The sequence below is a fragment of the Streptomyces sp. NPDC059787 genome (genome assembly GCF_042732315.1).
GTDB classification, from domain to species: Bacteria; Actinomycetota; Actinomycetes; order Streptomycetales; family Streptomycetaceae; genus Streptomyces; species Streptomyces atrovirens.
On record NZ_JBHWHX010000019.1, the window covers coordinates 47,180 to 148,210 of the forward strand.

At 73.0% G+C, this 101,031-nt stretch carries 99 protein-coding genes and 1 pseudogene; 47 read left to right on the top strand and 53 right to left on the bottom strand.

Annotated elements, in window-relative coordinates; translation table 11 throughout:
- Positions 1 to 259: 259 nt before the first annotated feature.
- The gene (locus ACFV5H_RS19635) at positions 260 to 442 is read left to right on the top strand and encodes a hypothetical protein (protein WP_030822433.1); all 183 of its coding nucleotides are present in this window, start codon (positions 260 to 262) and stop codon (positions 440 to 442) included.
- 4 nt (positions 443 to 446) lie between these two features.
- Here the strand turns inward: ACFV5H_RS19635 and ACFV5H_RS19640 are convergent, their stop codons facing one another.
- From ACFV5H_RS19640 to ACFV5H_RS19655, 4 genes are all read right to left on the bottom strand, one after another.
- Positions 447 to 1,832, bottom strand: coding sequence for a tannase/feruloyl esterase family alpha/beta hydrolase (locus tag ACFV5H_RS19640; RefSeq protein WP_385196228.1), 1,386 nt, complete (start codon positions 1,830 to 1,832; stop codon positions 447 to 449).
- 183 nt (positions 1,833 to 2,015) lie between these two features.
- Entirely contained in the window at positions 2,016 to 2,900 is an 885-nt protein-coding gene (locus tag ACFV5H_RS19645; protein ID WP_385196231.1) for a hypothetical protein, read from the bottom strand.
- A 138-nt stretch (positions 2,901 to 3,038) separates the two neighbouring features.
- Positions 3,039 to 3,335 carry a hypothetical protein gene (locus ACFV5H_RS19650; protein WP_385045213.1) on the bottom strand — a complete coding sequence of 99 codons (297 nt, stop codon included), beginning with the start codon at positions 3,333 to 3,335 and terminating at the stop codon, positions 3,039 to 3,041.
- 284 nt (positions 3,336 to 3,619) lie between these two features.
- Entirely contained in the window at positions 3,620 to 4,219 is a 600-nt protein-coding gene (locus ACFV5H_RS19655) for a class I SAM-dependent methyltransferase (protein ID WP_385045211.1), read from the bottom strand.
- Between the two features lie 150 nt (positions 4,220 to 4,369).
- Here ACFV5H_RS19655 and ACFV5H_RS19660 point away from each other — a divergent pair, with 150 nt between their 5' ends.
- The 7 genes from ACFV5H_RS19660 (at position 4,370) to ACFV5H_RS19690 (ending at position 10,995) form a co-directional block, all read left to right on the top strand.
- Complete coding sequence (locus ACFV5H_RS19660) at positions 4,370 to 5,143, top strand: MHYT domain-containing protein (protein WP_385196233.1); 774 nt, start codon at positions 4,370 to 4,372, stop codon at positions 5,141 to 5,143.
- Between the two features lie 65 nt (positions 5,144 to 5,208).
- Positions 5,209 to 7,791, top strand: a complete 2,583-nt coding sequence (locus ACFV5H_RS19665; RefSeq protein ID WP_385196235.1) for a nitrate- and nitrite sensing domain-containing protein — start codon at positions 5,209 to 5,211, stop codon at positions 7,789 to 7,791.
- The gene (locus tag ACFV5H_RS19670) at positions 7,788 to 8,225 is read left to right on the top strand and encodes a roadblock/LC7 domain-containing protein (protein WP_385196238.1); all 438 of its coding nucleotides are present in this window, start codon (positions 7,788 to 7,790) and stop codon (positions 8,223 to 8,225) included. Before ACFV5H_RS19665 ends, ACFV5H_RS19670 begins: the two co-directional genes overlap by 4 nt.
- 22 nt (positions 8,226 to 8,247) lie before the next feature.
- Complete coding sequence (locus ACFV5H_RS19675; RefSeq protein WP_385045201.1) at positions 8,248 to 8,658, top strand: DUF742 domain-containing protein; 411 nt, start codon at positions 8,248 to 8,250, stop codon at positions 8,656 to 8,658.
- Positions 8,659 to 8,764: 106 nt separating this feature from the next.
- Positions 8,765 to 9,370 (top strand): ATP/GTP-binding protein, encoded by a 606-nt coding sequence (locus ACFV5H_RS19680; RefSeq protein WP_385045199.1) that lies wholly within the window; start codon positions 8,765 to 8,767, stop codon positions 9,368 to 9,370.
- Between the two features lie 170 nt (positions 9,371 to 9,540).
- Complete coding sequence (locus ACFV5H_RS19685) at positions 9,541 to 9,948, top strand: roadblock/LC7 domain-containing protein (RefSeq protein ID WP_385045196.1); 408 nt, start codon at positions 9,541 to 9,543, stop codon at positions 9,946 to 9,948.
- A gap of 126 nt (positions 9,949 to 10,074) precedes the next feature.
- Entirely contained in the window at positions 10,075 to 10,995 is a 921-nt protein-coding gene (locus tag ACFV5H_RS19690) for a DUF6397 family protein (RefSeq protein ID WP_385196241.1), read from the top strand.
- Position 10,996: 1 nt separating this feature from the next.
- Here the strand turns inward: ACFV5H_RS19690 and ACFV5H_RS19695 are convergent, their stop codons facing one another.
- Both ACFV5H_RS19695 and ACFV5H_RS19700 read right to left on the bottom strand, forming a co-directional pair.
- On the bottom strand, positions 10,997 to 11,863 hold the full coding sequence (locus ACFV5H_RS19695; RefSeq protein WP_073934723.1) for an acyl-CoA thioesterase II: 867 nt from the start codon (positions 11,861 to 11,863) through the stop codon (positions 10,997 to 10,999).
- 19 nt (positions 11,864 to 11,882) lie between these two features.
- Positions 11,883 to 14,396: a DEAD/DEAH box helicase gene (locus ACFV5H_RS19700; RefSeq protein ID WP_385045190.1), complete on the bottom strand. Its 2,514-nt coding sequence runs from the start codon at positions 14,394 to 14,396 to the stop codon at positions 11,883 to 11,885.
- A gap of 145 nt (positions 14,397 to 14,541) precedes the next feature.
- On the opposite strand from ACFV5H_RS19700, the gene ACFV5H_RS19705 reads away from it, so the two are divergent.
- Positions 14,542 to 15,336, top strand: coding sequence for a metal-dependent hydrolase (locus tag ACFV5H_RS19705; protein ID WP_385196244.1), 795 nt, complete (start codon positions 14,542 to 14,544; stop codon positions 15,334 to 15,336).
- 20 nt (positions 15,337 to 15,356) lie between these two features.
- Here ACFV5H_RS19705 and ACFV5H_RS19710 read toward each other — a convergent pair whose 3' ends face one another.
- From ACFV5H_RS19710 to ACFV5H_RS19730, 5 genes are all read right to left on the bottom strand, one after another.
- The gene (locus tag ACFV5H_RS19710) at positions 15,357 to 15,611 is read right to left on the bottom strand and encodes a type B 50S ribosomal protein L31 (RefSeq protein ID WP_073934726.1); all 255 of its coding nucleotides are present in this window, start codon (positions 15,609 to 15,611) and stop codon (positions 15,357 to 15,359) included.
- Between the two features lie 15 nt (positions 15,612 to 15,626).
- On the bottom strand, positions 15,627 to 16,097 hold the full coding sequence (locus tag ACFV5H_RS19715; RefSeq protein WP_385045184.1) for a DUF5709 domain-containing protein: 471 nt from the start codon (positions 16,095 to 16,097) through the stop codon (positions 15,627 to 15,629).
- A gap of 474 nt (positions 16,098 to 16,571) precedes the next feature.
- The gene (locus ACFV5H_RS19720; protein WP_385196246.1) at positions 16,572 to 18,353 is read right to left on the bottom strand and encodes an ABC transporter ATP-binding protein; all 1,782 of its coding nucleotides are present in this window, start codon (positions 18,351 to 18,353) and stop codon (positions 16,572 to 16,574) included.
- Complete coding sequence (locus tag ACFV5H_RS19725) at positions 18,350 to 20,182, bottom strand: ABC transporter ATP-binding protein (RefSeq protein WP_385196249.1); 1,833 nt, start codon at positions 20,180 to 20,182, stop codon at positions 18,350 to 18,352. The genes ACFV5H_RS19720 and ACFV5H_RS19725 overlap by 4 nt, the downstream gene beginning before the upstream one ends.
- Positions 20,183 to 20,364: 182 nt before the next feature.
- Positions 20,365 to 20,838: a MarR family winged helix-turn-helix transcriptional regulator gene (locus ACFV5H_RS19730; RefSeq protein ID WP_385196251.1), complete on the bottom strand. Its 474-nt coding sequence runs from the start codon at positions 20,836 to 20,838 to the stop codon at positions 20,365 to 20,367.
- 121 nt (positions 20,839 to 20,959) lie between these two features.
- Between ACFV5H_RS19730 and ACFV5H_RS19735 the strand changes: the two genes are divergently transcribed.
- The gene (locus ACFV5H_RS19735) at positions 20,960 to 22,762 is read left to right on the top strand and encodes an ABC transporter ATP-binding protein (RefSeq protein ID WP_385196254.1); all 1,803 of its coding nucleotides are present in this window, start codon (positions 20,960 to 20,962) and stop codon (positions 22,760 to 22,762) included.
- Positions 22,763 to 22,805: 43 nt separating this feature from the next.
- Positions 22,806 to 23,651 (top strand): endolytic transglycosylase MltG, encoded by an 846-nt coding sequence (gene mltG / locus ACFV5H_RS19740; protein WP_385045171.1) that lies wholly within the window; start codon positions 22,806 to 22,808, stop codon positions 23,649 to 23,651.
- 19 nt (positions 23,652 to 23,670) lie between these two features.
- Here mltG and ACFV5H_RS19745 read toward each other — a convergent pair whose 3' ends face one another.
- Positions 23,671 to 24,789, bottom strand: a complete 1,119-nt coding sequence (locus tag ACFV5H_RS19745) for an NAD(P)-binding domain-containing protein (protein ID WP_385196256.1) — start codon at positions 24,787 to 24,789, stop codon at positions 23,671 to 23,673.
- 83 nt (positions 24,790 to 24,872) lie between these two features.
- Here ACFV5H_RS19745 and ACFV5H_RS19750 point away from each other — a divergent pair, with 83 nt between their 5' ends.
- Positions 24,873 to 25,295: a secondary thiamine-phosphate synthase enzyme YjbQ gene (locus ACFV5H_RS19750; RefSeq protein WP_385045166.1), complete on the top strand. Its 423-nt coding sequence runs from the start codon at positions 24,873 to 24,875 to the stop codon at positions 25,293 to 25,295.
- A gap of 135 nt (positions 25,296 to 25,430) precedes the next feature.
- Here ACFV5H_RS19750 and ACFV5H_RS19755 read toward each other — a convergent pair whose 3' ends face one another.
- A complete protein-coding gene (locus ACFV5H_RS19755) occupies positions 25,431 to 26,357 on the bottom strand; it encodes an oxidoreductase (protein ID WP_385196259.1) in 927 nt (308 codons plus the stop codon).
- A gap of 94 nt (positions 26,358 to 26,451) precedes the next feature.
- Between ACFV5H_RS19755 and ACFV5H_RS19760 the strand changes: the two genes are divergently transcribed.
- Entirely contained in the window at positions 26,452 to 27,027 is a 576-nt protein-coding gene (locus tag ACFV5H_RS19760; protein WP_385196262.1) for a TetR family transcriptional regulator, read from the top strand.
- Between the two features lie 398 nt (positions 27,028 to 27,425).
- Here ACFV5H_RS19760 and ACFV5H_RS19765 read toward each other — a convergent pair whose 3' ends face one another.
- From ACFV5H_RS19765 to ACFV5H_RS19785, 5 genes are all read right to left on the bottom strand, one after another.
- Positions 27,426 to 30,335, bottom strand: a complete 2,910-nt coding sequence (locus tag ACFV5H_RS19765; protein WP_385196314.1) for an ATP-binding protein — start codon at positions 30,333 to 30,335, stop codon at positions 27,426 to 27,428.
- 199 nt (positions 30,336 to 30,534) lie between these two features.
- Positions 30,535 to 31,545 (bottom strand): (-)-alpha-amorphene synthase, encoded by a 1,011-nt coding sequence (locus ACFV5H_RS19770; RefSeq protein WP_385045159.1) that lies wholly within the window; start codon positions 31,543 to 31,545, stop codon positions 30,535 to 30,537.
- On the bottom strand, positions 31,520 to 32,932 hold the full coding sequence (locus ACFV5H_RS19775; RefSeq protein ID WP_385196264.1) for a cytochrome P450: 1,413 nt from the start codon (positions 32,930 to 32,932) through the stop codon (positions 31,520 to 31,522). Before ACFV5H_RS19775 ends, ACFV5H_RS19770 begins: the two co-directional genes overlap by 26 nt.
- 167 nt (positions 32,933 to 33,099) lie before the next feature.
- Positions 33,100 to 33,561, bottom strand: coding sequence for an SRPBCC domain-containing protein (locus tag ACFV5H_RS19780; RefSeq protein ID WP_385196266.1), 462 nt, complete (start codon positions 33,559 to 33,561; stop codon positions 33,100 to 33,102).
- 82 nt (positions 33,562 to 33,643) lie between these two features.
- A complete protein-coding gene (locus ACFV5H_RS19785) occupies positions 33,644 to 34,483 on the bottom strand; it encodes a universal stress protein (RefSeq protein WP_385196267.1) in 840 nt (279 codons plus the stop codon).
- 280 nt (positions 34,484 to 34,763) lie between these two features.
- On the opposite strand from ACFV5H_RS19785, the gene ACFV5H_RS19790 reads away from it, so the two are divergent.
- On the top strand, positions 34,764 to 35,234 hold the full coding sequence (locus ACFV5H_RS19790) for a cation:proton antiporter regulatory subunit (protein ID WP_030865659.1): 471 nt from the start codon (positions 34,764 to 34,766) through the stop codon (positions 35,232 to 35,234).
- 4 nt (positions 35,235 to 35,238) lie between these two features.
- Complete coding sequence (locus tag ACFV5H_RS19795) at positions 35,239 to 36,486, top strand: cation:proton antiporter (RefSeq protein WP_385196270.1); 1,248 nt, start codon at positions 35,239 to 35,241, stop codon at positions 36,484 to 36,486.
- Positions 36,487 to 36,511: 25 nt separating this feature from the next.
- Here ACFV5H_RS19795 and ACFV5H_RS19800 read toward each other — a convergent pair whose 3' ends face one another.
- A complete protein-coding gene (locus ACFV5H_RS19800) occupies positions 36,512 to 37,585 on the bottom strand; it encodes a MerR family transcriptional regulator (protein WP_385045145.1) in 1,074 nt (357 codons plus the stop codon).
- Positions 37,586 to 37,859: 274 nt separating this feature from the next.
- Here ACFV5H_RS19800 and ACFV5H_RS19805 point away from each other — a divergent pair, with 274 nt between their 5' ends.
- Positions 37,860 to 38,183 carry a hypothetical protein gene (locus tag ACFV5H_RS19805; RefSeq protein ID WP_385045142.1) on the top strand — a complete coding sequence of 108 codons (324 nt, stop codon included), beginning with the start codon at positions 37,860 to 37,862 and terminating at the stop codon, positions 38,181 to 38,183.
- Here ACFV5H_RS19805 and ACFV5H_RS19810 read toward each other — a convergent pair.
- Both ACFV5H_RS19810 and ACFV5H_RS19815 read right to left on the bottom strand, forming a co-directional pair.
- On the bottom strand, positions 38,149 to 38,637 hold the full coding sequence (locus ACFV5H_RS19810) for a hypothetical protein (RefSeq protein ID WP_073934862.1): 489 nt from the start codon (positions 38,635 to 38,637) through the stop codon (positions 38,149 to 38,151). The two genes, ACFV5H_RS19805 and ACFV5H_RS19810, sit on opposite strands and share 35 nt — an antisense overlap.
- 100 nt (positions 38,638 to 38,737) lie before the next feature.
- Entirely contained in the window at positions 38,738 to 39,136 is a 399-nt protein-coding gene (locus ACFV5H_RS19815) for a DUF5997 family protein (protein WP_385045139.1), read from the bottom strand.
- 58 nt (positions 39,137 to 39,194) lie between these two features.
- Here ACFV5H_RS19815 and ACFV5H_RS19820 point away from each other — a divergent pair, with 58 nt between their 5' ends.
- Entirely contained in the window at positions 39,195 to 39,935 is a 741-nt protein-coding gene (locus ACFV5H_RS19820; RefSeq protein ID WP_385196272.1) for a LysR family transcriptional regulator substrate-binding protein, read from the top strand.
- A gap of 5 nt (positions 39,936 to 39,940) precedes the next feature.
- Here ACFV5H_RS19820 and ACFV5H_RS19825 read toward each other — a convergent pair whose 3' ends face one another.
- The 4 genes from ACFV5H_RS19825 to ACFV5H_RS19840 all read right to left on the bottom strand — a co-directional run bounded on the left by ACFV5H_RS19825 (position 39,941) and on the right by ACFV5H_RS19840 (position 44,921).
- Positions 39,941 to 40,690, bottom strand: coding sequence for a DUF4142 domain-containing protein (locus ACFV5H_RS19825; RefSeq protein ID WP_385045133.1), 750 nt, complete (start codon positions 40,688 to 40,690; stop codon positions 39,941 to 39,943).
- A 91-nt stretch (positions 40,691 to 40,781) separates the two neighbouring features.
- On the bottom strand, positions 40,782 to 43,598 hold the full coding sequence (locus tag ACFV5H_RS19830; RefSeq protein ID WP_385196274.1) for a beta-L-arabinofuranosidase domain-containing protein: 2,817 nt from the start codon (positions 43,596 to 43,598) through the stop codon (positions 40,782 to 40,784).
- A gap of 130 nt (positions 43,599 to 43,728) precedes the next feature.
- Positions 43,729 to 44,424: an HAD family hydrolase gene (locus ACFV5H_RS19835; protein ID WP_385045128.1), complete on the bottom strand. Its 696-nt coding sequence runs from the start codon at positions 44,422 to 44,424 to the stop codon at positions 43,729 to 43,731.
- A 20-nt stretch (positions 44,425 to 44,444) separates the two neighbouring features.
- On the bottom strand, positions 44,445 to 44,921 hold the full coding sequence (locus ACFV5H_RS19840) for an Lrp/AsnC family transcriptional regulator (RefSeq protein WP_385045125.1): 477 nt from the start codon (positions 44,919 to 44,921) through the stop codon (positions 44,445 to 44,447).
- 206 nt (positions 44,922 to 45,127) lie between these two features.
- Here ACFV5H_RS19840 and ACFV5H_RS19845 point away from each other — a divergent pair, with 206 nt between their 5' ends.
- Both ACFV5H_RS19845 and ACFV5H_RS19850 read left to right on the top strand, forming a co-directional pair.
- Positions 45,128 to 46,615, top strand: coding sequence for an FUSC family protein (locus ACFV5H_RS19845; RefSeq protein ID WP_385045122.1), 1,488 nt, complete (start codon positions 45,128 to 45,130; stop codon positions 46,613 to 46,615).
- 94 nt (positions 46,616 to 46,709) lie between these two features.
- The gene (locus tag ACFV5H_RS19850; RefSeq protein ID WP_385045119.1) at positions 46,710 to 47,738 is read left to right on the top strand and encodes a lactonase family protein; all 1,029 of its coding nucleotides are present in this window, start codon (positions 46,710 to 46,712) and stop codon (positions 47,736 to 47,738) included.
- 82 nt (positions 47,739 to 47,820) lie between these two features.
- On the opposite strand, the gene ACFV5H_RS19855 is transcribed toward ACFV5H_RS19850, so the two are convergent.
- From ACFV5H_RS19855 to ACFV5H_RS19875, 5 genes and pseudogenes are all read right to left on the bottom strand, one after another.
- Entirely contained in the window at positions 47,821 to 48,744 is a 924-nt protein-coding gene (locus ACFV5H_RS19855) for a sirohydrochlorin chelatase (protein ID WP_385045117.1), read from the bottom strand.
- An 84-nt stretch (positions 48,745 to 48,828) separates the two neighbouring features.
- Positions 48,829 to 49,836, bottom strand: coding sequence for an N-acetylglucosamine kinase (locus ACFV5H_RS19860; RefSeq protein ID WP_385045114.1), 1,008 nt, complete (start codon positions 49,834 to 49,836; stop codon positions 48,829 to 48,831).
- Positions 49,833 to 50,510, bottom strand: a complete 678-nt coding sequence (locus tag ACFV5H_RS19865; protein WP_344562036.1) for a uracil-DNA glycosylase — start codon at positions 50,508 to 50,510, stop codon at positions 49,833 to 49,835. The genes ACFV5H_RS19860 and ACFV5H_RS19865 overlap by 4 nt, the downstream gene beginning before the upstream one ends.
- A 91-nt stretch (positions 50,511 to 50,601) precedes the next feature.
- A pseudogene (locus tag ACFV5H_RS19870) lies at positions 50,602 to 51,757 on the bottom strand (WD40/YVTN/BNR-like repeat-containing protein).
- A 90-nt stretch (positions 51,758 to 51,847) separates the two neighbouring features.
- A complete protein-coding gene (locus ACFV5H_RS19875) occupies positions 51,848 to 53,527 on the bottom strand; it encodes an acyl-CoA dehydrogenase family protein (protein WP_385045111.1) in 1,680 nt (559 codons plus the stop codon).
- A gap of 72 nt (positions 53,528 to 53,599) precedes the next feature.
- Between ACFV5H_RS19875 and ACFV5H_RS19880 the strand changes: the two genes are divergently transcribed.
- A complete protein-coding gene (locus ACFV5H_RS19880) occupies positions 53,600 to 54,358 on the top strand; it encodes a PaaX family transcriptional regulator C-terminal domain-containing protein (protein WP_385045109.1) in 759 nt (252 codons plus the stop codon).
- Between the two features lie 73 nt (positions 54,359 to 54,431).
- On the opposite strand, the gene ACFV5H_RS19885 is transcribed toward ACFV5H_RS19880, so the two are convergent.
- Both ACFV5H_RS19885 and ACFV5H_RS19890 read right to left on the bottom strand, forming a co-directional pair.
- Positions 54,432 to 55,229, bottom strand: a complete 798-nt coding sequence (locus ACFV5H_RS19885; RefSeq protein ID WP_385045107.1) for a pectate lyase — start codon at positions 55,227 to 55,229, stop codon at positions 54,432 to 54,434.
- A gap of 198 nt (positions 55,230 to 55,427) precedes the next feature.
- On the bottom strand, positions 55,428 to 56,507 hold the full coding sequence (locus ACFV5H_RS19890) for an NADH:flavin oxidoreductase/NADH oxidase (RefSeq protein ID WP_385045104.1): 1,080 nt from the start codon (positions 56,505 to 56,507) through the stop codon (positions 55,428 to 55,430).
- Between the two features lie 126 nt (positions 56,508 to 56,633).
- Between ACFV5H_RS19890 and ACFV5H_RS19895 the strand changes: the two genes are divergently transcribed.
- The gene (locus ACFV5H_RS19895) at positions 56,634 to 56,993 is read left to right on the top strand and encodes an ArsR/SmtB family transcription factor (protein WP_385045101.1); all 360 of its coding nucleotides are present in this window, start codon (positions 56,634 to 56,636) and stop codon (positions 56,991 to 56,993) included.
- Positions 56,994 to 57,277: 284 nt separating this feature from the next.
- On the opposite strand, the gene ACFV5H_RS19900 is transcribed toward ACFV5H_RS19895, so the two are convergent.
- A complete protein-coding gene (locus ACFV5H_RS19900; protein ID WP_385196277.1) occupies positions 57,278 to 58,621 on the bottom strand; it encodes an FAD-dependent oxidoreductase in 1,344 nt (447 codons plus the stop codon).
- A gap of 200 nt (positions 58,622 to 58,821) precedes the next feature.
- On the opposite strand from ACFV5H_RS19900, the gene ACFV5H_RS19905 reads away from it, so the two are divergent.
- Positions 58,822 to 59,289: a DUF6214 family protein gene (locus tag ACFV5H_RS19905; RefSeq protein ID WP_385045095.1), complete on the top strand. Its 468-nt coding sequence runs from the start codon at positions 58,822 to 58,824 to the stop codon at positions 59,287 to 59,289.
- Positions 59,290 to 59,348: 59 nt separating this feature from the next.
- Here ACFV5H_RS19905 and ACFV5H_RS19910 read toward each other — a convergent pair whose 3' ends face one another.
- Positions 59,349 to 60,008, bottom strand: coding sequence for a DUF305 domain-containing protein (locus tag ACFV5H_RS19910; RefSeq protein ID WP_385045092.1), 660 nt, complete (start codon positions 60,006 to 60,008; stop codon positions 59,349 to 59,351).
- Between the two features lie 191 nt (positions 60,009 to 60,199).
- Here ACFV5H_RS19910 and ACFV5H_RS19915 point away from each other — a divergent pair, with 191 nt between their 5' ends.
- Positions 60,200 to 61,702, top strand: coding sequence for an LVIVD repeat-containing protein (locus tag ACFV5H_RS19915; protein ID WP_385196280.1), 1,503 nt, complete (start codon positions 60,200 to 60,202; stop codon positions 61,700 to 61,702).
- Here the strand turns inward: ACFV5H_RS19915 and ACFV5H_RS19920 are convergent.
- The 4 genes from ACFV5H_RS19920 to ACFV5H_RS19935 all read right to left on the bottom strand — a co-directional run bounded on the left by ACFV5H_RS19920 (position 61,690) and on the right by ACFV5H_RS19935 (position 65,096).
- Positions 61,690 to 62,367: a TetR/AcrR family transcriptional regulator gene (locus ACFV5H_RS19920; RefSeq protein ID WP_385045087.1), complete on the bottom strand. Its 678-nt coding sequence runs from the start codon at positions 62,365 to 62,367 to the stop codon at positions 61,690 to 61,692. The genes ACFV5H_RS19915 and ACFV5H_RS19920 overlap by 13 nt on opposite strands.
- A 176-nt stretch (positions 62,368 to 62,543) precedes the next feature.
- Positions 62,544 to 63,224, bottom strand: coding sequence for a phosphatase PAP2 family protein (locus tag ACFV5H_RS19925; RefSeq protein WP_385045084.1), 681 nt, complete (start codon positions 63,222 to 63,224; stop codon positions 62,544 to 62,546).
- Between the two features lie 284 nt (positions 63,225 to 63,508).
- Positions 63,509 to 64,447 (bottom strand): M56 family metallopeptidase, encoded by a 939-nt coding sequence (locus tag ACFV5H_RS19930; protein WP_385045081.1) that lies wholly within the window; start codon positions 64,445 to 64,447, stop codon positions 63,509 to 63,511.
- A gap of 94 nt (positions 64,448 to 64,541) precedes the next feature.
- A complete protein-coding gene (locus tag ACFV5H_RS19935) occupies positions 64,542 to 65,096 on the bottom strand; it encodes a DUF5134 domain-containing protein (RefSeq protein ID WP_385045078.1) in 555 nt (184 codons plus the stop codon).
- Between the two features lie 158 nt (positions 65,097 to 65,254).
- Between ACFV5H_RS19935 and ACFV5H_RS19940 the strand changes: the two genes are divergently transcribed.
- Positions 65,255 to 66,952, top strand: coding sequence for an FUSC family protein (locus ACFV5H_RS19940; protein ID WP_385045075.1), 1,698 nt, complete (start codon positions 65,255 to 65,257; stop codon positions 66,950 to 66,952).
- Positions 66,949 to 67,530 (top strand): MarR family winged helix-turn-helix transcriptional regulator, encoded by a 582-nt coding sequence (locus tag ACFV5H_RS19945; protein ID WP_385196283.1) that lies wholly within the window; start codon positions 66,949 to 66,951, stop codon positions 67,528 to 67,530. The genes ACFV5H_RS19940 and ACFV5H_RS19945 overlap by 4 nt, the downstream gene beginning before the upstream one ends.
- A 21-nt stretch (positions 67,531 to 67,551) precedes the next feature.
- Here the strand turns inward: ACFV5H_RS19945 and ACFV5H_RS19950 are convergent, their stop codons facing one another.
- Together ACFV5H_RS19950 and ACFV5H_RS19955 are read right to left on the bottom strand one after the other, a co-directional pair.
- Positions 67,552 to 68,316 (bottom strand): VOC family protein, encoded by a 765-nt coding sequence (locus tag ACFV5H_RS19950; RefSeq protein WP_385045069.1) that lies wholly within the window; start codon positions 68,314 to 68,316, stop codon positions 67,552 to 67,554.
- A gap of 90 nt (positions 68,317 to 68,406) precedes the next feature.
- Complete coding sequence (locus tag ACFV5H_RS19955) at positions 68,407 to 68,811, bottom strand: VOC family protein (protein WP_385045066.1); 405 nt, start codon at positions 68,809 to 68,811, stop codon at positions 68,407 to 68,409.
- Between the two features lie 82 nt (positions 68,812 to 68,893).
- Here ACFV5H_RS19955 and ACFV5H_RS19960 point away from each other — a divergent pair, with 82 nt between their 5' ends.
- Positions 68,894 to 69,436: a GNAT family N-acetyltransferase gene (locus ACFV5H_RS19960; RefSeq protein ID WP_385045063.1), complete on the top strand. Its 543-nt coding sequence runs from the start codon at positions 68,894 to 68,896 to the stop codon at positions 69,434 to 69,436.
- Positions 69,437 to 69,440: 4 nt separating this feature from the next.
- On the opposite strand, the gene ACFV5H_RS19965 is transcribed toward ACFV5H_RS19960, so the two are convergent.
- Positions 69,441 to 70,124 (bottom strand): glycerophosphodiester phosphodiesterase, encoded by a 684-nt coding sequence (locus ACFV5H_RS19965; RefSeq protein WP_385196286.1) that lies wholly within the window; start codon positions 70,122 to 70,124, stop codon positions 69,441 to 69,443.
- Between the two features lie 253 nt (positions 70,125 to 70,377).
- Here ACFV5H_RS19965 and ACFV5H_RS19970 point away from each other — a divergent pair, with 253 nt between their 5' ends.
- From ACFV5H_RS19970 to ACFV5H_RS19985, 4 genes are all read left to right on the top strand, one after another.
- Positions 70,378 to 71,775, top strand: a complete 1,398-nt coding sequence (locus ACFV5H_RS19970) for a DUF6421 family protein (RefSeq protein ID WP_385196289.1) — start codon at positions 70,378 to 70,380, stop codon at positions 71,773 to 71,775.
- Positions 71,776 to 71,813: 38 nt separating this feature from the next.
- Positions 71,814 to 72,560: an SDR family NAD(P)-dependent oxidoreductase gene (locus tag ACFV5H_RS19975; RefSeq protein WP_385045321.1), complete on the top strand. Its 747-nt coding sequence runs from the start codon at positions 71,814 to 71,816 to the stop codon at positions 72,558 to 72,560.
- Positions 72,557 to 73,627 (top strand): threonine aldolase family protein, encoded by a 1,071-nt coding sequence (locus tag ACFV5H_RS19980; RefSeq protein ID WP_383340934.1) that lies wholly within the window; start codon positions 72,557 to 72,559, stop codon positions 73,625 to 73,627. The genes ACFV5H_RS19975 and ACFV5H_RS19980 overlap by 4 nt, the downstream gene beginning before the upstream one ends.
- Positions 73,628 to 73,702: 75 nt before the next feature.
- On the top strand, positions 73,703 to 74,296 hold the full coding sequence (locus ACFV5H_RS19985; RefSeq protein ID WP_385196291.1) for a transglutaminase domain-containing protein: 594 nt from the start codon (positions 73,703 to 73,705) through the stop codon (positions 74,294 to 74,296).
- Between the two features lie 231 nt (positions 74,297 to 74,527).
- Here ACFV5H_RS19985 and ACFV5H_RS19990 read toward each other — a convergent pair whose 3' ends face one another.
- The gene (locus ACFV5H_RS19990; RefSeq protein ID WP_385045051.1) at positions 74,528 to 75,256 is read right to left on the bottom strand and encodes a lysophospholipid acyltransferase family protein; all 729 of its coding nucleotides are present in this window, start codon (positions 75,254 to 75,256) and stop codon (positions 74,528 to 74,530) included.
- Between the two features lie 195 nt (positions 75,257 to 75,451).
- Here ACFV5H_RS19990 and ACFV5H_RS19995 point away from each other — a divergent pair, with 195 nt between their 5' ends.
- From ACFV5H_RS19995 to ACFV5H_RS20025, 7 genes are all read left to right on the top strand, one after another.
- Positions 75,452 to 75,853, top strand: coding sequence for a thioredoxin family protein (locus ACFV5H_RS19995; RefSeq protein WP_385045048.1), 402 nt, complete (start codon positions 75,452 to 75,454; stop codon positions 75,851 to 75,853).
- 217 nt (positions 75,854 to 76,070) lie between these two features.
- Positions 76,071 to 76,580, top strand: coding sequence for a flavin reductase family protein (locus ACFV5H_RS20000; RefSeq protein ID WP_385045045.1), 510 nt, complete (start codon positions 76,071 to 76,073; stop codon positions 76,578 to 76,580).
- A gap of 218 nt (positions 76,581 to 76,798) precedes the next feature.
- Positions 76,799 to 77,587 (top strand): electron transfer flavoprotein subunit beta/FixA family protein, encoded by a 789-nt coding sequence (locus ACFV5H_RS20005; protein WP_085571581.1) that lies wholly within the window; start codon positions 76,799 to 76,801, stop codon positions 77,585 to 77,587.
- Positions 77,588 to 77,647: 60 nt separating this feature from the next.
- Positions 77,648 to 78,610, top strand: a complete 963-nt coding sequence (locus ACFV5H_RS20010) for an electron transfer flavoprotein subunit alpha/FixB family protein (protein WP_385045042.1) — start codon at positions 77,648 to 77,650, stop codon at positions 78,608 to 78,610.
- Positions 78,611 to 78,826: 216 nt separating this feature from the next.
- Positions 78,827 to 80,098 carry a DUF6986 family protein gene (locus ACFV5H_RS20015; protein WP_385045039.1) on the top strand — a complete coding sequence of 424 codons (1,272 nt, stop codon included), beginning with the start codon at positions 78,827 to 78,829 and terminating at the stop codon, positions 80,096 to 80,098.
- A gap of 74 nt (positions 80,099 to 80,172) precedes the next feature.
- On the top strand, positions 80,173 to 80,670 hold the full coding sequence (locus ACFV5H_RS20020; RefSeq protein ID WP_385045037.1) for a DUF2975 domain-containing protein: 498 nt from the start codon (positions 80,173 to 80,175) through the stop codon (positions 80,668 to 80,670).
- The gene (locus ACFV5H_RS20025; protein ID WP_385045034.1) at positions 80,670 to 80,888 is read left to right on the top strand and encodes a helix-turn-helix domain-containing protein; all 219 of its coding nucleotides are present in this window, start codon (positions 80,670 to 80,672) and stop codon (positions 80,886 to 80,888) included. The genes ACFV5H_RS20020 and ACFV5H_RS20025 overlap by 1 nt, the downstream gene beginning before the upstream one ends.
- Positions 80,889 to 80,891: 3 nt before the next feature.
- Here ACFV5H_RS20025 and ACFV5H_RS20030 read toward each other — a convergent pair whose 3' ends face one another.
- Together ACFV5H_RS20030 and ACFV5H_RS20035 are read right to left on the bottom strand one after the other, a co-directional pair.
- Positions 80,892 to 81,707 (bottom strand): hypothetical protein, encoded by an 816-nt coding sequence (locus ACFV5H_RS20030; protein WP_385196293.1) that lies wholly within the window; start codon positions 81,705 to 81,707, stop codon positions 80,892 to 80,894.
- Positions 81,708 to 81,714: 7 nt separating this feature from the next.
- On the bottom strand, positions 81,715 to 82,809 hold the full coding sequence (locus ACFV5H_RS20035) for a LacI family DNA-binding transcriptional regulator (RefSeq protein WP_385196296.1): 1,095 nt from the start codon (positions 82,807 to 82,809) through the stop codon (positions 81,715 to 81,717).
- A gap of 197 nt (positions 82,810 to 83,006) precedes the next feature.
- On the opposite strand from ACFV5H_RS20035, the gene ACFV5H_RS20040 reads away from it, so the two are divergent.
- The 3 genes from ACFV5H_RS20040 (at position 83,007) to ACFV5H_RS20050 (ending at position 85,418) form a co-directional block, all read left to right on the top strand.
- The gene (locus tag ACFV5H_RS20040; protein WP_385045026.1) at positions 83,007 to 83,960 is read left to right on the top strand and encodes an ROK family protein; all 954 of its coding nucleotides are present in this window, start codon (positions 83,007 to 83,009) and stop codon (positions 83,958 to 83,960) included.
- 76 nt (positions 83,961 to 84,036) lie between these two features.
- Positions 84,037 to 84,228, top strand: a complete 192-nt coding sequence (locus ACFV5H_RS20045; protein ID WP_385045023.1) for a hypothetical protein — start codon at positions 84,037 to 84,039, stop codon at positions 84,226 to 84,228.
- Positions 84,229 to 84,377: 149 nt separating this feature from the next.
- The gene (locus ACFV5H_RS20050; RefSeq protein WP_385045020.1) at positions 84,378 to 85,418 is read left to right on the top strand and encodes an NUDIX domain-containing protein; all 1,041 of its coding nucleotides are present in this window, start codon (positions 84,378 to 84,380) and stop codon (positions 85,416 to 85,418) included.
- Positions 85,419 to 85,427: 9 nt separating this feature from the next.
- Here ACFV5H_RS20050 and ACFV5H_RS20055 read toward each other — a convergent pair whose 3' ends face one another.
- Together ACFV5H_RS20055 and ACFV5H_RS20060 are read right to left on the bottom strand one after the other, a co-directional pair.
- The gene (locus ACFV5H_RS20055; RefSeq protein WP_385045017.1) at positions 85,428 to 86,192 is read right to left on the bottom strand and encodes an MBL fold metallo-hydrolase; all 765 of its coding nucleotides are present in this window, start codon (positions 86,190 to 86,192) and stop codon (positions 85,428 to 85,430) included.
- Between the two features lie 79 nt (positions 86,193 to 86,271).
- Positions 86,272 to 87,633: a dipeptidase gene (locus ACFV5H_RS20060; RefSeq protein ID WP_385045014.1), complete on the bottom strand. Its 1,362-nt coding sequence runs from the start codon at positions 87,631 to 87,633 to the stop codon at positions 86,272 to 86,274.
- Positions 87,634 to 87,827: 194 nt separating this feature from the next.
- Between ACFV5H_RS20060 and ACFV5H_RS20065 the strand changes: the two genes are divergently transcribed.
- Complete coding sequence (locus ACFV5H_RS20065) at positions 87,828 to 89,060, top strand: geranylgeranyl reductase family protein (protein WP_385196299.1); 1,233 nt, start codon at positions 87,828 to 87,830, stop codon at positions 89,058 to 89,060.
- Here the strand turns inward: ACFV5H_RS20065 and ACFV5H_RS20070 are convergent.
- A complete protein-coding gene (locus ACFV5H_RS20070) occupies positions 89,050 to 89,505 on the bottom strand; it encodes a nitroreductase family deazaflavin-dependent oxidoreductase (protein ID WP_385045011.1) in 456 nt (151 codons plus the stop codon). The genes ACFV5H_RS20065 and ACFV5H_RS20070 overlap by 11 nt on opposite strands.
- Before the next feature lie 234 nt (positions 89,506 to 89,739).
- On the opposite strand from ACFV5H_RS20070, the gene ACFV5H_RS20075 reads away from it, so the two are divergent.
- The 3 genes from ACFV5H_RS20075 (at position 89,740) to ACFV5H_RS20085 (ending at position 92,527) form a co-directional block, all read left to right on the top strand.
- A complete protein-coding gene (locus tag ACFV5H_RS20075; protein ID WP_385045008.1) occupies positions 89,740 to 90,483 on the top strand; it encodes a TetR/AcrR family transcriptional regulator in 744 nt (247 codons plus the stop codon).
- 95 nt (positions 90,484 to 90,578) lie between these two features.
- Positions 90,579 to 91,865 carry a sensor histidine kinase gene (locus ACFV5H_RS20080; protein WP_385196302.1) on the top strand — a complete coding sequence of 429 codons (1,287 nt, stop codon included), beginning with the start codon at positions 90,579 to 90,581 and terminating at the stop codon, positions 91,863 to 91,865.
- Complete coding sequence (locus tag ACFV5H_RS20085; protein WP_385045003.1) at positions 91,862 to 92,527, top strand: response regulator; 666 nt, start codon at positions 91,862 to 91,864, stop codon at positions 92,525 to 92,527. The genes ACFV5H_RS20080 and ACFV5H_RS20085 overlap by 4 nt, the downstream gene beginning before the upstream one ends.
- Here ACFV5H_RS20085 and ACFV5H_RS20090 read toward each other — a convergent pair.
- A complete protein-coding gene (locus ACFV5H_RS20090; protein ID WP_385196316.1) occupies positions 92,488 to 92,727 on the bottom strand; it encodes a DUF6332 family protein in 240 nt (79 codons plus the stop codon). The genes ACFV5H_RS20085 and ACFV5H_RS20090 overlap by 40 nt on opposite strands.
- Positions 92,728 to 92,939: 212 nt before the next feature.
- On the opposite strand from ACFV5H_RS20090, the gene ACFV5H_RS20095 reads away from it, so the two are divergent.
- Positions 92,940 to 93,332 carry a MarR family winged helix-turn-helix transcriptional regulator gene (locus ACFV5H_RS20095; RefSeq protein WP_385045000.1) on the top strand — a complete coding sequence of 131 codons (393 nt, stop codon included), beginning with the start codon at positions 92,940 to 92,942 and terminating at the stop codon, positions 93,330 to 93,332.
- A 12-nt stretch (positions 93,333 to 93,344) separates the two neighbouring features.
- On the opposite strand, the gene ACFV5H_RS20100 is transcribed toward ACFV5H_RS20095, so the two are convergent.
- From ACFV5H_RS20100 to ACFV5H_RS20110, 3 genes are all read right to left on the bottom strand, one after another.
- Entirely contained in the window at positions 93,345 to 94,079 is a 735-nt protein-coding gene (locus ACFV5H_RS20100) for a maleylpyruvate isomerase family mycothiol-dependent enzyme (protein WP_385196304.1), read from the bottom strand.
- Between the two features lie 36 nt (positions 94,080 to 94,115).
- Positions 94,116 to 95,006, bottom strand: a complete 891-nt coding sequence (locus ACFV5H_RS20105) for an SDR family oxidoreductase (protein WP_385044995.1) — start codon at positions 95,004 to 95,006, stop codon at positions 94,116 to 94,118.
- 161 nt (positions 95,007 to 95,167) lie between these two features.
- Positions 95,168 to 96,331 (bottom strand): MFS transporter, encoded by a 1,164-nt coding sequence (locus tag ACFV5H_RS20110; RefSeq protein WP_385196307.1) that lies wholly within the window; start codon positions 96,329 to 96,331, stop codon positions 95,168 to 95,170.
- A gap of 251 nt (positions 96,332 to 96,582) precedes the next feature.
- Between ACFV5H_RS20110 and ACFV5H_RS20115 the strand changes: the two genes are divergently transcribed.
- A complete protein-coding gene (locus ACFV5H_RS20115; protein WP_385196309.1) occupies positions 96,583 to 97,116 on the top strand; it encodes a hypothetical protein in 534 nt (177 codons plus the stop codon).
- 175 nt (positions 97,117 to 97,291) lie between these two features.
- A complete protein-coding gene (locus ACFV5H_RS20120; RefSeq protein ID WP_385044989.1) occupies positions 97,292 to 97,933 on the top strand; it encodes a class F sortase in 642 nt (213 codons plus the stop codon).
- Between the two features lie 46 nt (positions 97,934 to 97,979).
- Here the strand turns inward: ACFV5H_RS20120 and ACFV5H_RS20125 are convergent, their stop codons facing one another.
- Positions 97,980 to 99,617: a cellulase family glycosylhydrolase gene (locus tag ACFV5H_RS20125; RefSeq protein ID WP_385044987.1), complete on the bottom strand. Its 1,638-nt coding sequence runs from the start codon at positions 99,615 to 99,617 to the stop codon at positions 97,980 to 97,982.
- 66 nt (positions 99,618 to 99,683) lie between these two features.
- Positions 99,684 to 100,775: a GDSL-type esterase/lipase family protein gene (locus ACFV5H_RS20130; RefSeq protein WP_385044984.1), complete on the bottom strand. Its 1,092-nt coding sequence runs from the start codon at positions 100,773 to 100,775 to the stop codon at positions 99,684 to 99,686.
- Between the last annotated feature and the right edge of the window lie 256 nt (positions 100,776 to 101,031).

Sequence of the window (101,031 nt, forward strand, 5' to 3'; positions counted from 1 at the left end):
CCCCACCCCCAAACCCCACACACTCTATGGTCGGGGGGTTTGTTATTGGTTAACACGCCCCGGGGGTCTGGTTGGTGTGGGCGCCGGGACCCGTTGTGGGGGTGGGGGGGCCCCCCCGCCGGGGCGCCCCACGAAGGGCTCTCGAAGACCTTAGGGGTCGTTCCTCAGGGACGTCTCAGGGTCGGGGTCCGGAACCGCCGCGGGCGCGGGCCCGTTCTCACGGCAGAGAGCGGCAATGGCCGCGAAGGAGGCGACACTCATGTCGAAGAACGCCAAGATCGCCGCGGGGGGTGTGGCGGCCGGACTGATCCTGCTCATCTGGCTGCCCTGGTGGGCCGCGCTCCTGATAGTCCTGGGAGTCCCGGCCGCCGCGTACCTCGCCCTGGACCCCGCACAGCGGCGCAGGCTGCGCCGCGTCTCGCGCAAGGAGCTGGGCCGCTGAGGCGCTACGGCGTCACCGCCTCACCGGAGCCCAGCGCGCAGGAGTCGACCACATCGCCGTCCGCGGGCCCGCCGACCGTCCGGTCGGCGGGCGGCGCGACTCCGCGCTCCACCCATGCGACCAGGGCGTCGAACGCCGAGCGGTAGCAGGGCAGGATCGGCCGCAGCCGGTCCGGATGAGTGTCGTACAGCCCGTCGACGTGCGTCCCGCCCGGCACCGTGTAGTAGCGGTGCATCCGCCCGCGTCCGCTCGCCTCGACCATGTCGTCGTACACATCGGAGTCGACGGACTTGGGCAGCAGCGCGTCCAGATCGCCGTGCAGGGTGATCATCGGCCGCCCGATCCGCCCGGTGAGCGCCACGCGTTCCACGGCACGGTGCACGGATGCGGGGCGCGAGGCGTAGTCGTAGGCGGCGTCGGACGGGCACGGCGCGAGGATCTGCTCCGTCGTCGGCCCGGCGGAGGGGCCGGGACAGCCCGGGTCGTAGTCCGGGTCGAACTCGGCGCGGTAGATCTTCTGCGTGAGTCCCCAGTAGACCTTCTCGTGGTACGGCCACAGGAATTCGGACCCGCGTGCGAAGCCCGCCGCGTACATGTCCTCGTCGGTCGCCCTGCCGTACGTCCGGGCCACCGCCACGGGAAGGGAGAGCAGCGGGTGAGGCCCCTCGGCGGCCCACAGGGTGCCCTCCCAGTCCACCCCGCCGTCGTACAGCTCCGGGTGGTTCTCCAGCTGCCAGCGGGTGAGGTAGCCGCCGTTGGAGACGCCGGTCATGTAGGTGCGGCGCGGGGCGTGCCCGTAGCGCTGGGCCACCGCGCGCCGGGCGGCGCGGGTGAGCTGTGCGGTGCGCGCGTTCCACTCGGCGACCGCATCACCGGGCCGCCTGCCGTCACGGTGGAAGTCGACGCCGCTGTTGCCCTTGTCGGTCGCCGCGTAGGCGTAGCCCCGCGCCAGTACCTGGTCGGAGATCGCCTTGTCGGTCGCGTACTGCTTGCGGTTGCCGGGCGCCCCGGTGACGACCAGCCCGCCGTTCCAGCGGTCGGGCAGCCGGATCACGAACTGGGCGTCGTGCCGCCAGCCGTGGGTGTTGTTGAAGCGGGACGAGTCCGGGAAGTAGCCGTCGATCTGCACTCCGGGCACGCCGGACGGCGACCGGGTGGCCGCGGCGGTCAGCCCCGCCTGGTCGGCCATGTCGGTGTACGGCGTACCGGCCAGCCCCGCCGTGGTCAGATCGGCGAGACAGGCACTGCGCTGATGGGCGGCGCCCGGCACACGCACGCGTTCCTGGCGTGCGCAGTGACCGTCCCCGGCCGCGCCGGCCGGAGTCGGAGCGGTGAGGGCGGCCGCGGCGAGGACGGCGACGAGCAAGGGAACGCCACGGGAGGGGCGCATGACGGCCTCCGAGAGGACGAGCAGGGGAAGGGGGACATGAGGTCGATCGCGGAACTGCCCCATGGTGAGGGCCCACCCTCGCCGTCATCGATGGGTCGGCGCCCTATGGAACGGCGTCCACACGTGGGGTTTCAACACACGCTGACGTCCGTCACCCCTGGCCCTTCTCGAAGCCGCGTGTGCTCAGAGCGGCCGTACGGCCATCCGGTCGAGCGCTTCGAGCAGGCCCGGCAGCTCCGGGCCCCGGCCCACCGGCAGGACCTCGCCGGGTTCGTCGTCGAGCAGGACGAACGCGATGTCGTCGGTCCGGGCCACCAGCGACCAGCCGGGGCCGTCGGCACGCAGGGTGCGCGCGCCACCCGGGGCGAAGGACGAGCGGACCCGGCCGAGCGGCGGCGCCGAGTCGACGTACGCGCGTGCCTCCGCCAGCACCCGCCGGATCCCTCCGTGCCCCGGCCGCCCGTCCGTCCGGCCGCCCGCTTCTTCCGTCCGGCCGTCCTCCGCGGGCTCCTCCGCGGACCCCTCGGCGTCGTCGGCCGCCCGGGCCGGACCACCCGGCGCCGGGAACGCCGCGTCGTCGACCTGCTCCCGCCAGACCGCCCACTGCAGCGCGATCTCGTCGGCACCCAGCCGGCGCTGGGCCGGTCCCCAGGCCCCGGCGTCCGGCGGGGCCAGCGGGGGCCCGTCCGTGACGTCCGGGCCGGGATCGTGCGGCGCGGGCACGTTCGGCGCCGCGACGGCCACCGCGAGGGGCCAGCCGGGCAGCGCGGCGACGACCGTGCGCTCGTCCGGCGACAGATCGTGCTCCATCCCGCAGTCCCAGGACGCGATCGCGACGGCGACCAGCGAGACGTCGTCGACGACGACGGTCCACCGGGCGCCCTCGCCGTCCTGGCCGAGCACCAGCCCGTACCCGTCGGCGAGGGGCGGAAGGCCGAGCGCCGCGCACGCCTCCGGGTAGTCGTCGCCCAGCACGCTCGGGAACTTCGCCGGCGTCAGCAGCGCCGCCGTGAGCACATAGAGCGCGTCGTCCGCGGCGGCGACGGCTTCCTCGTCCGTCCCGGCCATCCCAGCCTCCCCATCGCTTCGTCCACCGGCGCGCACCCTATGCCGACCCCGAGCCGCTTGTCACGACCCCCGCAGCCATGCCCGGAGCTGCAGGTTTCCGGCCGGACGGGGCGAATCGACCACGTACCGGCGGACGGTTCAGGCGGCCGGAAGACCCAGCAGCGCCCGCGCGACCGTCCCCGGAGACTCGTCCCGCTCCCGCGCGAGCGTGATCACCGCCCGGCACGCCAGCTCGTTCACCCCGAACGACAGCGCCTCCGGCGACACCCAGCCGGCCGCCTCGTCGATCCGGTCCTGATCGTCCTCCGCACAGGCCGAGACGTACGCCGCGGCGGCCTCGAAAAGATTGTGCGGACGCTCTTCCCGACCGGCCCGCTCCTCCGCGCGCCACCTGCCGATCACTCTGCTCCCGATCCCCCGAACCCTTCCCCACATGCGGTCCACCTTTCCCCGGCACGGTTGTCCTCGCCGAACGTCCATCTCCTGCTGTTCAACGTAGAGTTGCGGCTTCGACGGGAGAAGAGGGCGGCACGGTGCGGCACTCCGGGACCTGCGCCGTTCCGCGCACCGGCCGGCCCTGCTCGCCCGGACGGCAGAGCTCACGGAGCGGTCCGGCAGGCGCGGCCACCGGCCGGCGGACCCGGGAGTCACCCCGTACCGGGACTTCGGAGCGGCCCGGTGCGGAACCCGGACCGGGCGCCCGGCGGGTGGCCGGACGCTCAGTCCGTGCGGACGGCCAGCGCCAGGAAGCGCGTGTCCTCGTCGACGTACGACGTCATGCGCCACCCCGAACGGGACAGCAGCGCACGGAGATTCGGCTCCGCGCGGAGGTCGTCCGGGGTGAGCGTGCGGCCCTGCCGGGCGGCGAGCGCCGCCCGGCCGACCGGATGGAACAGCGCGAGCACGCCACCCGGCCGCACCACCCGCGCGATCTCCCGGAGATTGCCGGCCGGGTCGGGCAGGTGGGCGATCAGACCCGCCGCGAACACGGCGTCCAGCGCGGACGGGCGCAGCGGCAGCACGGCGACGTCGGTCAGCAGCAGCGCCCCGTCACGGTCCCGTCCGGCCCGTGCCGCCTCCCGCAGCATGGCCGGCGTCAGATCCGCGCCGAGGACCACGCCCGAGGGCCCCACGGCCGCACGCAGCGGCGGCAGGGCGCGCCCGGTGCCGCAGCCCGCGTCGAGCACCCGGTCACCCTCGCGCAGCCCGAGCTCGGCGACCGCGGCGGCGTAGACCGGACCGTCGTCGGGGAAGCGGCGGTCCCAGTCGGCGGCACGCGCGGCGAAGAACTCCTGGACGTGTGTGTGGTCGTCGCTCATGCTCCGCATGATCCCTCACCGGGACGGACTACGCCCTTGTGCGCACGTTCGAGCGTGACGCGGTCGTTCCGGCGCACCGCTGCGTCATATTTCAGCCGCTTTCGAAACGCGTCCCCTTCGCGCGCCCGCGCCCCCTAGCGTCCCGGGGCCATGGGACACCTGGACCACGCCGCCCTGGGATGGCTTACCCCCGTGCTGTCGTACGCGATGGCCTGCACCGGCGCCGCCCTCGGACTGCGCTGCACCGTCCGCGCGCTCGCCGCCACCGGCAGCGCGCGCCGCAACTGGCTGCTCACCGCCGCCTCGGCGATCGGCACGGGCATCTGGACCATGCACTTCGTGGCCATGCTCGGATTCGCCGTCAGCGGCACCGACATCCGCTACGACGTGCCGCTCACCCTCGCCGGCCTGCTCGTCGCCATGGCCGTCGTGTGCGCCGGCGTCTTCGCCGTCGGCCACAGCCGCGACCGGGTCCGGGCGCTGCTGCTGGGCGGGCTCACCACCGGTCTCGGCGTCGCCAGCATGCACTACCTGGGTATGGCGGCGGTGCGGCTGCACGGCGAGGTGGGCTACGCCCCGGTGCTCGTCGGCCTCTCCGTCCTGATCGCCGTCGTCGCGGCCACGGCGGCCCTGTGGGCGGCGCTCAACATCCGGTCGCCCGTCGCGGTCACCCTCGCCTCCCTGATCATGGGCGCCGCGGTCAGCAGCATGCACTACACGGGGATGTTCGCGGTGAGCGTGCGTGTCACGCCCTCCGGCGAACCCCTGCCCGGCGCCACGGCGATGCAGTTCATCTTCCCGCTCGCCGTCGGTCTCGGGTCCTACCTCTTCATCACCTCGGCCTTCGTGGCGCTGTCGCCGACGGCCGGGGAGCGCGAGGCGTCCGCCTCGGCCCAGCGCCCGGCCGGGCACACCGCCCACTGACCGCGCCCCGCGGCGCCGACGACCGTTGTGGCCCGTCCCACGCACCACTCCCGAGCGAGGAGTCCATGCGCACATCCCGGAGGATCCCGACAGCCCGCGCGGAGGTGCCGCCCCCGCCTCCCGCGCGCGGCCGGCGCGCGCACGCCGGACCACCGGCCGACGAAGGCCCGAACCCCCTGGGTGATCCGGCCCCGGGCACGGCACCCACGCATGTGGGGCGCCGGTTCGGCGGTCCTCGTACCGTGCGCGCCAAGATCATCTGCCTGTTGATGGTGCCGGTCGTCTCCCTGCTCGCCCTGTGGGCGTACGCCACCGTGACCACCGCCCAGGACGTCTCCCGGCTGCGTCAGGTCCAGCGCGTGGACGCCGCGGTCCGCGCCCCGCTCTCCGCCGCCGTCGCCGCCCTCCAGGCCGAACGCGCGGTCGCGGTGCGCCGCGCCACCGACACCTCGGCGGTACGCTCCGACGACCTGACGGAACTCGCGCGGCGCACCGACCGGGCGGTCGCGGAACTGCGGCTGGGCGAGCACCGGACCGTGGCCGACGGCGAGGAACTGCCCCGCGCGGTGGCCGGCCGCCTCGAAGCCTTCGTCACCGCGGCCGAACGGCTGGGCCCGCTGCGGACGGCACTGAGCGAAGGCCGTGCGGGCTGGACGCAGACCTACGACCAGTACACGAGCACCGTCTCCGCGGCCTTCGGCGTCGGCGGCGCCCTCACCGGCATCCAGGACGCCGAACTCGGCTCCGACGCGCGCGTGCTGCTCGAATTCTCCCGCGCGGGGGAGGCGTTGGCCCAGGAGGACGCGATCCTGGCCAGTGCCCGGCTGCACGGCAGTCTCGGCGGTGAACGGCTGCGCCTGTTCACCGGGGCCGTCGAACTGCGCCGCGCACTCACCGGTTCCGCCGTCGCCGACCTGCGCGACCCCGCCCGCACCGAGTGGCGTGCCCTCGCCGACAGCCGCGCCTACGCCGTCCTCCGCACCGCCGAGGACGAGATCCTCGTCGCCGGCCCCGGCGCCCGGGCCGCCCAAGCGGTTCCGCGGGACACCTGGGACACGGCGCACGCGCGCGTGCGGGACGGCATGCGGGGCGTCGGGACCGACGCGGCCGCCGGCGCCACCCACCGGGCCGGCCCGTTCACCCGCGGACTGCTCACCCCGGCCGGCGCCGCCGTGCTCTTCGGCCTCGCCGCCGTCGTCGCGTCGCTCGTCGTCTCCGTACGCATCGGCCGGGGGCTCGTGGTCGAGCTGGTCGGCCTGCGCAACGACGCCCTGGAGATCGCCCGCCGCAAACTCCCCGAGGCCATGCGGAAACTGCGCTCGGGCGGGGAGATCGACATCCGCGCGGAGGCCCCGTCCGGGCCGCCCGCCCAGGACGAGACCGGCCAGGTCGCCGAGGCCCTCGGCACGGTGCACCGCGCCGCGCTGCGCGCCGCCGCTGAGCGCGCGGAACTGGCCGGCGGGATCTCCGGCGTCTTCGTCAATCTCGCCCGCCGCAGCCAGATCCTCGTCCACCGGCAACTGAGCCTCCTGGACAGCATGGAGCGCCGCTCCGACGATCCCGGCGAGCTGAGCGACCTCTTCCGCCTCGACCACCTCACCACGCGGATGCGGCGCCACGCGGAGAGCCTGATCATCCTCTCCGGAGCGGCACCGGGCCGCGCCTGGCGCATGCCCGTCCCGCTCACCGACGTGGTGCGCGCGGCCGTGTCCGAGGTCGAGGACTACGCCCGCGTGGAGGTACGGCAGCTCTCCGAGGCGTCCGTCGTCGGCGCGGCCGTCGCCGACCTCACCCACCTCCTCGCCGAGATCATCGAGAACGCCGCCCAGTTCTCACCGCCCCACACGCGCGTACGCGTCACCGGCGAACCCGTCGGCAACGGCTACGCCGTCGAGGTCGAGGACCGGGGGCTGGGCATGGGCAAGGAGACCCTCGCCGAGGCCAACCGCCGCATCACCGAGTCCGAGGCGCTCGACCTGTTCGACAGCGACCGGCTCGGCCTGTTCGTGGTCAGCAGGCTCGCCGCCCGGCACGACGTCAAGGTGCACCTGAGGGCCTCTCCGTACGGCGGCACCACCGCGGTCGTCCTGCTCCCCACCGTCCTGCTGGACGACGGCGCGACGGAACGTCCCGGCGGCGGGACGGCACCGAAGACACGGCACGAGGAGCATGCCTCCGCGCGGAGGCCCGACGGCATCGCGCGCCACGAGGCCGTCCCCGCACCGGACGACCGGCCCGCCCTGGTGGCTCCGGTCGCCGACCCGGCGGAAGGCACCCTCGCCATGGCGGACACCGGCTACGGCCCGCCGGACCGCACCACCGACACCGCGCGGGGCACCGCCGCGAACCGACCCCCAGGAGTCGCCGCCTTGCGACTGCACCGCCCGGAGGAGGAGCCCGCCGGCTCCGGCGACCTCCCACGCCGCGTACGACAGGCCAGCCTCGCCCCCCAACTGCGCGACGGCCGCCGGGAAACGCCCGGGCCCGCGCGGCACGACGGCCGGGACGACCGCACCCCCGAACTCGTACGGGACCGCATGGCGGCCTACCGCGACGGCTGGGTACGCGGCGGCGGCAGGCCCTCCGGCCGCGGTGCCGGTCCCGGTCCCGGTCCCGTGAAGCACAGCACCGAAGGAGACCCCGCATGATCCAGGAACCGAGTACGAGGACCGGCCGGCGATCCGGTGAACTCGACTGGCTGCTCGACGACATGGTGCTCCGCGTCGGCGACGTCCGGCACGCCGTGGTGCTCTCCAACGACGGACTCGCCGTCGGAGCCTCCGGCGGCCTCGGACGCGAGGACGCCGAGCACCTCGCGGCGGTCGCCTCCGGCTTCCACAGCCTCGCCAAGGGCGCGGGCCGGCACTTCGGGGCCGGTGGAGTGCGCCAGACGATGGTCGAGATGGACGAAGGCTTCCTGTTCGTCGCCGCCGCCGGGGACGGCACCTGCCTCGCCCTCCTGACGGCCGTGACCGCCGACATCGGCCTGGTGGCCTACGAGATGGCACGGCTGGTCAAGCGCGTCGGCGAGCACCTCTACACCCCGCCACGGGCCGGCGCGCGGCCACCGGCCGCCGGATGAGACGAGGAAGCGGTCCGGGAAGATGACCGAGGACACGACGGGCGTCCCGCGCGCGGCGGACAGCCAGTGGTACGACCACGAGGCCGGGCCCCTGGTCCGGCCGTACGCCATGACCGGCGGACGCACCGGGCCCGGCCCCGGCGGGGTGCGGTTCGACCTGATCGCCCTCGTCACCCCGGACCCTGCCGCCCCCGGCGCCGACGACCCGGCGCTCGGTCCCGAGCACCGAGCCCTGATCGACCTGTGCCGCCCGGAGACACAGTCGGTCGCCGAACTCGCCGCGGGCGCGGACCTGCCCCTCGGCGTGGTCCGGGTGCTCCTCGGCGACCTGCTGGAGCGCGGCCACGTCACCGTCAGCCGCCCCGTACCGCCCGCCCACCTGCCCGACGAGCGCGTTCTCCGCGAGGTGATCGAGGGCCTGCGGGCCCTGTAGACGACACCGCATCCCCGGCCGGGACGCCGCGCGGCGACGCCTCCCGGGCCCAGGGCACATCCGTATCCCCGCCGACCGCGGCCGGGACTCCAGAGAGAAGTGATCGATGGTCCCCGAACACTCCGACGCCCCCGGTGACGAGACGGCCGCGCTGGCGCTGAAGATACTGGTCGCCGGCGGATTCGGCGTGGGCAAGACCACCCTGGTGGGCGCGGTCAGTGAGATCCGGCCGCTGCGCACCGAGGAACTGCTCAGCCAAGCCGGTCAGTCGGTGGACGACACCGACGGCGTGGACCAGAAGGTCACCACGACCGTCGCCATGGACTTCGGGCGCATCACCATCCGCTCGGGACTCTCCCTGTACCTCTTCGGCACCCCGGGACAGGACCGCTTCTGGTTCCTGTGGGACGAGCTGGCGCAGGGCGCCCTGGGCGCGGTGGTCCTCGCGGACACCCGGCGCCTGGAGGACTGCTTCCCCGCGGTGGACTACTTCGAGCACCGGCGGATCCCGTTCGTCGTCGCCGTCAACTGCTTCACGGGAGCCCGGCGCCACGACACGGGAGACGTCTGCCGCGCGCTCGACCTGGACGCCGGAACGCCCGTCGTGCTGTGCGACGCACGCGAGCGCGACTCGGGGAAGGAGGTGCTGATCCGGCTCGTCGAGTACGCCGGACGCGTGCACACCGCCCGGCTGCTCGACTCGGTGGGATGACCGTGGGATCCGGGCTCGCGCCACTGTTCCTCGGTCATCTTCCGCCCCTGGGCGCCCGTCCTCCTTGCCCGGCGCCCGGTCGTGGGGAAGGCTGGCGCGAGGGCCCTCCCGCCAGGGGGGAACGGCACACGGGGCAGACCACGGGGAAGAACCAGGGGGAGACACACGACATGGCGCAGAACCAGGGACTCGACTGGCTGCTGGACGACCTGACCCAACGCGTCGAACACGTACGGCACGCACTGGTCCTGTCCAACGACGGGCTGGTGACGGGCGCGAGCACGGGGCTGCGGCGCGAGGACGCGGAACACCTCGCCGCCGTCTCGTCCGGACTGCACAGCCTCGCCAAGGGTTCGGGACGGCACTTCGGCGCGGGCGGGGTACGCCAGACGATGATCGAGTTCGACGACGCGGTGCTCTTCGTCACCGCGGCGGGCACCGGCAGCTGTCTGTGCGTACTCAGCGGGGCGGAGGCCGACATCGGCCAGATCGCGTACGAGATGACCCTGCTGGTCAACCGGGTCGGCGAGCATCTGGACGTGGACGCCCGTCGGCAGGAACCCGGCACAGAGCTCTGACCTGCGAGTTCGTCCTCCACTGCGGAGTTGTCCACAGGCTTGCCACGGAGAGTGACAAACCGGCTACGGTTTTTCCCGGCGGCGCACCCGGCGCCGGCCGCCCACACTCCACGGGGGAAGACGAACATGCCCGGACAGCGCACCGTCACGCACGACACCACCGCCATCGCCGCGCGGCCCGCGACGGCGCGGGAGGTCCGGGTCGGCCCGGGCCGCGCGGCCCGCGAACTCGGTCTCAAAAGCACCGAGTTCGACCTCGCCGTGCAGCTCGGGCGGATCCGTACGATCCCCGACGCCGGCGGAGGGGGCCGGCGGGTCGACCGGGCCGAGATCGAGCGGCTCCGCGCCGGACCGGGGTTTCCGGAGGCCCTGCGCCGGAACGTGCAAGCCGTGGGCACCACGGAGGGCGCCGCCCTCATCGACGTGACGAAGACCCGTTTCACCCGCCTCGCGAAGCTGGGACTGCTGGTGCCCGTGAAGTTCTACCTGAACCGCTACCGCGCCGTGGTCTGGCTCTACCTGGCCGAGGAGCTACGGCTGTTCGCGGCCGACGACAGGAACACGCCTCTACTGACGGGGCGCACGCCCGAGAATCTCAGGAGTCAGCTCGGCACCGGCATCGACCTGCGCCCGCGCAACTGGCGCACCCGGCAGCTGGGCTTCATGCTCCGCCGGGCCGACGACCCCTGGGCGCGCGCCGGGGCCGTGGCGTCGCTGCTCGGCCCGCTGCACGTGTCGGAGGCCGTCCCGGACCCCTACGACCGCTCCCACCTCGACGGGTTCCGCCGGCCGCCGCCGTCCCACGGCGTGCCCGGCTCACCGGCCGCGGACCTGGCGGAAGAGCTCATGACCGCTCAGGACCCGGACGAGGTCGCCTGGCTGCAGGCCGATCTGGCCCGGCTGACGGAGGAGGCGCGGACACACCGGCCGGCACCCCGTCCCGCTCCCCGCCGGCCGGAACCGGTCCAGCGCGCGCCGGAAACCGTCGAACCGGTACACGGGACGTCCCGCGGCCTGCTGGGCCGGTGGTGGCGCGGAAACCGGTGACCTACAGGGCCCGGAACAACCCCTCCTGGACGACGGACACCAGCATCCGGCCCTCCAGGTCGTAGATCCGGCCGCGGGCCAGACCCCGCCCGCCCGTGGCGATCGGCGACTCCTGGTCGTACAGGAACCACTCGTCGGCGCGGAACGGACGGTGGAACCACATCGCGTGGTCCAGCGACGCCATGTCGAAGCCGCGCGGCCCCCACAGCGGCTCCACCGGGATCCGCACGGCGTCCAGGAGTGTCATGTCGCTGGCGTACGTCAGGGCGCAGGTGTGCACCAGCGGGTCGTCACCGAGCGGGCCGACCGCGCGCATCCACACCGCGCTGCGCGGTTCGGCGCCCTTGACGTCGTCGGCATCCCAGCGCAGCCGGTCCACATAACGGATGTCGAAGGGCTGGCGGCGCGCCATCCGCTCCAACTGCTCCGGCAGCGCGCCCAGGTGCTCACGGATCTCGTCCGACACCGTCGGCAGCGACTCGGGGTCCGGGACCTCGCGGGCCGGCGGCAGCTGGTGCTCGAAACTCCCCTGCTCAGGTTTGTGGAAGGAGGCGGTCAGATTGAAGATCGTGCGGCCCTGCTGCACCGCGGTGACCCGGCGGGTCGTGAACGACCGGCCGTCCCGCACCCGTTCGACCTGGTACACGATCGGCACCCCGGGTCTGCCCGGACGGAGGAAGTACGCGTGCAGGGAGTGCACGGGACGGTCGCCCTCCGTGGTGCGGCCGGCGGCGACCAGGGCCTGGCCGGCCACCTGGCCGCCGAAGACCCGCTGGAGGGACTCCTGCGGGCTGCGGCCACGGAATATGTTGACCTCGATCTGCTCCAGGTCGAGCAGGGCGACGAGGCTCTCGGCCGGATTCGTCATGGGTGGGTTTCTCCTGTGCTCACAACTGGCCGACATCGGTGACCCGGACGACCGCGCGGCCCTCCGCGTCGGAGGCGGTGAGGTCGACCTCGGCACTGATGCCCCAGTCGTGGTCGCCGCTGGGGTCGTCGAAGATCTGCCGGACCCGCCACAGCCCGTTCTCCGGCTGCTCCTCGATCAGCAGCAGCTTCGGCCCGCGGGCGTCGGGACCGGTGCCGAGCTCCTCGTACTCGTCCCAGTACTTGTCCATCGCCTCGCCCCAGGCATCCGCGTCCCAGCCGCCCTCGGCGTCCAGCTCGCCCAGCTCGTCCACCTGGTCGAGGGCGGCGAGCTCGACCCGTCGGAACATGGCGTTGCGGACCAGGACGCGGAAGGCACGCGCGTTGGCGGTGACCGGCTTGACCTGGTCGGCCCTCTCCTGAGCCTCCTCGGCGGTCATCTCCTCCGGGTTGGCCAGCTGCTCCCACTCGTCCAGCAGGCTGGAGTCGACCTGGCGCACCGTCTCGCCCAGCCAGGCGATCAGATCCTCCAGGTCCTCCGACTTCAGGTCGTCCGGGACGGTGTGCTCCAGCGCCTTGTAGGCGCTCGCGAGGTAGCGCAGCACGATGCCCTCGGTGCGGGCCAGCTCGTAGTGGGACACCAACTCGGTGAACGACAGCGCCCGCTCGTACATGTCCCGGATCACGGACTTCGGCGACAGCGGATGGTCACCGACCCAGGGGTGGCTCTTGCGGTAGGTGTTGTACGCGTGGAAGAGCAGCTCCTCCAGCGGCTTCGGGTAGGTGATGTCCTGGAGCCGCTCCATGCGCTCCTCGTACTCCACCCCGTCGGCCTTCATCGCGGCGACCGCCTCGCCGCGCGCCTTGTTCTGCTGGGCGGCGAGGATCTGACGCGGATCGTCCAGCGTGGACTCCACGACGGACACCATGTCCAGCGCGTACGACGGCGACTCGGGGTCCAGCAGTTCGAACGCGGCCAGCGCGAACGTGGACAGCGGCTGGTTCAGCGCGAAGTCCTGCTGCAGGTCCACGGTGAGGCGGACGATCCGGCCCTCGGCGTCCGGCCGGTCGAGCTTCTCGACGATGCCGCCGTCCAGCAGCGAACGGTAGATGGCGATCGCCCGCCGGATGTGCCGCAGCTGCTGCTTGCGCGGCTCGTGGTTGTCCTCCAGCAGCCGTCGCATCGCCTCGAAGGCGTTGCCGGGTCGTGCGATCACCGACAGCAGCATGGTGTGCGTGACCCGGAAGCGGGAGGTCAGCGGCTCCGGATCGGAGCCGATCAGCTTCTCGAAGGTCTGCTCGCTCCAGGCGACGAAGCCCTCGGGCGCCTTCTTGCGCACGACCTTGCGGCGCTTCTTCGGATCGTCGCCCGCCTTGGCCAGGGCCTTCTCGTTCTCGACGACGTGCTCGGGGGCCTGTGCCACCACGAAGCCCTCGGTGTCGAAGCCGGCGCGTCCGGCGCGGCCCGCGATCTGGTGGAACTCACGGGCCCGCAGTGTGCGCACGCGGTTGCCGTCGTACTTGGTCAGGGCCGTGAACAGCACCGTACGGATGGGGACGTTGACGCCCACCCCGAGCGTGTCGGTGCCGCAGATGACCTTCAGCAGACCCGCCTGCGCGAGCTTCTCCACCAGCCGCCGGTACTTGGGCAGCATGCCGGCGTGATGCACGCCGATGCCGTGCCGGACGTAGCGGGAGAGATTGCGGCCGAACTTGGTGGTGAAACGGAAGTTGCCGATCAGCTCGGCGATCCTGTCCTTCTCCTCGCGCGTGCACATGTTGATGCTCATCAGCGCCTGCGCCCGCTCCACCGCCTGCGCCTGCGTGAAGTGCACGATGTAGACCGGCGCCTGCCGGGCCTCGAGCAGATCGGTGAGCGTCTCGGTGAGCGGCGTGTACCGGTACTCGTAGGACAGCGGCACGGGACGCGTCGCCGAGCGGACCACGGCGGTGGGGCGGCCGGTGCGGCGGGTGAGGTCCTTCTCGAAGAAGGAGACGTCGCCGAGCGTCGCCGACATCAGCACGAACTGCGCCTGCGGCAGCTCGAGGAGCGGGATCTGCCAGGCCCAGCCGCGGTCCCCTTCCGCGTAGAAGTGGAACTCGTCCATCACGACCTGGCCCACGTCGGCGTCCTTGCCGTCGCGCAGCGCGATCGACGCCAGCACCTCGGCGGTGCAGCAGATGACCGGGGCGTCGGCGTTGACGGACGCGTCGCCGGTGAGCATGCCGACGTTCTCGGTGCCGAAGATCTTGCACAGCTCGAAGAACTTCTCCGACACCAGCGCCTTGATGGGCGCCGTGTAGAAGGTGACCTCGTCGCGCGCCAGGGCGGCGAAGTGGGCGGCCGCCGCGATCATGCTCTTGCCGGAGCCCGTGGGCGTCGACACGATCACGTTCGCCCCGGACACCACCTCGATCAGCGCCTCCTCCTGATGGGGGTAGAGCGTGAGACCGCGCTCCTGGGCCCACGACTCGAAGGCTTCGTAGAGGGCGTCGGGGTCGGCGGTCGGCGGCAGCTGATCGATGAGGGTCACGCCCCCATCTTGCCTGCCCGCCCGGCCGATGGGGGAATCGGCTGCGGACGCGAAGATCGCGGACGCTACGCTGTGTCGCCGGCGGGGCGTCAACGCACCGGGTCAACCGGCCGACGGCGAACGAGGAATGGGGCGGGCAACGGCGATGATGGGACCAGCACACTCACTGTCGGGCGCCGCGGCCTGGCTCGGGGTCGGCGCGGCGACGGCCGCGGCCGGACACTCCATGCCCTGGCCGGTCCTCCTGGCCGGCGCCCTGATCTGCGCCGGCGCCGCGCTCGCCCCCGACCTGGACCACAAGGCGGCCACCATCTCACGGGCCTTCGGCCCCGTGTCCCGCTGGCTGTGCGAGATCGTCGACAAGCTGTCCTACGCCGTCTACAAGGCCACCAAGAAGCAGGGCGACCCGCGCCGCTCCGGCGGGCACCGCACGCTCACCCACACCTGGCTGTGGGCGGTCCTGATCGGTGCCGGCACCGCGGCCCTGGCGATCACGGGCGGTCGCTGGGCGGTGCTGGCCATCCTCTTCGTGCACATGGTGCTGGCCATCGAGGGCCTGCTGTGGCGGGCGACGCGCGGCTCCAGCAGCGACGTCCTGGTGTGGCTGCTGGCCGCGGCCTGCGCCTGGATCATCGCGGGCGTCCTGGACCAGCCGGGACACGGCTCCGACTGGCTGTTCACCGAGCCGGGCCAGGAGTACCTGTGGCTGGGACTGCCGGTCGTTCTGGGCGCGCTGGTGCACGACATCGGGGACGCGCTGACCGTCTCCGGCTGCCCGGTCCTGTGGCCGATACCGGTGGGCCGCAAGCGCTGGTACCCGATCGGCCCGCCGAAGGCGATGCGGTTCCGGGCGGGCAGCTGGGTGGAGCTGAAGGTACTGATGCCCGTGTTCATGCTGCTGGGCGGAGTGGGCTGCGCGGCGGCGCTCAACGTGATCTGAGGGACGCGCCCGTCCGGGACTCAGCCGGAACCCTCACCGCCGTACCGGCGCTCGAAGCGGGCGACGCGGCCCTCCGTGTCCACGGTCCGGGCCCTGCCCGTGTAGAACGGGTGGCTCTCCGAGGAGATCTCCACCTCCACCACCGGGTAGGTCTCGCCGTCGTCCCACTCGATGGTCCGGTCGCTGGTCGCGGTGGACCGGGTGAGGAAGGCGTATCCGGCGGCACGGTCACGGAAGACGACCGGGTGGTAGTCGGGGTGCTTGTCCTGCTGCATGGATGCTCCTCGGGGTCAGCCCGGCAGGTTGTCCTCGTCGACGACGTGCATCGCGGCCTCTTCGGCGGTGGCGGCAGCGCCGTCGATGCCGACGTCCATGGCGACCAGGGCCTCCTCCTCGTCCTCGTGCGCCCCTTCGTCGGGGGCCACGAGCCGGCCGGAGCGTGCGGCTCCGACCTCGTCGTCCAGGAGTTCCCCGTCGGTGTCCTGGGAATCGCCCAGGCCGTCACCGTCGGCTGCGAGGGAGTCGGGCTGCTCCTCGGCGAGCCGCTCTTCCAGGGTCTCGCCCCGGTGGCGTTCCCCAGCCGTCACACCGGTGTGCTCCACCGCCCAGGGACGTTCCGGCGGGGACCAGCCCCGGTCGAGGGGATCGTCGACCCCGTCGTACTCAAGGGTGTCCTCCGCGTCGAGCAGCCCGGTGTCCTCCCTCTGCTCGGAACCGTCGGGCTGGTAGACGTCATCTCCCCATCCGTCGGCGCTGTTCACGGGTACCTCCAGGGGGTGGGGACCGGCCCCTTCTCACCGCGGACCGCGGCGGGTCGCCGCTGCACGGGGCACTGGCGCCGTCCGTGCCCGGTCCACCGGGCCCCGGGCGCCCCCGAGCCGGTGCCTGACTACAGCCTTCCACCGGAGCTCCCCACCGCGCAACGGCACACCCCCGGCGGGCTGCGCGCCCGGGATCCTCACTCCGCCCCGCCCGGCACCCCCGCCGGTACCCCGGCCCACGGCCCGGAACCGTCCCCGGGCCAGAGGACCCGTACGGGTACGGCCGTCGGCGCGGGCCGCGTTCCCCGGTCCCACCGCTGCCGGGGGCGTCGGATGCCCCGAGCCGGCGGCCGGCCAGCGGTACGGCACGGTGCCGCCGGTCCGGGCGGCGGGATTCCGGACCGGCCCGAGGTCACACCGAAAGGTCCGAGGGGACCTCACCCACAGGCCCGCCCCCGCCGGGACGGCACATGCTCAGCCGTGCCAGGAGCGCCACAGTGCCGCGTACGCCCCGCCCGCCGCGACCAGGTCGTCGTGGCTGCCCAGTTCGCTGATGCGGCCGTCCTCCACGACGGCGATGACGTCCGCGTCATGGGCGGTGTGCAGGCGGTGGGCGATGGCGACGACGGTCCTGCCGTCCAGGACACGGGCCAGGGAGCGTTCCAGGTGCCGTGCCGCGCGCGGGTCGAGCAGCGAGGTCGCCTCGTCCAGGACCAGCGTGTGCGGGTCGGCCAGCACCAGCCGGGCCAGCGCGATCTGCTGGGCCTGTGCCGGGGTGAGCGCGAACCCTCCGGAGCCGACCTCGGTGTCCAGACCCTCGTCCAGCGCACGGGCCCAGCCGTCCGCGTCGACCGCCCCGAGCGCAGCCCACAGTTCGGCGTCCTCCGCGTCGGTCCTGGCGAGCCGCAGATTGTCGCGCAGGGAGCCCACGAAGACGTGGTGCTCCTGGTTGACCAGGGCCACATGTTCCCGGACCCGTTCCGCGGTCATCCGCGACAGCTCGGCGTCGCCCAGGGTGACCCGTCCGTCCCGGGGCGCGTAGATCCCGGCGAGCAGCCGGCCCAGGGTGGACTTGCCCGCGCCCGAGGGACCGACCAGCGCCAGCCTGGTCCCGGGGGCGACCGCGAGGGACACCTCGCGCAGCACGTCGACGCCCTCCCGGTAGCCGAAGCGCACCCGGTCCGCGTGCACCCGGCGCCCGTCGGGGGCGAGCGCGGCGTCACCGGCGTCGGGCTCGATGTCCCGGACCCCGACCAGCCGGGCCAGCGACACCTGCGCCACCTGCAGCTCGTCGTACCAGCGCAGGATCAGCCCCACCGGGTCGACGAGCATCTGGGCGATCAGCGCGCCCGTGGTCAGCTGGCCGACACCGATCCAGCCCTGCAGGACGAACACCCCGCCGATCATCAGCACCGAGCCGAGCACGGTGACGTGGGTGATGTTGACGACGGGGAAGAGCACCGACCGCAGCCAGAGGGTGTAGCGCTCCCAGGCCGTCCACTCCTTGACCCGCTGGTCCGACAGCGCCACACGGCGCGCGCCGAGGCGGTGCGCCTCCACGGTCCGCCCCGCGTCCACGGTCTCGGCGAGCGCGGCGGCCACGGCGGCGTACCCGGCGGCTTCCGAGCGGTAGGCGGCCGGCGCCCGCCGGAAGTACCAGCGGCAGCCGATCACCAGCAGCGGCACGGCGAGCAGCACGGCCGGCGCCAGCTCGGGCGCCGTGACGACCAGCCCGCCCAGCAGCAGCACCGCCCACACCACGCCGATGGCAAGCTGGGGCACGGCCTCGCGCATGGCGTTGCCGAGCCGGTCGATGTCGGTCGTGATCCGCGACAGCAGATCACCCGTGCCCGCCCGTTCCAGCACGCCCGGCGGCAGCCCGACCGACCGCACCAGGAAGTCCTCGCGCAGATCGGCCAGCATCCGCTCGCCGAGCATCGCCCCGCGCAGCCGTACCTGCCGGACGAACACCGCCTGGAGGACCAGCGCGAGCACGAACAGCGCGACCGTGAGCCCCAGATGCAGCTCCCGCTCCCGGTCCGAGACCCGTTCCACCAGTCCGCCCAGCAGATACGGGCCCACCATCGAGGCGAGCACGGCGACCGTGTTCACGGTGATCAGCAGCACGAAGGCCCGGCGGTGCCTGCGCAGCAGCTCGCTCACGTAGGCGCGGACGGTCGCGGGCGCACCCACCGGCAGCGTGCTGGCCGCGGTCGGGGCCGCCGGGTCGTAGGCCGGTGGCGCCACGCCGATCATGCTGTCTCCTCGATCTCTTCCAGTTCTTCCAGTCGGTGCAGGACCTCGTCCTCGCGCAGGACGCCGTCCTTGTCCAGGACCTCCGCCGACGCGGCCTCGTCCTCGGTCTCGCGCGTCACCACGGCCCGGTACCGGGGCTCGGTGCGCACCAGCTCGCGGTGGTCACCGACCGCCGCGACGGTGTCGCCGTGCAGGAACACCACCCGGTCGGCGCGGTCCAGCAGCAGCGGGGACGAGGTGAACACCACGGTGGTGCGCCGCGCCCGCAGTTCGCGCACGCCCTGGGCGATACGGGCCTCGGTGTGCGAGTCGACGGCCGAGGTCGGCTCGTCCAGGACGAGCACCTCCGGGTCCGTGACCAGCGACCGGGCCAGCGCGAGCCGCTGGCGCTGCCCGCCGGACAGGGACCGCCCGCGCTCGGTGATCCGCGCGTCCATCGGGTCGTCGGCGTTCACCGAGCCCTGCACCAGCGCCGCCAGCACGTCCCCGCACTGCGCGGCGTCCAGCGCGTCGCGCGGGTCGACCGCACCGGAGGCGGGCACGTCGAGCAGTTCGCGCAGGGTGCCGGAGAGCAGTACCGGATCCTTGTCCTGCACGAGGACGGCCCGGCGGGCGGAGTCCAGCGGCAGTTCGTCGAGCGGCACCCCGCCGAGCAGCACCGGGGTCCCCCGCTCGGAGGCGTGCCCGCCGAGCCGTTCGGCCAGCCGTCCCGCCGCGTCCGGGTCCCCGCACACCACGGCGGTGAGCCGGCCCGTGGGGGCGAGCAGACCGGTCTCCGGGTCGTACAGGTCCCCGGCCGGGTCCTCGGCGGCGCGCGACCCCGCGGTGTCCGTGGCCCGCTCCAGCGACAGCACACGCGCGGCCCGCTTCGCCGAGGGACGCGAGAAGGAGTACGCCATCGCGATCTCCTCGAAGTGCCGCAGCGGATAGGTGAGCACCATGACCGAGCTGTAGACGGTGACCAGTTCACCGACGGCGATCCGGCCCTCGCGGGCGAGATGGACGCCGTACCAGACCACCGTGATCAGCAGGATCCCCGGCAGCAGTACCTGGATCGCGGCGATCAGGGCCCACATCCTGGCGCTGCGCACGGCGGCGTGGCGGACCTCCTGGGAGGCGCGGCGGTAGCGGTCGAGGAACAGTTCCTCGCCGCCGATGCCGCGCAGGACGCGCAGCCCGGCGACGGTGTCCGAGGCGAGCTCGGTGGCCCGGCCGGCCTTCTCGCGCTGGACGTCCGCCCGCCGGGTGGCGCGGGGCAGCAGCGGCAGCACCGCGATCGCCAGCACCGGCAGCCCCACGGCGACGACGACCCCCAGCGCCGGCTGGTAGACGACCAGGCCGACGCAGACCAGCACGATGGTGACCGCCGCCGCGGTGAACCGCGACAGGGCCTCCACGAACCACCCGATCTTCTCGACGTCACCGGTGGAGACCGCCACGACCTCCCCGGCGGCGACCCGCCGGGTCAGCGCGGAGCCCAGCGTCGCCGCCTTGCGGGCCAGCAGTTGCTGGACGCGGGCGGCGGCGGTGATCCAGTTGGTGACGGCGGCGCGGTGCAGGAAGGTGTCGCCGATGGCGTTGCCCGCGCAGGCCAGCGCCATCAGGCCGCCGGCCAGCGCGAGCCGGCCGCCGGAGCGGTCGACCGCGGCCTGGACGGCGACGCCGACGCAGAACGGCAGCGAGGCGACCGAGGCGAAGTGCAGCAGGCCCCAGGCCAGCGACTTGAGCTGCCCGGACAGCTGGTTCCGGAAGAGCCACCACAGGAATCGGGGACCCGAGCGGGCGTCGGGCACCCCCGGGTCGGGAAACGGAAGGTCTTGAATCTGCATGACGTCCCAGTGGCTCGGATCAGGGGGCGGCGGAAACGGGGGAAGGCGGAGGCGCGCGCAGTCCGGGGACGGCGGCAGCAAACCGTGACAGGTTGACCCCGCTACGTACCGGGAGGCAAACGGTTTTCCACACGACCGCACAGAACCGGCGCCGGGGCGGCCGGCACCGCCGTACCGTCACGTCACACGGGTCGTACGGACGCGTCGCCGCAGCGCGCGGGGACCGTCCCGTCGATCAGGGTGTTCAGCAACTCGCCCAGTGCCTCGCGCTGGGCGTCCCCCAGCGGGGCCAGGATCTCCTCCGCGGCGGACCGGCGCGCGGCGCGCAGTTCCCGCAGGGCCGCGCGCCCGTCGTCGGTGAGCTCGATCCGGATCACCCGCCGATTGGCCGGATCCGGCACCCGCCGCACCTTGCCGTTCGCCTCCAGTCCGTCGACCAGCGTGGTGACGGCGCGGGGGACCACCTCCAGCCGCTCGGCCAGATCGGCCATACGGGGCGGTGAACCGTAGTGCGCGAGGGTGCGCAGCAGCCGTGACTGGGCAGGGGTGATACCGAGCTCGCGCCCCTCCAGATGGCGCTTCTGGATGCGGTGCACCCGGCGGGTCAGCCGAAGCAGCTGCTCGGCCAGCAGGCCGTCGGGATCGGGGGCGGTCATACGGGAACAATATCAGGATGCCGTTCATTGTGAGTATAGGTAACAATGAGCTGGACTCACCCCGCCCGCGAAACCGGGCGCCTTCCGCCCGCGAACCCGGGCACCCTTGCCGAAGGAGACCATGCACCCCGACCACGAACCCGACTGGACCCCGCCCGCCGGAGCCAAGGAGCAACCCCGGCAGGTGCGGCGCATCCTGAAGCTCTTCCGTCCCTACCGGGGCCGCCTCGCGATCGTCGGCCTGCTCGTCGGGGCCGCCTCGCTGGTCTCGGTGGCCACCCCGTTCCTGCTGAAGGCGATCCTCGACGTCGCCATCCCCGAGGGCCGCACCGGGCTGCTCAGCCTGCTCGCGCTCGGCATGATCCTCAGCGCCGTCCTCACCAGCGTCTTCGGTGTGCTGCAGACCCTGATCTCGACCACCGTCGGCCAGCGCGTGATGCACGACCTGCGCACCGCCGTCTACGGCCGGCTCCAGCGCATGTCGCTCGCCTTCTTCACCCGCACCCGCACCGGCGAGGTCCAGTCCCGCATCGCCAACGACATCGGCGGCATGCAGGCCACCGTGACCTCCACGGCGACGTCCCTGGTCTCCAACCTCACCAGCGTGGTCGCCACCGTCGTCGCGATGCTGGCGCTCGACTGGCGGCTGACCGTGGTCTCGCTGGTCCTGCTGCCGGTGTTCGTCTGGATCAGTCGCCGCGTCGGCAACGAACGCAAGAAGATCACCACCCAGCGCCAGAAGCAGATGGCGGCGATGGCCGCCACGGTCACCGAGTCGCTCTCGGTCAGCGGCATCCTGCTCGGCCGCACCATGGGCCGCTCCGACTCGCTGACCGGCGCCTTCTCGGACGAGTCCGAGCGGCTGGTCGACCTGGAGGTCCGGTCGAACATGGCCGGCCGCTGGCGCATGGCCGTCATCACGATCGTCATGGCCGCCATGCCGGCGATCATCTACTGGACGGCCGGCATCGCCCTGCAGACGGGCGGCCCCGGGGTCTCCATCGGCACCATCGTGGCCTTCGTCTCGCTCCAGCAGGGGCTGTTCCGTCCGGCCGTGAGCCTGCTGTCCACCGGCGTCCAGATCCAGGCGTCGCTCGCGCTCTTCCAGCGCATCTTCGAGTATCTCGACCTCCCGATCGACATCACCGAGCGCGAAGACGCGGTCCGCCTCGACCGGGTCAAGGGAGAGGTCCGCTTCGAGGGCGTCACCTTCGGATACGACGACAAGGGCGGCCCCGTCCTCGACGGCATCGACATCACCGTCCCCCCGGGCGGCAGCCTCGCCGTGGTCGGGCCGACCGGTGCCGGCAAGTCCACCCTCGGTCACCTCGTGCCACGGCTGTACGACGTCACGGGCGGCCGGGTCACCCTCGACGGCGTCGACGTCCGCGACCTCGACTTCGACACCCTGGCCCGCGCGGTGGGCGTCGTCTCCCAGGAGACGTACCTCTTCCACGCCTCGGTCGCGGACAACCTGCGCTTCGCCAAGCCGGACGCCACCGAGGAGGAGCTGCACGCGGCGGCGAGGGCCGCGCAGATCCACGACCACATCGCCGCCCTGCCCGACGGGTACGACACAGTGGTCGGCGAGCGCGGTCACCGGTTCTCCGGTGGTGAGAAGCAGCGCCTGGCGATCGCCCGCACCATCCTGCGCGACCCGCCGGTCCTGGTGCTCGACGAGGCCACCAGTGCCCTGGACACCCGTACCGAGGCCGCCGTCCAGGAGGCCATCGACGCGCTGTCGGCCAACCGCACCACGGTCACCATCGCCCACCGGCTGTCCACCGTTCGGAGCGCCGACCAGATCGTGGTCCTCGACTCCGGCCGTGCGGTCGAACGCGGCACGCACGAAGAGCTGCTGGAGCGCGGCGGGCGCTACGCGGCCCTCGTACGCCGGGACGCCCAACTGGAGCCGACAAGATGAAGATATGCCGGGTTTATGGCGGTATGCGGGTTACCGTGCCCGCATGCAGACGAACACTCCGTCACGGAGCCCGATCCGACTGACGCGCCGGGGCCGCCTCGCCCTCGCGGCGCTCGGGGCCGTCGTGGCCGGCACCGCCGTGGCGGTGCCGCTGCTGATCATGAACGGCGGCGACGACTCCCGCCCCACGACCCTGGTGATCCCGGAGGGCTGGCGCGCGAGCCAGGTGTACGCAGCCGTCGACAAGGTCCTCGACCTGCCCGCCGGCACCACGAAGAAGTCCCTCCCCGAGGCGGACCTGAAACTGCCCGACGAGGCCGGGGGCAACCCGGAGGGCTACCTCTTCCCGGCGACCTATCCGCTGAAGGAGAAGGCGACTCCGCAGCAGCTGCTGTCCCGCATGGTCGACACCGCCGACAAGAAGTTCAACGGAGCCCCGATCGCGGCCGGCGCGCAGCGCAACGCGATGAACGTCTACCAGGCGGTCACCGTCGCGAGCATCGTCCAGGCGGAGGCGGCCACCAAGGCCGACATGGGCAAGGTGGCCCGGGTGGTCTTCAACCGGCTGGAGCGCGGGATGCCGCTCCAGATGGACTCCACCGTCGACTACGCCCTGAACCGCGGGGCGCCGCGCACGACGGCCGCCGACACCGAGATCGACAGCCCCTACAACTCCTACCGGCGCATGGGACTGCCCCCGACGCCGATCGACAACCCCGGCGAGGACGCGGTGCGCGCCGCGATCAGCCCGGCTCCGGGCGACTGGCTCTACTTCATCACCGTCAAGCCGGGCGACACCCGCTTCACGGCCGACTACGCGGAACACCAGCGCAACGTCGCCGAGTTCAACGCACAGGGGAAGAAGGCGGGCGAACCGTCGAAGAAGTGAGCGGCCCGCCCCCCGGCCGTCACGCCGCGACCCGCTCCTCCCGTGCCAGTAGCCGCCTGATGTCCCGCACCGCCGCGCGTCCGGCCCGGTTGGCGCCGATGGTGCTCGCCGAGGGGCCGTAGCCGACCAGATGGATCCGCGGGTCGGCGACCGCCCGCGTGCCCTCGACCCGGATGCCGCCGCCCGGCTCCCGCAGCCGCAGCGGGGCGAGATGCTCGACGGCGGGGCGGAAGCCGGTCGCCCACAGGATGACGTCGGCCGCCACCCGCCGCCCTCCCCCGAGCTCTCGGCCGCGCTCGGGCAGGGGGGACTCCCCTGCCCACTCCACGCCGTCGGGCGTGATCCGGTCGAACATGGGCTGCCGGTCGAGTACGCCGTCCGCGAGTCCCTGCCGGATCGCGTCGTTGAGCGGCAGCCCCGTCACGGAGACGACACTGCGCGGCGGCAGACCCTGTCGCACCCGCTCCTCGACGAGCGCCACGGCCGCCCGGCCCGCCTCCTCGTCGAAGGGGCCCTCCCGGAAGACCGGGGGCCGCCGGGTCACCCAGGTCGTGGCCGCCGCGTACGGCGCGATCTCCAGCAGGTGCTGGGTGCCCGACGCGCCGCCGCCCACCACGACCACCCGCTGCCCGGCGAACGCCTCCGGTCCCGGGTACCGCGCCGTGTGCAACTGCCGCCCCCGGAAGGTCTCCTGGCCCGGATAGCGAGGCCAGAACGGCCGGTCCCAGGTGCCGGTGGCGTTGATCAGCGCCCGTGTCGACCAGGCGCCGTCCGAGGTCTCCACCAGCAGCCGTCCGCCGGACCCCTCACGCACCGCCCGTACGTCCACCGGACGCCGTACCCGCAGGTCGAAGGTCCGCTCGTAGCGGTCGAAGTACTCGCCGATCACCTCGGAGGAGGCCCGCGCCGGATCGGCGCCGTCAAGCTCCATGCCGGGCAGCGCGTGCATCCCGTGCACCTTGCCGTACGTCAGTGACGGCCACCGGAACTGCCAGGCGCCGCCGGGGCCGGGGGAGTGGTCCAGCACCACGAAGTCGCGGTCCGGCTCGAACCCGGCCCGCCGCAGGTGATAGGCGCTCGACAGTCCGGCCTGCCCGGCGCCTATGACGACTACCTCGACCTCGCGCATGTCGTTCACGTTTCCACCAACCGTACGGAGGCCGTGGATCTTCCCGTCGGCGCTCCCGCGGGAACCCCGGCGCATGGGCCAGGATGGAGCACATGTCCGATGCCTTCACCACCCGAGTCCTGACCATCGCCACCGGCTCCGACGAGAGGGTCGTCGACATCACCGGCGACTGCGAGTCCTTCCTGCGGGAGACGGCGGCCGGCCGGGACGGCCTGCTGAACGTCTTCGTGCCGCACGCCACGGCAGGGGTCGCCGTGATCGAGACCGGCGCCGGCAGCGACGACGACCTCCTGTCCGCCCTGCACACCCTGCTGCCCGCCGACGACCGCTGGCAGCACCGCCACGGCAGCCCCGGCCACGGCCGCGACCACGTCCTGCCCGCCTTCGTCCCGCCGCACGCGACGCTCCCGGTGGTGGACGGACGGCTGGAACTGGGCACCTGGCAGTCGGTGTGCCTGGTCGATACAAATCGCGACAATGCAAACCGTCAGGTCCGTCTGTCATTCCTCGGGTAGGACCGGGCGAGCGGTCCTGCGCGGCGATGTACGCCTGACCTCGATCTTTCGTGAGGTCTGCCGGCGGAGTCGGTATCGGGGTTCGGGACGGATCTGCCGGAGCCGGTCATGGGCCTTCTTGCTCTCTGGGCACGGTCAGGTCTGCAGGACCGGGAAGGTGACGCCGGTCAGCCGCTCGCTCTCGCGCCACAGCCGGGCCCCCAGGCCGGGGTCGTCGGCCCCGGCGGGCAGCCGGACCGGCTTGGGCGTGCCGGAGGTCTGGTCGCGTCCGGCCGGGCCGAGGTAGGCCCCGTTGACGACCTCGGGGTGGGTCGCGGCATACAGGGACGGCCAGGCCGCGCCGTCGGGGGAGCCCATCAGTGTGCGGGAGGCGAGAGCCAGGAGCAGGCGCCCCGTCCGGCTGGTGGAGGTGTGACGCTGAAGGTCGGTGACGGCCGAGCCCGGATGGACGGCCACAGCGCGGTGCGCACTGCCGGCCAGGCGGCGGGCGAGTTCCTGGGTGAAGACGACGTTGGCGCGCTTGGACTTCGCGTACGCGCTCATCGGGCGGTAGCCGTGCTCGCTCATCAGATCCGCGAGATCACCGGAGCGCCAGGCGGCGGCGATGGCGCTGACCGTGACGACCCGGGCAGCCGCGGAGCGCCGCAGGGCGGGCATCAGGTGCGCGGTCAGCGCGAAGTGGCCGAGGTGGTTGGTGCCCACCGTGAGTTCCAGTCCGTCGCGGGTCAGCCGCCGCTCCGGGACGTCCATCACACCGGCGTTGTTGATGAGGAGGTCGAGGGTCTCGCCCGCGGCGAGCGGGGCGGCCGCCTCGCGGATCGCACCGAGGTCGCCGAGGTCGAGTTCCACTGTCTCCAGGTGGGCACCGGGCACGTCCGCGCGTACGCGGCGGGCGGCATCCGCCAGGGAGTCGGGGCGCCGGCCCGCGAGCAGGACGCGGGCACCGTGCTCCGCCAGCACCCGGGCGGTGCGGTAGCCGATGCCGCTGTTGGCGCCGGTGATCAGTGCGGTCCGGCCCAAGAGATCCGGGATGCCGGCCGGGGTCCAGCGTGAGTCGCCCATGTCGCCTTCCTGAATGAATGTTCATTTATTTCATTCAGCATGCGGGCGTCGACCCGAGTTGTCAAATGAACGTTCATCAAGGAAGGCTGGGGGCATGGCAACACGTGACCCCGACCGCAAGCGCCGGCAGCTGATGGAAGCTGCCCTCGCGGAGTTCGCCGAGTTCGGTGCGGCCGGAGCCCGCGTGGACCGGCTCGCCAGACGTGCGGGTATCAGCCCCGGCCTGGTGTACTCCTTCGCCGCCGGCAAGGAGGGCCTGTTCGAGGCCGTCTACGAGGCGATCGCCGAGCAGACCGTGAACGCGGTCCCCGTCGACGCCGACGACCTGCCCGAATACGCCGGCCGCCTGCACGACGCCGGGCAGCAGCACCCCCAGGTCATGCGCTTCCTCACCTGGTACGCGCTGGAAAGCACCGAACGGCCGGCGCCCGACATCGTGGCCCGCTCGATGCAGGACAAGATCACCGCCATCGAGGCCGCCCAGCAACGCGGCAGCGTCCGCCGGGACAAGCCGGCCGCGGAGATCCTGGCGCTCGTCCTGACTCTCGCGAACATGTGGCAGCACCACACCGAGGACGTCAACTCCCTGGTCCCGCCCGCACAGCAGCGCACAACGATCACCGACGCCGTACGCCGCCTCGTCACCCCGGACCGGCCCGCCGATCACTGACCGCACCACCACACACCCTCGGCGTCCCGCCGTTCCCGACCACACACGTGATGCCGCGGGAACGAGTGCTGTGGCCGGATCGGTTCACCGGGTCGGCGGTACTGCTCACGCATGAACCGGCTCACACAGGTCAGGAGCCCTTCACGGCCCGTCTGATCCCGCAGCGTGACGGCCTCGGCCTGTCAGCGGACGAGAGCTGACCTTCCCTGTCGGGCCGGCAGGACGTCCGTCCGCACGGTCTGCAGGAACGACAGCGGCCCCGTAACGCATCCGGCCCCACCCTCGCCGCCTCGGAAGGCCTCGTCGCCCGCCTCCGGCCGACCGGACGGTCCGCGTCCGACGCGGCGCACGCGAGTGAGGCCCGAAAGCCGCAGGCCGTGCGGCCGGTCCCGGCTTGTTCACGGTCGCTGCCGGGGAAACGACTCCAGTGCGGCCGCCAGACCGGAGGCGTCCGTGCCGATCTTGCGGTAGGCCGATGAGAGCAGATGGCGTACGCCCTGCTCCGTGAGGCGCAGCCGCCCGGCGATCACCGCCGTGGACGCTCCCCGGACCGTCAGCTCGGCGGCCTCCCGTTCGGGCGCGGTGAGTGTGTCCGTCTGGGCGTAGCGCAGGGGCAGCGGCCGTAGCCCGGCCGCCGCGAGTTCGTCCCTGGCCTGTCCCGCCAGCGCCTCCGCGCCACAGTGCACGGCGCCCTCCAGCCCGCGGTAGAGACGGTCGGCGGCCTCCTGCAACTGCCCGGTGCGGGACAGCGCCGCCCCGTGGCCGACCAGGGCGCGGGCCAGCTCGTAGGCCGCGGGCGACTGTTCCAGATGGCCGACGGCCTCCGCGTGCAGGTCGAGCGAGGCCGGGCCGCCGGTCACCTCGGCCAGGGTGTGCACCGCCTGCCCGATGGCCGAGGCCGCCCCGAAGTCCCGGGCCCGCTTGACCGCGTCCTGCGCGTGCCGGACCGCCCGGTCGGGTGCGGTCCGGGCGAGCGCGGACGCCAGCCCCGACTGCCAGGCGCACCAGGCGGGATTGCGCCACTCCCGCCCGTCCAGCCAGTCCCCGACGTCGGAGAGCAGCGCGGCGGCCTCGTCCGCGCGGCCCTCCGCCAGCAGCAGCTCGGCGTACACCGTGCGCGGGTCGGGGTAGATGACGGCGTTCGGGACCAGTCCGCCGTAGCGGTAGTGGTCGGCGATCCGGCGTGCCGCCGCCGTACGCCCGCGGGCCAGGAGCGTCTGGATGAGGATGCCGACGGCGAACCACTGGGCGGGCACCGCCCCCTCCACCCGGTCGGCGATGCGCAGCCCCTCCCGGACCAGGTTCTCCGCCTCGGCCAGGGAGCCCCGGCGGTAGCGGATGTACCCGGAGAGGCTCTGCCCCAGGGCGAGATGGGAGCCGCGCCAGCCCTTCGCCTCGCACTCCGCCATGCCCTTGCTGAACAGTTCCTCGGCCCGTCGCGGCTGGTCGGCGTACAGGAACACCATCGCCACCGCCACCGGCACCTCGAAGCCCCGGTTCTCGTCGGTCCAGCTCAGCCCGCCCCGCAGGGCCCGCTCGGCGTACTCGAGGGCCGTCTGCCGCGGCTCGCCGCACACCACCGCCTCCCAGGCCCGCAGGCCCAGGATGTACCGCTCCTCCAGGCCACGGCCGGTCACCTTCGCGGCCAGCCTGGCGAGCCTGCGCGAGCGGGCGGCGGGATCCGGCTCGTCGGCGCGGTACGAGCTCCACACGAAGTGGTCGGCCTGCATCCGCAGCCTGATCCGGGGGTGCGGGGTGCGCCGCGCCTCGTCGGCGGCGACGGCCGCGGCCTCGGCCACCTCGTCGATGTGCGCCAGCGCCTGCGTGAGCCGGTACACGATGGACGCCCGCAGCTCCGGGTCGATGTCGGGCTCCGCCAGCGCCTCACGGAGGTGCGCGACCGTGGCCGTGGGCTCGATGAGGAAGGTGGAGGAGGCGAGTTCGTGCAGCAGCTCGGCGCGCTGCTCCGGCGGCGGCGGTTCCTGGAGCGCCCGTGTCAGCAGCCGCCGGGCCGCTTCCGGGGCGCCGGCGCGCATGTACTCGCGGGCGGCCTCGCGCAGACACGTCACCGCCTCGACGCGGCCGTCGCAGGGCACCTCCAGCAGGTGCCGGGCGGCCGCCGTCGGCCCGAACCCGGCGGCGCGGATGGCCTCGGCGGCCCCGTTGTGCAGTCCGACCCGCAGCGCCGGGGTGATGGAGCGGTAGACGGTGGTGGCGATCAGCGGGTGGACGAAGGAGAGTCCGTCCCCGGTCCCGTCGTCCTCGGCCAGGATCCGGGCGGCGCGCAGCCGCTCCGTCGCCTCGGCGGCCGCCTCACTGCCGACCACGGCGATGGCGGCGGCGAGCTCCTGCGACACGGACTCGCCGAGCACGGCCGCGGCGTAGGCGAAACGGACGGTGGACGTCCCGAGGGCGCGCAGGCGTTCGATCAGTCCGCGGCCCTTGACCGCCGCGGCGAGGTCCCGCATCGCGCGCAGCTCGTGCCGGGTGCCCCGCAGATTGCGTTCGCCCAGGCGGATGGCGAGTTCGACGGCCTCGAACGGACTTCCTCCGGTGGCCTGCCGGCATTCCTCGCAGAACTCGTCCTCGGCCTCGTCCCCCACCTCGTCCCTGACGATCCGCGCCACCGCCTCGGAGGTGAGCGGCTTCAGCGCGTAGGGGCGGGTGCCGAGGCTGCCCGGCAGGGCGCGCAGCGGCTCCGCCTCGCGCGGCAGGTCGTCGGGCCGGTGGGCGAGGACGATCAGCAGCGGCAGGTCCGCCACCCGGGGTGCGAAGGAGGTGAGCCAGTCGAGGGACTCGACGTCCGCCCAGTGCAGGTCGTCGAGCAGCAGCGCCATGGGTGCCTTCCGCGCGGCGAGCCGGGTCATGACCCAGTCCAGGCCCTCGCGGACCCCGGACGGGTCGGGCACGTGGGGGCCGGGCCCCGCCTCCAGGCCGAGCGCGGTGGCGACGACGTCGTACCAGCTGCCCAGGAACGCGCGGAGCTCGCCGCCGTCCATCGCGGCCAGCGGGGGCTGGAGGAGCCGGCGCACCACACGGAACGCCAGCTCCTGCTCGTTGCGGCCGCCGCAGCCCGACAGCACGGTGATTCCCTGGGCCAGCGCGCGGGAGCGGGCCTGCGTCAGCAGTGCCGTCTTGCCCATCCCGCCCGGGCCGGTGAAGACGAGGAGCCCGCCGCGCGGCACCCGCGGCACCCCGTCCCGGGTGTCCCGCAGGGCCGCGAGCGCCTCGTCCAGTGCCCGGAGTTCCCGTCGGCGCTCCAGCAACGGCCGGGACTCGGTGACATGATGCCGCCGCTCGATCACCATGTGCCGTACCGCTTCCTGTCGTTCGGCCAACGGGTGGCAGACGAGCGTATGTCTGTCGCGGCGCACCGTGTCCGTCTTACGGTACGACCACGACAGGACGGGTGAATCGAAGGCGGTGACGGCTTGGGGCATCCCTCCTGCGGGTAGGGGCGTTCGAATGGCTCGCGCCCGGGGGCACGGGCCGGTGGCAGCACCCGGGTCAGGCCGGGGCCGCCGCCGTGTCGGCATAGCGCGGGACGGTGCGGGACCAGTGGCAGCACCCGCGGATCCAGCCGGCCATGCCCTCCGCGTAACCGACGGCCGAGGGACTCAGCCGCGGCCTGATCTCCTCGAAGAGGCCGACGAACTCGTCGATCGCGTGGTTGATCTGCCGGATCGCCAGCATGACGGCGACCGGCAGGGAGCAACGGCGGGCCCGCTGGTGGGCGAGGGCCAGATTGATCATCCCGCCGGCCTGCCGTTCCTTCACCGCGGAGTACAGATCGGGGATCCACACCGCCGCGTCGGCCGACAGCCGGGTCAGCCGCCGCATCACCGGGTGGTTCAGCTCCGCGTCGGACAGTTCGCGCGGCTGGGCCGCCTCGCACAGCGGGTGGAAGGGCTCGACCCCCGCGGTCAGCGACCGGATCGACGTGCACAGCCCGGTCGGCAGCGGGGCGGTGTCGGCCTGCGCCACCGCCTCGTAGAGCAGGCCGTGCACGTACTCACGGCTCTTGACGGCCCAGCGCGCGGCCTGGGCGGGTGTGCACCGCTCGCGGACCCGCCGGTGGAGATCGGCCAGGGCGGCGCCGAGCGGCGTCGACGGTGACGCGTCGTCCCGCAGTACGGCGATGCTCTCGTCCAGCATGGGCAGCAGCCGGCCGGGGCCCTGCCGGCCCACCTCCTCCGCCAGGTCGTCGAAGACGAATTGATAGGCGATCTGATCGGCGACGATCTGCAGCAGACCGGAATCCATCTCCGGGCCGTTGTAGGAGGCGAGCTGGGCCGGGCGGGTGCGGGCGATCATTTCCGGAACCCAGCTTTCGTCCGCCAGTCCCGTTTTCCGCAGCCACTTCTCGACGCCCGCCGTGACCTGGTGTTCGTGCGGATTGGCCCGGAAGGGGAACGGCATGTGCAGATGGGTGTCGATCAGGTCCCGGAGATCGGTGCCGGGAATTCCGCGCAGTGTGCCGGCCGTGATGTCCTCATGTGTGGTCGACAAGGTTGTCACCCGCCCCTCGGGACCGCCGGTCGAGCCCGTCACCGCGCGGTTCGCAGATCATCCGCAGCGACCTGGGGCCCAGCGTCACCGCGGGGCGCACCGGCGCGACGGGCCCCGGGGGGTGCCGCAGCCGCCAGCGCCGGGCGATGGCCGCGACCGCCACCGTGCTCTGTGCCATGGCGAAGGAGTCCCCGAGGCATTTCCGGCTGCCCGCGGAGAACGGGACCATCGCGCCGTACGGCTGGGCGACGTGCTCGCCCGACAGCCACCGCTCGGGCCGGAACCGCTCGGGGTCGGGGAACGACGAGGGCGCGTGGTGCAGCAGATACGGGCTGTAGAGAACGGTAGTCCCGCGCGGCAGGTGGCGCCCGCCGAACTCGACGTCCCTGGTGGTGGACCGGGTGAAGAGCCAGCCGGGCGGGGAGTGGCGCAGGGTTTCGCTGATCACGGCCCGGGTGTAGGGGAGGCGCGGCAGATCGTCGGAGGTGGGAAGGGTGCGCCCGGCCAGTACGGAGTCGACCTCGGCGTGCAGTTCGCGCTCGGCCTCCGGGTGCTGTGCGAGCAGGCTGAACGTGGAGGACAGGCCCAGGGAGGGGCTCTCCGAGCCGGTGAGCAGCAGGGAGACGAGCTGGTCGTGCACCTCGCCGGGGGTCACCCCGTGCTCCCCGGCGTCGGCCGCCGCCAGCAGGGCCCCCAGCAGATCGTCGCGCGGCTCGCCCGCGCGGCGCTCGGCGATCGCCGCGTCCACGAGCCGGTGCAGACGGGCGACCGCGTCCCGGTACCGGCGGTTGGCGGGCAGGGGCACCTGGAACAGGGCGTCGACCGGGACGACCGTACGCACGAACAGTCCGTGGACGATCCCGGCCAGGCAGTCCCGCACCTCGGCGGCCCTCGCCGCGTCGAGCGAGTCGGAGAGGAGGACCCGGCTGATCGCCCCCGTGGTCAGGGCCATCATGGCCGCGCTGACATCGACCTTCCGCCCCGCCCGCCACGTGCGGCACACCGACTCGGCCTCCTCGCCCATCGCCCCCGTCAGGCCGGCGACGCGGGACGGGCGGAAGGCGGGCTGCAGCAGCCTGCGCTGTCTGAGGTGATCGCCGTGCGGGCAGGTGACGACCCCGTCCCCCATCAGGGCCCGGAGCCGCTCGTAGAGGGGGCCGCCCTTGTCGAAGGTGCGGGTGTCCCTGAGCATCTCGTGGACCAGTCGCGGGTGGCACGCCACCCAGGCACGCATCGGACCCAGGCGTATCTCCACCAGATCCCCGTAAGCGGACAGAGAATTCAGAAACTCCAGCGGGCGTCGGAACAAGGCGATACCGTGGCCGACGGACGGGAATATGCCCGGTGCGATTCCCGACCTCCAGGCCGGCACCGGTTCATGAACGCAATTGCTCATCGAATACCACCTGTCTCGAGCGACACAAACGGAATTCAGTGAGTCCACATATGCGAGTCCACATACATGTGGCACTCGAACCTTGTCCTGCCCGCACCGCACCGGTACCCGACGTACCCCGTCCCGTCGCCAAGGGGGCGCACGGGTGCACGGGGGAGCGCAGGAATTCAGGCGTGCGCCTCGACGAAACGGGCGAGCCGGGCCAGTGCCGAGCGGGTGCCCGCCTCGTTGTCGGCGGCGGGCACCGCGTCGGGGACGCCTTCGTGGACGATCAGCACCTCCGTGCCGCCGTCGGCCTCGGTGAGCGTGGTGGTGATCGTCATCGTGCCGCGCAGTCCGGGGTCCTCGGTCTCGAACTCGAGGATCTCCACCACCAGTTCGCCGGGCACGAGCCGCACGAAGCGGCCGTGGTAGGTGTCGGTGCGCGGGGACGACTTGCCGACCGCACCGGGCGAGTCGTAGGTCAGGGAGACTCGGAACCCGCCGCCCTCACGCGCCTCGAACGCGTGCACCTCGCTCCGCATCCCCGGCGGCACCCGCCACCACGCGACCGCCTCCGCGCTCACCAGCGCCCGGTGGACGGCCGGAGGGGGCGCGTTCACATGTCCCGAGACACGGGTCGTGTACATGGTCCCATCGTGCCGTGACGAGGAAGCCCCCGCGAGGAGCGGGGACACCCTTTCGCTCCGCGCCCCTTCACTCCGTGCCCCTTCACTCCGTGCCGCGGACGACGGCGACGGGACAGTCGGCGTGATACAGCAGTGCCTGGCTGACCGAACCGAGCAGCATCCCGGTGAAGCCGCCGTGACCGCGGGCCCCGGCCACCACCAGTTGGGCCTCCCGGCTCGCGTCGAGCAGCGTGTGCCGCACCCGCGCCCGTTCCAGGCGCAGCTCCACGGCGGCCCCGGGACGGGCTCCCTCCCGCCACGGCGCCACCGCCTCCTCCAGCAGTCGCTGGTGCCGCTCACGGAGCCGGTCGAGATCCACCACCACGTTCAGCGGATCGGCGGGACCCTCGTACGGCGTCGGCTCGCTCCAGGTGTTCCACACATGCGTCGCGACCAGCGGCGCCCCGCGCAGCGCGGCCTCGGCGAAGGCGAAGTCCGTCGCCGCGGCCCCGGCCGGCGAGCCGTCCACGGCGAGGAGCACGGGCCCCTCGGGGCCGGGACGACCGCGGACCACCATCAGCGGACCGTGCCCGTGCGCGGCCAGCTGCACGACCGTCGAGCCCAGCAGCAGATCCCCGAACCCACCGCGGCCCCGCCCGCCGACCACCGTCAGCACCGCGTGCCGCGACTCGCTCCGCAGCACCGTCAGCGTCTCACCGGACGCCACGGTCCTGGCCACCTCCAGCCCCGGCGCACGGTCGCGGGCACGCTGTTCGGCCCCCGCCAGAACGCCGTGGATCATCGGGTCGAGATCGGCCGGGCGGCTGAACGCGTGCACGATCCGCAGCCGCGCGCCGCGCAGCAGGGCCTCGTGCGCCGCGACGTCGACCGCGGCGAGACTGGACGGCGAACCGTCCACTCCTACGACCACCGTGTCGTTCACCACTCGCTCCCGTCCCCGGCGGTTCCTCCGGGTACCCACGGGCGAGAGCGCGTACTCACCCTTCCGACCTGCGGCGATACGGTCTCCCCGGAAATCCTCGGCTCCGTCGCGCCCTCTGTCCATCCGTGACAACACCCATGTTCCGGCCGAATGGCGGGATGGCACCATTGCCCCTGTGGGGGTGGATCACCCGTGCCGTCCGACGGCACGGCCGGCCTCCCCGCATCGGACGACATCGACAAGAGAACCGGGAAGGGGACGGGCTGTGCCTGCTCCACGGATGAGCGCCACGCCGCTGCCGGGCATCGGCGTGAAATACGACCTCACCACGCGTGAGCACGAGCACCTGTCCGTGATCGCGCACCGGGACGGTGCCCGCACGGTCAACGTCTACCGCTCCGACGACCCGGACGCCTGCGCCCGCTCGATGCGGCTGACCGTCGCCGAGTCGGCCGCGCTGATCGACGCGCTCATGCCCGCGCACCACAGCCCCAACCTGCTGCACACCACCGACCTGGGGCTGGTCGCCGAGCGCATCGAACTGTCCGCCGTCTCCCACTGGAACGGCCGGCTGCTGGGCGACACCCGGATGCGCACCGACACGGGTGCCTCGATCGTGGCCGTGCTGCGGCGCGCCGAGGCGATACCGTCCCCCGCGCCGGACTTCCGGCTGGCCGGTGGTGACACGCTGATCCTGATCGGCACCCGCGAGGGCATCGACGCCGCCGCCGAGATACTCGGTCGGGAGTGAGCGCGTGCACTCTTCCGCTGTCTTCCTGATCGAGTTCGGTGCGATCATCCTCGGGCTCGGCCTGCTGGGACGCCTCGCCGGACGCCTCCAGTTCTCCCCGATCCCCCTCTACCTGCTGGCCGGCCTCGCCTTCGGCGAGGGCGGGCTGCTGCCGCTCGGCGCGAGCGAGGAGTTCGTCGCGATCGGCGCCGAGATCGGCGTCATCCTGCTGCTGCTCATGCTCGGCCTGGAGTACACGGCCAGCGACCTCGTCTCCAACCTCAAGACCCAGTACCCGGCCGGCCTTGTCGACATGGCGCTCAACGCCCTGCCCGGTGCCGCCCTGGCCCTGCTGCTCGGCTGGGGCCCGGTCGCCGCGGTGGTGCTGGCCGGCGTCACCTGGATCTCCTCCTCCGGCGTCATCGCGAAGGTCCTCGGCGACCTCGGACGGCTCGGCAACCGCGAGACCCCGGTCATCCTCAGCATCCTGGTGCTCGAGGACCTGGCCATGGCGGTCTACCTGCCGATCATTACCGCCCTGCTGGCCGGCGTCAGCCTCGCCGCGGGCAGCGTGACGCTGGCCATCGCGCTGGGTGTCGCCGGACTCGTGCTGTTCGTCGCCGTCCGCTACGGGCGGGTGATCTCCCGCTTCGTCTCCAGCGACGACCCGGAGAAGCTGCTGCTGGTGGTGCTGGGCCTGACCCTGCTCGTCGCGGGGCTCGCCCAGCAGCTGCAGGTCTCGGCGGCCGTGGGCGCGTTCCTGGTCGGCATCGCCCTGTCCGGGGAGGTCGCCGAGGGCGCGCACAACCTGCTGGCGCCGCTGCGGGACCTGTTCGCCGCCGTGTTCTTCGTCTTCTTCGGCCTGCACACCGACCCCCAGTCGATCCCGCCGGTGATCCTGCCCGCCCTCGCGCTCGCCGTCGTCACCGCGCTGACGAAGGTCGCCACCGGCTACTGGGCCGCCCGCCGGGCCGGGATCTCCCCCAAGGGCCGTTGGCGGGCGGGCGGCACCCTGGTCGCCCGCGGCGAGTTCTCCATCGTCATCGCCGGTCTCGCGGTCACCGCCGGCATCGAACCGGACCTCGGCCCGCTGGCCACGGCGTACGTCCTGGTCCTGGTCGTCCTGGGCCCGCTCACGGCCCGCTACACCGAGCCCATCGCGCTGCGCCTGACCGCCCGGCGCACCGCCTCCGCCGACACCGTGCCCGCACGGGCCATGGCGCCGGCCGCGGAGACGCTGGAACCGGTGGACGAGAGCCGTCCCGAACGCTGAGCCGCCCGGGCCGGCCCCAGGGGCCCTAGTTCTCCAGCCGCACCGGCATCAGGAGCGAGAACGTGTCCCCGTCGTCCGGCCGGCGGATCGTCAGGGGCGCCGTGGGGGCGCCGAACTCGAGGACCAGCCGGTCGCCGGACCCGGCGGCGAGGGCGTCCAGCAGGAACGCGCGGTCGACGGCGACGAGGTCCCGGCCGTCGGCGCCGTCCCCGGCCAGGGCGACCGAGCCGTCCTCCGCCACCCGCAGCACGGTGAGCTCGCGGCACCCGGCGTCCCCGTCCGCGCGGACGGGACCCGTGAGCACCGCCTCCCGGAAGGCCGGCACGTCCACCAGGGCGCGCCGCCCGGCCGGGAGGCGGACGAGGCGCCGGTAGTCGGGGAAGTCGTGGCCGAGGCACTGGCCGGCCGTCTGCCGGTCCCCGGCCTCCAGGGTCACGCGGTCACCGTCCACGGCGAGCCGGACCTGTCCCTCCCCGTCCAGCAGCGCCCGCATCGCGTCGGCGAGCGGAAGGGGCACGGTGACCTGGACGCGGGACCCGTCGTGCCCGTCGGCGGCGGTGCGCGCCACGGCCATCCGGTACCGGTCGGTGGCCACCAGGTGCAGCGCGTCGCCCTCGACGTCGAAGTGGATCCCGCCGAGCACGGGCAGCTCCGGGTCGGTGCCGGCCGCGAACCGGACCGCGTCCAGCGCGGCGGCCAGCCCGGGGCCGGAGAGGGACAGCCGTACGGCGGTGTCGGTGCGGAGCGAGGTCATGGGGTTCTCCTTGTGGTCGAGTAGGGCTCGGAGCGCGGAGAACTCGGCGCGGGCATCGGACAGCCCCTGCTCCAGCCGGCGCAAGTGCGCCTGGAGGAGCTGTCGTACGAGATCGGTGTCGGCGCCCGTCCAGCCGGCCAGCACCAGCCGGATGTCGGCCAGCGGCATCCCGGCCCGGCGCAGCCGGGCCAGCAGCCGGGCCTCGTCCAGCTGCCCGGGGGCGTACCAGCGGTAGCCGCTGACCGGGTCCACCCGGTCGGGGACCAGGACACCGGCACGGTCGTAGAACCGCAGGGCACTCACGCCCAGCCCGCTGTCCCGGGCCATCTCACCAATGCTGCGCATCTCGCTCTCCACACCCGCGACCCTGATCCCTCGACCAGGTCGAGGGTCAACCCCGAGAGGAAGAAGCCCCCCAGGTCACGCTTGACCAGCACCCCGGCAGCAGGCCGAGCGCGACGACCGTGGAACCCGCGAGCACGGCGAACCGGCCGCCCACCGAGGGGGTCCAGGGCGGAGCTCCGCCCCGCGTACGGCTGTACGGGTGACGGCTTCACCCGACCCGGCGGACCTGCGGCCACCGGCGTACCACCGGCGCACGGGGGCGCGTTGGACCGGCATGGACAGCACTGAGACGGCGCGGCGCCTTCTCGGGCACGACGCCGCGGGCCGGTTGTACGCCGAACTCACCAGCGGGTACGGCGGTCATACGCCGATCTACACGGCCCTCGTCGCGGAGTGGCGGGCCAAGGGGTACACGGTCCCGGAGCACCGCGACGGCCTGTGGGCCTCCTTCGCCGCCGCCACGGTCGGCGAGCGCGCGACGGTGCTGCCCGTGCCCTTCCCCGTCCCGGTGCCCCTGCTGCGGCCGTCCGCCGAGGACGCCGACGAGGACACCGGAGAGGAACTCACCAGCCCTCCGGACCCGCCGGCTCCGCGCTGACCGGCGCCAGCACGGCGAGCGTGCCGGTCGCCCCGCGCAGCGCCAGTTCGAGCGGGCCGGGGGCGTGCAGGGTGCCGGTGCCGTCCGGCGGGACGAGCCACTCCAGACGCCCGGCCGGCCGGTACGGCGGCGGTACGGCGACCCAGGACCCACGGCCCACGTGCCGCACCCCGAAGCCGACCCACTCGCTGGCCGGGTCGGGCGGCAGGAAGAAACCCACTCTGCGGGCCGTGACGTCCACCAGCGTGGGCCCGGGCACCTTCAGGGGGTCGCGCCACAGGATGTCCAGGGCGAGCAGCCCGAGCCGGTCGGGCACGCTCAGCACGTCCCAGTACCGGCCCGCCGCGAGCAGCGCCGTGCCCTTGCCGTGGTCCCACTCGCGCTTGCACTCCTGCGGGTCCGTGGCCGCCGCGGCCAGCCACTCGACGGCTTGCTTCCACATGGCGCTGTGCATGTCCACCCCGGGCACGGTCGGCTGCGCCGCTGCGGGCGCGTGCGGTACGGACATGCTGGTAGATATTTCTATCCACCGGAAGGGTGGCGCGGGCTGGCGTTTAGGGGGTGTCGTCGTCTTCCGCGCGCTCCGCGTCCCGCTTCTTGAGCCGGGCCGCCTCCTTGCGGACCCCGGCCTGGGTGGCGCGCTCCCGCTCCAGCCACTCGGGGCGCTCCTCCTTCAGCGCCTCGATCTGCTCGGTGGTGAGGGCCTCGGTGACCCCGCCGCGCGCGAGACCGGCGATGGACACGCCCAGCTTCGCCGCGACCACCGGGCGGGGGTGGGGGCCGTCGCGCCGCAGGTCCCGCAGCCACTGCGGCGGGTCCGCCTGGAGCGCGTTCAGCTCGGCGCGTGAGACGACACCGTCCCGGAAGTCGGCGGGGGTGGCGTCGAGGTACACACCCAGTTTCTTCGCCGCGGTCGCGGGCTTCATCGTCTGGGTGCTCTGGTGCTGCGTCATGACGTCCAGGGTATCGAGCGTGTGCACGGCCGCCGACCACGGCCGGTAACCTGGCCAGGTGACAGGCTCGGAAGTGTCCCCCTCGTTCCGGCTCGTGTACGTACCCGGTGTGATGCCCGACAAATGGGTGCGTGTCTGGAACGAGCGGCTGCCCGACGTCCCGCTGACCCTCACGCAGGTCCCCGCCCAGGCGGCGCAGGGGCTGCTGCTGGGCGGTGACGCCGACGCGGGCCTCGTCCGGCTGCCCGTCGACCGTACGGTCCTCAGCGCGATCCCCCTCTACACCGAGCAGACGGTCGTCGTGGTGCCCAAGGACCACCTCGTCACGGCGGCCGACGCGGTGTCCCTGGAGGACCTGGCCGACGACATCGTGCTGCACCCGCTCGACTCCGTGCTCACCTGGGAGAGCCTGCCCGGACGGCCCGCCCTCGAACGCCCCGCCACCACCGCCGACGCGATCGAGCTCGTCGCGGCCGGGATCGGTGTGCTCGTCGTACCGCTGTCGCTCGCCCGGCTGCACCACCGCAAGGACCTCACCCACCGGCCGCTCGAAGGGGCTCCCGGGTCGAGCGTGGCGCTGTCCTGGCCCGAGGCGGCGACGACGGACCGGGTGGAGGACTTCATCGGGATCGTCCGGGGCCGGACCGTCAACAGCACCAGGGGCCGCACACGGCAGCCGGCACCGGCGAAGAAGCCCGCACCCACCGCCCGGCAGCAGCCGGCCGGCCGCGGTCGCCGGGGAGGAACCGGCGGCACGGCGAAGAACCCGCGGCGGGGCAAGCCCCGCCGCAGGTCCTGACCCGGCTACCTGACCGTCGGGGACGGTGACGGCGCCGGGGACGCCGTGTTGAGGTCCTCCAGCCCCTTGGGGATCTCCAGCACGAGGACCGGCGCACCCGCCTGCGGAGCCGGCGGAGTCACCTGCTCCTGCGGCATCTTGGGCGGGCTGGTCTGCTGGAAGTTGACCTGCTCGTGATTGACCAGCCCCGTCTTCTCCAGCACCGTGATGTGGTCGAGCACCGTGTCGTTGGCCTGGTCGGCCAGCTGCCGGACCAGGGTGTTCCTGGTGTTGGCCCGGATGTTGGCGATGGCGGGGAAGATCTGCCCGTGCGTCACGCGCATGATGTTCACCGCCGTGGAGTCGAACTCCTTGCCGCCGGTGGACTTCACGGTCTCCACGAACCCCTGCTGCTGCGGTGACGCCTGGTTCGGCAGCGTGATGCCGAGCTCCAGGGAGATCTTGCGGCAGGACGCGTCGAGCCGGCCGTGACCGACGACCAGGTGCTCGCCCGCCTCCTTCATCTCCGGCGTCGTCCCCCGCTCCATCGCCAGCAGCCCCAGCGGGTGCTCCCACAGCCCCGCCGCGCGCACCTTCACCACGAAGTCGCGGTCCGCCTCGGTCAGCGGGCCGTAGTTCGTGTTGGCCACCACCCGGTCCGGCTTGGTCGATGTGTTCTGTACGCCCAGCATGGTGGGATAGGCGAGCGCGGTGAGGGTGAGGATCATGGCTCCGCCCACGAACGCGGTTCCTGCCGTGCTGCGCGAGATGCGCATCGTGCCTCCTGGGATGTGAACGGCCCAACAGCAGGAAGTACGGACGCCAGGCGCGAGACAATCACCGCTCGGGAAAGAATTTCCGGCCGCCTCAGTCGGCGTAAGCGGCCCTCTGTGCCGTACTCACCACCTTGTCGCCGTCCGCGCGGCTCAGCAGCCCCTCGGACACCCAGGCGTCCACGGCGGATCGCACCCGTGTCACCAGTGCTCCCTTGCCGCGGAAGGGCGCCCCGGCCCAGATCTCGTCGAGCAGCGTCGTGCCGTCGCTCCGGGCCGGGTTGGCGACTCCGGAGTCGGACGTGCCGAAGATCACACGCGGTTCCGAGCGCCGGAAGTAGGCGTGCGTCGGGTCCTCGGTCCCCTCCGCGAAGGGTGCCAGCTCGATGCCGTCCAGCGTGTAGTGCAGCGGCTTGTCCGGGACCGGGGTGAGGGAGGGCAGCAGATCGCCGGAGAGGCCGGCGTTGCCGTACAGCCCGAACCGCACGGCGTCCGGCCCCGGCCGGCGGGCGACCAGGTTGACCGGACCGTAGAACAGGGCCTGCAGGGCAGGGTCGTCGAGGGCCCGCTCCACCCGCAGCCGGAAGGGCACGGAGATCCGTATAGTGTCACCCTCGCGCCAGGTCCGCGAGACGCCGAAGTAGCGGCCGGGGACCGGAGCGCCGGGCACGGCACGCCCGTTGACGGTCACCCGGAAGCCCGCGGTCGCCCAGGACGGCACCCGCAGCAGCAGGGTGAAGGAGGCCCGGCCGCCGCCGATGGTGAGCGTGCTGCCCTGTTCCTCCGGGTAGCGGGTGGTCTGTGTGACCGTGACGCCCTTCTCGGCCCAGGTCAGCCGGGAGGCGCTGTAGAGGTTGACGTACAGGGCGGACCCGTCGGCCTTCGCGAAGTACACCGAGTCCTGGTACTTGGTGGCGCTCTCCATGCCGGTGCCCTCGCAGCAGGTCGTCCCCTGCTTGGGCGTGTAGTCGCGCACATGGCCGGGCGTCAGCCCGATGAAGTAGGTGACCAGCGGCTTCTCCGCGTCCGGCCGGTCCTGCTTGGAGCCGAGCACCTGGTTGAACAGGGTCCGCTCGTAGTAGTCCATGTACGCCGGGTCCTGCTCGTGGAAGAACAGCGTCCGGCTCAGCTTGAGCATGTTGTACGCGCAGCACGTCTCGGCGGTGGTGTCGGTGACCGTGCCCGCGATCACGTCGCGGGCCTTCCAGAACTCGCCGCTGCTGGTGCCGCCGATCGCGTACATCCGGTGGGGTACGACCATGCCCCAGAAGTTCTTCGCGGCCGTGAGGTAGCGCTCCTCGCCCGTCTCGTCGTGCAGCCGCACCAGACCCGTGAAGATCGGGATGTGCTGGTTGGCGTGGAGTCCTTCGAGGATGTCGGTGTTCGCCGCGCAGGCGTCGATGAGCCGGTCCAGGTCGAACAGCTTGGCGAGAGCGAGGTGTTCGGCCCGCCCGGTGATCGCGTGCAGGTCGCAGATCGCCTCGACGATGCCGCCGAACTCCCCGCTGGAGAACAGTCCCCACATCCGCTGCAGGGTGGCCGCCGGCAGCACGGACAGCCGCGCGTGCATCCAGTCGCACATGCCGGACGCGAGATCGAGCGCCCGGTCGTCGTCCGTGGCGAGGTACGCGTCCAGCAGCCCTCTGAGGATCTTGTGCGCGGTGTAGTACGGCGCCCACACGCGGGTGTAGTCGCTGCCGGTCATCGACTCCAGTTCGATGAACTGCGTCTCCGGGTACGCGGCGAGGAAGCCGGGATGGCTGGGCGCGCCCCAGGTGCGGCGCAGGGTGGCGTCCAGGCCCCGGCCGGAGGCGTCGGCGAACGTCGCCCCGGCCGTCTCGTCGAAGGCGTACGACGCCAGATCGCCCCGGCCGGCCGAGGCGTCGGCGGCACGGCGGCCCTGCAGCTCCGTGATCTCGTCGGCGGTCAGCGCCCGGGAGAACACGTCGACGTCCTCGAACGCGCCCGCGAACACCGGATCGGCGGGGAAGTTCGAGCGCCCCAGCCAGTTGTTGGTGAGGGTGCCGAGCACGGCCGGGGTCAGCGTGACGGCCGTGCTCCGGGCCACGGCGGTGCCGTTGACGTAGAGGGTGCCGGTGCCGTCGGCGAGGGTCACCGCCAGATGGCTCCACTCGCCGACCGGCAGCGGCGCGGTGCCGTCGAGGCCCTGCTCGCCGCCCGGCCCCGAGGTGGTGACGGCGAACCGCGGCACCCCGTTCGCGTTGCGGGCGGCCAGATACAGATAGCGGGTGGTGCCGTCGCCGAAGTCGAAGATCCTGGCCCAGGCGGCGTCGTGCGCGGGGCGCACCCACGCGGACAGGGTGAGTGCGGGGGAGCCGGCGAGAACGGCCGCCGGAAGGTCCACGTAGCGGTACGAGCCGCGCACGTTCTCCGCCGCGCGGCCGAACCGTCCCTCCACGCTCAGCACGGCCGGGGCGCGGCGCAGCGCCTCCCGGACCTCGGTCAGGGCCCCGACCGCGGTCGCGATCCGGTCCGCGAAGACCTGCTCGCCGGTGCCGCGGTACGCCTGCGCCAGCATGGTCAGGAAATGGCCGGTGTAGTGGCCGCGCAGATTGCCGTTGGCCTCTCCGTCCAGCCCCTCCCAGCCGCCGGGCGCGACCGCGCCCCGGGTGGACAGGCCGGCGTTGGCGCGGAAGACCTGGAGCAGCCGGTTGACGTCGTAGCCACGGGCGTGGTCGAGCATCAGCCGCCGTTTGCCGGCGAAGACGCCCGGCCCGAGCGTCACGTCCTCCAGCCCGAACGGCCGTACGGTCCACGCCGCGGGCACACCGGAAGCGGCGGCCGGCGCGGCGGGTGCGGCGACGGCGCGCCCGGTGGTCGCGGCGGAGACCGCGGTCGCCGTCAGGGCGGCTGCCTGGAAGAGGGTTCGTCTGGAGAGGGGCCGTGCCATGGAATGCTCCTCTGTTCGGTATCACGAACACTGTACGAACAATCGACCAGACGATAGGGAGGGGACGGAAAGGCGTCAACGGTGCGGGAGCGATCGGTTCCGGACGTTTGCCGCGGACGGCGGGAGCCGGTCAGGAGCGCCGGGCGGAGTCCGTCAGCCAGGCGTGCGCGGCCCGCGCCGTGAACTCCGCCTGTCCGCCGCGCAGCAGCAGACCGGCGGTGGCGAACTCGGGGGCGTCGGCCTGGGCGGCGACATAGGGGACGGCGATACAGCGCATCCCGGCCGCGTGCGCCGCCGCGGCGCCCGGGGCCGCGTCCTCGACCACCACGCAGTCGGCCGGGTCCGCTCCGATCCTGCGGGCCGCCTCCAGGAAGATGTCCGGGGCCGGCTTGCCCCGCGCCACCTCGTCGGCCGACACGACGGTGCGCAGATACGCGTCCAGGCCCGTGCCGGCCAGGATCGCCCCGATGGCGACGGGCGAGGAACCGGAGGCCACGGCCATCGGCACGCCCTCGGCCGCCAGCAGCTCGACGAACGCCCGCATCTCCGGGTACACCCGCGTCGAGGCGCCGGCCAGCTTCAGATAATGGCGGTCCTTGACCGCGAGCAGCTCCTCCACCGGGGCGGACAGGCCGTACCGCTCCCGCCAGTCGGCGAGCGTCTCCCGGGTGCTGATCCCCACGTAGCGCTCGTGCTCGGCCCAGGAGAAGTCCGGCACCCCGTACTCGGCGAGGGTCCGCCGGCCCGCCTCGTAGTAGTTCGGCTCGCTGTCCACGAGCGTTCCGTCGAGATCGAAGACGACCGAGAGGGTGCCGAGTGTGCTCATGGGGTCCAGGATGACAGGATTCACTTCCGTGCCGTCCGGCCGATCGACTCCACCAGCGGCAGCAGCCGGTGCGGGACGCGCTCGCGCAGCGCCACCTCGGTGCGGGTGCGGACCACGCCGGGCAGGCTGATCAGCTTCTGGACCACGTCCTCCAGGTGCGTGTTGTCGCGCGCCACCGCCCGGGCCAGCAGATCGCCGCCGCCCGTGGTGGAGAACGCCTCGACGATCTCCGGTACGGCGGCCAGCGCGTCACCCACCTCGTCCAGGTGCCCCTGGGTGACCTCGATGTGCACGAACGCGAGGACGGGATGGCCCAGCGCGGCGGGGGAGAGGGCGGGGCCGGTACCGGTGATCACGCCCTCGCGCTCCATCCGGTCCAGCCGGGCCTGGAGAGTGCCGCGGGCCACCCCGAGGATGCGGGCGTACTCCCGCACGCTGGTGCGCGGCTGCTCCAGCAGCAGCCGCAGGATGCGGGTGTCGAGCTCGTCCACGGCCATGAGATCCGAAGTGTCCCCGTATCGGCCATTGGCACTTCGGCGGCCGTAGGAATGCCGCGAACACTGTACCAATGGCTCACTCCCACGGGAGTCGGTTGAGCCACTGGTGGAAGAGATGCTGATATGGAGGGGTCGATGGCGCTGCGGACCCCGCGGCGCCTTTTTCGTGCCACGGCGCACACCAACGAGTTCCCAGGGGGCGGTACGTGCTGAAGAGGGTGTTCATGGCTCCGGACCCGGGCCGGATCCGGCTGCGCTTCGCGGCGCGGGCCGTGCTCGGCATCGGGCTGGCCGTCGTCGTCTGCGGGCCGGCCGGGCACTCGCTCACCGGTGCCGTCACCGGCGGGCTCGCCGCGCTGCTCGCCCTGTTCACCGTCACCGACGCCACCGTCCGCGGGCAGGCCGTCACCACGGCGCTGCTGCCCGCCGTCGGCCTGCCGGTGCTCGCCGCCGCGGCCGTGCTGCACGACCACCCGGTCGCCCGTGACCTCGCCTTCCTCGCCGTGGTCGGACTCGGCGTGTACGCGCGGCGCTGGGGCCCACGTGGTCACAGCCTCGGCGTCTTCGCGTTCATGACCTACTTCGTGGCGCAGTTCCTGCACGCGAGGACCGCCCAGCTCCCCGAGCTGTACGCCTCCGTCCTGCTGTCCGTGCTCGCCGCCGCCACGGTGCGCTTCGGTCTGTGGTGCTACGAGCGCCGGCTGCCCCCGGCCGTCGTACCGGCGCCGCCCGCCGGCACCGGGCTGGCCCGCGTGACCACCCGCCAGGCGGTCCAGGCGACCGCCGGCGCGGGCTTCGCCCTGGTCGTGGGCCAACTGGTGTCCGGGCAGCGCTGGTACTGGGCCGTCGGCGCCACCTGGTGGGTCTTCGTCAACACCACCTCGCGCGGCGAGACCCTGGTACGCGGCTTCCGCCGGGTGCTCGGCACCGTCATCGGCATCGGACTCGCGCTCTTCGTCGCCGTCCCCGCACACGGGGACGGGCCGCTGACCGCACTGGTCGTCGCCGTCGCCGTCTTCGGCATCTTCTACACGGCCGCCGTGTCCTACACCTGGATGATGCTCTGGGTGACGGTGCTCGCCGCCATGCTCTACGGCCTGCTGGGCGTGCTCACCCCCGATCTGCTGGCACTCCGGCTCGTGGAGACCGCCGTCGGCGCGCTCGGCGCCGTGCTGGCGGTGGCGTTCGTCCTGCCCGTGACCACGCACAGCATCACCGACGCCTGGATCCAGCGGGCCCTGCGCTGCGTCCACGCGTGCACCGCTCAGGCGGCCGCACGGCTGGCCGGGACCGCGGACGCCGACCCGGCGCCGGTGGTGGCGGAGCTGGAACAGCTGCTCGCCCGGGTGCGACTCTCGGTCGCCCCGCTGGTGCATCCGCTGAACCCCATGTTCGGCCGCAAGCGGCGCGCCCGGCGGGTGCTCGCCCTGCTCGACGACTGCGCCCGGGAGATCCGCGGCCTCGTCGCCGTCGCCGCCGACCCGGAGGCCTCGCACGACGCCCGGCTGGCCGCCGCCTGCTGGCGCGTCGAGGCCGCCGTCGAGGCGCTCACCGGCGGCCGGGACATCGCCGTACGGACCTCCCCGGCCGGGACGGAACCCGCCCTGGCCCATCTGCACGGTCTGGAACGCGCCCTCGCCGAGCTGGCCGCGCCGCTGCGGGCGCCGTCCGGCTCCCCGCTGGTCGGGGCCTGACGCGCGCGGACGCACCGGGCGGGCCTTTGGTCTAGACCTGGCGTGATCGACTGCTACCGTCGCCCCGGTCGGCATCGGACGAGAGGGGAAAGCCGTGGCGGACGGCAGACGGCGGGCGTTCATCGGGTCGTTCACGGCGGCGGGAGGCCCGGGCATCGTCACCGCGGCCGTCACCCCCGGCAGCGGCGCGCTGACCGTCCTGAGCACCGTGGACGTCGTACCCGACCCGTCCTACCTGGCCCTCTCGCCCGACGGCCGCATGCTGTACGCGGTCAGCGAGACGGCCGAGGGCACCGTGGCCGCGTTCCGTGTGACCGCGGACGGGCCGCGGCCGGCCGGGCGCCAGGTGCGGGTGGACGGCAGCGGGCCGACCCACCTCAGCCTCTTCGCCGGACACGTCCTCACCGCGAACTACGGCTCCGGCAGCGTCAGCGTCGTCCCCGTCCGCCCCGACGGCGGTCTCGCGCCGGTGTCCGGGGTGTTCCGGCACAGCGGCTCCGGCCCTCATCCGCAGCGCCAGCAGGGCCCGCACGCCCACCAGGTGCAGCCCGACCCGAGCGGCCGCTGGGCGGTCGGCGTCGACCTCGGCACGGACTCGGTACGGGTCTGCACCCTGGCCGGCGGCGTGCTCGCACCGCACCGGGAGATCGCCCTGCGCCCCGGCTCGGGCCCGCGGCACCTGGCCTTCCACCCGGACGGGGCGTACGCGTACGTCCTCAACGAACTCAGCCCCACCCTCGTCGTCTGCCGCTGGGACGCCGCCGACGGCGCGCTCGGACCGCTCGCCGAGATCCCGGTCCTGCCCGGTGTCCCGGCCGGCGACGCCTATCCGTCCGGGGTGGCCGTCTCGCCCGACGGCCGCTTCGTGTGGACCGCGACCCGCGGCGAGGACGTCCTGTCGGTGTTCGCGGTCGAGGGGGAGGGCAAGGCGCTGACCCCGCTCACCACCGTCCCCTGCGGCGGTCACTGGCCCCGCGCGGTCACCGTCTCCGACGGCGTCCTGTACGTCGCCAACGAACGCTCCGGGGACGTGACCTGGTTCGCGCTCGACCCGGACACGGGAGTGCCGCGGCGCGTCGGCTCGGTCCCGGTGCCCGCGGCGTCCTGCGTGGTCACCGGCTGACCGGAGCCCGAAGAGACACGACGAAGGGCCCGCTCCGGTGCGTGGAGCGGGCCCTTTCGGCGTCGTGCGGGAGCCGGCCGGGTCAGTGGGCCGGGGTGCTCTGCGCCTGCTGCGGGGCGATGCCCAGCGCGGTCGTGTACTTGGCCAGCGCCAGCTTGCCGATCGCCGGGTACGGGCCGAGCGCCTCGGCGGCGGAGCACTCCGCCTCCTTCGCGGCCTCCTCGATCAGGCTCGCGTCGATCTCCGGGCCGATCAGGTACGGCGCGAGTGCCAGCTGCTGCGAACCGGAGCCGCGCAGCTGCTCGGCCACGGAGGCGATGGAACCCTCCTGGTCCAGGGCCGCCGCCATCACCGGCACGGCGAGGCGCGCGGCGAGCAGCATGCCGGTGATCCCGGCCGCCTGCACCGCCTCGTCACCGCCCACGGAGGCCAGGATGATGCCGTCCGCCGCGGTCGCCACGGTGAACAGACGGGCACGGTCGGCGCGGGCCAGACCGGCCTCGGACAGCCGCACGTGCAGCGCCTCGGCGAGCAGCGGGTGCGGGCCCAGCACATCGGTCAGCTCGGCGGCGACACGGCTGTCCATCACGGCCTGGCGGACCTGGCGCAGCAGCGCGCTGTCCGGACCGGCGAGCAGCGGCACGACGACGGCGACGGGGCCGTCGGGCTCCTTGACGTCCAGGCCGGCGGCGCGGGCCTGCTCGAAGCGGGCGGTGCGCTCCTCGGCCGCGTACGCGAGGACGGACCGCAGCGTCGGGAACTCCTCGTCGTCACCGTCGAGGTAGCCGATCCGGGCGTCCAGACCGGGCAGCTCGGAACGGGCGATGCTCACGACCTCGTCGGCGAGCGAGCGGGTGGCACTACTGGGCGCACCCGGCACGGCGAGGACGAGCGCGGGCGCGTCCTCGGGAGCCACCAGCGGCTCGGGACGGCGGTGCCGCCCCGGCTGACGGGGGCGCGGCATTCGTACTGGCAGGCCGGACGCGGGCCCAGTGGGGGTGCTCATGTTGCCGCATGTTAGTGGTTTCCCGGGCTCCCCTGTTCGGGGAGGGTGCGGGTGAGCGGTATCCGTCCGGTTTTGTCTGATGAGTTACGTACGGACGTCGGCCGCGCGGGTGACGTCCTCACCTGCCGGACCCGTCATGTACAGCATCTTCTCGTCGCCCGGAAGGGTGAACGAGCCGGCGGTGAGGTCCTCCGCGATGCGGACCGCCCCGTGCAGGGGGTCCCCTTCGGCCATGATCCGACGCGCCCCCGGCAGCCGCTCGGCCAGCTCCTCGCCCAGGGGGTCGAGCAGCACGGCACCCATCCGGAACAGACCACCGGTGAGACCGACCACGGGCTCGCCCCCCGCCGGGCACACGGCCGCGGCGGAGCCGGCCATGTGCCGGGCCGCGGCCCGCAGCACCGCCACGGCGACGGCATCACCGTCGGCCGCGCACTCGCCCACCCGGGGTGCGAAGGAGGCGAGCACGGCCGGCCGGTCGGTCCGCGGATACAGCCGGCCGGGCAGCCCGGCCACCGGGCCGAACAGGTCCTCGGCGCTCGCCAGCAGCCGCGCGGAGCCGCCCTCCCGCCCGTCGTGCGCGCGCAGCGCCGCCTCCAGCCCGGCCCGCCCGATCCAGGCGCCGCCGCCGCAGTCGCCCAGCAGATGCCCCCAGCCGTCCGCCCGGCGCCAGCCGGTCAGATCGGTGCCGACCGCGATCACCCCCGTACCGGCGGCGATCACGGCACCGGGCCGCGCCCCGAGGGCACCGACGTACGCGGTGACGGCGTCGGCGGCCAGCACCAGCCGCCGCACACCCAGCTCACGGCCGAGCGCCCCCGGCAGCTCCGCGCGCAGCGCGTCCCCCAGACCGGCCAGCCCGGCGGCCCCGACGACGGCCGCCGCCGGCCCTTCGACCCCGGCCTCCGCGCACAGGGCCCGCGCCATCGGGACCAGCTGCTCCATGAGGTGCCCCGGGTCGAGACCCCGCGCCCCCGTCCGCACCGGTTCCCCGGAGGCGCCCCGGGCCAGCGGCCCGCGCCCACCGGCCCCGACGACGACCCGCAGACCGGAGCCCCCGGAGTCCACGGCGAGGAAACCGGGCCCGGTCACGGCAGGCGCCAGTCCACCGGTTGGCCGCCCTGGCGGATCAGCAGGTCGTTGGCCCGGCTGAACGGGCGGGAGCCGAAGAAACCGCGGTCGGCGGACATCGGCGACGGGTGGGCCGACTCCACCGCGGGCAGATCGCCCAGCAGCGGACGGCAGTTGCGGGCGTCCCGTCCCCACAGGACGGAGACCAGGGGCTTGCCCCGGCCGGCCAGGGCCCGTATCGCCTGCTCGGTGACCTCCTCCCAGCCCTTGCCGCGGTGGGCGCCCGGCTTGCGCGGGGCCGTCGTCAGCGCCCTGTTGAGCAGCAGCACGCCCTGCTGGGTCCACGGCGTGAGGTCGCCGTTCGACGGCTGGGGCAGTCCCAGGTCGGTGTTCAGCTCCCGGAAGATGTTGATGAGGCTGCCCGGCAGCGGCCGCACCTCGGGCGCGACCGAGAACGACAGTCCCACCGCGTGTCCCGGTGTGGGGTAAGGGTCCTGTCCGACGATCAGGACGCGTACCTCGTCGAAGGGCTGCTGGAAGGCGCGCAGGACGTTCGCTCCGGCCGGGAGGTAGGTGCGTCCCGCGGCGATCTCCGCGCGCAGGAAGTCCCCCATTCCGGCGATCCGTTCGGCCACCGGCTCCAGGGCCTTCGCCCAGCCCGCTTCGACGATCTCATTCAAGGGTCGTGGTGCCACGGGCGTCACCTTACTGCCGTGACGGCGGCGGAGATCAACCAGTGGCCAGGACCGGACGGGGCCCTCATACCGTTCATGTGGTCCAGGTGGTTCATGCGACGACCGCCGCCCGTACGCACAGCACGTCCGGCAGATGCGACGCCAGCTGCCGCCAGCTGTCGCCGTCGTCGGCGGACGCGTACACCTCGCCGTTGCGGTTGCCGAAGTAGACGCCCGCCGGGTCCGCGCCGTCGTGGCACATCGCGTCGCGCAGCACCGTGCCGTAGTGGTCCTCCCGCGGCAGCCCCGCCGTGAGCGCCTCCCAGCTCCTGCCCGCGTCCGCCGTCCGGAAGACCCGGCAGCGCCGGTCGGCCGGCACCCGGTCGGAGTCGGCGTTGATCGGGAACACGTACGCCGTGTCACCGCGACGGGGATGGGCCACCACCGTGAAGCCGAACGTCGACGGCAGGCCCTCGCCGATGTCCGTCCAGCGCCCGCCCGCGTCGTCGCTGCGGTACACACCCCAGTGGTTCTGCAGATACAGCCGGTCCGGGTTCGCCGCGTCCCGGGCGACCTTGTGCACGCACTGCCCGAACTCCGGATTCGGATCCGGCAGGAACACCGCGGACACCCCGGAGTTGGACGGGACCCAGCTCGCGCCGCCGTCCAGGGTGCGGAACACGCCCGCCGCCGAGACGGCCACCGTCACCGCCCGCGGATCACGGGCGTCGGTCAGCACGGTGTGCAGGCCCTCACCGCCGCCACCCGGCACCCACTTCGCCCGCGTGGGGTGCTCCCACAGCGGCCGGACCAGTTCGAAGGTCTCCCCGCGGTCCTCCGAGCGGTACAGCGCGGCCGGTTCCGTCCCCGCGTACACCACGTCCGGCTCGGCCTCGGACGGGTGCAGCTGCCAGACCCGCTCCAGCGAAGCCCCCGTGTCCTCGGGGAACCTGACGGCGGGCCGGGCCGGTTCGGTCCAGCTCCGGCCCAGGTCGTCGGAGTGGAACACCGAGGGGCCCCAGTGCGCGCTGTCCCCGCCGGCCAGCAGCCGCGGGCTCGCGCCACGGGTGTCGATGGCGATCGAGTACACGGCCTGCGCGTTGAAGTAGGGACTTTCGTCGAACTCCCAGGCGTCACCTCGCCGGCGCCCGATGAACAGGCCCTTGCGGGTGCCCACGGCGAGCAGTACCTCGGTCATGCCGACCACCTCCGCGACGTCTTCGTCGACGCCCTCGATCCAGGACACCGGCCAGTCTGCACCCCACCACTGACAGCCACCCCCGGATCGGCGTCGTCACAGGCCGGGACCTGTGCGGACGGGTACGGGGACGACCGTGCGCGGTGGCCGGACGGCGGGGTCAGCCGCCGTCCGGCAGCGCGCGGCCGAGGATCGCGTCCAGGCCGGCCGTCGCGGGCAGGGTGCCGAAGGCGTGTCCCCAGTCGCCGCCCAGCCGCGTCGCGCAGAAGGCGTCGGCGACGGCGGGCGGGGCGTACCGGACGAGGAGGGAGCCCTGGAGGGTCAGGGCCATCCGCTCCACCAGCCGCCGGGCGCCCGCCTGGGACCCCTCGGCCAGCTGGTCCTTCAGCCCGGCCACGGCCGCGTCCAGCCGGGCGTCCGCCCCGCGCGTCAGGGCGAGTTCGTCGAACAGCGCCCGCGCGGTGGCCGTGTCCCGGCCGAGCGCCCGCAGCACGTCGAGGGCGTTGACGTTCCCCGAGCCCTCCCAGATCGACAGCAGCGGGGCCTCACGGTAGTGCCGGGGCATCCCGGAGTCCTCGACGTAGCCGTTGCCGCCCAGGCACTCCAGGGCCTCGGCGGTGAAGGCCGGGCCCCGCTTGGTGACCCAGTACTTGCCGACCGCCGTCGCGATCCGCCGGAACGCGGCCTCCCCGGCGTCCCCGCGCACCGCGCGGTCGGCCGCTCCGGCCAGGCGCAGGGTGAGGGTCGTGGCGGCCTCGGACTCCAGTGCCAGGTCGGCCAGCACGTTGCGCATCAGCGGCTGGTCCACCAGCCGCGCCCCGAACGCGCTGCGGTGCCGCACATGGTGGCCCGCCTCCACCAGCGTCTTGCGCATCAGCGCCGCCGACATCATCACGCAGTCCAGCCGGGTGCAGTTGACCATCTCGATGATGGTCTTCACACCCTGCCCCTCCGGGCCGACCAGCCAGGCGACGGTCCCGTCGAACTCGGGCTCGGAGGAGGCGTTGGAGCGGTTGCCCAGCTTGTCCTTCAGCCGCTGGACGCGGAACGTGTTGCGGGTGCCGTCGGGCAGCACACGCGGCACCAGGAAGCACGACAGCCCGCCCGGGGCCTGCGCCAGCACCAGGAACACGTCGCACATCGGCGCCGACGTGAACCACTTGTGGCCGCGCAGGGTGTACACGCCCGGCTCGGCGGTCGGAGCGGCCGACGTGGTGTTGGTCCGGACGTCGGAACCGCCCTGCTTCTCCGTCATCCCCATGCCGGCCAGCAGACCGCGCTTCCCGGCCGGCACACCGAGGCCCGGCTCGTACTCCCGGCTGGTCAGCCCCGGCTCGTACACCGCCGCCAGCTCCGGCTGCCGGCGCAGGGCGGGCACCGCCGCGTACGTCATGGACGTCGGGCAGCCGTGCCCCGCCTCGGTGTGTCCCCACGCGAGTCCCTTGGCGGTACGGACGACATGGGCGCCGGGCCGGTCGTCCGCCCAGGGCGCGGCGGCCAGCCCCTCGGCGACGGCCGCGCGCATCAGGTGGTGCCAGCTCGGGTGGAACTCCACCTCGTCGACGCGGTGCCCGTACCGGTCGTGGGTGCGCAGTTCGGGCTCGTGGCGGTTGGCCTGGTCGCTCCACTCCTGCACCTGCGCGCTGCCCGCCAGCCTGCCGACCCGGCGCAGCTCCTCCTCGGCCCAGCCGGCGCCCTCCCGCCGCAGCCCTTCCAGCAGGGCGGTGTCGTCGGAGGCGTCGTAGGGGGCCAGGGGAGGGGGCTGATTGGTGACGTCGTGGGTGGCGCCGCCGGGTGCGCCGGAGTCCTGCCGCTGCTCGTCCGCGAAGGTGGTGACCATACGGCGAGTGTTGCACTATTCGTACAGCCGCAGCAATCATGCAACATGATCGGCGTCGTAGAGTACGGCCCCATGCGGAGGAACGACCCGGCGGCACCGGACGACCCCCGACCGCGCCCGCTGTCCGCGCGGTCGGTCGTGCTGAGCCTGCTGCTCGGTACGCACCCGCCGGAGCTGTCGGCGAGGGAGCTCGGGCGGCTCGTGGAGGGCTTCGACGTCGGCGGGTCCACGCTCCGCGCGGCGCTCAGCCGGATGGTCGCCGCCGGTGACCTGCGGCGCACGGACGCCGGCTACCGGCTCAGCGACCGGCTGCTCGAACGCCAGCGCCGCCAGGACGAGTCCGTGGAGCCGCGCACGCGCGTGTGGGACGGCGACTGGGAGCTGGTGGTGATCACCGCGACGGGCCGGGGCCCCGCCGAACGCGCGGACCTGCGCGCCCGGCTGGCCGCCCTCCGGCTCGCCGAACTCCGTGAGGGGGCGTGGCTGCGTCCCGCCAATCTGGAGCGCGGTCTGCCCGCCGCTCTCGACGAGGTGGCCGAGCGCTGCACGGCCCGCCCCGACCGGCCCGCCCGCGAGCTTGCCGCGCGTCTGTGGCCGCTGGACGCCTGGTCCGGTACGGCCCGCGCGCTCCTCGGCCACGTCGGCCGCGCCACTCGCCCCGCCGAGCGGCTCACCGCGTTCGCCGCCGTCGTACGTCATCTGCTCGCCGACCCCGTCCTGCCCCCCGCCCTGCTGCCCGCCGACTGGCCGGGCGACGCTCTGCGGTCCGCCTACGGGGAGTACCGGCGGGAGCTGACGGGGGAGGTGCGTTCCCGTGTGGGCGGCGCGTGAAGGCGTACAGGGGCCGGTCGGCCGTACGAGACGCCGCGCGGGACGTCTCGTACGGCCGTCACCCGTGGGGGGCTTACCGGTAGGTGATGTCGGACGACGAGTACTTGCAGTACGTGCTGTCGGGGCCCGAGCCGTTGCTGCTCGGCTCGTCGCCGTCGTCGTTGCCGATGTACTTCTGGCAGGGGACGATCTTCTTGCTGCTGTCCCCGATGATCGTGATGTTCCGCAGGGTCGCGCTGTCGCCGTAGTTGGTGTTGATGCCGGCGAGCCTGCTGCCCTTCCAGTTCACCTCGATGGTGTTGAGGTTGATCGTCCGCTTGTACTGCGTGGAGCAGTTGCCGCAGGAGCGGACGAAGGTGCCGAAGTTCTTGACCGCGAAGTTCGACACGTTCAGCGTTCCGGCGCCGTTGAACTGGAACACCTTGTCGCTGGCTTCCTTGGCGCCGCCGCCGCTGACGGTGTAGACCGACCCCGACGACTTGCCCTTGAACGTGGCGGCGTCCTCGCCGACGTCCTCCCACCAGACGTTCTGCAGCGTGCAGGAGCCCTTGCAGTGGACGCCGTCGGCCGCGGGGGCGCCCAGGATGACGTTCTTCAGGACCGCGCCGTCCGCCAGTTCCAGGATCGGGCCCTGGTCCTCGTCCTGGCTGCCGGAGCCCAGGTCGCCGGTGCCGTACAGGCGCTTCATCCCGTAGTCCTTGGTGCCGGACACGGAGATGGTGGAGGAGACGCCCTGGCTGCCGTTGGCGGTCGGCCAGGTGGCGGCGCTCGCCGAGGAGGCGCCGGTAGTCATGACCATGCCAATGGAGAGGCCCAGGGTGGCGAGTGCGCCCGTCAGTGCGCGGGCGCGTGGTCGTTTCGCGGAAGTCATGTCGTTCCTTCTGTCGTGGTGTGGGGGTGCGAGCCAGGTACGTGAACGACGTTCGTGATGGTGCGCGGCATGCCCGGTTCGTTGACGTGAGCGGGTCACGCTGCTGAACGGGAAACGTATGGGGTAAGCGCTTTCTAGTCAACGCCTCGCGGCGATCACATTCGGCCAGGAAAGGCCGACGCCGGTGGCGGTGCGGGCTCAGACCGAGCGGTGGTACTGGTCCGGCACATGGACCTCGCCGCCCAGTTCACGGGCCGCGTGCCGGGCCCACGAAGGGTTGCGGAGCAGCTCGCGGCCGAGGAGCACCGCGTCCGCCTCGCCGTTGGCCACGATCTTCTCCGCCTGCTCGGCCTCGGTGATCAGACCCACGGCGGCGACCGGCATCGGCGTCTCGTTCCGCACCCGCGCGGCGAAGGGGACCTGGTAGCCCGGCCCGGTCGGGATGCGGACGCCGGAGGCGTTGCCGCCGGTGGAGACGTCGAGCAGGTCGATGCCGTGGGCGTGCAGCTCGGAGGCGAAGCGGACGGTGTCGTCCGGGGTCCAGCCGGACTCCTCCAGCCACTCCGTGGCCGAAATGCGGAAGAACAGCGGCTTGTCGTCCGGCCACTCCTCGCGGACGGCGTCCACCACCTCGAGCGCGAACCGCGTCCGGTTCTCGTACGAGCCGCCGTAGGCGTCGGTGCGGTGGTTGGAGTGCGGGGACAGGAACTCGTTGATCAGATAGCCGTGGGCGCCGTGGATCTCGGCGATCTCGAACCCGGCGGCGAGCGCGCGGCGCGCGGCGGCACGGAACTGTTCGACGATCTCGTGGATCTGTTCGACGGACAGCTCGTCCGGCACCGGGTGCCGCTCGTCGAAGGCGACCGCGCTCGGAGCCACCGGCTGCCAGCCGTGGGCGTCCGGCCCGGCGGGCGCGCCGCCCTTCCAGGGCCGTTCGGTCGACGCCTTGCGTCCGGCGTGCGCGAGCTGGACGGCGGGGACGGTGCCCTGCGACACGAGGAAGCGGGTGATCCGGCGGAACGCCTCCACCTGGGTGTCGTTCCAGATGCCGAGGTCGTACGGGGAGATCCGGCCCTCCGGTGACACGGCGGTGGCCTCGACGACGATCAGGCCCGTGCCGCCGGCCGCGCGGGCCGCGTAGTGCGCGAAGTGCCAGTCGCCGGGCGCGCCGGTCCCGGGCCCCTCGGGCGCGGCCGAGTACTGGCACATCGGCGGCATCCACACCCGGTTGGGGATGGTCACGTCGCGCAGGGTGTAGGGCTGGAACAGCGTGCTCACGGCGGGCTCCGTTCGGCGGGGACCAGAGGAGGGATCGGATCGTACGATAGGCATCGTAGTACGGGAGATGTCAAACTACGATGTCTTTCGTACAATGAGGTTTCCCGGACCGTACCTGGAGCCGCCGTGACGACCGCCGCCCCCGCACCCAGCAGCCGCGATCTGCCGCATCCGGCGCGCGAGGAGATCCGGCTGGAGGGCGTGCTGCACGCGCTCTCCGACCCCGTAAGGCTGCGGATCGTCCGCGAACTCGCCGCCGGAGGTGTCGAGCTGACCTGCTCGCAGTTCGACCTGCCGGTCACCAAGTCCACCACCACGCACCACTTCCGGGTGCTGCGCGAGAGCGGCGTGATCCGGCAGATCTACGAGGGCACCGCCAAGATGAACGGCCTGCGCCGGTCCGATCTGGACGACCTCTTCCCGGGCCTCCTCGACTGCCTGCTCACCGCCGCCGCCCACCAGTCCACCCGCCGCACCCCCGACTGACCCGTCCCCCACCCGGGGGCTCGCCCGCCGGGGCCCTCGGCTCCGAGGGGCTTGCGGGGGCCGGTGTCCGTTGGCGTTCGGCCCTCACGCGCTGGTGATCGTCGACGCCCCTGTGCGGTCGCGGGCCGGCCGTGGGGTCGCGGCTCTCCGTGCGGTCGCGGGCCGGTCGTGGGGTCATGGGCTTCTGTGAGGTCACAGGTCGGCCAGGTGCCACGGGCCTCTGTGGGGCCGCGGGCCGGTCGCGTGGTCACGGCTCCCCGTGCGGTCACGGGCCGGTCATGTGGTCACGGGCCCGCCGTGCGGGCCGCCGCGAGCAGGGATTCCCAGTCGGGGAGTTTGACGGTGCTCCGGCCCAGGGAGGCGCCCAGTTCCGCCTCGGCGTGTTCGATCGCCTGCCAGCCCGTCCATGCGACCGGTTCGACGCCCTCGGCCCGCAGCGCCGCCAGCGGGTCGTCGGGGAGGTGGCGGTCCGCGAGGAAGGGCGCGTCCCGCAGCAGGGAGGTCACCGTCTCCTTCGCGCAGGGCCGGTTGGTGCCGATGACGCCCGTCGGGCCCCGCTTGATCCAGCCCGCCACGTACTCGCCCGGAGCGACGGCGCCCTCCCGCAGCACCCGCCCGGCGAGATGCGGAACCGTGCCGCCGGCCGCGTCGAACGGCAGCCCCTCCAACGGCACCCCGCGGTACCCCACCGAGCGCAGCACCAACTGCGCCTCGACGTCCTCGAACCGCCCCGTGCCCGTGACGCCGCCGTGTCCGTCCGCCACCGTCCGCTCGAAACGCACCGCGCCCACCCTGTCCTCCCGGGCGATCAGTTCGGCCGGACGGAGGAAGAAGCGCAGCCGGATCAGCCGCCGGGCGCCCGGCACCGGCGCCCCGGCCCAGCCGCGCAGCACCTCGACGTTGCGGCGCCGTGGGGCGGGCAGCGCGGACGGGTCCGCGTACGCGGGGTCCCGGGCCGCCTCGGCCGGGTCCACGGAGAGGCCGGTGTCCGGCAGGGTTCCCAGTTCGCGCAGTTCCTTGGTGGTGAAGCGGGCCTGGGACGGGCCGCGCCGGCCCACCATGTGGATCCGGTCCACCCGGCTCGACGCGAGTACGGTCAGGGCCGCGTGCGGCATGTCGGTCGGACTCAGCTCCGTGGTGCCCCGGGCCAGCATGCGCGTCACGTCGACGGCGACGTTCCCCATCCCGATGACCACCGCCGACCGCACTCCGCGCAGGAAACCGTCGTCGACGGCGTCCGGATGCGCGCTGTACCAGGACACGAACTCCGTCGCCGACCAACTGCCCGGCAGCTCCTCGCCCGGGATGCCCAGCCGCCGGTCCGTGGCGGCGCCCACGCAGTACACCACCGCGTGGTACAGCTCCCGCAGCCGTGCGACCGGCACCCCGCCCGGCCCGACCGGCACCCCGCCGAGGAAGCGCACGCGCTCGTGCTCCAGGACCGCGCGGAGGGTGTTCTGCAGGGACTTGATCTTCTCGTGGTCCGGCGCCACGCCGTAGCGGACCAGGCCGTACGGACACGGCAGCCGGTCCAGGACGTCCACGCGCACCCGGGCGTCCTGCTGGACGAGGCTCTGGGCGGTGTAGCACCCGCTCGGCCCGGAACCGATGACGGCGACACGCAGCACGGCGGAACTCCTCACCCCGGGGGATCGACAGGAGATCGCTGATGCCTCCAGCATGGCACCGTCCACGCTCCGCTGACAGGGTGCCGTCCGCCGCCCGGGGCGCGTGTTCTACGGAGGGAAACTGATCACGCGGTTACGTTGCGTGTGTGTTTGAGGCATCTTTTCTCCATCTTTCCGATCGCTCTCCGACGGAGGGTGCGGTGTCCGTGTGGCCCGCGTGGGAGGTGCGGGAGGGGGAGCGGGCGACCCGGTGGCTCCATGTGCGGCTGGCCTTCGGCGACGGGGCCCGCATCGACGCGCTGGCGACGGTGTGCGAGGGGTGGGTCTGCGTCGAGGACGTACGGGCCCGGCCCGCGCTGGCCCTGGAGGACCTCGCCCTGTTCGCCGACTGGATCGAGGCGCCGCTGGCGCGGGCCTGCGGCGCCGAGCCCGAGCCGGGCCCCGGCGACGAGGCCGGTACGGGCGCGCACCGGGAGCGGCCCGACCGGCCGAGGGGGCCGGAGGAGCACGGTCTCGTGGCGGGGGCGTACCGCGCGGCGCAGGAGCGGGGAGCCGATCCGGTCCTCGCCGTGATGGACGAGACCGGATACAGCCGGCGCGGTGCGCTCAGGATCATCGGCCGGACGCGCGACGCGGGACTGCTGCCCTCGCGGCACGTCCGGCGCTGAGCCGCCCCGTCGGGCCGCCCCGTCGGGCGCCGGTCGCCGTCACGGTGTGCCGCGCACCGTCACATCAGGTCGCGCATCCGGCTGATCTCGCTGGTCTGCTGGGCCACCACGTCGTCCGCCATCTCCTCCATCCGGATGTTGTTGCCCTGCCCCTTCAGCTCGGTGGACATGGTGATCGCCCCCTGGTGATGCGTGATCATCAGGGTGAGGAAGAGCTGGTCGAAGGCCTTGCCGTCGGCCGCGCGCAGTTGCTTCAGCTGGGCCGGTGTGGCCATTCCGGGCATCGTCGCGTGGTCGTGCCCGTGCCCGTCGTCCCGCTCCGCCTTGTCGTGGCTCTTCAGCCAGCCCCTCATCGCCTTGATCTCCGGCTGCTGTGCGGCGGCGATGCGCTCGGCCAGCTTGACGATCTTCGACGACTCGGCGCGGTCCGGCACCAGTTCGGTCATCTCCAGGGCCTGCGCGTGGTGCTGGATCATCATCCGCGCGTAGGACACGTCCGCCGAATTGGGGGAGTCGTCCTCGACGCGCTGCCGTTGAGCCTCCTCGGCCGACAGGGTCCGGTTGGCCTCCCCGGGCTCACCCGGCGCGATGACCGAAGGCCCGGCGGCGGCCGACCCGGTGTCGTCCGTGCCGGAGTCGCAGCCCACGAGCCCGAGTACGGCCAGAGCGGTCAGCCCGGCCGCGACGAGGGACACACGTGACGCACGGCGGTAGTGCACAAGGACCTCCTGTGGCAGGGGGGTTGCGGAACACCTCGTGAGTGTCGACGACCGTCCTAGCACGCTTCCGCGCGTCAGTGATCAAAAAACTTCATTGCAAGTGTGTTGCCCCCTGTTGGTATGTGCATGTCCACGACGATACTGCCGGTGCGAAAACCGTTCCGACGTGAACGGAACCAGGGAGGAAAACAGTGATCCTGTTGAGCGTTTCCCGAACCCGGCGCAGACGACTGGGAGTTGCCGCGGCGGCCGGCGGACTGCTGGCCGCGCTGCTCACCGCCGCGCCGGCCGCGGCGATCCCCGACCCCGGGGACTCGCCGACCGCCGAGAAGGAGGTGTCGCGCAGCGACCAGGCCGAGGCGCGCGAGGCCATCCGGAGCGGCGAGATACCCGGCCAGGACGAGGTCGTCCACTCCGACAACATCCGGCACGTGGCCAACATCCCCAAGGACGCGCTGTCCGGCACCAACTCGGACCTGGCCTTCCAGGGCCGGTACGCCTTCGCCGGCAACTACGACGGCTTCCGCATCTTCGACATCAGCAACCCGAAGGCGCCGAAGACGGTGGCCCAGGTGCTGTGCCCCGGCTCGCAGAACGACATCTCCGTCTCCGGCGACCTGCTGTTCCTGTCCACCGACTCCTCGCGCAGCGACAGCAGTTGCAACAGCACCACCCAGCCGGCGACCGAGAAGTCCTCGTGGGAGGGCATGAAGGTCTTCGACATCAGCGACAAGCGGAACCCGCGCTATGTCGCCGCCGTCGAGACCGCCTGCGGCTCGCACACCCACACGCTGGTGCCCGAGCGCAAGAACGTCTACATCTACGTCTCGTCGTACTCGCCGAACGCGGCCTACCCCGACTGCCAGCCGCCGCACGACGGCATCTCGGTGATCAAGGTGCCGCGCAAGGCCCCGCACAAGGCGGCGCTGGTCGGCTTCCCGGTGCTGTTCCCGGGTGAGGGCCCGGACGGCGGCGGCAACCCCGGCGGGCCCACCAACCCGGGTGTCTCCAAGACCACCGGCTGCCACGACATCACCGTGCTGCCGTCGAAGGACCTGGCCGCCGGCGCCTGCATGGGCGACGGCATCCTGTTCTCCATCAAGGACCCCGAGCGGCCCAAGGTGATCGACCGGGTGCAGGACAACATCAACTTCGCGTTCTGGCACTCGGCGACCTTCAACCAGAAGGCGAACAAGGTCGTCTTCACCGACGAGCTGGGCGGCGGTGGCGGCGCCACCTGCAACGCGGAGATCGGTCCGAACCGCGGCGCGGACGGCATCTACGACATCGTCGGCAAGGGCGACCGGCAGAAGCTGGTCTTCCGCAGCTACTTCAAGATCCCCCGCCACCAGGCGGACACCGAGAACTGCGTGGCCCACAACGGCTCGCTGATCCCGGTCAAGGGCAAGGACCTGATGGTCCAGGCCTGGTACCAGGGCGGCGTCTCCGTCTGGGACTTCACCGACTCCTCGAAGCCGAAGGAGATCGCCTACTTCGAGCGCGGCCCGCTGTCCACGGACCAGCTCGTCACCGGCGGCTCCTGGTCGGCGTACTACTACAACGGCTACATCTACTCGAACGACATCGCCAAGGGCTTCGACGTCCTGAAGATCGACGACCGGCGTACGGACCCGGCCCGCCGGGTCCACCTGAGTGAGCTCAACACGCAGACCCAGCCGGACTACTTCGACTGAGCGTCCGGTTCCGTCGCGAAGAACCGGGCCATGTCCGCCCGGTCCTTCCCACACGTCCCGCCGGGCACCTCGGTGTCCGGCGGGACGCCCATCTCCCAGTCGAGCCGGTAGCGCTTGAACAGCTCCGCGCGCAGCACCGGGACCGGCATGGGCGCGCCCGGCATCAGGGCCGCGTACACGGCACCCATCAGCAGGGCGCGCAGCATCGGATAGTCCGTGTCGACGTCGTGGGAGCCGTGCCGGGCGACGGTGTCGCCGAGCAGCTCCGCCAGCCGCCGCTGCTCGGGGCAGGGCAGGAAACCCTCGGCCTGCAGCAGTCCGGCCATGTGCTGGCGCATCAGGACCGGCCGGTCCCGCGCCAGGCCCAGGATCGCGTCGATGGCCCGTGCCATCCGCTCCCGGCCGTCCTCGGCGTGCGGCTCCCGCTCCAGGGCCTCCTCCAGGGTGCGGTGCATCAGCCGGTGCACGGCGGACTGCACGAGCTGGCGCTTTCCCGGGAAGTAGTACGACACCAGGCCCCGCGCGGAGCCCGCCCGGTCGGCGATGTCGCCCAGCGTCGTGGCCTCGTACCCGCGCTCGTCGACCAGTTCCACGGCGGCGTGCAGAAGCCGCTCCTTCGAACGCCTCCGCAACTCTTCATTGACCAGGGCGCTGCGCGGGGACATGCTGGACTCCTGCGTTGACTGGCTGGCAGCCAACTATACTCAGCGCGTCCGGTGAGGCCCCTTGGCGGGCCTCTCCGGGTTGCCGTTCACCACGGGCGACGCGGGGGATCGTCCGAGGTGAACGGCCTTGTTCGCGGCGAGAGCGTCCTCGGGCCACCGGTTCGGGGTGCCCGGGATCACCGGTGCGCCGGACACCGCCGCCGGTGGACCGCCACGGCCGCCGCCACCACCAGGGCGCCGATCAGCCAGCCGCCGAGGACGTCCGTGGGCCAGTGGACGCCCAGCCAGACCCGGGTGAGGCCGACCCCGGTCACCGAGAGGACCGCCACGGCCAGCGCCGTACGCCACAGGACGCGGCCCACTCCATGACGGTGCAGCAGCCACAGCAGCAGGCCGCAGACGACCGTCGCGGTCATGGCGTGCCCCGACGGGAACGCCGCGTAGTGCGCGGAGTCCACCGGGTCGGGCCAGACCGGGCGGGCGCGGTCCAGCGCGGCCTTCAGGCCCTGCTGCACCGCCGTTGCGACGGCGACCGTGAGCACCAGCCAGAGCGCCGACCAGGGGGCCGCGTACCGCCGGACGAGCAGCGCCGCCGCCACACCGCACAGCACCCGCATCGTCCACGGGTCCCAGACCCAGTCCGTCAGGATGCGGGACGTCTGCGTCAGCCCCCGCTCCTCGACCGCCCAGCGGTGAGTGGTCCGGGCGACGTCGGCGTCCAGTTCGAGCAACGGGCGCCACTCGACGCCGACCAGGGTCAGCAGCAGCGCCGAGCACAGCGCGAGCGCTCCGGTGAACAGGGTGGCCGGGCGGTGCCTCGGCGGCCTGGGCGGGGATTCGGTGTGGGGGGTGTGCATGAGGCGATCCTCCCCGAACGCCGGTGACCGGGGCCAGTGCCCCATCTCCGCCGGACTCCTCCGGGCTCGCGCCGGCCGGAGGGTGCTTGCGGGGTGTCCGGCGTTGGCGTGGACCGGGGGCGGGTTGCGCGGCCCGGCGCTCGCGGGGTGCCTCCCCCACTCCCGGCTTCTCCCCCACTCTCGGCTTCGCTCGAGCGGGAGGGGCCCCCATGAGCGGGAGGTGCCCCCATCGCCCACCCGTGCCGCCCTGCGGCACGACTGCCCGCGGTCGGTGGAAGCGTGGGCTAGCCGAGCGCGTGCAGTCCCGGTACGAACGCCACCAGTACCGGGATCACCGGGACCAGCGATGCCACCGCCGTGAGTCGTAGGCGGTGTGCTGCGGTGAGTCGGTTCGGGGGAGTGAGCAGGCGGTGCACCCGGGCCGGGACGTGGGCCTGCGGGGTCGGGCAGGGGCCGCCGAACACCCCGCGGTGTTCGTTGAGTTCCACCAGTGCGAGGGCCGTGGTCAGCCGGCCGAAGCGGCGGGACGCCATGTCGTCGGCGGCGAGTTCGACCAGCCGGTGCATCTCGTCGCGGAACGCCGCGAACACCGGCACCTGCGGGAAACCGCCCGCCAGCGCGGAGGAGCAGTGCAGCAGCCAGTCGTGCCGGGCCTGCGCGTGCCCCCGCTCATGGGCGAGGACGGCGTCCAGCTGCCTGCCCTTCAGCCGGCGCAACGCGGCCGTGGTGACGACCATTCGGGGCGGGGTGCCGGGCAGCCACCAGGCGTCGGGCCGCTCGCCCTCCAGGACCACGAGCCGGTCGGAGCCCGGCCGCTCCCCGGGCAGCAGCGGTGCCCGCACCCGCAGTCCGGCGCGGCGCGCCCGACGCCGGGCGCGGGCCCGTACGACCTCCCGGACCAGCATCGCCGCGCTCCACAGCCCGCCGCACGCCAGCGCCACCGCGGTGGTCTGCGCCCAGAGCCCCGCCGTACCGAGCGCGTACGCCTCCACGACCGCACGGGGCGCGACGGCGAACACATGGCCTCCCACCGCCCGCCAGGCGGCCGCCGCGCTGAACGTCATCGACAGCGCGCAGCACAGCAGCACCGCCGCGATCACGCACTGCCACGCCCACAGCGCCACCACCGGTTCACGGTCCGGCCAGTCGGCCCGGGCGAGCAGCCGGGGACCCATGACAGCGGTCAGGACGCCGAGCAGCAGCAGTGCCGCGGGGAGGATCATGGGTGCAGCCTATGAGCGCGGGCCGCCCGAGGACACGGACGGACGCACCGAAGTGACGCAGACAACGGCCGCCGCCGCGCCGTGTGTCCTGCCCTCACATCGTCAGCAGCATCGCCACCATCGCGATCCCCATGGACAGCCGGCAGGCCCGCGCCAGCTCCGGCCGGTCACCCCAGCCCGCACCCCGGCCGCCCCCCGTCACGGCGGCCGCGGGCACCAGTCGTACGCCGGTGGCGAGCACGTACGCGACGAAGTAGAGCAGCAGGGCCCCGGTCAGCGGGGGTATGCCCGAGCCGCCGTGCCCGTGTCCGGGGCCCTGCCCGGTGGAGGCGGCCATGGTCACCGCCATGTACACCATCGCCCCGGCGCCGATCAGATGGTGCAGATGGCGCGCGCCGGCGCGGGCCGCCCACAGCGCGTGCAGCCCGGCCGCGCCGAACACCACCGCGAGGGCCGGCCAGGCCCACACCGGCGGGGTGAACACCGCCGCGGGGACGGCCATCACGGCCATGCCGAAGCCCATGAGCGCCTCGCCGCCCGCGGCGCGACGCTGCTCCACCACATGGCTGCGCATGCGCAGCAGACAGTAGGCGCCGGTCGCCGCGCAGAGCGCGACCAGCAGCCAGCCGGACGACACCGGTCCGTGCACCCGAACCTCCCCCTCGGCCCGCTCGACGGTCGGTCATGGCATGCCCGGTCCCGGCGACGGACACCCGAGCGCACGGGAGTGCGAGGGGAGCGCCCGGGGGAGCGCGGCAGGTCCGCGCGCATACTTCACGAGTAAAATACCTGTTAACCTTGTTCTTCATGAGCAGTGCGACCCCCACCCCGACCTCCACCCCCGCAGTCCCGCGGACAGCCCGGCGCCTCCCGCTCGCCGCCGCGCTGCGCCTCGGGCGGCCCTCCGACATCTGGTTCAAGCCGGCCCTCAGCGTGGTCGCCGCGGTCGCACCGCCCAGCCTGCTCCTGGTGGCCCTCGGCCGGCTCGACCTCGCGATGTACACCATGGCGGGGTCCCTGTGCGCCCTCTATGCCCACAACCGCCCGTACGCCGCCCGCGCCAGGGTGCTGGCCTGGGTGGTGCTCGGCATGCTCGGCGGCCTCGCCGTGTCCCTGGTCGCCGCCTCCCTCACCGGGAACGCCGTGGTACTGGTCACCGTCGGCGCCGTCCTGGCCGCCGCGCAGAAGGCGCTGTGCGACGCCACCCGCGTCGGCCCGCCCGGCCATGTGATCCTCACCTTCGTCAGCTCCGCCTCGCTGTTCGTGCCGCAGACCCTCGGACAGGTCCCCGGCCACCTCGCGCTCGCCGCCGCGGCCGGTGTCTGGGCCTACCTGGTGGGCATGGCGCCCGCCCCGCTCCGGCCGCACGGCCCCGAACGCCGCGCCACCGCCCAGGCGCTGAACGCCGCCGCCGCGTACGCCGAGACCAGCGGTGCCGGCGACGGTCACACCGGGGCCCGGGCCGCCGCCTACGCCGCCGTACAGGCCGCCTGGCAGTCCCTGCTCTCCACCGGCGACCGGCCCTCCGCCACCCGCCGCGCCCTCGAACGGCTCGTCGTCCGCGCGGAGGTCGCACTCGCCGCGCCCGCCGACGCCGACCCCGTACGCCTGCGCGCCTGGGCCGGCGCACTGCGCGGCACCGGTGCCGTCCCGCGCACCGACGACCCCCGCGCGGACGCCGGTGAACTCCTCGGCGTGGCCGCCGAGCGCGCCACCCCGCCGCGCCCCCTGTGGACCAGGCTCGGCCCGCTCGCCCCCATCGCCGTCCGCACCGCCCTCGGCTGCGCCCTCGCCGGATACGCCTCCCTCGCCCTCGGCATCGGCCGCCCCTACTGGGCCCTGGTCACCGCGGCCTCGCTCTACCAGGCCAACATCACCCTCACCTGGAGCCGGGCCGTCCAGCGCGTCGTCGGCAACCTCGCCGGTGTGCTGCTCTTCGCCGCCGTCGTCCCCGTCGCCCACCTCGGCCCGCTCGCCCTCGTGCTCTGCTGCCTGCTGTTCAACTTCGGCGCCGAGGCGCTCATCGGCCGCAACTACTGGCTCGGCACCGTCTGCGTGACCCCGCTCGCGCTGCTCGTCACCGAGTTCGCCGGCTACCAGCCGCCCGGCGACCTGATCACCGAGCGCGCGGTGGACACCCTCGTCGGCGCCCTGGTCGGCTTCGCCGCCGCCGTGGCCGTCACCAACCGGCGGGCGGGTGACCGCGTGGAACGGGCGCTCACCACGGCCGACCGCGCGCGCGAACACGCCGCGCGCCTGCTGGCCGGGCCCCGGCCCGCCCCCGCGGCCCTGGACGCCGCCCGCCGCGACCTCGCCGCCGCCCTGGTCGACCTGCGGGCCACCGCCGACGCCGCGTCCGGCGAGTGGTGGCAGCGCGCACCGGCCCAGGAGCGGGTCGTGCTCGCCGAGCAGTCGGGACACCGTACGCTCGCGGCGACGGTACGACGCCAGGGGCTGCTCCCGGACCCCGGCACGGGCACGAACACGGAGGACGTACGGCCATGACGGCGACCGAAGGACCAGCGGCGGCCGGCGGCGAGGGACCGGAGGCGGCCGACGGGGACGTGTCCGGCCGCTCGCGGGGCGACACCGTCGCCGCCGTCGTCCGGCAGTGGCGGGCCGTCCACCCCGGCCTCGACACCGGCCCCATGGAGGTCATCGGCCGCATCAACCGCTGCGCCGCCCTCCTCCAGCAGGCGGAGGACGCCCCGCTGCGCCGCGCCGGGCTGACCCGCCCGGAGTTCGACCTGCTGGGCGCGCTGCGCCGCACCGGCCACGAGCTGACGCCGAGCGAGCTGGCCCGCGAGACCTTCTCCTCGGGCGCCGCCGTCACCAAACGCCTCAAGCAGCTCACCGAACGCGCACTGGTGGAACGCCGCGGCGACACCCGTGACCGCAGGGTCGCCCACGTCCGCCTCACCGACTCCGGACGCGACCTGGTCGACGGCATCCTGCCCGCGCAGCTCGCCTACGAGACCGCCGTACTGTCCGGTCTGGACGGCCCGGAGCTCGGTGAGCTCGCCGCCCTGCTCGGCGAGCTGCTCGGCCAGCTGGAAGGGCGCCTGGGCGCGCTGCGGGCGTGACGGCCGCGGGCCCGCCCCGGCTCACCTCCCGTCCGCCGCCCGGTACACGCCGAACATCGCTCCCTGGGGGTCGCGGAGCACCGCGATGCGCGGGCCCTCCGGGTGCGAGACGGGCTCCATCAGCACCGTGCCCTCCACCGTCGTGGTCGTCACCGCGGCGTCGTCCACGTCCTCCACGGCGAAGTACGGCAGCCAGTGCGCGGGCACCTCGTGCGGGAACTTCTCGTCCATCGTCACCATGCCGCCGAAGTCCGCGCCGTCGACGCCCCACTGCGGGTACCGCCGGGAGGCGTCCACGCTCCAGCCGAACACGCCGGTGTAGAACGACATGGCCTGCCGCGGCGCCCGCGTCATCAGCTCCACCCAGCCCAGGGACCCGGGCACGCCGAACACCCCGGCGCCCGGGAAGGCATCCGCCTGCCACAGCTGGAAGACGGCGCCGGTGGGGTCGACGGCCACCGCGAAACGGCCCGCGTCGAACACGTCCGTCGGGCCGAGCAGCGCCTGCCCGCCCGCCGCCCCCACCGCACGGAGGGCGGCATCGATGTCGGCCACCGCGAACGACACGTTCCAGGCCACCGGCTGCCCCTCCTGGTACAGCGGCGCCAGCGCGGCGACCGCCGCGTCACCCAGGTACGCGACCGTGTAACCGCCCGACTCCCGACGCGGGTCCGTCTCGGGACGCCAGCCGAACAACCGCGTGTAGAACCGTCGGGCGGACTCCGGATCGGTGGTCCCCAGCTCGGCCCAGCAGGGCCCACCGGTCACCGGCGCGGACTGTCTCATGACGCTCCTTCCGTCCCTCCCAGCACGCTAAGCCCGGCCCCCGGCCCCGGCCATCCGGCGCGAAACCGGCCGGGGCCGGCCGCATGCCGCCTAGATGCCCGGCCGGTGGCGCAGCGGGTGCTCGGCCGGGATCTCGACCAGCACGATCGGTGTGCCGTCCGGGTCGGCGATCCACATCTCGAGCAGGCCCCACGGCTCCAGCACCGGCGGACGGACGATGTCGACGCCCTCGGCCGCCAGTTCCTCGTGCGCGACCGCGATGTCCTCGACCTGGAGCCACAGCCGTACGTCCGGGGACGAGGACGACGCCGAGGAGGGTTCCGCGCGGCCCGAGAGCTCCAGGAACCCCCCGCCGAGGAAGTAGACGGTGCCGCGTTCCGGTCCGGTGCCGAACTCGCGGTGGACGGCGAGGCCCAGCCGCTCCCCGTAGAAGGCGCGGGAGCGGTCGGGATCGGTGGGGCGGAGCAGGACGCGGCTGCTCAGTACATGCACCATGCGGCCGAGCGTAGTGGCCGGGTTAGTCTCGTTCCCGCCCGAGCCACGCCGGAAGGCGCCCAGACGAACCGGAGACGTGCCCATGGAATCCGCCACCGACACCGCACCGACCTTCCGCGACGCGACCGACGCCGATGTGGACGCCCTCGTCGCGCTGATCCAGTCGGCGTACCGGGGCGAGTCCAGCAGGACCGGGTGGACCACCGAGGCGGACATCCTCCAGGGACAGCGGACCGACCCGGAGGGGGTGCTGGAGGTCATCAAGGCGCCGGACAGCCGGTTGCTCACGGTGGAGCGCGCCGGCCGGGTGGTCGCCTGCTGCCAGCTGGAACACCGCGGCGCGCACGCCTACTTCGGGATGTTCGCGGTCAGCCCCGCCCTCCAGGGCGCCGGACTCGGCAGGACGATCATCGCGGAGGCGGAGCGCCAGGCCCGCGAGACCTGGGGCGTGAGCGAGATGCACATGACGGTGATCTCGGTGCGGGAGGACCTGATCGCCTGGTACGAGCGGCGCGGCTACCGCCGTACGGGACGGATGACGCCCTTCCCGTACGGCGACGAGCGCTTCGGCGTTCCGCAGCGGGACGACCTGGAGTTCGAGCTGCTGGTGAAGGAGCTGGTCTGACGGCTCACGCCGTGAAGCGGCCGGTGCGCTTGATCTCCGGGTAGTCGGTGGTGGCGCCGTCGAGTCCCAGGGCCCGTGCCAGTCTGAGGTGGTCCTGGGTGTTCACCACCCAGCCGATGATCCGCAGCCCGGCCTTCCGCGCCTGCTCCACGGTCTCCAGCGTGAGCCGGCGGATGTTGAGGCAGACGGTCGAGGCACCGGCCTCGACCGCCCGGTCCACGATGTCCGGGCCGTAGCGGCCGGCGATGAGCGCCGTGCGCACCCCGGGCACCAGACGGGAGATCTCCGCGATCGCCTCGTCGTGGAACGAGGACACCTCGACCCGCTCGGCCAGGTCCCGTCCGTTCATCACCCCGGCCAGCGCACGGGCGGCCCGAGCGTCCTTGATCTCGGCCTGGAGCGGCGCCCGGACGGCGTCGAGCACCTCCTCGAAGACGGGAATCCGCTCACCCCGCCCGGCGTCCAGGGCGCGCAGCTCGGCGAGGGTCCTGTCGGCGATCGCGCCCGTGCCGTCCGTGGTGCGGTCCACCTCCGTGTCGTGCATGACGACGAGCGCGCCGTCCTTGCTCAGATGCAGGTCGAGTTCGATGACGTCGAGGCCGGCCTCCTGGGCGGCGGCGAAGGACCGGAGGGTGTTCTCGGGCTCGACACCCATGACTCCGCGGTGACCGATGGTGAGGAAGTTCAAGATCCGACTCGCTTCCGTCGACGGCGGCGGGGGGCCGCGTCCCTACGGCCCTCCTGGACCGTATCGCCTGTGCCCGCCGCGTCCAGAGGCTGAACCCGGATCGCAGACACCGCCGCCCACCCCGGTGTCACACAGGAAAAAATGCGGTGAAGTCGGGGGTGGGGCAGGATATTTTCCCGAGGTGCCCCTTGCTGGGAGAAACCTCGTATGTATACGGTCTCCATACGCGAGGTTCTCCTGTGGAGGATGGGACATGACGGAAATTCTTGTGCAGGTGGGTGCCGAGGGACAGGTTCCTCCGGCGACCAGGGTGGTGGAGCACCCGGCATGGCCCGTGCTCAAGGATGCCGTGGAGCGGATCCGGCCCTGGCAGTCCAAGGACGGCTCGATCGACTTCGACGCCGACGGAGCCCCGGACCGCGCCGACGCCGAGCGCGCGGTGCGCGCCGTGACCGGTGCCGTCGAGGAGCTCTCCCCGCTGCTCCCGCACGACCGCGCCTACCACGAGGCCCTGGTGAAGGACCTCGTCCGCTGGGCCGACGGCGGTTTCGAGGTGCCCGACTTCCTCGACTCGCTGCTGGCCTTCCAGCCGGCCGCGAGCCGCGCGGACGGCCTCCAGCACCTGGTCGTCTTCCCGATGTACACGCAGAACGGCAACCCCGACCGCAACCTCGAGGCGGTCGTGCTGCGCATGGTCTGGCCCGACTGGCTGGCCGAGCTGGAGCGCACCCGCTACGACAACCCGTTGTTCTGCGGCATCACCTTCGAGGACTTCACCTCGGGCTACGACACCAACTCCGCGGTCCTCTTCCCGGAGACGATCGCGGTGCGCGAGGCCCCCGAACGGTTCACCTGGGGCGGCATCTTCTGCGACCGCGAGGCCGCCCGCTTCCGGCGCGTCACCGAGGCCGCGGTCGACGTCCTGGGCCTGGAGCTGCCCGAGGACGTCGCCGCCATGGTGCACGACCAGAAGCGCTGCGAAGAGGCGTTCGTGCTCTGGGACATGGTCCACGACCGCACCCACAGCCACGGCGACCTGCCGTTCGACCCGTTCATGATCAAGCAGCGCCAGCCGTTCTGGATGTACGGCCTGGAGGAACTGCGCTGCGACCTCACCGCCTTCAAGGAGGCCGTGAAGCTGGCCGGCGACGGCGTCCCGCAGGCCCGTGACGTGCAGGTCGCGGTGCTCTTCGACCGGATGTTCCGCTTCCCCGTCACCGGCGCGCGCGTACGCAACTACGACGGCCTCGGCGGCCAGCTCCTCTTCGCCTACCTGCACAAGCACGACGTCGTCCGCTGGACCGACAACAAGCTCTCCATCGACTGGGAGCGCGCCCCGCAGGTCACCAACCAGCTGTGTGCGGAGATCGAGACGCTGTACCGCGACGGCATCGACCGCCCCAAGCTCGTCCACTGGTTCGCCGGCTACGAGCTGGTCTCCACCTACCTCTCCCCGCACCCGGGCTCCACGTGGGCCAAGGGCCCCGACGCCCTCGACCTGACGCAGCCGCCGCGCAAACTCGTCGATGACGTGCTTCCGGACGAGTTTCCGCTGAGCATGTTCTATGAGGCACTGTCCAAGAAGCTGAAGAACGTGATCGCCTCGACCAAGGGCATCACGGCGGACGGGGCCGAGCGGGTCGCCGCGTGAGCGATCGCAAGACCACAACTGCTCAGGAGGCGGGAATCATGGGGAACGGGGCGCTCGACGGTGCGGTGATCGCGGTGGCCGGAGCGGGGGGACCCGCGGGCCGGGCGGCACTGCTCAGGCTGGCCGAGGCGGGAGCGACCGTCGTCGGCTCGGACAACGACCCGGAGCGGCTGGCGGAGGCCGTGGACGCGGCGCGCTACGCGCACGGCGGCGCCACCGTCACCGGTGACACGGTCGACCTGCTCGACCTGGACTCCACCCGCGAGTGGGCCGCCCGTACCGAGAAGGAGTTCGGCCGGATCGACGGCCTGGTCCACCTCGTCGGCGGCTGGCGCGGCAGCGAGACCTTCACCAAGACGAGCCTGGACGACTGGGACTTCCTGGAGCTGCTGCTGGTGCGCACCGTGCAGCACACCACCCTCGCCTTCCACGAGGCGCTCCAGCGCAGCGACCGCGGCCGGTACGTCCTGATCAGCGCGGCCGGTGCCACCAAACCCACCGCGGGCAACGCCGCCTACGCGGCCGGCAAGGCCGCCGCCGAGGCGTGGACGCTGGCCATGGGCGACTACTTCCGCAAGGCCGGGGGCGAGCGGGGGCCGACGTCGGCGGCTGCGATCCTGGTGGTGAAGGCGCTGGTGCACGACGCGATGCGCGCCGACCGCCCCAACGCGAAGTTCGCGGGCTTCACGGACGTCAAGGACCTCGCCGAGGCCATCGTCGGCGTCTGGGACAAGCCCGCCGCGGAAGTGAACGGAAACCGTCTGTGGCTGACCGAGAAGCCGTGAACCCACCGAGGACCGACGCGCGTCGTCATCACGACCCGGACGTCCGCGGTTTCGCCAGCGACAACTACGCCGGGGTCCACCCGGAGGTGCTCGCCGCCCTGGCCCTGGCCAACGGCGGGCACCAGGTCGCGTACGGCGAGGACGCGTACACCGAGAACCTCCAGCAGGTGATCCGCAGCCACTTCGGCCCCACCGCCGAGGCGTTCCCGGTGTTCAACGGCACCGGCGCCAACGTCGTCGCGCTCCAGGCGGTCACCGACCGCTGGGGCGCGGTGATCTGCGCGGAGAGCGCCCACATCAACGTGGACGAGGGCGGCGCCCCGGAGCGGGTCGGCGGCATCAAGCTGCTCACCGTGCCGACGCCGGACGGCAAGCTCACCCCCGAGCTGATCGACCGGCAGGCGTACGGCTGGGACGACGAGCACCGCGCGATGCCGCAGGTGGTCTCCATAGCCCAGACCACCGAGCTGGGCACGGTGTACACCCCGGACGAGATCCGTGCCATCTGCGAGCACGCCCACGCGCACGGCATGAAGGTGCACGTCGACGGCTCCCGGCTGGCCAACGCCGCCGCCACGCTGGACGTGCCGCTGCGCACCTTCACCAACGCGGTCGGCGTCGACCTGCTCTCGCTGGGCGGCACCAAGAACGGCGCCCTGTTCGGCGAGGCGGTCGTGGTGCTGAACCCGGACGGCATCCGGCACCTGAAGCACCTGCGCAAGCTGTCCATGCAGCTCGCGTCCAAGATGCGCTTCGTCTCGGTGCAGCTGGAGGCCCTGCTCGCCCGTGACCTGTGGCTGCGCAGCGCCCGGCACGCCAACGAGATGGCCCAGCGCCTGGCCGAGGGCGTGCGCGCCGTGCACGGCGTGGAGATCCTCTACCCGGTGCAGGCCAACGCGGTCTTCGCGCGGCTGCCGCACGACGTGAGCGAGCGCCTGCAGAAGCGGTTCCGCTTCTACTTCTGGGACGAGGCGGCCGGCGACGTCCGCTGGATGTGCGCCTTCGACACCACCGAGGACGACGTGGACATGTTCGTGGCCGCGCTCAAGGAGGAGATGGCCCGCTAGCGGTGCATGCATAGGTATGCGGTCGATCGGAAATGCATTGACTACCGATCGACCGCATACCTATGCTCTGGCGGCATGCAGCTGATCCAGGAAAACCCGGACCTCTCCGCCTATCTGGCCGCCGACGAGGCGATCGATCATCACCATCCGCTGGTCCGCGAGACGGCGGCGCGGCTCGCCGCCGGGGTGGCCGACTCGTATGAATATGCGCGGGTGGCCTTCGAGTTCGTGCGCGACACCATCCCGCACTCCCAGGACTCCGGCGATCTCCGGGTCACCTGGCGCGCCTCCGACGTCCTGGAGCAGGGAACCGGCATCTGTTACGCCAAGGCCCACGCGCTGGCCGCGCTGCTGCGGGCCGAGGACATCCCGACCGCGCTGTGCTATCAGAACCTCGGCGTCGTGCACGGTCTGGTCGCCGTGCGGTTCCGCGGTGCCTGGCACCGCCAGGACCCGCGGGGCAACAAGCCCGGGGTGGACGCGCGGTTCTCCCTGGACGGGGAGCGGCTGGCCTTCGATCCCGATCCGGCGTCCGGCGAGATCGACCACCCGGTCCTGTACGCCGCGCCGCACCCGGTCGTACTGAACGCCCTGAGGTCCGCCCCGGACCGCCCACACCTGTGGCAGACGCTCCCCACCGCACTCGGGGACGAGGGCGGTCTGCCGTAGCCGCCGCAGCCGCGGGCAGTCGCGCCTCCCCAGTGCCTCAAGGGCCTGGGAGGCACCCGGTGAGCGGTGTCGGTGCGGGGGAGCAGCGCAGCCCGGCGCTCACGGGGTGCCTCCCCCGCTCTCGGCTTCGCTCGAGCGGGAGGTGCCCCCATCGCCCACCCGTGCCGCCCTGCGGCACGACTGCCCGCCAAGGGGCGGGGTGCGGCACCCCGCGGAAGGCGGCGAGTGGGGTCAGTGGGCCTCGGCCTGGCGGACCTGTTCCGGGGTCGGGGCCGTGCCGCCGAGGTGGGCCGGCATCCACCAGGTGTCGTCCGGGCCCTTGGGGCGCACGGGATAGGCCCGCTGGGCCGCCTCCAGCAGCTCCTGCACACGCTCGCGCAGCTGCCGGGTGATCGCGCCCGCGTACTTGTCCCTGGACGCCTCGATCGCCTCGCCCACGCGGATGGTGATCGGCGTGTGGCTGCGCCCGAAGTTGCGCGGGTGCCCCTTCGTCCACAGCCGCTGCGTGCCCCACACCGCCATCGGGACCAGCGGCACGCCGGCCTCCTGGGCCAGGCGCGCGGCACCCGACTTGAAGCTCTTCAGCGTGAACGACTGCGAGATCGTCGCCTCCGGGAAGACGCCCACGATCTCCCCCGACCGCAGCGACCGCAGCGCGTGCTCGTACGCCGCCTCGCCCTGCTTGCGGTCCACCGGGATGTGCTTCATGCCGCGCATCAGCGGACCGGAGATCCGGTGCCGGAAGACCGACTCCTTCGCCATGAAGCGGACGAGCCGCTTCTGGGGGAGTGCCGCCAGACCGTTGAAGACGAAGTCCAGGTAGCTGATGTGATTGCTCACCAGCACGGCGCCGCCCGAGCGCGGTATGTTCTCCGACCCCTGGCAGTCGATCTTGAGGTCCCACGCCTTGAACAGAGTGCGGGCGAAACCGACGACGGGCCGGTAGACGAGTTCTGCCATGGGCGGGTTGGAACCCTTCCTTACTCTGCCTGGGAAGGAGGCTCCCAGCCGAAGTTACGCAGCCGTAGGTTTTACGGCTTGTCGCAGATGGTGCCCGAAGAACGGCCGGTGGACCAGTCCTGGTGCCCGGCGTCGGCGAGATTCTCGTCACGTCCACCCCTTGATCCACCTCGGACTTTGTGCGTACGGGCGGGAATGCCCGCGCTCCCGGCGGCGCTGGACATCGTTGAACGGGTGATCCGCGGGAGGAGTGCGCGAGTGCGGGACGGGGACGACGGAGGACGGCTCGGCATGCCGGAATCGTGGGCCGGGCCGGGAGCCGGACTGGGAGAGCGCGCCACCCTGGTGCAGTTCTCCAGCGCCTTCTGCGCGCCCTGCCGGGCGACCCGGAGGGTGCTCGCCGAGGTGGCCGCGCTGGTGCCGGGTGTGGCCCACGTGGAGATCGACGCCGAGGCCCGTCTGGACCTCGTACGCCGTCTGGAGATCGTGAAGACGCCGACGGTGCTGGTCCTCGACGCGGCCGGCCGGATCGTACGGCGCGCGACCGGACAGCCGCGCAAGGCCGATGTGATCGCCGCGCTCGGGGAGGCCGTGTGAGGGCCGGCCGGGCCGTGGTGAGGCATCTCCCACATCACGGGACCGACTTGACTGTGCATGCCACCCGTCGTCAGCCTGACTCCATGCCTTCGGAACTCCTTCGCCCCCGGCGGGTACCCGGCCGCCCGGCGGCCGCCGCCCGCGCCGCGCGTGTGCGCCGACCGGGCCGGTGAGCAGCCGCGAACCCGTTCGTCACCTCCCGCAGAAGGACAGTTTCATGACGGCCACGTCCGACCTGGGCACCGCCCGCCCCGCCTCGCCCGAGCTGTTGCGCTCCGTCTTCCGCAGGCACGCGGCGGGTGTCGCCGTGATCACCGCGCGCGGTCACCGCGGACCGGTCGGCTTCACCGCCACCTCCCTCGCCTCCGTCTCCGCCGAGCCCCCGATGCTCTCCTTCGGCGTCGGCACCGGGAGCTCGAGCTGGCCGGCGATCGCGACGGGCGGCCACGTCGGCGTGCACGTCCTCGGGGAGCACCAGCAGGAGCTGGCGGAGACCTTCGCGCGCAGCGGCGCCGACCGCTTCGGTCCGGCCACCGCCTGGCAGGAGGGGCCGAAGGGGGTTCCGGTGCTGGACGACGTCCCGGCCTGGATGGTGTGCGAGGTGGTGGCCCGGGTGCCCGCCGGTGACCACCGGATCGTGATCGCCGAGGTCCTGCTCGGCGACCCCACCGGCCACGGTCGTCCGCTCCTCTACCACCAGGGACGCTTCAACGGTCTGCGTGACTGAGACGGGGTTCCTCCTGGTCGCGGACCCGTCGAGTTCCGGTTACGCTGCGTTGCGAAGGTCACAGTTCAAAGCGCTTGCTTAGCGGGAAGGAACTGGGTGTACTGACGAGTAATATTTCGTTCGGAGCGCGGGCCGCCCCGACCGGAACCGCCCGCTTCAGGCGCCTATGCTGCCTGCAGGCAGGCAGCCAGAAATGACGATGCAGTAGGAGAGCCGGCGTGAGCTTGAGGATCGTTGTCACCGTGAAGTACGTGCCCGACGCCACTGGCGACCGGCACTTCGCCGATGACCTGACCGTCGACCGTGACGACGTGGACGGTCTGCTCTCCGAACTGGACGAGTACGCGGTCGAGCAGGCGCTGCAGATCTCGGAGAACTCCGACGACGACGTGGAGATCACCGTCCTGACGGTGGGCCCGGAGGACGCCAAGGACGCCCTGCGCAAGGCGCTGTCCATGGGCGCGGACAAGGCGATCCACGTCGAGGACGACGACCTGCACGGCACCGACGCCATCGGCACCTCCCTGGTCCTGGCCAAGGCCGTCGAGAAGGCCGGCTACGACCTGGTCATCTCCGGCATGGCCTCCACCGACGGCACCATGGGCGTCGTACCGGCGCTGCTGGCGGAGCGTCTGGGCGTGCCGCAGGTGACCCTGCTGTCCGAGGTGTCCGTCGAGGACGGCACGGTCAAGGGCCGCCGCGACGGCGACACCGCCTCCGAGCAGCTCGAGGCGTCCCTCCCCGCGGTCGTGTCGGTCACCGACCAGTCGGGCGAGGCCCGTTACCCGTCCTTCAAGGGCATCATGGCGGCCAAGAAGAAGCCGGTTCAGTCCTGGGACCTGTCCGACCTCGACATCGACGAGGACGAGGTCGGCCTGGAGGGCGCCTACACGGTCGTCGAGTCGGCGGCCGAGCGTCCGGCCCGCACCGCCGGCACGATCGTCAAGGACGAGGGCGAGGGCGGCAAGCAGCTCGCCGAGTTCCTCGCGAGCCAGAAGTTCGTCTGAGCCACGGGCTCAACTCGCTTCCCGCCCCTCACACTTCGCAAGCAGGAGAGAAGAAGTCCCATGGCTGAAGTTCTCGTCTACGTCGACCACGTGGACGGTGCCGTCCGCAAGCCCACCCTGGAGCTGCTGACCCTGGCCCGCCGCATCGGCGAGCCCGTCGCCGTCGCGCTGGGCAACGGTGCCGGTGACACCGCCGCCGCGCTCGCCGAGCACGGCGCGGTGAAGGTCCTCACCGACGAGGCCGCCGAGTACGCCGACTACCTGGTGGTCCCGAAGGTGGACGCGCTGCAGGCCGCCGTCGAGGCCGTCTCCCCGGCCGCCGTCCTGGTCCCCTCCTCCGCCGAGGGCAAGGAGATCGCCGCCCGCCTGGCGCTGCGCCTGGGCTCGGGCGTCATCACCGACGCCGTCGACCTGGAGGCCGGCGACGAGGGCCCGGTGGCCACCCAGTCGGTGTTCGCCGCCTCCTACACCACCAAGTCCCGTGTCTCCAAGGGCACCCCGGTCATCACGGTCAAGCCGAACTCGGCCGCCGTGGAGGCCGCCCCGGCCGCCGGCAGCGTCGAGGCCCTGTCGGTGACCTTCTCCGCGCAGGCGACCGGCACCAAGGTCACCGGCCGCACGCCGCGCGAGTCGACGGGCCGTCCGGAGCTGACCGAGGCCGCGATCGTGGTCTCCGGTGGCCGCGGTGTCAACGGCGCGGAGAACTTCGCGATCATCGAGGCGCTCGCCGACTCGCTCGGCGCGGCCGTCGGTGCCTCGCGCGCCGCCGTCGACGCCGGCTGGTACCCGCACACCAACCAGGTCGGCCAGACCGGCAAGTCGGTCTCGCCGCAGCTCTACATCGCCTCCGGCATCTCCGGAGCGATCCAGCACCGTGCCGGCATGCAGACCTCGAAGACCATCGTGGCCGTCAACAAGGACGCCGAGGCCCCGATCTTCGACCTGGTCGACTACGGCGTCGTCGGCGACCTGTTCGACGTCGTGCCGCAGCTCACCGAGGAGATCAAGACCCGCAAGGGCTGATCCCCCCGAGCCGTACGAGGCCCCCGCGACCGCACCGGTCGCGGGGGCCTCGGTGTGTCACAGGGCGTCGTGGAAGACCACCGGGGACGGACGTGCACATGGAGAGGTGGGGGAGCGGACCGGGTCGCACGATGGTGTTGACCGGGGGAAGCAGGCCCGATAACTTCATTCAACGGATTGTTGATTCCGTATCGCGGAAAATCGGGAGGGTGTGGGATGGGTCAGGGGCAGCAGGAGCGGGTGGCGACGAGTCTCGCGGGCGCCGTCACCGAGGAGATCGGCGCCTCCCTCGCACCGGTCGACGCCGAACTGGAGCGCCGCTACCCCGGAGACCCCGGCACCCGTCAGCCCGTCCACACCGTCTACGTCCCCGGCGACGCCTTCGCCGCCGACACCCTCCGCACCTGGGGCGACCGGGCCCTCGCGGCGCTCGACGAACACGCCCCGGACGCCGCCTCCTTCGCCGCCGTCCTCGGACTGGACGGCGCACTGGCCGAGGACGTGTACGGCCGCGTCCGCGCCAAGCTGGAGCGCGAACCGGTCGAGGACCTGCGCGTCGACTTCGAGGACGGCTACGGCAACCGCCCCGACGCCGAGGAGGACGAGGCCGCGGCCCGCGCGGCCCGGCTGATCGCCGAGGCGTACGGCGACGGCACCGCGGCCCCGTACATGGGCATCCGCGTGAAGTGCATGGAGGCCGCCGTCCGCGACCGGGGCATCCGCACCCTCGACATCTTCCTCACCGGCCTCATGGAGGCCGGCGGCCTGCCGGACGGACTGGTCCTGACCCTGCCCAAGGTCACCTATCCCGAGCAGGTCACCGCCATGGCCCGGCTCCTCGACGCCTTCGAGGAGGCGCGCGGCCTCGCACCCGGCCGGATCGGCTTCGAGATCCAGATCGAGACCAGCCAGTCCATCCTCGCCACCGACGGCACCGCCACCGTCGCCCGCATGATCCAGGCCGCCCGGGGCCGCGCCACCGGGCTGCACTACGGCACCTTCGACTACAGCGCCTGCCTCGGCGTCTCCGCCGCGCACCAGGCGAGCGACCACCCGGCCGCCGACCACGCCAAGGCCGTCATGCAGGTCGCCGCCGCGGGCACCGGCGTACGCCTCTCGGACGGCTCCACCAACGTGCTGCCCGTCGGCCCCGCGGAGCAGGTCCACGACGCCTGGCGGCTGCACTACGGCCTCGTCCGCCGCGCCCTCGCCCGCGCCTACTACCAGGGCTGGGACATGCACCCCGGCCACCTCCCCACCCGCTACGCGGCCGTCTTCGCCTTCTACCGCGAGGGCTTCGCGCAGGCCGCCGCCCGTCTCGCCCGGTACGTCGACCGGGCCGGCGGTGACGTCATGGACGAGCCCGCCACCGCCAAGGCCCTCGCCGGATACCTGCTGCGCGGCCTGGACTGCGGTGCCCTGGACGCCGCCGAGGTGACACGCCCGACCTCGCTGTCTCGCGCCGACCTGGAGGGCTTCGCGCGGTAGTCCGGGGCGCACCCGCTTGCTCCACCTATCGAATTTCGATAGTTTTCCATCGTGATTCGGTTCAAGGAGGGGTGATGGGACGGCTGACCGTGCTCGCGCTGCGCACCGTGATGGTGGCGCTGCTGGCGGGCTCCCTGGGGATCCAGGCGGTGCTGGTGCCGCTGATGGCGGGCGACCTCGAAGGGCTGGACGCGGACCACTCCCATCTGCGCGTCCCGTTCCTCCTCGTCGTGGTCCTCGGCGTCGTGACGGCCCAGGTCGTGCTGGTCTGCGTCTGGCGGCTGGTGACGATGGTGCGGCGCGGGACCGTCTTCTCCCACGCCGCCTTCCGCTACGTGCACACCGTCATCGGCGCGTTCGTCGCCGCCGCGCTGCTGGTGTTCGCGCTCGGGGCGCTCCTCGCGCCCGGCGAGGCCGTGGCCCCGGGCGTCGTGGCACTGCTGGGCGGGGCCGGCCTGGCGATCCTGGGCATCGCCCTGGTCGTACTCGTCCTGCGGATGCTGCTGGCGCAGGCCGTCGCGCGCGACGTCGAGGCGTCGCGGATGCGGGCCGAGCTGGCCGAGGTGATCTGATGCCGATCGCCGTCGACATCGACGTGATGCTGGCCAAGCGGAAGATGTCCGTGGGCGAACTCGCCGAACGCGTCGGCATCACACCGGCCAATCTGGCGGTGCTCAAGAACGGCCGCGCCAAGGCGGTGCGCTTCACGACCCTCGCCGCGCTCTGCGACGTGCTCGAGTGCCAGCCGGGCGACCTGCTGCGCTGGGAGCCCGACGACGGCCGGCCCTGACCGTCACCCGCGCCCCCGCCTCGGCAGCGGCGCCGGCGACGCGCCGGTACCGGGACGTCCGTACTGCTCGGACCCCGCATACCGCTCCAGGCCGCAGACCGTCACCAGCTTCTCCTCCGCGAACAGCCGGGTGCCCCGCGCGCACAGCCGGAGGTCGGCGCGGGCCCGTGCGCAGAACTCCTCGGGGGAGACGCCGAACAGCTCCCGCAGTCCGGGCACGTTCACGAGCAGCTCGGTGAGCAGCGTCCGCTGGCCCGGATGGGTGCGCGGGACGCCGGTGCCGTCGTGCAGCACGCCGTGACGGTTCACGTACGCGTACGTGCCGGGGAGCGTGGAGCCGTCGGCGAGTTCGACGCGCACATCGGGGGCGGGCAGCCAGGCGCGGTGGAAGTTGCCGTCCGGCCGCGGCGCGCCCTCGCTCGCGTCGATCACCGCGAGCTGCCGGGCGTCGAGCCAGAGGACGAACAGCTCCCGCACCGTCCCCGGGGCACGGACCGGCGAGTGGGACACATAGCCCATACGGCTGACGTGCGCCGAGACACCGATGTCGACGCCCGTCACCCGCGTCCGCACCATCGGCACCGGTGTGACGATCCTGGACTCGGCCATCTTGTGCCGCAGCTGACCGGGGCAGGCGTTGGAGCCGACCGCGAGCACGGGCACGCGGTCCTCGTACACCAGGCGGTCCAGCGGCAGCAGCCGGTCCCCGTTCAGCAGCCCCGAATCCCGCGGCCAGGCGCCCGGATACAGCAGCGGGTGCTCGCGCGGCGCCTTCTCCAGGCCCAGCGCCCGCAGGGTGCGGTCCTCCTCCGACGGCACCGCCCGCTCAGTCCGCCGGGGGCAGCTCGCCGGAGCCGCGGGTGATCAGCCGGGTGGGGAGCTCGATGCGCTCCGGGGCGAGCAGGGTGCCGTCCAGCTGGCGGAACAGCCGCTCGGCCGCGGTCCGGCCGAGGGCCGCCGCGTCCTGGGCGACGACCGTGACACCGGGCTGGAGCAGATCGGCGAGCTCGATGTCGTCGAAGCCGACCAGGGCGACCCGGCGGGTGTGCCCGGCCAGCACCCGGATCACGGTGACCGTCACCCGGTTGTTGCCCGTGAAGATCGCGGTGACCGGGTCCGGTCCGGAGAGCATCTCCTCGGCCGCCCGGCGCACCCGCTCCGGGTCGGTGACGCCCAGCGACATCCAGGAGTCCGCCACCGCTATCCCCGCGTCCTCCATGGCGGTCCGGTAGCCGCGCAGCCGCTCGGCCGCGGTGTGGATGCGGGGCATGTCGCCGATGAAGCCGATCCTGCGGTGACCGTGCGCGATCAGGTGGCTCACGCCGTCGTGGGCGCCGCCGTGGTTGTCCGACACGACGACGTCCGCGTCGATGTGCCCGGCCGGACGGTCCACGAAGACGGTGGCGACGCCCGCCTTGATCTCCGGCTCCAGATAGCGGTGGTCGTCCCCGGCCGGGATCACCACCAGACCGTCCACCCGCCGGGCGCACAGCGCCAGCACCAGTTCCTGCTCGCGGTCGGCGTCCTCCGCGCTGGAGCCGTTGATCAGCAGGGCGCCGTGCGCGCGGGCCACCTCCTCGACCGCCCGGCTCAGCGGCCCGTAGAACGGGTCCGCGAGATCCTCCAGTACCAGACCGATGCTGGCGGTGCGGCCCTTGCGCAGCACGCGGGCACTGTCGTTGCGGCGGAAGCCGAGCGCATCGATCGCCTCCTGGACACGGCGCTCCGTCTCCGGCGTGACACCGGGCTCGCCGTTGACCACGCGGGAGACCGTCTTGAGCCCGACCCCGGCACGCGCGGCCACGTCCTTCATCGTCGGACGGTTGCCGTAACGGGTCCCTGGGATGCGGTCGGTGCGGCGGGTCGTCTCCGGCACGGTGCGGTGTCCTGTCCTGTCGGCCACGGGGATGCGTAGGTCCATGGGTTTGTATGAGGATGTGGCGTCGAGCATAGAGCCTGGACAACGTTGTCAGGCTCGGGGGACACTGTCCAACGCACACTCCGGCCCGCACCTCGCCGCACGGCCGGGCCGTTGCTCGTGCTCCATGTGTTGCCTCGTGGTCGCACATGGTCGTTCTCGGCGATTTTCTGATGTTTCAACGGGGGGATCCGACACTGATGCACACCGACCTCGTGGCCGCGCTCGACATCGGCGGCACCAAGATCGCGGGCGCGCTGGTGGACGGCCAGGGCCGGATCCTGCTCCGCGCCCAGCGGCCGACGCCCGCGCAGGAGAACGGTGAGACCGTGATGCGGGCGGTCGAGGCGGTGCTCGGTGAGCTCACCGCGTCCCCGCTGTGGCACCGTGCCGGCGCGGTGGGCATCGGCAGCGCCGGCCCCGTGGACGCCTCCGCCGGCACGGTGAGCCCGGTCAACGTGCCCGGCTGGCGCGACTACCCGCTCGTCGCCCGGGTCCGGGACGCGACCGGGGGCCTGCCCGTGGAGCTGATCGGCGACGGGGTGGCGATCACGGCCGCCGAACACTGGCAGGGCGCCGCCCGCGGCCACGACAACGCGCTGTGCATGGTCGTCTCGACCGGGGTCGGCGGCGGCCTGGTGCTCGGCGGCCGGCTGCACCCCGGGCCCACCGGCAACGCCGGCCACATCGGCCACATCAGCGTGGACCTCGACGGCGACCTGTGCCCGTGCGGTTCGCGCGGCTGCGTGGAGCGCATCGCGAGCGGCCCCAACATCGCCCGCCGCGCCCTGGACAACGGCTGGCGCCCCGGCCCGGACGGCGACACCTCCGCCGCCGCGGTGGCCGCCGCCGCCCGGGGCGGGGACCCGGTGGCCATGGCGTCCTTCGAACGGGCGGCCAGGGCGCTGGCCGCCGGGATCGCGGCCACCGCGACACTCGTCGAGATCGACGTCGCCGTGATCGGCGGGGGCGTCGGCAAGGCGGGCGAGGTCCTCTTCGCCCCCCTCCGCAAGGCCCTCACCGAGTACGCCACCCTGTCCTTCGTCCAGCGCCTCGCCGTGACCCCGGCCCGGATGGGCACGGACGCGGGCCTGGTGGGCGCGGCGGCGGCAGCACTGACGGGCAGGACGGACACGGCGGTGGCGGGGGTCTGAGGGCCGCGGGACGGCGGGCGCCCGGGGCCGGGAACCCACGCGTGACCTCGGGGCCGCTTCGCCAGTTGAACCCGGTATGAAGAAGCGCAGCATGCTGGCCATCGCCTCCCTCGCCACCGGTTTCGTCGTCGCGGCCGTCACCCCGTCGCACGCGGTCGCCGAGGGCGTCACCTCGCTCGGCGTCGACGACACCCTCGGCACCCTCGACCGGACCGTCGCCGAGAACAACACCCTGGACCTGGACGTCGACCGGGGCACCAAGGCCTGACGAGACCCCTCACGACGCGGCCGTACGGCGTCGGCGGTTCCTGGACGACAGGGGCGCCGGCGCCGTTCTCATGCGTTCTCTCCCGGATCTGGTTTCCGTGGCAGGGTGGAGCGGGCAAGCCACAGGGGGCCAACAGAAGAGGGGGAAACGTGATCGTCTGGGTCAACGGCGCGTTCGGTGCGGGAAAGACCACCACCGCGCACGAACTGATCGAGCTGATCCCGAACAGCACGCTCTTCGACCCCGAGGTCATCGGCGGAGCACTGGAACGACTGCTTCCGCCCAAACGCCTCGCCGAGGTCGGCGACTTCCAGGACCTCCCGATCTGGCGACGACTCGTGATCGACACGGCGGCCGCGATGCTCGCCGAGCTCGGCGGGACCCTCGTGGTCCCCATGACCCTGCTGCGCCAGGAGTACCGCGACGAGATCTTCGGCGGGCTCGCCGCCCGCCGCATACCGGTGAGGCATGTCCTCCTCGCCCCGGCGGAAACGATCCTGCGTGAGCGCATAGCCGCCCGCGAGCTCCCGGCGGACCTCCCCGACGGCGAGATACGCGTCCGGCAATGGTCGTACGACCACATCGAACCGTACAAGGCGGCCCTCGCCGCCTGGCTCACCGCCGACGCCTACCCGGTCGACAGCACGACCCTCAGCCCCTACGAGACCGCCCTGCGGATAGCCGGGGCGGTCGGCAGCGGGGAGGCGCCGGCCTGTGACATCGTGCAGACGCCCGAGCCCACCGCCGAGACGGTCGCCGCCGGGGTGCTGCTCTTCGACGAGCAGGACCGGGTGCTGCTCGTCGACCCGACCTACAAGCCGGGCTGGGAGTTCCCGGGCGGGGTCGTGGAACGCGGTGAGGCCCCCGCGCGTGCGGGCATGCGCGAGGTCGCCGAGGAGACCGGGATCCGCCTCGACGACGTACCGGCGCTCCTCGTCGTCGACTGGGAGCCGCCCGCGCCACCCGGATTCGGCGGCCTGCGGCTGCTCTTCGACGGCGGCCGTCTCGACTCCGCGGCTGCCGGACGCCTCCTGCTGCCCGGCCCGGAACTGCGCGGCTGGCGCTTCGCCTCCGAGGCCGAGGCCGCCGATCTGCTGCCCCCGGTCCGCTACGAACGGCTGCGCCGGGCCCTGCGGGCACGGGAACGCGGGAAGGCGATGTACCTGGAGGCCGGGGTGCCGGTCGGCTGAGGCCGTCGGTCAGTCCGGGACCCGGCCCGCTCCGCCGGCTTCCGCCGCGCCCCTGTCCGCCCGGTCCACCGCCGCACGCAGTGCCCGGGCCGCGCCTTCGGTCACCGGTTCGCCGTGGCCGAAGCAGGCCACCTCCGCGTCGAGAGCGGCCAGCCGGCGACAGGCGGTGAGGACCTGCCGGCCGTCGAGGTTGAACACACCCGGCATCACGGTGCCGTCCACGGGCGAGGCGGCCACCGTGTCGCCGGTGAACAGCACGCCGTACCGGGGCAGGTACAGCGCGACACTGCCGAGCGTGTGTCCCGGCACGTGCACGACGTGCGCCCCGCCGCCCACGTCGAGAACGTCGCCGTCCGACAACTCCACGACCCTGGCCGGGCGTTCGAAGTCTCCCGGAGGGAGGAGCCGCGCCGCCCGCTCGTGCAGGGGCCGCTCCCACTCCTCGAACACCGGGGACGGGCCCGGAACCTCACCGCGTACGTGCGGTGCGTCCAGCCGGTGGGCCAGTACCTCGGCACCGGTGAGCGCCGCCACCTCGGCCGCCCCGCCGGCGTGGTCCTCGTGGAAGTGGGTGAGCACCACGCGGCGTACGTCCCGCGGGTGCCGGCCGAGCGCGGTCACGGCCTCGGCGATCGCCGCCCCGGAACCCGCCGGCCCCGCGTCGACCAGTGTCAGCCCCTCCTCGTGCCCCTCCCCGCCGTCGCGCCAGAGGTACGCCTGGCCGACGGGGAAGCGCAGGAGATGGAGGCGGGGGTGGAGCTCTACGACGTCCATGGCACGACCGTAGGGCGAAGTCCCCGCCCGCGGACGGGGACTCTGCCGTCGGCAGAGCGGCGGACCGCTCCCTCCGGCGTCAGTTCGCGCCGGACGCGTAGGTGCGCAGGAACAGTGCCTCCGCGACCGACAGCCGCTCGAGCTCGTCGGGGGACACGCTCTCGTTCACCGCGTGGATCTGAGCTTCCGGCTCGCTCAGGCCGATGAGCAGGATCTCCGCCTTCGGGTAGAGGGCGGCGAGGGTGTTGCACAGCGGGATCGAGCCGCCCTGGCCGGCGTACTGCATCTCCTGGCCCGGGTACGCCACCGCCATCGCGTCGGCCATGGCCCGGTAGGCCGGACTGGTGGTGTCCGCGCGGAACGCCTGCCCCTGGCCGATCTGTTCGGTGCTCACCCGCGCGCCCCACGGCGTGTGCGCCTCCACGTGCGCCCGCAGGAGCTTCGTCGCCTCGGCCGCGTCGACGCCCGGCGGCACCCGCAGGCTGATCAGCGCGCGGGCGCTCGCCTGCACCGACGGCGTGGCGCCGACCACCGGCGGGCAGTCGATGCCGAGCACGGTCACCGCCGGACGCGCCCAGATGCGGTCGGCGACCGTGCCGGAACCGATCAGCTCCACACCGTCCAGCACCTTGGCGTCCTTACGGAACCCCTCGTCGTCGTACTGCAGCCCGTCCCACGTCTTGTCGCCGGCCAGCCCGTCGACGGTGGTGCTGCCGTCCTCGGCGCGCAGCGAGTCCAGTACGCGCACCAGCGCGGCCAGCGCGTCCGGCGCGGCCCCGCCGAACTGGCCGGAGTGCAGGTTGCCCTCCAGGGTGTCGATCCGCACCCGGACGAGCGTCATGCCGCGCAGCGTGGAGGTGACCGTCGGCAGACCGGCGCGGAAGTTGCCCGCGTCGCCGATCACGATCGTGTCGGCCGTCAGCAGGCCGGGGTGCTCCTCGGCGTACCGCTCCAGGCCGCCGGTGCCCTGCTCCTCCGAACCCTCGACGATCACCTTGACGTGCACGGGGACGCCGCCGTTCGCCTTCAGCGCCCGCAGCGCCAGCAGGTGCATGATCACGCCGCCCTTGCAGTCGGCGGCCCCGCGCCCGTACCAGCGGCCGTCGCGCTCGGTCAGCTCGAAGGGCGGGGTGGCCCAGCCGGCCTCGTCCAGCGGCGGCTGCACGTCGTAGTGCGCGTACAGCAGCACGGTCTTCGCGCCCTCCGGGCCCGGCAGGCAGCCGTAGACCGACTGCGTGCCGTCCGGGGTGTCGAGCAGCGCCACGTCCTGGAAGCCCTCGGCGGTGAGCGCGTCCGCGATCCAGCGCGCGGCGCCCTCGCTCTCCTCGCGCGGGAACTGGCCGAAGTCCGCCACCGACTTGAAGGCCACCAGTTCGGTGAGCTCCTCCTTCGCCCTGGGCATCAGCGAGGCGACGGTCGCGGCGACCGGATTCGACGACATGGGCACGCTCCTTGTGGGTGCGACGTTGTACTTCTGCGTACTTCTTTGTACGAGATGATCGTGCGGTGTGCGTGAGGACCCGTGTACGGGGCACTTACGCCGCCGATCCTCCCACAGCGGCCCGAGGTGATCGCCGCCGTAGGATGCGGGAGGACATCAGCGGCAGGCGGCTGGATCGGGAGCAGTAGACCATCGTGAGCAGCGAGAACTCTTCGGCGGACGACGTACAGCAGGTATGGGACGTCGTCGTGGTGGGCGCGGGACCCGCGGGGGCCTCGGCCGCCTACGCGGCGGCGGTCGCGGGACGGCGCGTGCTGTTGCTGGAGAAGGCGGAGCTGCCGCGCTACAAAACGTGCGGCGGCGGCATCATCGGCCCCTCCCGCGATTCGCTCCCTCCCGGCTTCGAGCTGCCGTTCAAGGACCGGGTGCACGCGGTGACGTTCTCCCACAACGGCCGCTTCAGCCGCACCCGCCACTCCCGGCAGATGCTGTTCGGGCTGATCAACCGGCCCGAGTTCGACCAGCAGCTCGTGGAGCACGCGCAGAAGGCGGGCGCCGAGCTGCGCACCGGCGTCGCCGTGCAGCGGGTGGAGCAGCACGGCTCGGCCGTACCGGACCGGCGCACGGTCGCGGTCGTCCTGCAGGGCGGCGAGACGGTGCTCGCGCGGGCCGTGGTCGGCGCGGACGGCAGCGCGGGCCGCATAGGGGCCCACGTCGGCGTCAAGCTGGACCAGGTCGACCTGGGCCTGGAGGCGGAGATCCCGGTGCCGGAGACGGTCGCAGAGGACTGGAAGGGGCGGGTGCTCATCGACTGGGGCCCGATGCCCGGCAGTTACGGCTGGGTCTTCCCCAAGGGCGACACGCTCACCGTCGGTGTGATCTCGCGGCGGGGTGAAGGCGCCGCGACCAAGCGCTACCTGGAGGACTTCATCGGGCGGCTCGGCCTCGCCGGCTTCGAACCGAGCATCTCCTCCGGTCACTTGACCCGTTGCCGGGCCGACGACTCGCCGCTGTCGCGCGGGCGGGTGCTGGTGTGCGGGGACGCGGCGGGGCTGCTGGAGCCGTGGACCCGCGAGGGCATCTCCTTCGCGCTGCGCTCGGGCCGGCTGGCGGGGGAGTGGGCGGTGCGGATCGCCGAGGCGCACGACGCCGTGGACACGCGCCGGCAGGCGCTGAACTACGCCTTCGCCGTCAAGGCGGGGCTCGGTGTGGAGATGAGCGTCGGCAAGCGGATGCTGGCCGCGTTCGAGCGGCGTCCGGGGGTGTTCCACGCGGTCCTCACCGGTTTCCGCCCGGCCTGGAAGGCGTTCAAGGACATCACGCAGGGCTCGACGACGCTCGGCGAGCTGGTCCGCACCCACCCGCTGGCGCACCGCGCGCTGATGGCGCTGGACCGGCGTCCCGCGGGCGACGAGGTCAGCTCCTGACCGTGATCCGGAAGACCGGGTGGTCGTGGGCGGCCGCGACGATCTCCTCGTCGGAGGACCGGGCGGTGACCCCCTGGAAGTACTGGTTCACCTCCCAGCCCCACTTCTCCAGGTAGGTGCGCAGGATCGGGAGCTTCTCCTCGTCGGGAAGCTCCACCGCGGTGAAGGCGCGGACCTTGCGTCCCACACGCAGTTCCCCGCCGCCGGCGGCGCGCATGTTGCGCACCCACTGGGAGTGACCGCGTGCCGAGACCAGGTACTGCCCGCCGTCGTGGGTGTGCGGGTTGACCGGGATGCGCTGCATCTGTCCGCTCTTGCGGCCGCGGACGGACATCTCCGCGGTGCCGGCGAGGCTGACGCCGTGCCGGGCCAGCCAGCCGATGACGCTGTTGAGCCGGACGTTCATGGGGCTGCCCTTGAGGTAGTACGGCGTGGACGACGGCATCGGTGACCCCCAGGTCGGAGTGGTGGCGAGAGCGCTGATCTCTTTTGTGAGCACTGCTCTCGCGGTGTGTCTTCAGTCTGCACGATGTCGGGGCGTCAAAGCAAGAGCAGTGCTCTCATTTGTGTGCGCCGCTCTTGCTTGTGTACGCCGATCGCGTTTGTGTTCGCTGATCGCACTTGTGTGCGCTGCTCTCGTTTGTGTGCACTGCTCTGGATCCATGGAACACTGGTCCGCATGAGCAGCACCGCACATGGCGCCCGCGCCCGGGCCAGGATCGAAGTCACCGCGGCCATCAAGGAAGAGGCCCGCAGACAGCTCGCGAAGGAGGGTGCCGTCAAGCTCTCGCTGCGGGCCGTCGCCCGCGAGCTCGGCATGGCCTCCTCCGCGCTCTACCGCTACTTCCCCAGCCGCGACGACCTGCTGACCGCGCTCATCATCGACGCCTACGACTCCCTCGGCGCGGCGGCCGAAGCGGCCCGGGACGCGGCCGCCGACGTCGGACCGGTGCGGCGCTGGACCGCCGTGTGCGAGGGCGTGCGCGGCTGGGCGCTCGGGCACCCGCACGAGTACGCGCTGATCTACGGCACGCCGGTGCCCGGCTACACCGCGCCCGAGACGACCGTTCCGGCCGCCGCCCGCTCCGCCCTCGTCGTCATCGGCATCCTCCGTGACGCGCACCAGGGCCTCGGCCTCGCCAAGCCCCCGCTGCCGGCCGAGCTGAGGCCCGAGGCCGTGCGCATGGCCGCCGACCTCGCCCCCGACCTGCCGCCCGAGGTGGTGGTGACGATGGTGGCCGCCTGGGCCCAGTTGTTCGGGCTGATCGGGTTCGAGCTGTTCGGGCAGTTCAACCGGGTGGTGGAGGACCGCGACACGTTCTTCCGTCACGCGGTGGGGCAGCTCGCGCACTCCGTGGGTCTGGTGTACCCGCAGCAGGGCCCCGTGGCCGCGCCGGGCGGGCCCGCCGCCGAGCCGTCGTAGGAGGCGGGGCGGACGGGCGTACTCCGCCGGGAGTACGTGTGATCACCACGCCGGGCTGACGTCGCACCGGGCGTCCGGCGTCTAGCGTGACGGACATGGACGAGCAGCGCGGACCCGGCGGCGGGCCACCGGGGCGGTGGCGTCCGGGGCGGTCGCTCCGGCACGGCCCGCCCGGCGGGATCCGCCGGGTCCACGAGGACAACGGGACCTCCGGAGCCGCGGCCACCGACGGCAGCGAGAACCGGCGCCCCCGGTGGCCCTGGCGTTCCACCGTGCTGCTCACGGTGTTCGTGCTGGTCGGATCCGGCTTCGTCGAGCACGCCCAGGAGGGCGAGCGGGTCGCATTGGACCCCCTCGGGCAGGTCCTGCTGTTCCTGGCGGGCGCGGTCCTGCTGTGGCGCGGGCGTCACCCCGTGCCCGTCGTGTTCGGCACCGTGGCCGCCGTCCTGCTCTACGACGGGGCCGGATACCCGTACGGGCCGGTGTTCCTCACCGTCGCCGTCGCCTGCTTCAGCGCCGTCGTCTCGGGGCACCGGCATGCCGCGTGGGCGGCGATGGGGACGTTCTGGGCGGGACATGTGCTGATCGCCCATGTGCTGTACGGATGGCTGCCGCCCTCCGGTGACCGGGCGCGCTCCTGGAACCAGGAGATCGTGATCGCCACCTGGGCGGTGGCGCTCGTGGCGGTGTCGGAACTGGCCCGGGCCCGCCGTGAGCAGTGGGCGCGGGAGCGGGCCGAGCGGGCCCGGGCGGCACGGCGGCGCGCGGACGAGGAGCGGCTGCGGATCGCCCGCGAACTGCACGACGTCCTCGCGCACAGCATCTCCGTCATCAATGTGCAGGCGGGCGTCGGTCTCGCCCTGCTGGACAGCGACCCGGAGCAGGCGCGCAGCGCGCTCACCACCATCAAGGCCAAGAGCAAGGAGGCGCTCGGGGAGGTGCGTCAGGTGCTCGACACGCTGCGCGCGCCGGGAGCCGCGCCGCGCGCACCGGCGCCCGGCCTGGACCGGCTGCCCGAACTGGTGGAGCAGGCCGCGAGCGCGGGCCTCACCGTGACGGTCGAGGGGGAGCCGCCACGCCTGCCGCCCGGTGCGGACCTGGCCGCCTTCCGCATCGTCCAGGAGGCCCTCACCAACGTCGTACGGCACTCGGGCTCGCGCGAGGCGCGGGTGCGGATCGAACGGGGCGGGGGGCGGCTGCGGCTGCGCGTCGACGACGACGGGCCCGCCACCGGCGCCGACGCGGGCGGCAGCGGGAACGGGCTCGCCGGGATGCGGGAGCGGGCCGCCGCGCTGGATGGCACCATCGAGGCGGGCCCGCGCCCGGACGGCGGCTTCCGGGTGCTCGCCGTACTGCCGATCGAGGCCGAGGAGGACCGGTGATCCGCGTACTGCTCGCCGACGACCAGTCACTGGTCCGGGCGGGATTCCGCGCGCTGCTGGACGCGCAGCCGGACATCGAGGTGGCCGGGGAGGCGTCCGACGGCGAGGAGGCGGTGCGGCTGATCCGCGAACTGCGGCCCGACGTCGCGCTCATGGACATCCGCATGCCCGTGCTCGACGGTCTCGCCGCGACCCGCCGGGTCACCGGCGACGCGGGGCCGGGGGACGTGAAGGTGGTCATGCTCACCACCTTCGAGCTGGACGAGTACGTCTTCGAGGCGATCCGCTCGGGAGCCTCGGGCTTCCTGGTCAAGGACACCGAGCCGGAGGAACTGCTGCGCGCGGTGCGGGCGGTGGTCGACGGCGACGCGCTGCTGTCGCCCGGGGTGACGCGCCGGCTGATCGCGGAGTTCGCGGCCCGTTCCAAGGAACCGGCCGCCGCCGGCGCCCTGTCCGGGCTCACCGAGCGGGAGCGGGAGGTCATGGCGCTGGTCGGCATCGGTCTGTCCAACGAGGAGATCGCCCGCCGTCTGGTCGTCAGCCCGCTCACCGCCAAGACCCACGTCAGCCGCACCATGGTGAAACTGGGCGCCCGCGACCGGGCCCAACTGGTCGTGCTGGCCTACGAGTCGGGGCTGGTACGGCCCGGCTGGCTGGGCTGAGACGCCCGCCGGAACCCGACCGGTACGGATACCGTGCGGACGGCGAACAGCACGGTCGCGAGCAGTGATCCGGTGTGGCGCAGCACCGTCCCGAAGGCGCCCGGCAGCTCGAAGAGCAGCGCCGGCCCCGCCACGGCCCCGAGGACGACCGCCGCCGCGAACGCCGCGCTGCACAGCGCGCACCCGATCTCCACGGTGATCGCGTCCCGCTCGGCCCGGCTCCGCCGTCCCCCGTCCCCCGTCCGCCGTCCCCCGTCACGCCCGCCCCCTGCATCCGGCCACCCGAGGAGTGGAACAGGCGTGCGCCCCGGCGGGCAGGGTACCCGGCCGCGACGTCCGTCGGGGACGGGGGCGGTGAGTGGAGAAGGTGTGCTCGGGAGACTCGTACGCGCATGCCTGCTACGGTGCGCCCATGGCGGCGAAGCAGGCCGAACAGGCGCTCGTGGAACGGTGGCGGGACGTGCTCGCGCTGCATGCGCGCACCCAGTGCGAGATCGGCCGCGCCCTGCAGGGACACGGCCTGTGCGCAAGTGACTTCGAGGTCCTCGACATCCTCGCGCAGGGCTCCGGACCGGGCGGCTGCTCCTACCGCGTCCAGGAGATCTCCGAGCGCGTCCATCTGAGCCAGAGCGCGCTCTCCCGGCTGGTCGCCCGGCTGGAGAAGGAGGGCCTCGCCGAGCGCGGGACGTGTCCGGAGGACCGGCGGGGAGTGAGGGTGTCGCTCACGGCGAAGGGGCGCGCGCTGCACGGCGAGGTACTGCCCGTGCAGCGCGCGGTGCTGGCCCGGATGCTCTCCGACGGCTGAGCGGCGGGGCCCTCAGCCCACGGCGGACGTCTCCCGCCAGAGCGCGGCGAGCTCCGGATCGCCCGACACCGCCGGTACCGGCACCCGGTTCCACAGCGCGAGATACAACTGCTCGGCGGGCCCGGACAGTTCGCACTCCGTGTCCCCGGCCGCGCCCCGGCTGGTCACCGGCGGCTCCTGGGACAGCCGTACGGTCCACACCGCGTCCGCGTCGGTCGCGCGCACCCGCAGGACGCGGGGCGTCCGGGTGCGCACCCGGCTCCTGGGCCGCGCGTGGAACCCGCGCAGCAGCTCGTCGACGCCGTCCACGGCGAAGTCCGTGGCGACCGGCGACGGCGTGCCGCCGCGTGCCGACTCGGCGTCGAACCGGTGGACGGTCGTCTCGTGCGCCTGCCGGCGGGCCCAGAACGCGAGCGCGGAGGGCGGTCCGGGCAGGAAGGTGAAGCACTCCACGTCGGGCGCCGCACCCGTCAGGGTGTCCACCAGGAGGCGGTGGCCGTCGCGGTACCAGGCCACGAGCGCGGGGCCGTCCAGTGCGGGGTGTTCGTCCATCGGGCGCGGCGCGGTGTACCCGTCCGCGACGAAGGCCGCGGCCCACCGGTGCACCACACCGGTGTGCCGGACCAGGTCCCGCGTACGCCACCCCGGGCAGGTCGGCACGGCGGCGTCCGTGCCCGCCCGCTCCGCGGCGTCGGCCAGCAACTGGCCCTCTTTCTCCAGTGTTTCCAGGAACCAGGCAGTGTCCATGGGCAGGAGTCTGCCGTACGGACGCCTGCCCGGTCCCTACGGGAGCGGGGTCCCGCCCGTCGCGTTCACGATCTCCGCGGTGATGTACGACGCCTCCTGCGAGGCGAGGAAGACATACGCCGGGGCCATCTCGGCCGGCTGGGCCGGACGCCCGATGGGCGCCTGCTTGCCGAACTCCGCGGTGTCCGGCAGGGTCGCCGGGATCAACGGCGTCCACACCGGCCCCGGTGCCACGGCGTTGACCCGGACGCCCCGTTCGATCAGCATCTGCGCCAGTCCCTGGGTGAACGTGACGATGGCGCCCTTCGTGGTCGCGTAGTCCAGCAGGTGCGGGCTCGGCTTGTAGGCCTGCACGGAGGCCGAGTTGATGATGCTGCCGCCCTCCCGCATGTGCGGCACGGCCAGCTTGCACAGCCAGAACATGCCGTACAGGTTGGTCCGCATCACGCGGTCGAACTGCTCGGTGGAGATCGCCTCGATGCCGTCGGGCTGCGACATCTGGTACGCCGCGTTGTTCACCAGGATGTCGATCCGGCCGAACTCCGACACCGCGCGGTCGATCAGCGCCCGGCAGTTCTCCTCGTCCCGGACGTCGCACGCGACGGGCACGGCCCGCCGGCCGGCCTCCTCCACCCATCGCGCGGTCTCGGCGGCGTCGTCCTTCTCGCTGTCCAGGTACGTGAAGACCACGTCGGCGCCCTCGCGGGCGAACGCCAGGGCGACCGCCCGGCCGATCCCCGAGTCCCCGCCCGTGATCACGGCCTTGCGGTCCGCCAGCCGGCCGCTGCCCCGGTAGGAGTCCTCCCCGTGGTCCGGCGGCGGGTCCATGGGACCGGTCCAGCCGGGATGCGGCTGGTCCTGGGACGGGAAGTCGGGGGTCGGGTGCTGCTCGACGGGATTCTGCTGCTCGGTCACGGTCTCTCCCATGTCCCTGGAGGGGCGGTCGTACGGTCGGCGCCCGCCGACGGAGGACGGCGGACACCACCGCCCGGGTACCCCGGCACCGCGCACCCGATCCGGTCCGCCCCACCGCCCCCCGGACGGCCGGGGGACCGTTGCCACCCGGTCGGCCGGGGGACCGGGTGGAATCAGTCCGCGCGCACGTGACGGGTGGCGAAGCCGATGACGGTGGCCACCGCCGCCAGCACCGCCACGCTGGTCAGCGCGGCCGGGAGGCTGAACCAGTCCGCCATGAAGCCGATCGCGGGCGGGCCGAGGAGCATGCCGCCGTAGCCCAGGGTGGAGGCGGTGGCGACCCCGCCGGCGCCCGCGAGCGCGCCCGCCCGCTCGACGGCCACGGGGAACAGGTTGGCGAGCCCGAGACCGGTGACCGCGTAACCGAGCAGGGCCGCCCACAGGGACGGCGCGAGCGCGCCGAGCAGCATGCCGGCCGCCGCGGTGGAACCGCCGACGAGGACGGTACGGGTCCGGCCCAGCCGTTCCAGCAGCGTCGTCCCGGAGAGCCGCCCGACCGTCATGGCCAGCGCGAAACAGGAGTACCCGACGGCCGCGGCACCCGGCGAGGCGCCGAGGTCCTCCTCCAGGTGGAGCGCGCCCCAGTCGGCCAGCGCCCCTTCGCCGTACGCGGTGCACAGCGCGATGAGCCCGAAGACGATCACCAGCGCGCGGGTACGGCGGTCCGGCCGGCGTGGGGCGCCCTGCCCGGTCCGTCCCGCGTCCGCCGGGGTCAGGGGCTCGCACCGCATCAGCACCCGCCCCGCGACGGCCGTCACGAGCAGCCCCACGGCGGCGAGCCCCCACAGATGCCGGGTGGGCGACAGCGAACCGGCGACCAGCGCGCCCAGCCCCGCGCCGATCATGCCGCCCAGACTGAACGCGGCGTGGAAGCTCGGCATGACGGGCCGTCCCAGCGCGGCCACCAGGTCGACGGCGGCACTGTTGAAGGCGACGTTGATCCCGCCGTACGCCGCGCCGAACAGCAGCAGTACGGTGCCGAGCGCGAGGACGGAACGGGTCAGCGGGGGCAGTCCGACGCTCAGGCAGAGCAGGACCGCGCAGACGACGGTGACGAGATGGCTGCCGTACCGGCGGCACAGGCGGCCGGTGAGCGTCATGGTGATCACGGCCCCGGCGGAGACGCCGAGCAGGGCCAGGCCGAGGGCGCTCGCGGAGGCGCCGGTCTGTTCCTTGACGGCGGGGATGCGCACCACCCAGCCGGCGAAGACGAAGCCGTCGAGGGCGAAGAAGGCGGTCAGGGCGAGACGGAGTCGGACGAGGTCGGTATCCGGCACCACACTGTGCGAGCGGGTTTTGTTTATCAGTGGCACAAAGTCAGGCTAGGCAGCGTCGCGGCCTGCGGCAAGAGAGCCCTGAACGGGGCGGACGCGGCCGGTGTGCCGCCGGAGGAGTGGGGGCGTTAACCCGTGTGATCGTCCCGGATGGTGGGACCGGACGCCATGAATGAGCGTGGATCATGCCGGAGGCCGGGACATCCGTGCTGGCGAGGAGTCAGCTGCCCAGTCTCCCGTGGAAGGACTCCCAGATGCGCTCTGCCCGCATGGTGCTCGCCACCGCGACGGCCACGGCGGCCCTCGCCATCGCCGCGCCCGCAGCCTACGCCGACCACTCGGGCGACGGGGACTACGACAAGTCCTCGCACAGCAAGGAGTACGACAAGGAGAGCAAGGAGAGCAAGGAGTACGACAAGGAGAGCAAGGAGAGCAAGGAGAGCAAGGAGTACGACAAGGAGAGCAAGCACGACAAGCCGCACGGCGGCGTGCACACGGGCGGTGGGGCCCTGACCGCCGTGGGCGAGGAGGACTGGGGCACCGCCAAGGACCCGAAGTACGACCCCGAGACGTACAAGGAGAAGGACGACTCGGGCAGCGAGGAGTCCTACGGCGGCAAGCAGGACAAGGAGTGGAGCAAGGAGGAGAAGCCGCGCGGCGGCATGCACACCGGTGGCGGCGGACTCGCCGAGCCCGGTGTCACCGCGGGCGGCCTGGCCGCACTGGCGGTCCTCGGCACCGGCGCCTACGCGCTGCGCCGCAAGAAGGCCGCCGGGAGCGTGGCCTGAGCCATGCCCGGCTCCATAGACGGGGCCGTCGTACGTGCCTCGCGCGTCATGACGGCCCCGCTCGCTCGTCCGTGTGCCGTGTCCGAATGAGGTGGTCCCCCCGATGCCGGCCAGTCCCCCTTCCCCCCTCGAAACCGATCAGGCGTCGCCGACGCGGCGGAGGCTGCGCGCCGTCATGACGGCGGTCTTCTGGAGCGGAGCCGGCCTGCTGCTGGCCACGACGCTGATGGGCGGCGGGGAGGGCCCTCCCGACGACGCGCACGGGCCGCGCGCGGCATCCGCGGTCTCCGCCGCGCCGTCCGCCCCCGCCGCGAGCGCCCCGGCCACCGGCGAGTCCGCCACCCGTGAAACGGCGGCCGAGCACCTGCCGCGCTCCGAGCCGAAGCGGCTGCTCATCCCCGCCATCGACGTCGACGCACCCTTCATCGACCTCGCCATCGGCAGCAAGGGCCGGCTCGAACCGCCGCCGCCCCACAACACCAACCTGGTCGGCTGGTACGCCAAGGGTGCCTCCCCGGGCGAACGCGGTACGGCGATCATCGCCGGGCACGTGGACACGACGACGTCCCCGGCCGTGTTCGCGCGGCTCGGCGAACTCGAGAAGGGCGACCGCTTCCGGGTGCTGCGCGCCGACGGCAGCAAGGCGACGTTCGTGGTGGACGAGGCGGAGTCCTTCGAGAAGGACGACTTCCCCGACGAGCGCGTGTACGCGGACACCCCCGACGCCCAGGTGCGGCTCATCACCTGCTCGGGGGACTACGACCACGCCGCCAAGGACTACACCGAGAACCTGGTGGTCTTCGCCCATCTCGTCTGAGCCGGCTGCCCGGAAGGGGGGAGGACGCCTTCCGGGCAGCGGTCCGTCAGGCCACGGAGCAGGCCGCGCCGTTCAGGCCGAACGCCGTGGGGCTGGGGTTCGCGCCGGTCCGCGAGGCCGTGAAGCCCAGGGAGACCGAGCCGGACGCGGGGATCGACGCGGTGTACGAGGCGGCGGCGACGCTGACCTCGGAACCGCTCTGCGTCGGCGTGCCGCCCCACATGTTGGTGATCCGCTGGTCGGCCGGGAAGGTCCAGGTCAGCGTCCAGCCGTTGACCGCCGAACTGCCGGTGTTGCGGACGGTGACCTCGCCCTGGAAGCCGCCGGGCCACTCACCGGTCACCCGGTAGCCGACCGCGCAGGCGCCCGTCGTGCCGCCGGAGGACGTGGTGACGGTCACCGTGGCGGAGCGCTGCGAGCGGTTGCCGGCGGCGTCCCGGGCGTAGACGGCGAAGGTGTAGGACGTGTCCGCGGTGAGGCCGGTGACGGTGGCGGAGGTGCCGGCCGTCGTGGTGACGACGGTCTCCGCGCCGCCACTGATCCGTACGACGTCGTAGCCCGTGACACCGTTCGCGTCGCCGGCGGCGCCCCAGGTGAGGGTCGCGGACGAGGCGGTCACCGCCGAGGCGGCCGGGGTGCCGGGAGCGGTCGGGGCCGTGGTGTCGTCGCCCGGACCGGATCCGTAGACCGCGGCCTCCTCGGACGTGGCCGCGATGCCGTTGGCGCCGTTGAAGAGGCGCTCGCCCCAGCTGGTGAGCTGGTTCGGGTCGAAGTTCGTGACCATGTCGAGGTACTCGACGCCGCCGCCGTTGCCGCTCCAGGACCAGCCGAGGTAGCCGAGGCCGAGCTGCCGGGTGACGGCCAGGATGGTGTCCTCGTCGGGGTCGCCGTCGGAGTGGTTGTGGCCGAACTCGCCGACCACGATGGGGAGTTTCGCCGAGACGAAGCGCCCCAGGTAGTCGCTGATCTCGGCGGCGGTGTCGAAGACGCCGTACATGTGGATGGAGAACACGGTGTTGGCGTCCGGGTCGGCGGCGAAGACCGAGGCGGCGTTGTCGCGCATCGTGAACGCCCAGTCCTGGCCCCAGTTGGGGGCGTCGACCATCAGCGTGTGGTCGAACCCGGCGTCGCGCAGCTTCTGGACGGCTGCCTTGGTGTCGGCCGTCCAGGCCGTGTAATTGGTGTTGCCGTACGGCTCGTTGCCGATGTTGACGATGACGTAGTCCTCCTGGCCGGCCAGGGCGCTCCGGACGCTGATCCAGTAGTCGGCGGCCCGGGAGAGGGTGGTCGCTCCGCTCTGCTCGCCGTAGCCGGTGGTGTCGTGCACCTCCAGGACGCAGATCAGCCGGTTCTGCTTGCACTGCGCGACCACGTTCGCCACGTCGGCGGCGTCGTTGCGGGTCCAGCGGTCGCCGCTGGAGAGGACGACGCGCACGGTGTTGGCGCCCTTGGCCTTGATGTGCGCCAGTGAGCTGATCCGGTCAGCGTACCAGGTGTGCGCGTGGTTGACACCGCGCATCACGAAGTCGTTCCCGGACGCTTCGAGGAGCCGGCCGTTCTCGACGCGGAACCCGGTGGGCGCCGCGTGCGCCGGAGTGGTGAAGGAGAGGAACGGGAGGAGGAGTCCCAGGAGGGCGGCGAGCAGGCCGACGGCTCGTGGGGAGGCGGGCGTACGGGATCTCATGGCGGCTCCAGTGGGGGTGCGGTCGGCTGTCCTTGCTGTGCGCCGTGCGTCGGTCCGTGCGTGCGGTCAGGAGGTGGCCGTGCAGTGGACGGTCGCCGCCGGGGCCGAGGAGGTTGCCGGGGCGGTGGCGATGAAGCCGAAGGCGGTGCTCGCGTCGGGGGCGAGGGCCCCGTTCCAGCTCGCGTTGGTGACGGTGGCCGTGCCGTCGGCGGCCGTGCCGAGGGTGCCGTTCCAGAGCTGGCCGACGCGCGCGCCGTTCGCCGGTACGACCGTCACCGTCCAGCCCGTGACGGGGGCGGCGGAGGTGTTGCGTACCGTCACCTCGGCCTGGTAGCCGCCCTGCCAGGTGGAGACCGCCCGGAAGGAGGCGGTGCAGGTGGCGTCGCCGGGCTCGTCCGGGTCGTCGGGGTCGCCCGGGACGCCTTCCTCCAGCAGCGCGGCCAGGGCCGGGAACCAGCGTGCGGCGATCTTCTCGTTGCCGGCGTCGTTCGGGTGGACGCCGTCGTAGGTGTCGGTGGCCGTGTCGAAGCCCGTCCACTGGTCGACCACGGTCACCGGGGAGCGGTCGGTGCTCGTCGCCGCGGCCCAGGCGGGGACACGGGCGTTGAAGTCGGCCACGCGCTGGGCGCAGGCGGCGCAGGTGCTGGGGTTCATGGGGATGATCTGGGCGACGAGGACCCGCATGTCCGGGTTGGACTCCCGCATCTGTCCCACGAGCCTGGTGTAGGCGGCGAGGATGCGGTCGGGGGAGACGCTGCTCCAGACGTCGTTCGTGCCGAAGTGCATGACAACGATGTCCGGCAGCGTCGCCGCCAGCCGTGCGGGGAGCAGGTTCTGGTCCGCCACGTTGGTGACCAGTTCGCCGCCGTGCCCTTCGTTGTCCCCGTCGTGCGCCACGCCGCAGCCCTGGGCGGGCAGGGTGCCGACGAAGTCGATGTCCGTGTGCCCGGCGTCCAGCAGCCGGTTCCACAGCAGGGCCCGCCAGCAGCCCGGCGACCCGGTGATGGAGTCGCCCAGCGGCATGACGCGCACCGGGTCGGCCGCCGCCGGCGCGGCCGCCGCACCCGGCGCGAGGGTCAGCCCGAGGGGGAGGAGCAGGGCGGCCAGCAGGCCGAGGAGCGGAAGCGTGCGTAAGCGCAGGAGACGGGTGTCGCGCATGGTTTCCCCTTCCTTTTCCTTGGATGAGGTGGGAGCGCTCCCATGAGGTCATCAAGCCACTGTTGTCATTGACGCGTCAAGAGGCGGGACGGATTACGGTCCGCCGCCCCGATGCCCGTACGCCGTCGGGGGGGGGGGCCCCGGGGGGGCGCCCCCCCCCCCGCCCGGCCCCCGGGGTGCGGGGCCGGCGGCCCGACCGGGGCGCGCCCCCCGGGGGGGTAAAAAAAAAACCACCCCACCCACCAAAAAGGAGAGC

Coding starts and splice junctions, on each gene's coding strand:
- ACFV5H_RS19635 (WP_030822433.1), top strand. CDS start 260: ATGTCGAAGAACGCCAAGATCGCCGCGGGGGGTGTGGCGGCCGGACTG.
- ACFV5H_RS19640 (WP_385196228.1), bottom strand. CDS start 1,832: ATGCGCCCCTCCCGTGGCGTTCCCTTGCTCGTCGCCGTCCTCGCCGCG.
- ACFV5H_RS19645 (WP_385196231.1), bottom strand. CDS start 2,900: ATGGCCGGGACGGACGAGGAAGCCGTCGCCGCCGCGGACGACGCGCTC.
- ACFV5H_RS19650 (WP_385045213.1), bottom strand. CDS start 3,335: ATGTGGGGAAGGGTTCGGGGGATCGGGAGCAGAGTGATCGGCAGGTGG.
- ACFV5H_RS19655 (WP_385045211.1), bottom strand. CDS start 4,219: ATGAGCGACGACCACACACACGTCCAGGAGTTCTTCGCCGCGCGTGCC.
- ACFV5H_RS19660 (WP_385196233.1), top strand. CDS start 4,370: ATGGGACACCTGGACCACGCCGCCCTGGGATGGCTTACCCCCGTGCTG.
- ACFV5H_RS19665 (WP_385196235.1), top strand. CDS start 5,209: ATGCGCACATCCCGGAGGATCCCGACAGCCCGCGCGGAGGTGCCGCCC.
- ACFV5H_RS19670 (WP_385196238.1), top strand. CDS start 7,788: ATGATCCAGGAACCGAGTACGAGGACCGGCCGGCGATCCGGTGAACTC.
- ACFV5H_RS19675 (WP_385045201.1), top strand. CDS start 8,248: ATGACCGAGGACACGACGGGCGTCCCGCGCGCGGCGGACAGCCAGTGG.
- ACFV5H_RS19680 (WP_385045199.1), top strand. CDS start 8,765: ATGGTCCCCGAACACTCCGACGCCCCCGGTGACGAGACGGCCGCGCTG.
- ACFV5H_RS19685 (WP_385045196.1), top strand. CDS start 9,541: ATGGCGCAGAACCAGGGACTCGACTGGCTGCTGGACGACCTGACCCAA.
- ACFV5H_RS19690 (WP_385196241.1), top strand. CDS start 10,075: ATGCCCGGACAGCGCACCGTCACGCACGACACCACCGCCATCGCCGCG.
- ACFV5H_RS19695 (WP_073934723.1), bottom strand. CDS start 11,863: ATGACGAATCCGGCCGAGAGCCTCGTCGCCCTGCTCGACCTGGAGCAG.
- ACFV5H_RS19705 (WP_385196244.1), top strand. CDS start 14,542: ATGATGGGACCAGCACACTCACTGTCGGGCGCCGCGGCCTGGCTCGGG.
- ACFV5H_RS19710 (WP_073934726.1), bottom strand. CDS start 15,611: ATGCAGCAGGACAAGCACCCCGACTACCACCCGGTCGTCTTCCGTGAC.
- ACFV5H_RS19720 (WP_385196246.1), bottom strand. CDS start 18,353: ATGATCGGCGTGGCGCCACCGGCCTACGACCCGGCGGCCCCGACCGCG.
- ACFV5H_RS19725 (WP_385196249.1), bottom strand. CDS start 20,182: ATGCAGATTCAAGACCTTCCGTTTCCCGACCCGGGGGTGCCCGACGCC.
- ACFV5H_RS19730 (WP_385196251.1), bottom strand. CDS start 20,838: ATGACCGCCCCCGATCCCGACGGCCTGCTGGCCGAGCAGCTGCTTCGG.
- ACFV5H_RS19735 (WP_385196254.1), top strand. CDS start 20,960: ATGCACCCCGACCACGAACCCGACTGGACCCCGCCCGCCGGAGCCAAG.
- mltG (WP_385045171.1), top strand. CDS start 22,806: ATGCAGACGAACACTCCGTCACGGAGCCCGATCCGACTGACGCGCCGG.
- ACFV5H_RS19750 (WP_385045166.1), top strand. CDS start 24,873: ATGTCCGATGCCTTCACCACCCGAGTCCTGACCATCGCCACCGGCTCC.
- ACFV5H_RS19755 (WP_385196259.1), bottom strand. CDS start 26,357: ATGGGCGACTCACGCTGGACCCCGGCCGGCATCCCGGATCTCTTGGGC.
- ACFV5H_RS19760 (WP_385196262.1), top strand. CDS start 26,452: ATGGCAACACGTGACCCCGACCGCAAGCGCCGGCAGCTGATGGAAGCT.
- ACFV5H_RS19765 (WP_385196314.1), bottom strand. CDS start 30,335: ATGGTGATCGAGCGGCGGCATCATGTCACCGAGTCCCGGCCGTTGCTG.
- ACFV5H_RS19775 (WP_385196264.1), bottom strand. CDS start 32,932: ATGAGCAATTGCGTTCATGAACCGGTGCCGGCCTGGAGGTCGGGAATC.
- ACFV5H_RS19780 (WP_385196266.1), bottom strand. CDS start 33,561: ATGTACACGACCCGTGTCTCGGGACATGTGAACGCGCCCCCTCCGGCC.
- ACFV5H_RS19790 (WP_030865659.1), top strand. CDS start 34,764: ATGAGCGCCACGCCGCTGCCGGGCATCGGCGTGAAATACGACCTCACC.
- ACFV5H_RS19800 (WP_385045145.1), bottom strand. CDS start 37,585: ATGCGCAGCATTGGTGAGATGGCCCGGGACAGCGGGCTGGGCGTGAGT.
- ACFV5H_RS19805 (WP_385045142.1), top strand. CDS start 37,860: ATGGACAGCACTGAGACGGCGCGGCGCCTTCTCGGGCACGACGCCGCG.
- ACFV5H_RS19810 (WP_073934862.1), bottom strand. CDS start 38,637: ATGCACAGCGCCATGTGGAAGCAAGCCGTCGAGTGGCTGGCCGCGGCG.
- ACFV5H_RS19815 (WP_385045139.1), bottom strand. CDS start 39,136: ATGACGCAGCACCAGAGCACCCAGACGATGAAGCCCGCGACCGCGGCG.
- ACFV5H_RS19825 (WP_385045133.1), bottom strand. CDS start 40,690: ATGCGCATCTCGCGCAGCACGGCAGGAACCGCGTTCGTGGGCGGAGCC.
- ACFV5H_RS19830 (WP_385196274.1), bottom strand. CDS start 43,598: ATGGCACGGCCCCTCTCCAGACGAACCCTCTTCCAGGCAGCCGCCCTG.
- ACFV5H_RS19835 (WP_385045128.1), bottom strand. CDS start 44,424: ATGAGCACACTCGGCACCCTCTCGGTCGTCTTCGATCTCGACGGAACG.
- ACFV5H_RS19840 (WP_385045125.1), bottom strand. CDS start 44,921: ATGGCCGTGGACGAGCTCGACACCCGCATCCTGCGGCTGCTGCTGGAG.
- ACFV5H_RS19855 (WP_385045117.1), bottom strand. CDS start 48,744: ATGAGCACCCCCACTGGGCCCGCGTCCGGCCTGCCAGTACGAATGCCG.
- ACFV5H_RS19875 (WP_385045111.1), bottom strand. CDS start 53,527: ATGGTCACCACCTTCGCGGACGAGCAGCGGCAGGACTCCGGCGCACCC.
- ACFV5H_RS19880 (WP_385045109.1), top strand. CDS start 53,600: ATGCGGAGGAACGACCCGGCGGCACCGGACGACCCCCGACCGCGCCCG.
- ACFV5H_RS19885 (WP_385045107.1), bottom strand. CDS start 55,229: ATGACTTCCGCGAAACGACCACGCGCCCGCGCACTGACGGGCGCACTC.
- ACFV5H_RS19920 (WP_385045087.1), bottom strand. CDS start 62,367: ATGTCCCCGCGCAGCGCCCTGGTCAATGAAGAGTTGCGGAGGCGTTCG.
- ACFV5H_RS19925 (WP_385045084.1), bottom strand. CDS start 63,224: ATGCACACCCCCCACACCGAATCCCCGCCCAGGCCGCCGAGGCACCGC.
- ACFV5H_RS19930 (WP_385045081.1), bottom strand. CDS start 64,447: ATGATCCTCCCCGCGGCACTGCTGCTGCTCGGCGTCCTGACCGCTGTC.
- ACFV5H_RS19940 (WP_385045075.1), top strand. CDS start 65,255: ATGAGCAGTGCGACCCCCACCCCGACCTCCACCCCCGCAGTCCCGCGG.
- ACFV5H_RS19945 (WP_385196283.1), top strand. CDS start 66,949: ATGACGGCGACCGAAGGACCAGCGGCGGCCGGCGGCGAGGGACCGGAG.
- ACFV5H_RS19950 (WP_385045069.1), bottom strand. CDS start 68,316: ATGAGACAGTCCGCGCCGGTGACCGGTGGGCCCTGCTGGGCCGAGCTG.
- ACFV5H_RS19955 (WP_385045066.1), bottom strand. CDS start 68,811: ATGGTGCATGTACTGAGCAGCCGCGTCCTGCTCCGCCCCACCGATCCC.
- ACFV5H_RS19960 (WP_385045063.1), top strand. CDS start 68,894: ATGGAATCCGCCACCGACACCGCACCGACCTTCCGCGACGCGACCGAC.
- ACFV5H_RS19970 (WP_385196289.1), top strand. CDS start 70,378: ATGACGGAAATTCTTGTGCAGGTGGGTGCCGAGGGACAGGTTCCTCCG.
- ACFV5H_RS19975 (WP_385045321.1), top strand. CDS start 71,814: ATGGGGAACGGGGCGCTCGACGGTGCGGTGATCGCGGTGGCCGGAGCG.
- ACFV5H_RS19985 (WP_385196291.1), top strand. CDS start 73,703: ATGCAGCTGATCCAGGAAAACCCGGACCTCTCCGCCTATCTGGCCGCC.
- ACFV5H_RS19990 (WP_385045051.1), bottom strand. CDS start 75,256: ATGGCAGAACTCGTCTACCGGCCCGTCGTCGGTTTCGCCCGCACTCTG.
- ACFV5H_RS19995 (WP_385045048.1), top strand. CDS start 75,452: ATGCCCGCGCTCCCGGCGGCGCTGGACATCGTTGAACGGGTGATCCGC.
- ACFV5H_RS20000 (WP_385045045.1), top strand. CDS start 76,071: ATGACGGCCACGTCCGACCTGGGCACCGCCCGCCCCGCCTCGCCCGAG.
- ACFV5H_RS20010 (WP_385045042.1), top strand. CDS start 77,648: ATGGCTGAAGTTCTCGTCTACGTCGACCACGTGGACGGTGCCGTCCGC.
- ACFV5H_RS20015 (WP_385045039.1), top strand. CDS start 78,827: ATGGGTCAGGGGCAGCAGGAGCGGGTGGCGACGAGTCTCGCGGGCGCC.
- ACFV5H_RS20020 (WP_385045037.1), top strand. CDS start 80,173: ATGGGACGGCTGACCGTGCTCGCGCTGCGCACCGTGATGGTGGCGCTG.
- ACFV5H_RS20025 (WP_385045034.1), top strand. CDS start 80,670: ATGCCGATCGCCGTCGACATCGACGTGATGCTGGCCAAGCGGAAGATG.
- ACFV5H_RS20035 (WP_385196296.1), bottom strand. CDS start 82,809: ATGGACCTACGCATCCCCGTGGCCGACAGGACAGGACACCGCACCGTG.
- ACFV5H_RS20040 (WP_385045026.1), top strand. CDS start 83,007: ATGCACACCGACCTCGTGGCCGCGCTCGACATCGGCGGCACCAAGATC.
- ACFV5H_RS20045 (WP_385045023.1), top strand. CDS start 84,037: ATGAAGAAGCGCAGCATGCTGGCCATCGCCTCCCTCGCCACCGGTTTC.
- ACFV5H_RS20055 (WP_385045017.1), bottom strand. CDS start 86,192: ATGGACGTCGTAGAGCTCCACCCCCGCCTCCATCTCCTGCGCTTCCCC.
- ACFV5H_RS20060 (WP_385045014.1), bottom strand. CDS start 87,633: ATGTCGTCGAATCCGGTCGCCGCGACCGTCGCCTCGCTGATGCCCAGG.
- ACFV5H_RS20070 (WP_385045011.1), bottom strand. CDS start 89,505: ATGCCGTCGTCCACGCCGTACTACCTCAAGGGCAGCCCCATGAACGTC.
- ACFV5H_RS20075 (WP_385045008.1), top strand. CDS start 89,740: ATGAGCAGCACCGCACATGGCGCCCGCGCCCGGGCCAGGATCGAAGTC.
- ACFV5H_RS20080 (WP_385196302.1), top strand. CDS start 90,579: ATGGACGAGCAGCGCGGACCCGGCGGCGGGCCACCGGGGCGGTGGCGT.
- ACFV5H_RS20095 (WP_385045000.1), top strand. CDS start 92,940: ATGGCGGCGAAGCAGGCCGAACAGGCGCTCGTGGAACGGTGGCGGGAC.
- ACFV5H_RS20100 (WP_385196304.1), bottom strand. CDS start 94,079: ATGGACACTGCCTGGTTCCTGGAAACACTGGAGAAAGAGGGCCAGTTG.
- ACFV5H_RS20105 (WP_385044995.1), bottom strand. CDS start 95,006: ATGGGAGAGACCGTGACCGAGCAGCAGAATCCCGTCGAGCAGCACCCG.
- ACFV5H_RS20115 (WP_385196309.1), top strand. CDS start 96,583: ATGCGCTCTGCCCGCATGGTGCTCGCCACCGCGACGGCCACGGCGGCC.
- ACFV5H_RS20120 (WP_385044989.1), top strand. CDS start 97,292: ATGACGGCGGTCTTCTGGAGCGGAGCCGGCCTGCTGCTGGCCACGACG.
- ACFV5H_RS20125 (WP_385044987.1), bottom strand. CDS start 99,617: ATGAGATCCCGTACGCCCGCCTCCCCACGAGCCGTCGGCCTGCTCGCC.
- ACFV5H_RS20130 (WP_385044984.1), bottom strand. CDS start 100,775: ATGCGCGACACCCGTCTCCTGCGCTTACGCACGCTTCCGCTCCTCGGC.